Source organism: Clostridium sp. TJA038, from assembly GCF_058310255.1.
In genome coordinates, this window is the sequence record NZ_JBZEFA010000002.1 from 1 (window position 1) to 115343 (window position 115343).

100 protein-coding genes and 1 tRNA gene are annotated in these 115343 nt (G+C 25.6%); 13 read left to right on the forward strand and 88 right to left on the reverse strand.

Annotation, left to right across the window (positions count from 1 at the left end; genetic code table 11):
• Nucleotides 1-487 precede the first annotated feature (487 nt).
• From AC4FQV_RS05950 to AC4FQV_RS05960, 3 genes are all read right to left on the reverse strand, one after another.
• Nucleotides 488-934, reverse strand: coding sequence for an MgtC/SapB family protein (locus AC4FQV_RS05950; RefSeq protein WP_491139535.1), 447 nt, complete (start codon nt 932-934; stop codon nt 488-490).
• Nucleotides 935-1091: 157 nt separating this feature from the next.
• Nucleotides 1092-2015, reverse strand: a complete 924-nt coding sequence (gene glsA, locus AC4FQV_RS05955) for a glutaminase A (protein WP_491139536.1) — start codon at nt 2013-2015, stop codon at nt 1092-1094.
• A 208-nt stretch (nt 2016-2223) separates the two neighbouring features.
• Nucleotides 2224-2886 (reverse strand): cysteine hydrolase family protein, encoded by a 663-nt coding sequence (locus AC4FQV_RS05960; RefSeq protein ID WP_491165006.1) that lies wholly within the window; start codon nt 2884-2886, stop codon nt 2224-2226.
• Between the two features lie 256 nt (nt 2887-3142).
• Between AC4FQV_RS05960 and AC4FQV_RS05965 the strand changes: the two genes are divergently transcribed.
• From AC4FQV_RS05965 to AC4FQV_RS05980, 4 genes are all read left to right on the forward strand, one after another.
• Nucleotides 3143-4243 carry an AI-2E family transporter gene (locus tag AC4FQV_RS05965; protein WP_491165008.1) on the forward strand — a complete coding sequence of 367 codons (1101 nt, stop codon included), beginning with the start codon at nt 3143-3145 and terminating at the stop codon, nt 4241-4243.
• A gap of 264 nt (nt 4244-4507) precedes the next feature.
• On the forward strand, nt 4508-5254 hold the full coding sequence (locus AC4FQV_RS05970; RefSeq protein ID WP_491139539.1) for a DeoR/GlpR family DNA-binding transcription regulator: 747 nt from the start codon (nt 4508-4510) through the stop codon (nt 5252-5254).
• On the forward strand, nt 5254-6174 hold the full coding sequence (pfkB, locus tag AC4FQV_RS05975) for a 1-phosphofructokinase (RefSeq protein ID WP_491165011.1): 921 nt from the start codon (nt 5254-5256) through the stop codon (nt 6172-6174). The genes AC4FQV_RS05970 and pfkB overlap by 1 nt, the downstream gene beginning before the upstream one ends.
• A gap of 3 nt (nt 6175-6177) precedes the next feature.
• A complete protein-coding gene (locus tag AC4FQV_RS05980) occupies nt 6178-8073 on the forward strand; it encodes a PTS fructose transporter subunit IIABC (protein ID WP_491165013.1) in 1896 nt (631 codons plus the stop codon).
• Between the two features lie 65 nt (nt 8074-8138).
• Here AC4FQV_RS05980 and AC4FQV_RS05985 read toward each other — a convergent pair whose 3' ends face one another.
• The 12 genes from AC4FQV_RS05985 to AC4FQV_RS06040 all read right to left on the reverse strand — a co-directional run bounded on the left by AC4FQV_RS05985 (nt 8139) and on the right by AC4FQV_RS06040 (nt 22183).
• A complete protein-coding gene (locus tag AC4FQV_RS05985; protein ID WP_491139542.1) occupies nt 8139-9137 on the reverse strand; it encodes an inorganic phosphate transporter in 999 nt (332 codons plus the stop codon).
• A complete protein-coding gene (locus AC4FQV_RS05990; RefSeq protein WP_491139758.1) occupies nt 9130-9762 on the reverse strand; it encodes a DUF47 domain-containing protein in 633 nt (210 codons plus the stop codon). The genes AC4FQV_RS05985 and AC4FQV_RS05990 overlap by 8 nt, the downstream gene beginning before the upstream one ends.
• Nucleotides 9763-10026: 264 nt before the next feature.
• Nucleotides 10027-10617, reverse strand: coding sequence for a CDP-alcohol phosphatidyltransferase family protein (locus AC4FQV_RS05995; RefSeq protein WP_491139543.1), 591 nt, complete (start codon nt 10615-10617; stop codon nt 10027-10029).
• Nucleotides 10618-10699: 82 nt separating this feature from the next.
• Nucleotides 10700-11806 carry a (Fe-S)-binding protein gene (locus tag AC4FQV_RS06000; protein ID WP_491165015.1) on the reverse strand — a complete coding sequence of 369 codons (1107 nt, stop codon included), beginning with the start codon at nt 11804-11806 and terminating at the stop codon, nt 10700-10702.
• Complete coding sequence (locus AC4FQV_RS06005; RefSeq protein WP_491165017.1) at nt 11796-12491, reverse strand: TVP38/TMEM64 family protein; 696 nt, start codon at nt 12489-12491, stop codon at nt 11796-11798. Before AC4FQV_RS06005 ends, AC4FQV_RS06000 begins: the two co-directional genes overlap by 11 nt.
• 188 nt (nt 12492-12679) lie before the next feature.
• Complete coding sequence (locus tag AC4FQV_RS06010; RefSeq protein WP_491165019.1) at nt 12680-13561, reverse strand: carbohydrate ABC transporter permease; 882 nt, start codon at nt 13559-13561, stop codon at nt 12680-12682.
• Nucleotides 13555-14490: a carbohydrate ABC transporter permease gene (locus tag AC4FQV_RS06015; RefSeq protein WP_491165022.1), complete on the reverse strand. Its 936-nt coding sequence runs from the start codon at nt 14488-14490 to the stop codon at nt 13555-13557. Before AC4FQV_RS06015 ends, AC4FQV_RS06010 begins: the two co-directional genes overlap by 7 nt.
• A gap of 68 nt (nt 14491-14558) precedes the next feature.
• Entirely contained in the window at nt 14559-15944 is a 1386-nt protein-coding gene (locus AC4FQV_RS06020) for a carbohydrate ABC transporter substrate-binding protein (RefSeq protein WP_491139548.1), read from the reverse strand.
• A 132-nt stretch (nt 15945-16076) separates the two neighbouring features.
• A complete protein-coding gene (locus AC4FQV_RS06025; protein WP_491139549.1) occupies nt 16077-17657 on the reverse strand; it encodes a response regulator transcription factor in 1581 nt (526 codons plus the stop codon).
• A 13-nt stretch (nt 17658-17670) separates the two neighbouring features.
• A complete protein-coding gene (locus AC4FQV_RS06030) occupies nt 17671-19413 on the reverse strand; it encodes a sensor histidine kinase (RefSeq protein WP_491139550.1) in 1743 nt (580 codons plus the stop codon).
• Between the two features lie 153 nt (nt 19414-19566).
• Nucleotides 19567-21768: a 1,3-beta-galactosyl-N-acetylhexosamine phosphorylase gene (gene gnpA / locus AC4FQV_RS06035; protein WP_491165183.1), complete on the reverse strand. Its 2202-nt coding sequence runs from the start codon at nt 21766-21768 to the stop codon at nt 19567-19569.
• 166 nt (nt 21769-21934) lie between these two features.
• On the reverse strand, nt 21935-22183 hold the full coding sequence (locus AC4FQV_RS06040; RefSeq protein WP_491165024.1) for a CPF_0552 family protein: 249 nt from the start codon (nt 22181-22183) through the stop codon (nt 21935-21937).
• Nucleotides 22184-22372: 189 nt separating this feature from the next.
• Here AC4FQV_RS06040 and AC4FQV_RS06045 point away from each other — a divergent pair, with 189 nt between their 5' ends.
• Entirely contained in the window at nt 22373-22780 is a 408-nt protein-coding gene (locus tag AC4FQV_RS06045) for a secondary thiamine-phosphate synthase enzyme YjbQ (RefSeq protein WP_491139552.1), read from the forward strand.
• A gap of 75 nt (nt 22781-22855) precedes the next feature.
• Here the strand turns inward: AC4FQV_RS06045 and AC4FQV_RS06050 are convergent, their stop codons facing one another.
• Complete coding sequence (locus AC4FQV_RS06050; protein WP_491139553.1) at nt 22856-23521, reverse strand: peptidoglycan recognition protein family protein; 666 nt, start codon at nt 23519-23521, stop codon at nt 22856-22858.
• A 213-nt stretch (nt 23522-23734) separates the two neighbouring features.
• Between AC4FQV_RS06050 and AC4FQV_RS06055 the strand changes: the two genes are divergently transcribed.
• Nucleotides 23735-25921, forward strand: coding sequence for a stage V sporulation protein D (locus tag AC4FQV_RS06055; protein ID WP_491139554.1), 2187 nt, complete (start codon nt 23735-23737; stop codon nt 25919-25921).
• A gap of 305 nt (nt 25922-26226) precedes the next feature.
• Here the strand turns inward: AC4FQV_RS06055 and treR are convergent, their stop codons facing one another.
• The 3 genes from treR to treP form a co-directional block, all read right to left on the reverse strand.
• The gene (gene treR / locus AC4FQV_RS06060) at nt 26227-26934 is read right to left on the reverse strand and encodes a trehalose operon repressor (RefSeq protein ID WP_491165028.1); all 708 of its coding nucleotides are present in this window, start codon (nt 26932-26934) and stop codon (nt 26227-26229) included.
• Between the two features lie 205 nt (nt 26935-27139).
• Entirely contained in the window at nt 27140-28804 is a 1665-nt protein-coding gene (gene treC, locus AC4FQV_RS06065; protein WP_491165030.1) for an alpha,alpha-phosphotrehalase, read from the reverse strand.
• A gap of 137 nt (nt 28805-28941) precedes the next feature.
• The gene (gene treP / locus AC4FQV_RS06070; protein ID WP_491139557.1) at nt 28942-30363 is read right to left on the reverse strand and encodes a PTS system trehalose-specific EIIBC component; all 1422 of its coding nucleotides are present in this window, start codon (nt 30361-30363) and stop codon (nt 28942-28944) included.
• A gap of 887 nt (nt 30364-31250) precedes the next feature.
• Here treP and AC4FQV_RS06075 point away from each other — a divergent pair.
• Nucleotides 31251-33704 (forward strand): heavy metal translocating P-type ATPase, encoded by a 2454-nt coding sequence (locus AC4FQV_RS06075; RefSeq protein WP_491165032.1) that lies wholly within the window; start codon nt 31251-31253, stop codon nt 33702-33704.
• Between the two features lie 94 nt (nt 33705-33798).
• Here AC4FQV_RS06075 and speB read toward each other — a convergent pair whose 3' ends face one another.
• From speB to AC4FQV_RS06100, 5 genes are all read right to left on the reverse strand, one after another.
• A complete protein-coding gene (gene speB, locus AC4FQV_RS06080; protein WP_491165035.1) occupies nt 33799-34656 on the reverse strand; it encodes an agmatinase in 858 nt (285 codons plus the stop codon).
• Nucleotides 34643-35494, reverse strand: coding sequence for a polyamine aminopropyltransferase (speE, locus tag AC4FQV_RS06085; RefSeq protein WP_491139560.1), 852 nt, complete (start codon nt 35492-35494; stop codon nt 34643-34645). Before speE ends, speB begins: the two co-directional genes overlap by 14 nt.
• 13 nt (nt 35495-35507) lie before the next feature.
• Complete coding sequence (locus AC4FQV_RS06090) at nt 35508-36962, reverse strand: aminotransferase class I/II-fold pyridoxal phosphate-dependent enzyme (protein WP_491165037.1); 1455 nt, start codon at nt 36960-36962, stop codon at nt 35508-35510.
• A 16-nt stretch (nt 36963-36978) separates the two neighbouring features.
• On the reverse strand, nt 36979-37794 hold the full coding sequence (speD, locus tag AC4FQV_RS06095; protein WP_491139562.1) for an adenosylmethionine decarboxylase: 816 nt from the start codon (nt 37792-37794) through the stop codon (nt 36979-36981).
• A 310-nt stretch (nt 37795-38104) separates the two neighbouring features.
• A complete protein-coding gene (locus AC4FQV_RS06100; protein ID WP_491165039.1) occupies nt 38105-39655 on the reverse strand; it encodes a nitrite/sulfite reductase in 1551 nt (516 codons plus the stop codon).
• Between the two features lie 391 nt (nt 39656-40046).
• Between AC4FQV_RS06100 and AC4FQV_RS06105 the strand changes: the two genes are divergently transcribed.
• A complete protein-coding gene (locus tag AC4FQV_RS06105) occupies nt 40047-40262 on the forward strand; it encodes a hypothetical protein (protein ID WP_491165043.1) in 216 nt (71 codons plus the stop codon).
• A 90-nt stretch (nt 40263-40352) separates the two neighbouring features.
• Here AC4FQV_RS06105 and AC4FQV_RS06110 read toward each other — a convergent pair whose 3' ends face one another.
• On the reverse strand, nt 40353-41744 hold the full coding sequence (locus AC4FQV_RS06110; protein ID WP_491139566.1) for a peptide MFS transporter: 1392 nt from the start codon (nt 41742-41744) through the stop codon (nt 40353-40355).
• Between the two features lie 654 nt (nt 41745-42398).
• On the opposite strand from AC4FQV_RS06110, the gene AC4FQV_RS06115 reads away from it, so the two are divergent.
• Nucleotides 42399-42851: a MarR family winged helix-turn-helix transcriptional regulator gene (locus AC4FQV_RS06115; protein WP_491139567.1), complete on the forward strand. Its 453-nt coding sequence runs from the start codon at nt 42399-42401 to the stop codon at nt 42849-42851.
• Between the two features lie 87 nt (nt 42852-42938).
• Here the strand turns inward: AC4FQV_RS06115 and AC4FQV_RS06120 are convergent, their stop codons facing one another.
• The 9 genes from AC4FQV_RS06120 to AC4FQV_RS06160 all read right to left on the reverse strand — a co-directional run bounded on the left by AC4FQV_RS06120 (nt 42939) and on the right by AC4FQV_RS06160 (nt 52187).
• A complete protein-coding gene (locus AC4FQV_RS06120) occupies nt 42939-43622 on the reverse strand; it encodes a TrkA C-terminal domain-containing protein (protein ID WP_491139568.1) in 684 nt (227 codons plus the stop codon).
• A gap of 38 nt (nt 43623-43660) precedes the next feature.
• Complete coding sequence (locus AC4FQV_RS06125) at nt 43661-43855, reverse strand: hypothetical protein (protein ID WP_491139569.1); 195 nt, start codon at nt 43853-43855, stop codon at nt 43661-43663.
• Nucleotides 43856-43863: 8 nt separating this feature from the next.
• Entirely contained in the window at nt 43864-44979 is a 1116-nt protein-coding gene (locus tag AC4FQV_RS06130; protein ID WP_491165045.1) for a 4-hydroxybutyrate dehydrogenase, read from the reverse strand.
• 243 nt (nt 44980-45222) lie between these two features.
• The gene (locus AC4FQV_RS06135) at nt 45223-45636 is read right to left on the reverse strand and encodes a hypothetical protein (protein ID WP_491139571.1); all 414 of its coding nucleotides are present in this window, start codon (nt 45634-45636) and stop codon (nt 45223-45225) included.
• Between the two features lie 168 nt (nt 45637-45804).
• On the reverse strand, nt 45805-46446 hold the full coding sequence (locus tag AC4FQV_RS06140; RefSeq protein WP_491139572.1) for a manganese efflux pump MntP: 642 nt from the start codon (nt 46444-46446) through the stop codon (nt 45805-45807).
• A gap of 410 nt (nt 46447-46856) precedes the next feature.
• Complete coding sequence (locus AC4FQV_RS06145; protein WP_491139573.1) at nt 46857-46997, reverse strand: hypothetical protein; 141 nt, start codon at nt 46995-46997, stop codon at nt 46857-46859.
• A gap of 328 nt (nt 46998-47325) precedes the next feature.
• On the reverse strand, nt 47326-47856 hold the full coding sequence (locus tag AC4FQV_RS06150; RefSeq protein WP_491139574.1) for a hypothetical protein: 531 nt from the start codon (nt 47854-47856) through the stop codon (nt 47326-47328).
• 223 nt (nt 47857-48079) lie between these two features.
• Nucleotides 48080-49933 (reverse strand): ABC transporter ATP-binding protein, encoded by a 1854-nt coding sequence (locus AC4FQV_RS06155; RefSeq protein ID WP_491139575.1) that lies wholly within the window; start codon nt 49931-49933, stop codon nt 48080-48082.
• Nucleotides 49926-52187, reverse strand: coding sequence for an ABC transporter ATP-binding protein (locus AC4FQV_RS06160; RefSeq protein WP_491165047.1), 2262 nt, complete (start codon nt 52185-52187; stop codon nt 49926-49928). Before AC4FQV_RS06160 ends, AC4FQV_RS06155 begins: the two co-directional genes overlap by 8 nt.
• A gap of 259 nt (nt 52188-52446) precedes the next feature.
• Here AC4FQV_RS06160 and AC4FQV_RS06165 point away from each other — a divergent pair, with 259 nt between their 5' ends.
• Entirely contained in the window at nt 52447-52893 is a 447-nt protein-coding gene (locus AC4FQV_RS06165) for a MarR family winged helix-turn-helix transcriptional regulator (protein ID WP_491139577.1), read from the forward strand.
• Nucleotides 52894-53057: 164 nt separating this feature from the next.
• Here the strand turns inward: AC4FQV_RS06165 and AC4FQV_RS06170 are convergent, their stop codons facing one another.
• From AC4FQV_RS06170 to AC4FQV_RS06335, 34 genes are all read right to left on the reverse strand, one after another.
• Complete coding sequence (locus tag AC4FQV_RS06170) at nt 53058-53855, reverse strand: HAD family hydrolase (protein WP_491165049.1); 798 nt, start codon at nt 53853-53855, stop codon at nt 53058-53060.
• Between the two features lie 202 nt (nt 53856-54057).
• Nucleotides 54058-55329: a PTS ascorbate transporter subunit IIC gene (ulaA, locus tag AC4FQV_RS06175; RefSeq protein ID WP_491165051.1), complete on the reverse strand. Its 1272-nt coding sequence runs from the start codon at nt 55327-55329 to the stop codon at nt 54058-54060.
• Nucleotides 55330-55380: 51 nt separating this feature from the next.
• Nucleotides 55381-55656, reverse strand: coding sequence for a PTS sugar transporter subunit IIB (locus AC4FQV_RS06180; RefSeq protein WP_491139580.1), 276 nt, complete (start codon nt 55654-55656; stop codon nt 55381-55383).
• Between the two features lie 86 nt (nt 55657-55742).
• Nucleotides 55743-56189 (reverse strand): PTS sugar transporter subunit IIA, encoded by a 447-nt coding sequence (locus tag AC4FQV_RS06185; RefSeq protein WP_491139581.1) that lies wholly within the window; start codon nt 56187-56189, stop codon nt 55743-55745.
• Between the two features lie 241 nt (nt 56190-56430).
• On the reverse strand, nt 56431-58626 hold the full coding sequence (locus AC4FQV_RS06190; RefSeq protein ID WP_491165054.1) for an alpha-galactosidase: 2196 nt from the start codon (nt 58624-58626) through the stop codon (nt 56431-56433).
• A gap of 301 nt (nt 58627-58927) precedes the next feature.
• Nucleotides 58928-59003, reverse strand: a tRNA-Met gene (locus AC4FQV_RS06195).
• A 96-nt stretch (nt 59004-59099) separates the two neighbouring features.
• Nucleotides 59100-59789 carry a VanZ family protein gene (locus tag AC4FQV_RS06200; protein ID WP_491165056.1) on the reverse strand — a complete coding sequence of 230 codons (690 nt, stop codon included), beginning with the start codon at nt 59787-59789 and terminating at the stop codon, nt 59100-59102.
• A 229-nt stretch (nt 59790-60018) separates the two neighbouring features.
• Nucleotides 60019-60957, reverse strand: coding sequence for a UTP--glucose-1-phosphate uridylyltransferase GalU (gene galU / locus AC4FQV_RS06205; RefSeq protein ID WP_491139584.1), 939 nt, complete (start codon nt 60955-60957; stop codon nt 60019-60021).
• Between the two features lie 456 nt (nt 60958-61413).
• The gene (locus AC4FQV_RS06210; protein ID WP_491165059.1) at nt 61414-62859 is read right to left on the reverse strand and encodes an oligosaccharide flippase family protein; all 1446 of its coding nucleotides are present in this window, start codon (nt 62857-62859) and stop codon (nt 61414-61416) included.
• A 31-nt stretch (nt 62860-62890) separates the two neighbouring features.
• Nucleotides 62891-64120, reverse strand: coding sequence for a nucleotide sugar dehydrogenase (locus AC4FQV_RS06215; protein ID WP_491165061.1), 1230 nt, complete (start codon nt 64118-64120; stop codon nt 62891-62893).
• Between the two features lie 2 nt (nt 64121-64122).
• Nucleotides 64123-65454, reverse strand: coding sequence for an O-antigen polymerase (locus tag AC4FQV_RS06220; RefSeq protein WP_491165064.1), 1332 nt, complete (start codon nt 65452-65454; stop codon nt 64123-64125).
• Nucleotides 65455-65457: 3 nt separating this feature from the next.
• The gene (locus AC4FQV_RS06225) at nt 65458-66582 is read right to left on the reverse strand and encodes a glycosyltransferase (RefSeq protein WP_491165066.1); all 1125 of its coding nucleotides are present in this window, start codon (nt 66580-66582) and stop codon (nt 65458-65460) included.
• Nucleotides 66583-66592: 10 nt separating this feature from the next.
• Entirely contained in the window at nt 66593-67699 is a 1107-nt protein-coding gene (locus AC4FQV_RS06230) for a glycosyltransferase (RefSeq protein WP_491165068.1), read from the reverse strand.
• A 4-nt stretch (nt 67700-67703) separates the two neighbouring features.
• On the reverse strand, nt 67704-68696 hold the full coding sequence (locus tag AC4FQV_RS06235; protein WP_491165071.1) for a glycosyltransferase: 993 nt from the start codon (nt 68694-68696) through the stop codon (nt 67704-67706).
• 35 nt (nt 68697-68731) lie between these two features.
• Entirely contained in the window at nt 68732-69841 is a 1110-nt protein-coding gene (locus AC4FQV_RS06240) for a glycosyltransferase family 4 protein (RefSeq protein WP_491165073.1), read from the reverse strand.
• A complete protein-coding gene (locus AC4FQV_RS06245; RefSeq protein ID WP_491165076.1) occupies nt 69841-70806 on the reverse strand; it encodes an ATP-grasp domain-containing protein in 966 nt (321 codons plus the stop codon). The genes AC4FQV_RS06240 and AC4FQV_RS06245 overlap by 1 nt, the downstream gene beginning before the upstream one ends.
• Before the next feature lie 22 nt (nt 70807-70828).
• Nucleotides 70829-72007, reverse strand: a complete 1179-nt coding sequence (locus AC4FQV_RS06250) for a type III PLP-dependent enzyme domain-containing protein (RefSeq protein ID WP_491165078.1) — start codon at nt 72005-72007, stop codon at nt 70829-70831.
• A 58-nt stretch (nt 72008-72065) separates the two neighbouring features.
• On the reverse strand, nt 72066-72716 hold the full coding sequence (locus AC4FQV_RS06255; RefSeq protein ID WP_491165080.1) for an acetyltransferase: 651 nt from the start codon (nt 72714-72716) through the stop codon (nt 72066-72068).
• Between the two features lie 41 nt (nt 72717-72757).
• Nucleotides 72758-73372, reverse strand: a complete 615-nt coding sequence (locus AC4FQV_RS06260; RefSeq protein ID WP_491165083.1) for a sugar transferase — start codon at nt 73370-73372, stop codon at nt 72758-72760.
• Between the two features lie 13 nt (nt 73373-73385).
• Nucleotides 73386-74492, reverse strand: a complete 1107-nt coding sequence (locus AC4FQV_RS06265; protein WP_491165184.1) for a DegT/DnrJ/EryC1/StrS family aminotransferase — start codon at nt 74490-74492, stop codon at nt 73386-73388.
• Nucleotides 74493-74562: 70 nt separating this feature from the next.
• Entirely contained in the window at nt 74563-76470 is a 1908-nt protein-coding gene (locus AC4FQV_RS06270) for a polysaccharide biosynthesis protein (RefSeq protein ID WP_491165086.1), read from the reverse strand.
• Nucleotides 76471-76513: 43 nt separating this feature from the next.
• The gene (locus AC4FQV_RS06275) at nt 76514-77167 is read right to left on the reverse strand and encodes a CpsD/CapB family tyrosine-protein kinase (protein WP_491165090.1); all 654 of its coding nucleotides are present in this window, start codon (nt 77165-77167) and stop codon (nt 76514-76516) included.
• Between the two features lie 14 nt (nt 77168-77181).
• Nucleotides 77182-77877 (reverse strand): YveK family protein, encoded by a 696-nt coding sequence (locus AC4FQV_RS06280; RefSeq protein ID WP_491165093.1) that lies wholly within the window; start codon nt 77875-77877, stop codon nt 77182-77184.
• A 310-nt stretch (nt 77878-78187) separates the two neighbouring features.
• On the reverse strand, nt 78188-78604 hold the full coding sequence (locus AC4FQV_RS06285) for a hypothetical protein (RefSeq protein WP_491165096.1): 417 nt from the start codon (nt 78602-78604) through the stop codon (nt 78188-78190).
• A 364-nt stretch (nt 78605-78968) separates the two neighbouring features.
• Entirely contained in the window at nt 78969-79991 is a 1023-nt protein-coding gene (locus AC4FQV_RS06290) for an FUSC family protein (RefSeq protein WP_491139601.1), read from the reverse strand.
• 276 nt (nt 79992-80267) lie between these two features.
• Nucleotides 80268-82490, reverse strand: a complete 2223-nt coding sequence (locus tag AC4FQV_RS06295; protein WP_491165099.1) for a HAMP domain-containing sensor histidine kinase — start codon at nt 82488-82490, stop codon at nt 80268-80270.
• Entirely contained in the window at nt 82465-83169 is a 705-nt protein-coding gene (locus AC4FQV_RS06300) for a response regulator transcription factor (RefSeq protein WP_491139604.1), read from the reverse strand. The genes AC4FQV_RS06295 and AC4FQV_RS06300 overlap by 26 nt, the downstream gene beginning before the upstream one ends.
• Before the next feature lie 345 nt (nt 83170-83514).
• The gene (gloA, locus tag AC4FQV_RS06305; RefSeq protein ID WP_491165101.1) at nt 83515-83898 is read right to left on the reverse strand and encodes a lactoylglutathione lyase; all 384 of its coding nucleotides are present in this window, start codon (nt 83896-83898) and stop codon (nt 83515-83517) included.
• Between the two features lie 89 nt (nt 83899-83987).
• Nucleotides 83988-84161 carry a (2Fe-2S)-binding protein gene (locus AC4FQV_RS06310; RefSeq protein ID WP_491139606.1) on the reverse strand — a complete coding sequence of 58 codons (174 nt, stop codon included), beginning with the start codon at nt 84159-84161 and terminating at the stop codon, nt 83988-83990.
• A gap of 185 nt (nt 84162-84346) precedes the next feature.
• Nucleotides 84347-85006 (reverse strand): ferredoxin-like domain-containing protein, encoded by a 660-nt coding sequence (locus tag AC4FQV_RS06315; protein WP_491165185.1) that lies wholly within the window; start codon nt 85004-85006, stop codon nt 84347-84349.
• Nucleotides 85007-85176: 170 nt separating this feature from the next.
• Complete coding sequence (locus tag AC4FQV_RS06320; RefSeq protein WP_491139607.1) at nt 85177-85857, reverse strand: ABC transporter ATP-binding protein; 681 nt, start codon at nt 85855-85857, stop codon at nt 85177-85179.
• Nucleotides 85857-87452 (reverse strand): ABC transporter permease, encoded by a 1596-nt coding sequence (locus AC4FQV_RS06325; protein ID WP_491165103.1) that lies wholly within the window; start codon nt 87450-87452, stop codon nt 85857-85859. The genes AC4FQV_RS06320 and AC4FQV_RS06325 overlap by 1 nt, the downstream gene beginning before the upstream one ends.
• Nucleotides 87452-88489, reverse strand: coding sequence for a Fe(3+) ABC transporter substrate-binding protein (locus tag AC4FQV_RS06330; RefSeq protein WP_491165107.1), 1038 nt, complete (start codon nt 88487-88489; stop codon nt 87452-87454). The genes AC4FQV_RS06325 and AC4FQV_RS06330 overlap by 1 nt, the downstream gene beginning before the upstream one ends.
• A 227-nt stretch (nt 88490-88716) precedes the next feature.
• Nucleotides 88717-90054, reverse strand: a complete 1338-nt coding sequence (locus AC4FQV_RS06335; RefSeq protein WP_491139610.1) for a hemolysin family protein — start codon at nt 90052-90054, stop codon at nt 88717-88719.
• Between the two features lie 533 nt (nt 90055-90587).
• Here AC4FQV_RS06335 and AC4FQV_RS06340 point away from each other — a divergent pair.
• Both AC4FQV_RS06340 and AC4FQV_RS06345 read left to right on the forward strand, forming a co-directional pair.
• The gene (locus AC4FQV_RS06340) at nt 90588-91001 is read left to right on the forward strand and encodes a YtxH domain-containing protein (RefSeq protein WP_491139611.1); all 414 of its coding nucleotides are present in this window, start codon (nt 90588-90590) and stop codon (nt 90999-91001) included.
• A 71-nt stretch (nt 91002-91072) separates the two neighbouring features.
• A complete protein-coding gene (locus tag AC4FQV_RS06345; protein WP_491139612.1) occupies nt 91073-91342 on the forward strand; it encodes a hypothetical protein in 270 nt (89 codons plus the stop codon).
• A gap of 56 nt (nt 91343-91398) precedes the next feature.
• Here the strand turns inward: AC4FQV_RS06345 and AC4FQV_RS06350 are convergent, their stop codons facing one another.
• Both AC4FQV_RS06350 and AC4FQV_RS06355 read right to left on the reverse strand, forming a co-directional pair.
• The gene (locus tag AC4FQV_RS06350) at nt 91399-91869 is read right to left on the reverse strand and encodes a GNAT family N-acetyltransferase (RefSeq protein ID WP_491165109.1); all 471 of its coding nucleotides are present in this window, start codon (nt 91867-91869) and stop codon (nt 91399-91401) included.
• Between the two features lie 348 nt (nt 91870-92217).
• Complete coding sequence (locus tag AC4FQV_RS06355) at nt 92218-93054, reverse strand: metallophosphoesterase (protein ID WP_491165111.1); 837 nt, start codon at nt 93052-93054, stop codon at nt 92218-92220.
• A gap of 172 nt (nt 93055-93226) precedes the next feature.
• Between AC4FQV_RS06355 and lepB the strand changes: the two genes are divergently transcribed.
• Nucleotides 93227-93769 carry a signal peptidase I gene (lepB, locus tag AC4FQV_RS06360; RefSeq protein ID WP_491139615.1) on the forward strand — a complete coding sequence of 181 codons (543 nt, stop codon included), beginning with the start codon at nt 93227-93229 and terminating at the stop codon, nt 93767-93769.
• Nucleotides 93770-93832: 63 nt separating this feature from the next.
• Here lepB and AC4FQV_RS06365 read toward each other — a convergent pair whose 3' ends face one another.
• The 18 genes from AC4FQV_RS06365 to AC4FQV_RS06450 form a co-directional block, all read right to left on the reverse strand.
• Nucleotides 93833-94360, reverse strand: coding sequence for a hypothetical protein (locus AC4FQV_RS06365; RefSeq protein ID WP_491139616.1), 528 nt, complete (start codon nt 94358-94360; stop codon nt 93833-93835).
• Between the two features lie 248 nt (nt 94361-94608).
• Complete coding sequence (locus AC4FQV_RS06370; protein WP_491139617.1) at nt 94609-95181, reverse strand: hypothetical protein; 573 nt, start codon at nt 95179-95181, stop codon at nt 94609-94611.
• Between the two features lie 267 nt (nt 95182-95448).
• Nucleotides 95449-96732: a glycoside hydrolase family 125 protein gene (locus AC4FQV_RS06375; protein ID WP_491165114.1), complete on the reverse strand. Its 1284-nt coding sequence runs from the start codon at nt 96730-96732 to the stop codon at nt 95449-95451.
• Between the two features lie 360 nt (nt 96733-97092).
• Nucleotides 97093-97752, reverse strand: a complete 660-nt coding sequence (trmB, locus tag AC4FQV_RS06380; RefSeq protein WP_491165116.1) for a tRNA (guanosine(46)-N7)-methyltransferase TrmB — start codon at nt 97750-97752, stop codon at nt 97093-97095.
• Between the two features lie 124 nt (nt 97753-97876).
• The gene (locus AC4FQV_RS06385) at nt 97877-100489 is read right to left on the reverse strand and encodes a 3'-5' exonuclease (RefSeq protein WP_491165118.1); all 2613 of its coding nucleotides are present in this window, start codon (nt 100487-100489) and stop codon (nt 97877-97879) included.
• A gap of 519 nt (nt 100490-101008) precedes the next feature.
• Nucleotides 101009-101800, reverse strand: a complete 792-nt coding sequence (locus AC4FQV_RS06390) for an endonuclease/exonuclease/phosphatase family protein (RefSeq protein ID WP_491165121.1) — start codon at nt 101798-101800, stop codon at nt 101009-101011.
• Nucleotides 101801-101812: 12 nt separating this feature from the next.
• On the reverse strand, nt 101813-103483 hold the full coding sequence (locus tag AC4FQV_RS06395; RefSeq protein WP_491139621.1) for a PTS transporter subunit IIBC: 1671 nt from the start codon (nt 103481-103483) through the stop codon (nt 101813-101815).
• Nucleotides 103484-103570: 87 nt separating this feature from the next.
• On the reverse strand, nt 103571-105235 hold the full coding sequence (locus AC4FQV_RS06400) for a glycoside hydrolase family 13 protein (RefSeq protein WP_491165123.1): 1665 nt from the start codon (nt 105233-105235) through the stop codon (nt 103571-103573).
• A gap of 299 nt (nt 105236-105534) precedes the next feature.
• Entirely contained in the window at nt 105535-106527 is a 993-nt protein-coding gene (locus AC4FQV_RS06405) for a LacI family DNA-binding transcriptional regulator (protein WP_491139623.1), read from the reverse strand.
• Nucleotides 106528-106667: 140 nt separating this feature from the next.
• Nucleotides 106668-108539, reverse strand: a complete 1872-nt coding sequence (gene htpG, locus AC4FQV_RS06410) for a molecular chaperone HtpG (protein ID WP_491165126.1) — start codon at nt 108537-108539, stop codon at nt 106668-106670.
• A gap of 266 nt (nt 108540-108805) precedes the next feature.
• Nucleotides 108806-109195, reverse strand: a complete 390-nt coding sequence (locus tag AC4FQV_RS06415) for a zinc ribbon domain-containing protein (protein ID WP_491139625.1) — start codon at nt 109193-109195, stop codon at nt 108806-108808.
• Between the two features lie 16 nt (nt 109196-109211).
• The gene (locus AC4FQV_RS06420; protein WP_491139626.1) at nt 109212-109853 is read right to left on the reverse strand and encodes a putative ABC transporter permease; all 642 of its coding nucleotides are present in this window, start codon (nt 109851-109853) and stop codon (nt 109212-109214) included.
• A 126-nt stretch (nt 109854-109979) separates the two neighbouring features.
• Entirely contained in the window at nt 109980-110552 is a 573-nt protein-coding gene (locus AC4FQV_RS06425) for a beta-class carbonic anhydrase (RefSeq protein WP_491165129.1), read from the reverse strand.
• A gap of 140 nt (nt 110553-110692) precedes the next feature.
• Nucleotides 110693-111070, reverse strand: a complete 378-nt coding sequence (locus AC4FQV_RS06430; RefSeq protein WP_491139628.1) for a gamma-glutamylcyclotransferase family protein — start codon at nt 111068-111070, stop codon at nt 110693-110695.
• Nucleotides 111071-111281: 211 nt separating this feature from the next.
• Nucleotides 111282-112172, reverse strand: coding sequence for an NAD(P)/FAD-dependent oxidoreductase (locus tag AC4FQV_RS06435; protein WP_491165131.1), 891 nt, complete (start codon nt 112170-112172; stop codon nt 111282-111284).
• Between the two features lie 4 nt (nt 112173-112176).
• On the reverse strand, nt 112177-113598 hold the full coding sequence (locus AC4FQV_RS06440; protein WP_491165133.1) for an NAD(P)/FAD-dependent oxidoreductase: 1422 nt from the start codon (nt 113596-113598) through the stop codon (nt 112177-112179).
• Between the two features lie 81 nt (nt 113599-113679).
• Nucleotides 113680-114504 carry a Cof-type HAD-IIB family hydrolase gene (locus tag AC4FQV_RS06445; RefSeq protein ID WP_491139631.1) on the reverse strand — a complete coding sequence of 275 codons (825 nt, stop codon included), beginning with the start codon at nt 114502-114504 and terminating at the stop codon, nt 113680-113682.
• Nucleotides 114505-114610: 106 nt separating this feature from the next.
• Nucleotides 114611-115201 carry a YjgN family protein gene (locus AC4FQV_RS06450; RefSeq protein WP_491165134.1) on the reverse strand — a complete coding sequence of 197 codons (591 nt, stop codon included), beginning with the start codon at nt 115199-115201 and terminating at the stop codon, nt 114611-114613.
• Nucleotides 115202-115343 lie beyond the last annotated feature (142 nt).

Sequence of the window (115343 nt, forward strand, 5' to 3'; positions counted from 1 at the left end):
AAAGTTTAATCTATACTCATATTACTTATAAAAGAATTGCTGGTTTATGTTAATATCTTCTGTTTAATTTTCAAAGACCATTTCTTTGTCGCCCTCAAGCGACTTCTTTAGTTTATCATCACTTAGAAACTTTGTCAACATTTTTTTCAAATATTTTTTCAAACATTTTTAATGTGATTTAATATTCGATACAAATTTGTTGAAGTTATCTTAGCGACGTTCTTAATCTTATCACATAAGTATATATTATATATTATCAATATACCCATTTTACATAATTATATTATTTATTCTTTAAAAATCTTTAATTTTCTAAATCATATTCATGTAGATACACTAGGAAAAGTTTACTTTTTATTTATGTTAGCTTATTTAAAAATTATAGAACAGTTGCGCTTATCCTTAAGAATAAATTTAACTGTTCTAATAACATATACCTATTTTAAAACTCAATTTATCTTTAATTGCTAATTCAAGTTCCTTTATATTAATCATCATTATTTTCTAATTTTGTATTTTTATAATTCTTCTTTATAATAAAAGCTATTAATATATTTATTTGAACTAAAATTACAACTGTAAAAACTAATAAATATAACCCTATACCTATAGCTATACCTAAAGATGCAACACAAAATATTTCTGAACCTGTAGTTAGTCCATTTACTTCAATCTTATTTTTATCATTAACAGTAAAAATAACTCCTCCTGCTAAAAAACCTATGGCAGTAATTATATTTGCTATTAATCTAGATTTATCCGAATCACTTCCTAAGCCATAAATAGATATTAAAGTCAATAAACAAGAGGTAATACAAACTATTGAAAATGTACCTATACCTGCTGACTTTCTTCTCCTAGTTCTTTCAAAACCAATTATTAGTCCTATAATAGAAGATAACAATAATTTAAATAATTGAGAATAAACATCCATTTTAATAATCCTTAAATACTTCTTTAATAATAAAATATGATTATTACTTCTCTTTGTTATTTAATTAATTAAAAACTATTCTGCATCAAATAAAAATAGGTTTAATTATACTTAGATAATTATCTAAACATAATTAAACCTAATTTTTTCTATCTATTTATCTAAAAATATCTAGCTTTAACTTATCTACAATATCTTTTAAAAGTTTAATACTAGCAACGCTATTTCCTGCTTTATCTAAAGGTGGACTAAATAATCCTATTCCATATTTATTAGGAACTGTAGATAAAATTCCTCCTCCTACACCACTTTTAGATGGAAGTCCTATGTGAACTGAAAAATCACCTGATTCATCATATAATCCATAAGTAGTCATTAATGATTTTATTATAGTTGCGACTTCTACTTTAAATAATCTTTCACCATTCCATGGCATTACCCCTTCATTAGCTAAAACTGCTCCTAATTTGCCTAAATTTTTAGCATTAACTAATACTGAGCATTGCTTGAAATAGGAATCTAAAATATCATTGACATCCCCTTTCATTATTCCTTTTCCTTTCATATAATAAGCAAGGGATCTATTTATATCTCCTGTTTCCTTTTCAGATAAATAAATTTCCTCATCTAATACTATGTTTTCATCATCCATTATCTTTCTATAAAATTTTAATATTCTTTCAAAACGTTCCTTATCATCTTTTCCTTTTAATAAAGAAACAACTTTAATAGCTCCTGCATTTATAAAAGGATTAGAAGGCTTATTTTTTCTATTTATTTGCATATTCATAATAGAATTAAAGGCAAAACCAGAAGGTTCAACTCCAACCTCTGAAAAAACTTTTTCAATTCCATTATCTAATATTGCAAGAATTAATGTAGGAACCTTTGATATACTCTCTATAGCAAATCTAATATTACAATCTCCAGCAGAAAATTCTTTATTTTCTTTTATATCATACATATAAACTCCTAATTTATTAGGGTCAACCTCTGCTAAAGCAGGTATATATGTAGCTACATGACCTTTCTTTGTATATTTTTTATTTTTACTTACCAGTTCCTCTAAATCAATCTTCATAATAATCAATTCCCTTCATAGTAATTATATGAACATTATACTAACTTAAGAGAATTAAAATCAAAACTCACAAATTTTATATAATTTAAAATTTGTGAGTTTTATTTAGAATCCAATTTAATTTATTAATTTTTTTTAAAAATTATTAAATTTTATACACTTTTAAAAGTTAATAATATATTTTTATTACTAAAAACACTTTCTTTTTTTAAATAATATCCTTTACTACTTTAACCCCATTATCAATAAGAGAATTTAAAAATATATAATTCATAAAATTTGCCTTATGGGTTGGTGAATCAAAAGTATCTACAAGATTTTTAACTACATATATATCGCCCTCTTTATTTACTCTATTAAAATCAGTTTTAAGAGTAATGGCTAATTGATATACACAAATATCTGTACAATCTCCTACTATTATTATGTTTTTTATTTTTTCATAATCAAAATTAAACTTTTCTTCTAAAAATCCATTTGTAGAATTTTTTCTTATAACATCAATTCCTTCTAAATTTAATTCCTCTACAATTTCCCATTCATCACTTTCATCTATGCAATGAGTAGGATAACTTTTTAGTTCTAAAGAATCCTTAGTATGATAATCTGTAAAAGCTTTAACCTTAATTCCACTATCTAAAGCTTTCTTTGTTAAATTATATATAGGTTCTATTAAACGTTCAATTCTTTCACTATATAAATTTCCTTTTTTAGCAAATCCTTTATTGATATCAACTATTAAAAGCATTGTTTTATTTAAATCTAAATCCTTTAACTTTAAACAACTTAAGTTTTTCATTCTATCATGAATGAAATCAATCATTTCTATACTTTCTTCTAAAAAAACTTTCTTGCTACACATAAAAATCATTAAGTCCCCCCATACTTATATATATCTTATTATCTAGTTAATTAATTTCTTTATCAATAATTATAAATATTTTTAACATTTAGTTAAAAAATAATTCTTAAGATTTTTTTAAAGATTACATAAAATAAATTAATTTATTATATTTATATATTAAATAAATACTATTTGATAAATTTATTTTAAAACCATATAATCAAAGAGTATTTTTATAATATTTAAGATTTAATTTTTAATTTATGAAAAAGGAGGTTAACTATTGAGTAACTTTTTTAAAAATAATAAAGCTTATATAAAAATTTTCTTAGTAATTATAGTTTCTTATGTATCAATAAAACTAATCGATAACATGCATGGTGTAATGTCTTTTATAGATGCTATTTTAGCTGTAATTCTTCCATTTTTATTAGCTTTTATAATTGCCTATATTTTAAACCCAATAGTAAATTTATTTAGTAAAAAGTTTAAATTATCTAGAGGACTTAGTATAGTTATAACTTATTTGTTAGTCTTAACTTCAATATCCTTAGCAGCTACTTACTTGCTACCAAAGCTATACACAAGTTTAATAGAATTAATAGATAATATTCCTGAGTTTACTACTTATGTGCAAAATTTATTTACAAATATAATGGCAAACTTTAAGGTTCCTGAAGGTATAAATTCATATATTCCTCATAGTGATGCTAATAAAGTTATAAACTTTATAGGCTCTATGATTACCTTATTATCTAATTGGCTTTTAGATGCTGCCATAAGTTTAACAAGTTCAATAATAAATTGGGTATTTGGTTTCTTAATATCAATTTACGTTTTAATTGATAAGGATAAATTTTTATCTCATGGAAGTAAAATAACTAAAATTATTTTTGGTAAAAAACTAGGTAGTGAAATCCTATCCTTTATAAAAATACTTAATGAAAAAATCGGTACTTATGTAGGAATAAAAGCTTTAGATTCATTAATAATTGGTGTATTAGCCTTTGTAGGTTTAACCTTATTAAAATCTGAATATGCACTTCTACTTTCCTTTGTTGTTGGTATAACAAATATGATTCCATACTTTGGACCTTTCATAGGAATGATTGTAGGTTTCTTTATAAATGTATTTGTAAGCCCAGTAAAAGCAGTTATTGTGTTTATATATTTATTTATCCTTCAACAATTTGATGCTTGGTACTTAGACCCTAAACTTATAGGTAATAGAGTTGGTCTTAGTCCATTTTTAGTAATTCTTGGAGTAACAATTGGTGGAGCAATATATGGTCCTATTGGAATGATATTAGGAAGCCCTGTTATGTCCGTTATAAAAATATATGTAATAAAACTTATAAAAAAATTTGAATATAGAGCAGAATAAAAAGAAGTTGTCTAAAAGACAACTTCTTTTTATTTATTTTAATATATTATAATTAAAATAGAATATATTTTTATAAATTATTTATAATAAAATTTATTTCTTATTATAATATAGTTTATATAAAAATTATTTTAATAAATTAAAATTTATATTTCATATATTTAAATAAAAAAGACCTGTAACTTTAAATGTTTTTGAATGTTTTTTATTGATTTTGAATGTTTTTGAATGTATAATTTAGTTACAAGGTTTTAGGAGGTTATTATGTTAAGTGAAAAAAGACATGAAATAATACTGAATTTACTAAAATTAAAAGGCTTTGTTAGTTTAACAGAATTACTTGAAAGTACTGAAAGCTCTGAATCTACAATTAGAAGAGACTTAAGCTATTTAGAATCTATAAATCTCTTAAAAAGAGTGCATGGCGGTGCTAAATCTTTAGATAATGTTTCCAAAGAATTAAGCTATAATGAAAAATCATCCAAAAACACTCATGAAAAAAGAGCCATAGCAAAATATGCTGCTTCTCTTATTGAAGATGGTGATTGTATATTTATAGATGCTGGTACAACAACCTATGAATTAATAGATTACTTAGAAGATAAGGATATATTAGTTGTTAGTAATGGTTTATCTCATATAGATACCTTAATACAAAAAAATATTAAATGTTACATAATAGGTGGAACAATAAAAATATCTACTAAAGCCGTAACTGGTTGTGATGCTTTAATGTGTCTTTCAAAATTTAGATTTGATAAATGTTTTATTGGTACAAATGGTATTCATCATTCTTATGGACTTACTACTCCTGATACAGAAGAAGCTGTATTAAAAGAATGTGCAATTAAAAATTCTAAAAAGTCTTATGTTTTAGCTGACTATTCTAAATTTGGAGAAATTTCAACAATAAAATTTTCAGATATAAATAAATGCACAATAATAACAAATAAAAAACCTGAAGACAATACTTATGATAAAAAAACTAATATAAAGGTGGTCGATATTTAATGATTTATACTCTTACTCTTAATCCATCTATTGACTATGTCATAGATGTAGAAAACTTAGAGCTAGGAAAAGTAAATAGAACAAGTAAAGACTTTAAATTTCCTGGTGGAAAAGGAATTAATGTTTCAAGAATTCTAGGAAATCAAAAAGTAAATAATATAGCCCTTGGATTCCTTGGTGGATTTACTGGAAAATTTATTGAAGATAGCTTAATTTCATTAGGTGTAAAAACTGAATTTATAAAAGTAGATGGTGATTCAAGAATTAACGTAAAAATTAAATCTAATGAAGAAACAGAAATAAATGGTTTAGGTCCAGTAATAACAGAAGAAAATCTAAAAGCTTTGTTCAATAAACTAGATAAACTGGTAAATGAAGATATATTAGTTCTTGCTGGAAGTATTCCTTCTACATTACCTAGAGATTTATATCTTCAAATACAAGAAAAAGTTTCTAAGAATAATGTAAAGGTTATCGTTGATACCTCTGGAAAAGCTCTTTTAGAGGCTATAAAAAACAAACCTTTTTTAATTAAACCAAATAATCATGAAATTGAAGAAATATTCAATGTAAAAATAAATTCAGAAAAAGAACTTATTAAATACGGAAAAGAGTTAATTACTCTTGGTGCTGAGAACGTAATAATATCAATGGCTGGAGATGGTGCTTTATTAATAACTAAGGATAATGTATATAAAGGAAATGCACCAAAGGGAAAAGTTATAAACTCAGTAGGTGCTGGTGATTCTTTAGTAGGTGGATTTTTAGCAAAGTATGTAGAAACTAAGGATTTAATATCTTCTTTTAAAAACGGTATAGCCTCAGGAAGTGCTAGTGCTTTTTCCTTAGACCTTGCTACATATGAGGACGTTAATAAGCTATTAAAAACTATAGAAATTGAAAAGTATAAGGAGGTTTAAAATATGAAAATTTCTCAATTATTAAGTCTTGATACAATAAAACTTAATCTTTCAGCATGTAACAAAACTGAAGTTATAGACCAACTAGTTGATGTTTTATGGAATGCTGGAAAACTAAATGATAAAAATCTTTATAAAGAAGAAATTTTAAAAAGAGAAAATTCATCTTCTACTGGTATTGGAGAAGGAATAGCTATTCCCCATGCAAAAACAAAGGCAGTAAAAGTTCCTTCCTTAGCTCTTGGAATGTATAAAGATGGTGTTGATTACAACTCTATTGATGGCACTCCTGTTAATATAGTATTTATGATTGCAGCACCTGAAGGAGCAAATGAAGAACATTTAGAAACCTTATCTAGACTTTCAGTACTTTTAATGAACCCAGATTTTAAAAATGGTCTTTTAAATGCTAAAAGCCCTAAAGAAGTATTATCTCTTTTAGATAAGTTTGAAGAAGATAAAGATAATAATGAAAATGAACCTTCTAATAATGTAGAAAATGATTCAAATAAAAAATACATATTAGCTGTTACAGCATGTCCAACTGGTATTGCACACACCTATATGGCAGCTGATTCTCTTTCTAAAACAGCTAAAGATATGAATATAAATATAAAGGTAGAAACTAATGGTTCAACAGGAGTTAAAAATAAATTAACTCAAGAGGATATAGAAAAAGCTGATGGAATAATAGTTGCTGCTGATAAACAAGTAGAAATGGCTAGATTTAATGGTAAAAGGGTTGTAATAGTTCCTGTTGTACAAGCTATGAAAAGACCTGAAGAATTAATAAATGAAGCTTTAAGTGGCTCTGCTCCTATTTATTCAAATTCTAGTAGTTCTGTTTCTGAAAGTTCCTCTTCAAAAACTGAAAGAAGAGGATTTTATAAACACTTAATGAATGGTGTTTCAAATATGTTACCTTTCGTTGTTGGTGGTGGTATCTTAATCGCTATATCCTTTATGTTTGGTATAAATTCAGCAGATATAAATGACCCATCTTTTAGCCCAATAGCTAAATTACTAAAAGATATTGGTGGAGGAAACGCATTCTTCCTTATGATTCCTGTACTTGCTGGATTTATTGGTTCTAGTATAGCTGATAGACCTGGTTTTGCACCAGCTATGGTAGGTGGATTAATCGCTGCAAATAGTGGCTCTGGATTTTTAGGTGGATTAATTGCTGGTTTCCTTGGTGGATATGTAGTTGTATTCTTAAAGAAAATATTTAGTAAATTACCACAATCTTTAGAAGGTATTAAGCCTGTATTATTATATCCGCTATTCGGAATTTTAATAACAGGAGCTTTAATGTATTTAGTTATAGTTGGTCCTGTAACTGCTTTAAATAATACTATATCAATATGGCTACAAAATATGGGAACTGGAAACTTAGTTATTTTAGGAATTGTTTTAGGTGGAATGATGGCTATAGATATGGGTGGTCCTATAAATAAAGCTGCATTCACTTTTGGAATAGCTATGATAGCTTCTGGAAACTATTATCCTCATGCAGCTATAATGGCTGGTGGTATGGTTCCTCCTTTAGCTACAGCTCTAGCAACTACTTTCTTTAAAAATAAATTTACTAAAGATGAAAGAGATGCTGGTGCAACTAACTACATAATGGGATTAACCTTTATAACTGAAGGTGCTATTCCTTTTGCTGCTGCTGACCCCTTTAGAGTTATTCCAGCTTGTGTTATAGGCTCAGCTTTAGCAGGTGGATTATCTATGATTTTCAAAATAGGATTACCAGCTCCTCATGGTGGAATATTTGTAGTTCCTGTTGTTGAAGGAAATCCTCTTTTATATGTTTTATCAATTTTAATCGGCTCTGTTGTAGCTGCTCTAATAATAGGATTCTTAAAGAAACCTGTAAACAATAATAGTAAATAAATTTATAAAATTAAAAGGATTATATGAAATTAATAATTTCATATAATCCTTAATTTTATCCTTTTTTATAATATAAATTTAAGTATCTCAACCACTATAGCTGATATTACTGCACTTATAGGAATTGTTAAAATCCAAGCCCAAACTATATTTTTAGCAACTCCCCATTTAACTGCTTTAGGATTTTTAGATGCTCCAACTCCCATAATAGTTGTTGTTATTATGTGAGTTGTACTTACTGGCGCATGAAACATTGTAGCTATTCCAATAACTCCTGCTGCTCCAGTTTGAGCGGCAAATCCATTTACTGCATTTAATTTAGCAACTCCACTTCCCATAGTTTTTATTATTTTTTGTCCTCCAATTGAAGTTCCTGTTGCCATTGCAATTGCACATAATCCTATAACCCATATTGGTACTTCAAAAGCTGATAAAAATCCTCCACTTAAAAGTGCCATTGTGATTATACCCATTGATTTTTGCGCATCATTACCACCATGGTTTAAAGCCATTAATGCACCTGAAACAACTTGTAATTTAGAAAATATTCTATTTATTGGTCCTGGTTTACATTTTCTAAGTGCCCAATTTAATAAAACCATAAATATGTACCCTACTATTAATCCTATAATAGGTGATAAAATAAGCCAAAGTATTACCTCATCAAAAAGAGTTCCCCAACTTACTATGTTTATAGAATGAGAATACGCTATTCCTCCTCCAATTAAAGAGCCTATTAAAGCATGTGAAGAACTACTTGGAATACCAAAATACCAAGTAATAAGATTCCATATTATAGCACCTAATATAACTGCTGCAATTACCCATAAAGGCATTTTACTTTGGTCTACTATACCATCACCTACAGTTTTAGCAACTTCAGTTCCTAAAAATGCTCCAACAAAGTTAAATATAGCACATAAAGCTATAGCTGACTTAGGTGAAAGTGCTCTAGTAGAAATTGAAGTTGCAACAGCTGTTGCAGTATCATGAAATCCATTTATAAAGTCAAAAGCTAAAGTTAAGAGAATTATAACTACTGTTACAGCTAAAGTACTAGACATACTTCATCACTACTCCCTCAACTATATTAGCAACTGCTTCACAGCTATCTAAAGTTGCCTCTAAAAACTTATATATCTCTCTCCATTTTATTATATCTAAAACTGGAATTTTACCATCTTCAGCAAATAATTCTGATATCATCTGTCTATAGAAAATATCTCCTTTATTTTCTATTTTATTTATTGATATTACTCTATCTGTAATTTCTTTATTCTTCTTTTTCATATGTTTAAATTCTTCCATTAAAGCTACAAGTTCTCTTGAAGCATCAACAATTAAATTTCCTAAAACCTTAGCGCCTTCTCTAGATTCATTTATATTAAACATTGTAAATCTATGCATAGTACTTTCTATAGAATCTAAAATATCATCCATTCTTTTTGTTATAGAAAATATATCTTCTCTATCAATAGGAGTTATAAAAGAGTTATTTAATTCTTCTATAAGCTTATGAACTATTTCATCTCCCTTATGTTCTAATTCTTCTACCCTAGCTACATGGCTTGTTTTATTTTCAAGATCCCCTAAGGCTTCGCACAATATTTCTGCTGCCCTTTCTACGTTTTTTGCTTCATCGATAAACATATCATAAAATTTATCATCTTTAGGATTTAAATTAAACATTCGCATTTCATCTCCTGGTTCTTATTATGAATTTTTATTGAACAAATATAGTATATCATAATATTTTTTCATTTTTAACTTTCAGTTAATTAATTAACTTATAGTTAACACAGAATATATTTTTATCCATTTGTTTATTTTTTAAAAAACTTTTTTTAAATTTAATTAAATAAAATAATTTAATTAATCTATTTATTTACTTTAAATACATAATTTATTACTTTAATTTTTAATCCCCATTTCTATTATTAACATTTAATTAATCTATTTATTTAATATTTTCTTTGCCTCTAATGCTCTTTGAATTATTGTTATAAATATTATTATAGAAAATATATTAGTTAATAAATTTAAATTAATTGATGATAATAAAATCATAAAGGTAAAGAAAATAAAGCCTTCAGACCTCTCAGCTAGCCCTGCTTGATATTTAAAAGACTTAAACCCTTCATTTTTTGCAAGAGCTCCTACAGTTAAAAATATTGTCATAGATATTAAAATCATAATCATAAGTACTAAAAGCTGTAACCTACTATTTTCAAACTTTAAAGCTAATATGAATATTATACTAACTTCAACAATCCTATCAAAAGTTATATCTAATAAAGTTCCAAAAGAACTACTTATATTATTTTTCCTAGCCATAGCCCCATCAACAGAATCTAAATATCCAGATATCCATAGCAAAATTATAGAAAAAAATAATTTATCAAAGTAAAGAGCTATTGAACTTAAAATTCCTATAAATAAAGCTAATATACTAACTTTATTTGGAGTTAATCTTAACTTTAATAAAAGTTTTGCTCCAAAATCTATTAGTGGATTTACGTACTTCCTTCCATAAGTATCTAACATTAATTAACTTTCTCCTATCTTATATTAATTCTTTAGTATATTAAAAATAATAAATTTTATATTTTTAATATAAAATCTAATTTTATTTTTCTAATTTTTTAACTAACTTTATTCTATTTATCCATTGATTAAGACTATTTATAGATTTTTGACTTTTAATTTCTCCACTAATTACCTCGTCATTAAATATAAAGTCTAATAGATGTAGGGAATTTTTATTTGAATATTTAAAAGCACTAACACAAGATTCACAATAAGAAATTATATTCTTACAATTTGTAGAATTAGCTCTTTTATCCCTTTGCTTTTTAAATAATTTTTTATTTGTCACTCCTACCATTCCGCCACAACCACAACACTCAGTTTCATTTCTATTCTTCTCAAATTCTAATGTTTTAATTCCTAAGTCTTTAAGTATATTTCTGACAGAATCATGAATCTTTTCCTCATCTTTTATTGGACAAGGGTCATGCAAAGCAAACTCATCTTGTAAATTTAAATATTTACTCTTTAATTCCTTTGGAATTTTAAAATTATCTATAGTTTCCCAAAGAGTTATAACTTTAATTTCTTTTAATTCTTCTTTAAAGGTTTTATAACAATTTTCACAAGCTACTATTACTTCCTTAACTTCTTTTTCATGTAAAAATTGTTTTATTTTATTCATATTACTTTTAAATCCATCTAAATTTCCAATATCCTTTGAAGGTTTTCCACAACACTTTAAAATTACTTCAACCTCCTTTAAATTATCAACTAAATAATCTCTTATTTTTAAAATAATATTATTATCATATCCACTTAAGCTACAACCTGGAATAAAAATTCTATCTACTTTTCTATTATTATTTTTTGATGCTAAAAAATTAGAAAAACTAGCCCTTTGATGATTTCTAACAATTCTTAATTTAAAAGATTTATTAGCCTCTCTTAAATTTTCTTTATATAATTTTATTCTTAAATTTTGAAACATTCCTTTTAAATCTATATTTTTAGGACATTTTTCCACACAACTATTACAAAGCATGCAGGAATATGCAATATCATAAGAATTTATTTTATTTAAATACATATTATCTAATATATTTTTAGTCTTATCTCCAAAAGCACTTAGCATAGGACAAACATCATAACATAAAGCACAATCTATACAATTATCTAAATTTTTCTTTAGCTCACTAATTTTCATTTTTACCCCTCTTATTATTAAAAATTTTCTTCAAAAGATAAATTGCTACAGTAAGAGAAAATAATATTAAAATACCACTCATAAGTAATTGATTCCCTCTAGTTAACATTCCTCCAACATAGGAATAAATAATTGTAGCAGGTAACTGTCCGATACCAGTTCCAATAAAAAATTGCCAAAACCCAATAGATGTAAGCCCTGCACCATAACTTATCAAGTCAAAGGATATAAAGGGAAGTAATCTTGCTATAAGAATTGTATATTTTCCATACCTCTCAAAAAATTTATCAATATCCTTTAAGGCAAACTTACTAGTTAATTTTTCTGCTATATCTCTTCCTAAAAATTTTGATATATAAAAACATAATATGGCTCCACACATTGAACTACTCCAAGATAATATAGATCCTTTAATCCAACCAAATATAGCGGCATTACTTAATGTTATTAAAAAAGCTGGTATAGGAGCAATTATTGATTGAATTACCATAAGAAAAAATGATACTATAGGTGCTAAAGCTCCAAAAGATAAGATATATTCTTTTATCATTTTTAAATCCATACATCCTAAATAAAAAAACATTTGATTAACTTTATAATTAATACTTGGTATAAAAAAGTATATTAACAATATAATAATCAAAAAAATTAAAGTAAAAGTCCAAATTTTAATAGTTTTTTTCAAATTATCTCCTCCACTTAATATTAGTAATAATGAATTTTAAATAACTAATATTAATTTTTATCTTAAGTTACTAATTAATTATATAAAAAAATTCACAAATTTCTATATAAATTCATAAAAAATAATTTTATTATAAATAAAAAAAGGCAATTATAACTTTTAAAAGCTATAATTGCCTTAAATATATTCTATCCTTTTACTCCTCCTATGTTTACTCCTTCTGTTAATTTTTTATGGACTAAAGAATATATAATCATAGTTGGTAGCATAACTATAACAAGTCCTGCAAATAAAGCTCCCCAATCTGTAGCATATTTTTGAACTTCCATTAAATTTTGAAGTCCAACTGAAAGAGTTTTTTTATCTATATCTGTTATAAATGTCATTGACATTGCATACTCATTCCAAAAACTCATAAAATTAAAAATAGTCATTGTTATAATTCCAGGTTTCGCTAAAGGAACTATTATTCTTATTAAAACTTGAAAATCAGTACATCCATCTATTTTAGCTGCATCTTCATAATCCTTTGCAATTCCCTTCATAAATCCACTTATTATATAAGTAGAAAATGGAATGCTCAAAACCCCATATATAAAGGCTAAAACAAGCAAGTTATTTAACAAATTCATTTTATCTAGCATTGTAAATAAAGGAACTATAATATATGCTCCTTGTATAAACAATCCTCCCATAAATAAATTTCTTATTAAATTACATCCAAAAAACTTTTCTCTTGCTAAAACATATGAAGCTGGTATGCTTAAACATAATGAAATAATAATAGCTATAATGGTTACAAAAATTGAGTTAAAGAAATAACGCCCCATATTAGCTTCTTCAAAAGCTGTTATATAATTTTTAAAACTAAAGCTTTCAGGAAAAGTCCATGGGCTTGCATAAAATTCTCTAGAACTTTTAAAAGAAGACATTATTGTCCATAATATTGGTATCAATACCAATATTACTGATATTATTAAAATAAATCTTAATAAAGTATTAGACATTATATTTTTAAACTTATTTTCTCTATCTAAGCCTATACTTTTTCTTTTTTTAATTTCTAACATATAATGCCCTCCTTTTTAGACTGTAATTTTTTAATTCTCTTTTCCTCTCTTAAATCTGAATTACTTAATCTATTAACAAGAAGTGCAAGAGCCATAGCAAAAGTAAATACCGTAACACCAATAGCCATAGCATATCCATATTGAGAATTAGTAAAGGCTTGCTTATACATATAAGTTAATAAAACCTCAGACTTTCCATCAGGTCCTCCCTTTGTCATTACCGTTACAAAAATAAAGCTTAAGTTTAATGCTCCTGTAATAAAGAATGCAAAGGTTACCCTAACTACTTCCCATAAAAGAGGTAATGTTACATATCTAAATTTTTGCCAAACAGAAGCTCCTTCTAAATAGCAAACCTCATAAAGAGATGGTGATATTCCATCAAGTCCTGCTATATAAATTACCATATAATAACCAACAGCTTGCCAAACCATTGTCATAATTAAAGCTAAAATTACTAATTTTGAATCCCCAAGCCAGGATAAGCCTGCTAACTTATCTAAACCAATCATCTCAAAAAAAGCTTTAAAAAGTCCTATTGACGGGTCATAGACATATGTAAATAATACACCTATGACAACCATTGATAATATATTAGGAAAGAATAATATTATTCTATAAAAATTCTTTTCCCTTAATTTACTTTGAGTTATTACTACTGCTAAAAATAAAGATAATGTAATTGTTATTGTTGGAAATAAAACTATAATTGTAAATGTATTCCCAAACGCTTCCTTAAAATATCTATCATCTAAAAGTGATTTAAAATTTTCTAAGCCAACAAAAACTGGTTCTCCTGAAATCCCATTCCAATCATAAAGCGACATAATAAAACCTTTACATATTGGATATACCATAAATATAAGAAATAATGTAAGTGCAGGTAATATGCACATTGCTAAAAAAATTTTTCTTTTTTTACTTCTCATAAGCCTTAACCTCCTATAATTTTTAAAAAGGAGAAACAAATCTCTCCTTTTTAAATTTATTTCTTATATTATTCAATAATATCCTTAGCTAAAACTTGAGAATCCTTTTCTATATTGTTAACCCATTCATCTAAAGTTAATTCCTTATTCATTATGCTACCTATAGGTCCATATATACTATCACCAGTAAAATTTAGTTTTGAATTTGTAGGTTTAAAGGATAAAGTTATAGGCTTAGCTCCATCTTCAACTATCTTGTATGTTTCATATCCTGAAGCATTTAAATAATCCTTAGCCATTTCTAATGCACCCTTAACTGGAACAACAGCATTAGCTATTTCAGCATTTTTTTGCACCATCTTATCAGTATATTGGAATGCTAGAAAATCCTTAGCTAAATCTATTTGATCTGAATTTGAAGGTATATACATTTGCTCTAACATAGTAGTTACATATCTATCATCACCTTTTTCAAATGGTGGTGGTGCCATAAAACCAAATTCAAAGCCCTCTGGTATAGCATCTTTCATTTCTTCTTCTAACCAACTACCACAAGGTAAAAATACAGAATTTCCATTTAAAAACTCAACTTGCGCTTGAGTAAGCGTCATACCTACAGTACCATTTAAAAGCATATCTTCATCTGCAATTCTTTGGAATATATTTAATGCATTTTTGACTTTTGGATTAGTCCAAGCACCTTCTTTATAATTAAATATATCATTTAATGCTTCTTCTCCTGCAGAATTCACTAAAGCTGGAAATAATAATGCTTCATTATATCCAGGAACCTGTCCTTGATAAGTATAAAGAGCAATTCCTTCTTCCTTAGCTTTTTTACCAAGTTCAAAGAATTCATCCCAAGTTTCTGGAACTTCCCAACCCTTTTCTCTAAAAAGTGCTTTATTATACCACATACCTGTAACGTTATAGTAAAGAGGAGCTAAAAACACCTTTCCATCTCCATATGGTGCAGTTAGTGGAGTATCTAAAAATCCTGGTAATATTTTATCTTTTAACTTTTGTCCTGGATTATCTGGGTCTTCTCTCTCAAAAACATCAGTTAAATCAACTAAAGACTTACTTTTTATTAAAGCATTTCCAACACCTGAATTATCGTTAGTACTTAAATATATAAAATCAGGTGCATTATCTGATGATAATCTCGGTCTTATAATTTCACCTATTTTAGGATTTGCTTCCATTTTAATTTCCACATCTGGATTTTCAGCTTCAAAGGCTTCTATACAAGCTTCCCAATAATCTTTTCCAAATCCGCCCTCAAAAATAGCTATTTCTAAAACTCTCTTTTCTCCTGAACCTTCTGAACTTTCAGTTGATGGCTTGGCTTCCTCAACAGGCTTTTCTTCATTATTTCCACAGCCTATAAATGCAGAAGAAGCTATAATTGTAGCACATGCTAAGGTTAAAACTTTAACTAACTTTCTCTTCATAAATCTTTACCTCCATACCCCTAACTTGTAAACATTTTCCATATAGCTATATAATACTTCTTTATAAAGATTTTTAAAATACAACTTTTTTACCTAAACATGTACTTTTTTTACTTATATATTTTTTTAATACTATTTTTTTATACTTTCTTTTTTATATTTTGAAGGACTTACTCCATAAAACTTTTTAAATACCCTATTAAAATAAAACTGATCTGTCATTCCAACCCTAATTGCAACTTCTTTTACTAAAAGGTCTGAATTTTTTAAAAGTTCCTTAGCCTTTTTCATCTTAAGCTCATTTATAAAATACATTAAGTTTTTACCTGTTTCATTTTTAAAAACTCTACTTAAATAACTTTCATTTAGATTAACAGCCTTAGATACCATTACTAAGGTAATTCTTTTATGAATATTTTTCTCAACAAAATTTATAATTTCATTTACTTCCTTTTTATAAAGTATTTCCTTATTCTTTATATATCTATTATTAATATACTCTATTAAATTAGATGAATTTTTTATTAAATCCTCTAAAGAATTACTTTTTAAAAGTTTATATTTTAACTCTTTGCCCTCTTTATCTTCTTCATTTACATATTCATTATTTTCAATCAGTTCACACATAAAACTAACATCTTTTATTAAATTTTTTGGATTAACCTTTAAAATACCACATCTTCTTGAAAATTCTTCTATTAAAGCTTTATTTGCATCTATATATCCTAAATCTATATTTTCCAAAATAATATCATTTACCTCTTTTTTAAGCTTTATTGAATCTCCAAAACCTACAAAATCCTCTAAAGAACATATATAACTATTTTTTTCATAAAACTTTAAGCTTATTATTTCTTGAACCTTTTTATATTTATGCTTAAAATCTTGTAAGTTTTCTATAGAATTAATAATAATAAAACTACAATTAATATTTAAATAAAGAGCAATTAACCTTTTTATGTGAAAAATCTTTTCCTCTAAGTCTTTTAAATTCATTTTACATAAAAATATATATTTATGATTATTTATAGGAATAAAATACATATTTACTCTTACAAATTCCTCTTTAATTATGTTTTCTATAGTTGTTGTTAATTTATTTTTATCTTTTATTTTTTCTTCATATATATTCTTATAATTATCAATATATATACAAGCTCCAACAATAGAATCAAAGTTTTCATTTAAAATATGTTTTTTAGATAATTCATAATAAAAATCCTCATAGGATATTTCATCTCTTAAAAATTCTCTAACAATAGCCATCTCTGCTATTTTTTTAGTTTTATAATACTGTTTTCTAAGTTTTAAATTTTCTATTTTTTCTATATCTACTTTTTCTAAGTTTTCTTTAAACTTGTCAACAATTTCTTCTAACTCTCTAGGTTTTAAGGTTACTTTTATTAAGTAATCATCAGCGCCCTTTTTCATAGCTTCTCTAACTAATTCATACTCACCATGATTGCTAAGAACAAGTATTTTTCCTTTAAAATTATTTTCTTTTAACCTTTCTATTAATTCTATACCATTTAATCCCTTCATCTTTAAATCAGTTATAACAAGATCAGCTCCTAGATTTTCAATACTTTTAAGTGCTTCTAATCCATCTTTAGCTAAAGAAATAATTTTAAATCCATGGCTTTCCCAATCTATTATATTTTGCATAGCTATTCTCACTATTTTTTCATCATCAACAATAATAACCTTAAACATTAAATCCACCCCCTCATATTCTTTTAGGAATAACTATATAAACTATTGTTCCTTTATTAATTTCACTTTTAATATTAGCGCCATAATCTGCTCCAAAGGTTAATTTTATTCTTTCATCAACATTATTAAATCCTATTCCTGAAAGTTTATTACTTTTATTATCACTTTCATAATCAAAACCCTTTCCATTATCTATAACAGTAATTAAAATATTTTCTTCTAATGAAACTATTTTAATAATAATTTCTTGATTGTTTTTCTCATCATCAATACCATGAATTATAGAATTTTCTATTATAGGCTGTAAAAGAAATTTTATAATTTTATTTTCTAATAGATTATCTTCTATTTCATACTTAACATCAAAAGAATCCCCATATCTTATTTTTTGTATAATTATATAATTCTTTATATTTTCAATTTCTTTTCTAATACTTATAAGTTCATTTTTATCTATTATTGTATTTCTTAATAACTCAGCTAAAGAACTAAGCCCTTCACTTACTGTATAATCTTGATTCATAATAGCTGTCCACTTTAAAGAATTTAAAGTATTAAAAAGAAAATGAGGATTTATTTGTGCTTGTAACATTCTAATTTCTAAATCTCTTTTTTCTACTTCTTGAAGCTTTGATTTTTCTATCAAATCATTTATTTTAATTAACATAGAATCAAAATTATCTGATATAATTCCTATTTCATCATTGTAATTATCATTTACTAAAGCCTTTAAATCTCCATTACATACAATTTTCATCCTATCTAGTAACTTATATAAAGGAACCTTTATACTTGCATATAATAAATAAGAAAATATTAGTATTACTAAAAGAAAAATTAATCCTATTAAACTCATTTCTTTTCTCAAACTACTAATATCTGAATTTATAAAGTCATAAGGAATCATAGAAATTATAGTCCAATTAAACCCTTTAAGCTTTTTATATATAGCTATATATTCTTTATCACCTAAAATTACACTATTTATTATTCCTTCATTATTTTCTATTTCAAAATTAAGACTTTCCTTTATAAATTTTTCATCTATCAAAGTATTTTCTGAAATTATTAAATTATAATTATCATCTAAAATAAAGATTTCTTCTCCTTCATCTAAATTAAAAAGAGAAAAAGATGATGAAAAAACTTCATCTTTTAAAGCTATAAAAATGTATCCAACTAAAGAATCCTCATTTCGAATTGGAGTTACTGTGCATATATGCTTTTTATTATTTAAAAAAGTATAAAACCAACTTATTCCCTTCTTAGCATATTCTGAATATCTTTTAACATCATCAATTTTAAAATATTTAAATCCTTGCATATAAGCTATATCGAAATCCTTAGAAACTATTTCTATTTCTGCTATATCAGCTAAAAGAGATAAATTATTTAATAAATAATTTTCAATATAAATATAAAAATTTTCTTTTTCTTTTGAACCTAAAAACTTATAATTTATTAGAGTATTTATTATATTTTCTTCCATAGCCATTTCAATAGAAGCTTGTTCAATATTTTTTTTACTTTTGTAAATATCTTCAGTCATAATAGATAACATTGTCTTAGAATAATCAATAGCATTACTTTTTAAAGCCTTTGTTGACTTAGCATATAAAATTATTCCTAATATACTACTACATAGTATTATCCCTATTGAAATAGATGCTATAAGTCTATTTTTAATTGAAATATTTCTTAAGAAATTAGGGAATTTTTCTAAAAACCTATTTATAGATTTTTTTATTTTTCTCACCTCTTAAAAATTTCTTTAAGTCTTTTTAATATTTTATCATATTTGTAATTTATTGTAATTATTCGAAATTCCATATTTTTTTAAATTAAAAGACCCTTAGCAAAATATTTTGCTAAGAGTCCTATAAATAAGGGAATTAAAGAAAAAGCTTATTTATTTTATACTTATCCATCTTATTTCCATAGGAGCTAAAATCAAAGTTTCTTTTTTAACTCCATAAATATATAAATCTGTAGTTCTTTCCTCTTGAGTATTATTTATTATAGCAATTTTCCCTACCTCTAAAAAGGCTGCACATTCAGTATCAATATTACTTACATAAAAATCTTTCATTTTATTTTCCTTACTAGAAACCCAATAAAGTGCTCTTAGTAAAATTCTACAATTCTCTGGTGTATATGGAAATCCTGCAAAATAAACACTTCTACCTTTTCCATAAGTATTTATAGCACAAGTAACATCTCCTCTAAAATTATTTTTTCTACAATGATTATTACCAAAATCCATTCTTAGAACTTGATAATTCTTTCCTTTACCATATACTCCTTTCATTCCTTCTCCAAAATCAATATCTTTTTCTCCAATTTCTTCTGTTATAAAATGATATGGATTTAAAATATTATATTTCCTAGTACTTAAACTAAATCCAACCTCTTTATCCACTCCTAAAACATCAGCTAATTGGAAAAAATTATTTTCATAGTGTATTGCACTAGGTTCTCCAACCCCTATAAAACCGCCTCCATTATGAACCCACTTTCTAATAATAGAAAGTAACTTAGGATTTTTCCAATATTCTCCTCCACTCCAAGCCGTATATGCATCTCCAGCATTTATAATAACTCCAATATCCTCTGAAATTCCATTTTCTAATATATCATCAAAACTAATAAACTCAACATCTACAGGCATACCACTTAAACATTCAACTATTCCAGCATAAGAATATATCTCCTTATACCATAGTGCATGTGCTACTTGTTGAGTTTGCCAACTTCTCAATTTTCCCCAAGAATTTAAAACTGCTACTTTAAAAGGAGCAACATAAGCCTTTGTTCCCTTTATTATTTCATGGATTTCTCTAAATTCATTACATATTTTTTCAACCTGTGAAACAAACTCTGGAAACTTAGTAGCTAAACTTAAATAACCCCCATATCCAATTCTATCTAAGGGACTTCTTAAAATAGCTCTCCTTGCTTGTATCCAATTTTCTCTAGCCTCTAAAACTGGATTTCCCTTTTCATTAAATACATCTGGAAAAAAATAAGGTAAAAATCTACCTTCAGTATATTTTACTCCTTTAATATCAGATATCATCCTCATTGTTGTTCCATTTCCAACTGAACCAACTACTGCATCTAAACCTATACTTTCAAAATAATCTCCATAAGGTTCTGTTCCTATCCAATTATCCCCTAAAAACATCATGGCTTCTTTTCCATTTTCATGGCATAAATCAACTAATTCCTTAGCCATTTTTGAGACTTTCTTACATTGAAAATCTACAAAATCTTTATACTCCTTAGTAGGAACTCTAAAGGTTGAATTATAATATCCAGCATCAACTATATGTTCTGGTCTTAACTTATATCCTTTTTCCTCCTCAAATTCTTCTAATGCTAAAGGACTTACTGATGAACTATATCCAAACCAATCAACAAATTTTTCTTTAGCAACTTCATTAAAACATAAGGTGAAATGGTAAAAAAATGTAGTAAACCTAACAACATCAATATTAGGATTTTCATCAATCCATTTTTTCAATGCTTTTTTAACATGTTTTTTACTTTTTTCTTGTCTACAATCATAAGGCATTTCATGAGGTTTATCTCCCCACTTATTAGTTATATGATTATACATTTGAGTTGGGTCCCAAATCATATAAACTAAAAAATTTACTGTATATTGATGATAAGGTATAGCCTCTTCTATAGTTAATATTTCACTTTCCTTATTAAAGATCCATTTTGAATTTGCTAAAACCTTTCCATTAGTTCTATCTATAACTTCCCACCATTTTTTTTCATCATGAAGCTTATCTATTTCAAATTGTTCCTTATAATATCCACTTAAAATATCTATTTTAACTCTTTCAGATAAGGCAGTAACAGGTTCTGACATTAAATAAAGTTGTTGTAATTCATCTCTATTATCTTTAGCCCATTCTTGATCACTTCTAACAGTTAAGTATGTAGAATATAACTTAACTCCTAAATCGACAATATCTTTAGACAATTTAGTCCCATCACAATCTCTAATAGCATCTGCGCCCCACTTATCTATTATATTTTTTATTTCTTCTTTCATATTAGAATCTGTTGGTATTGTAACTCTACCCTTTAAAGTCATAATAAAATTTCCTCCATTAAAAATAAATATAATTACCCCTAATTTATAAAATAATATTATCACTTACTAATATTATATTAAATGTAATTTATTTACTTTATAATCGAAAATTTTGATATTTTTATAAAAAAACCATACTCCCTAAAAGAAGTATGGTTTTTAAAAATTTTTATAGATTTAATAACTTAGCTGTAACATCTTCTAAAGAATTAAGTTCTTCATCTAATTTTTTTATTTCATCTGTAGCACTTGGTGTAAGATTTAAAAGAATTAATCCTGAGGTTGAGCAGGTATTTTCAGTAGCTTCATGCAATCCTATTCTAGTATGTATTATACATCCATATTTAGTTAATATCTCTTGAACCTTAGGTGCTACTACTGTTCTAGGTGATATTTTAATAGCCATAATAGTATACATTGTAAATCCTCCCTAAAAATATAATATTATAAAATATATTTTAACATATATTAGCACTTTATTCTTAAACAATATATAGTTATTATTTACAAAAAATAATAACTATATTCATAATAATAAAAATAACCTTTAATATAAATTTATTATATAATTAATTATGTAAATAATAATTTTTAAAGAGGTGTCTTTATGAATAATTTTTTCGAACATAAAATAGAAACATTAAACTCTCAAAGTATGCTTAAAATAACATCTTATATAATAGATGATATAAAAAAAAGCAATATCCTAAATGGAATAGTATTAGTTTACTGTCCTCATACTACTGCTGGTATAACAATAAATGAAAATGCAGACCCTGATGTTGTCAAAGATTTAATTTATGGTTTTGAAAGAGTATATCCAACTAGAGACCATGAATATAGTCATTTTGAAGGAAACTCCCATGCCCATCTTAAAAGTTCCACAATAGGAGCTTCTAAAAGTTTAATAATTAACAAGGGAAGTTTAATATTAGGTAAATGGCAGGATATATATTTTTGTGATTTTGATGGTCCTAGAAATAGAACTTTTTATGTAAAAATTATAGAAGGCTAAAAGAAATAAAATTTTTAAAGTTAAGAAAGTAATGAAAATTTACTACTTTCTTAACTTTAAAAATAAAATAAATTTTTAAAAATTTTTTATTTTATTTATAATTCCTTGTTTAATTGTATCTATTGGAAACAAACTTCCTGGGCACAAAGTATCAACAACATCTCTATGCATAATCACATCTTTTATTGGATATTTTAAACTTAAATATGCTCCTAAATTTATTAAGGATTTTTTTTGTTTCTCCTTTAATCCGTCCTTTTCAAAATTTCCTTCTACACAAATTCCTAAGGTATTATAATTAGCTCCCTTTGCATGAGCCCCTATAACATTTTCTTCTCTTCCTTTATAAATTGTACCATCTTCTTTTATATAAAAATGATATCCTATGCCACTCCATCCTTTTTCTAGATGTATTTTATGAATTTCCTCTGGACTCTTTGATACTTCTGTTGCAGAATGATGAATTACTATCTTCTTAGGATTATTTCCCTTTTTAAGACCAATTCCCCAAGTATAATTTGCCTCTTTTATGTTTAAATTCTCTTTAATATTTTCTATTTGTCTACTTGAAATATTTTTATTATAAATTCCTCTATAGCTTTCTTCTTTTATAAAACTAGACATAATAAAGTAAATTATTAATAAAATAAAAATTAAAATTCCTAATAAACAAATTAATCTTCTTAAAAAAAATTTTTTTCTATTTCTAAAATTATTATTTTCTATTTTTTTTCTCTCCAAATACTCACCCCTCAGACAAACTTCATAAATAAACCTTATATGTAAATAATATACAATTATCTTCTTAATATCTATATAGTAATATATTTTTTTAATATAAATTTCTTAATTCCTTTAAAAAATTTTATAGAAAGCTTTTTTCAAAAATTTATAATTAAATTCTTAATATCCTAATATTATGTATAGATAAGTTTTTTAAAGGAGGTATATATATTGAAGAAATCCTATAGAGATATGGCAATAATAAGAAAAAGACTTTCTTTTGTCCTTGCTTTTATAATAATTCTATGTATTCTTTTAAGCATTAGACTATCTTATATAATGATAATAAAAGGTCCTGAATATTCTAATCTAGCTGTAGAACAATGGACAAATGAAGTTAAAATATCTGCAAGAAGAGGGAAAATATTAGATAGAGATTTAAAAGAACTTGCTATTAGTTCAAATCTTTATAGAATAGATTTAAACTTAAATGCAATTAGAGCTTATACAAAAAAAACTGGAAAAACTAATGAGGATTTATCCTTAGAAATATCTAAAATTCTTGATATAGAAAAAGAAAAAGTTTTAAAAAAACTAGAATTCAAACTTCCTTCTGGAGCCCCTGCTGGTAGTGCTATATTAGTTAGAAGAATTGAAAAAGAAAAAGCTGATAAAATTAAGGATTTGAATATTCCCGGAGTTATGGTCTCTCCAGATACTCAAAGATATTACCCTAAAAATAATTTTCTATCTCATGTTCTTGGTACTACTAATTCAGATGGTGTAGGCTTAAATGGTATTGAACTAAAATACGATAAAGTTTTATCAGGAACTCCAGGATTAAAGATAACTGAAATGGTTAAAGATGGTGCAGAATATCCTTACACAATATCTAAATTTACAACTCCTGTAGATGGTAAAGATGTAGTCTTAACAATTGATGAAAAACTTCAATATTTCGCAGAACAAATTGCTGATATAGGCTTAAAGAATCATAATGCTGATGCTTCCTCTGTAATAATAATGAATCCAAATAATGGCGAAATCTTAGCAATGGCAAATAAACCTGATTTTAATCCAAATAAACCTTATGATGGTGCAGAAAACTTTACTGGAAATACTTCCTCAGATAGAATACAAAAAATGTGGAGAAATAGGGCTGTATCAGACTCCTTTGAACCAGGTTCAATTTTTAAGATAATAACTGCTTCTGCTGCAGTTGAGGAGGGATTAGCTGGAAAAGATGAAACTTACACTTGTAATGGTGGACTTCAAAAGGGAGATAGATTTATTAAGTGTTGGAAAAGGGGAGGACATGGAACTCAAAATTTTGAAGAAATAATACAAAACTCTTGTAATGTTGGCTTTATGAATCTTGGAGAAAAGTTAGGTGCTGAAAAATTAAATGAATATATAAAAAAATTTGGTCTTGGCAAAAAATCTGGTGTTGATTTACCAGGAGAAGCTCCTGGAATAATCAAAAAAACTGAGAATATAACAGAAATGGATTTAGCAACTATATCATTTGGACAAACTAATACTGTTAACCCAATTCAATTTATGACTGCTGTAAATGCTGTTGCAAATGGCGGAACCTTAATTCAACCTCATCTAGTTAAAGAAATAAGTCATATAGATAAAAATAATAATAGAATTATAGATGAAAAATTTAATGCAAATAAAAAGGAAAATTTAATAAGTAAAGAAACTTCTAAATATATAAGGTCAGTTTTAGAAAATGCTGTTAAAAATGGCTCTGCTAAAGGTGCTTATAAAGAAGGCTTTGGTGTAGCTGGGAAAACTGGTACTGCCCAAAAGGTTAATCCAGAAACTGGTGGATATGGCGGTGGATATGTTGCCTCCTTTGTAGGTTTTGCTCCTTATGATAATCCACAAATCTCTGTTATGGTAGCTGTTGATAACCCTAAAAATGGTGAATACTATGGTGGAAGAGTTGCTGCTCCTTTAGCTGGAATGTTATTTGAAAATATATTTAATTATATAGACTTAAGTGAATTTAATTTAGAAGAAAATCTTAATAAAAAAGAGAATACTATAATACCAGAGATTAGAGGCTTACCCTTAGAAGACTCTGTAAATATGTTAAAAACACTAGGTATTGACTACGAAATTGAAGGAGATGGAAATTTTGTAGTCGAAAGTACACCAAGTCCTGGATATAAAATATCTAAAGATTCAAAAATAACTTTAATAACTGGAAATAGCTCAAACTTAAATACTGATGTTATTGTTCCTGATTTTAAAAATATTGATAAATCCTCTGCTGAAAAATTATTAAATCAAATAGGACTTTTAGGAGAATTTGTTGGAGAAGGTCCTAATGTAATTAATCAAAGTATTACTAAGGATGAAGTTGTTCCTGGTAATTCTAAAATCACTTTAACTTTAGGATATTAAAAATTTAACAATATAAAAGGTATACATTCCTTATTTAATTAAATAATAATAATATAAATATACTTAATTAAAAAAATTGCTTAATTTTATTAAAATTATTTAATTTCATTTATTTGACATTAATATAAAAAAGTTTTATAAATATTTTGTAAGAATTATTAATTTTTTAAAGTTGTTTAATACTAAAGTGGCTTTCCTAAATTAGCCTTTACTACATCAAAACTTTTTCCGTTGCTATTTTAGGTATTAAACATTAAGAGAAAGCATCTTTAAAAAAGATGCTTTCTCTCTTTTAATAAAACCTTTTATCTCCTTGCAAAATCTACAAATTTAAATTTATCTGGTCTATGTCTAGATTCTGTATATTGAAAAAGCTTTCTTCCTTCTAAATAAGTATAACTTTTTACAACAACAACCATATCATAACCTCTTAAATCTAAAAGGTCCTTATCCTCTTCTGTAGATTTTTGTACTGTTATTTCTTTTTCAGCATAAGCTATTTTAAGTCCTAACTCTCCTTCTATATAACTATATAAAGAATCTTCACAAATTTCTTCTGTAAGTCTTGGAACAAACTTTGAATTTATATAATCCTTATCTAAAATTATATTTTCTCCATCTATATTCCTAACTCTAACTATATTCCATATATATTTATTAGGAGAAATTTCTAACTTTTTCATAATACGGTCATTAGGACTTTTTAGGCTTAATTCTTTTAATATAGTTTTACATTCTTTCCCTAAACTATTTTCAATTTCTTTAAAACTTTTTATCCCAGAAACAGGGAAATTAAATTTATTAATATCAAGGACAAAGGAACCTTTTCCTTTAGATTTCTCTATATATCCATTTCTTTCTAATAAATTTAAAGATTTTCTTACAGTATCTCTCGAAACTTTATACTCCTCCATAAGTTGTGCTTCTGAAGGCAACTTCTTATTAGTTTCAAAAATTCCATTATCTATTTTTTCAACAATATTATTATATATTTTTAAATACTTACTAGACATTTATATAACTCTCCTAAACATAAATTCTTAAAATATTTCACTTTAAAGTTTTATAAAACAAAAATACTATTAATAAATATAGCTATTAATAGTCAAGTATATTTTAACATAATAATAAGTTTTAATGGTAATTGAAAAAATAAAGAAGTTACATTTAAAATATTTATGCAACTTCTTTAAAATATTAATAAAAAGCTATATTATTTTAATTTAATTTATAAACTATAGATTCATAAGGTCTTAAATTTAGATTAAATAAATCTAAACTACTATCATCATAATTAGATATTAAAATACTTTTATTATAATTTTCTAAGTTTTTAACCTCCCTTGATAAATCTACTAAATAATTTTCCCCATAAAAATTATTTATAATGATTAATTTCTCCCCCTTATAATTTCTCTCATATGCATATATTTTAGAATCATTTTTAAATAAAATATTGTAATCACCATAAGCTATTATATCTTCATTTTTTCTTAATTCTACAAGTTTTTTATAATGATAAAAGATAGAATTTTTATCTTCTAAAGCTTTTTTAACATTTATATCTTTATAATTTTTAGAAATACTTATCCAAGAAGTTCCTTTAGTAAATCCAGCATTTTCTTCATCATTCCATTGAATAGGAGTTCTTGAATTATCTCTTGATTTACTTTTTAAAATTTTCATTATCTCCTCTTCTTTAATTCCTTCTTCCTTTAAAATATTAAAATAATTTATAGATTCTACATCTTTGTAATCTTCTATATCCTCAAAGTTTGGATTTGTCATTCCAATTTCCTCACCTTGATATATATAAGGAGTTCCACACATCATATGTATTGATGTGCCTAACATCTTTGAAGACTCAGTAAAATATTTATCTACATCTCCAAATCTAGAATTAACTCTTGGTTGGTCATGATTACACCAAAAAAGTGCATTCCATCCTTCTCCCTCAATCATCCCTCTTTGCCATTTTTCAAATAAATCTTTTAATTTAATAAAATCAAAATCCATTAAAGACCATTTTTGACCATCCTTATAATCAACCTTTAAATGATGAAAATTAAATACCATGGAAAGTTCTTTTTCTTTAGGATTAGAATACTTTATACAATTTTCTATGCTTGTTGAGGACATTTCTCCAACAGTTACTATCTCTACATCCTTTCCAAAAGTTCTTTCATTAAGCTCCTTTAAATACTTATGTATTTTATGACCATCAGTATAAAATCTTCTTCCATCTCCTTCATAATCATCTTCAAAATTCTCAGGCTTAGAAATAAGATTTATAACATCTAACCTAAATCCCTTAACCCCCTTGTCAATCCAAAAATTCACCACTTTATATATTTCTTCTCTAAGCTCTTTATTTTCCCAATTTAAATCAGCTTGAGAAACATCAAATAAATGTAAATAATACTCACCTAATTCTTCAACATATTCCCAAGCACTACCTCCAAATTTTGAAATCCAATTTGTTGGTGCTTTTCCTTTTTTACCTTCTTTAAAAATATAATAATTTTTATATCTCTCATCACCCTCTAAAGCTTTCTTAAACCATTTATGCTCTGTTGAAGTATGATTAAATACCATATCAAGCATAATATCTATCCCTCTTTTTTTTGCTTCCTTAACAAGAGTTTCAAAATCTTCCATTGTTCCATAATTTGAATCAATTTTATAATAATCTTCTATATCATAACCATTATCCTTTTGAGGTGATACATAAAATGGTGTCATCCAAATATAATCAACTCCTAAGGTCTTAATATAGTCTAACTTTTCAATTATTCCTTTCAAATCTCCAATACCATCTCCATTTGAATCATTAAATGATTTTGGATATATCTGATAAACAACACTCTTTTTAAAATCTTTCATAATTAACACCTCGCGAAACTTATATAAATTTTTGAACTTTAATACTTCTTTATAAACCTTACAAAAATTCAAAAAATATAATAAAATGAAATTTACATATTATAAGTAAAAGGTGGAGTATTTCTCCACCTTACTATCTATTTTGATGCCATTTTAGCTAACTTTGTCTTTGAGAATACTATAGTTAATATAAATGGTACGATTATTGCAATTCCCATAGCAACTAAGTACATTAACATACTAGATGATTGCATTGATAAAATTGCTGGTAAGCCACCAACTCCTACTGAGTTTGCCATACATCCCATAGCCATTGAAAACATTCCTGCTACTCCTGAACCAATCATTGCAGCTATAAATGGATATAAATATTTTAAGTTAACTCCAAACATTGCAGGTTCAGTTACACCTAGATATCCTGAAATACATGCAGGTATTGATATTTGTTTTTCTTCTTCATTTTTTCTATTTACATATATCATAGCTAAAACAGCTGATGCTTGAGCTATATTAGATAATGCTATTATAGGCCATATAAATGTTCCACCAATATCACCTATAAGTTGTAAATCAACTGGTAATAAAGTATGATGTAATCCAGTTATAACTAAAGGTGCATAAATCATTCCAAAGATACCTGCAAATAACCATCCAAAAGATGAAGTTAATCCAGCTACTATTATTCCTGATACAATGCTACCTATTTTCCAACCTATTGGTCCTAAAACTGTATGAGCTAATAATACTGTTGGTATTACTGAGAAAAATGGTACTATTATCATTTGTATAGGGCCTGGTGTAATCTTCTTAAAGAATCTTTCTAAATATACAAAGGTAAATCCTACTAATATTGCAGGTAAAACTTGTGCTTGATATCCTATCATAGGAACTTGTGCAAATCCAAAGTCCCAAACTGGAGCTACAGCACCACTACCAGCATTATATGCATTTAATAATTGAGGAGATACTAGTGTTATACCAATTACTATACCTAACATTTGGTCGGCACCCATTTTCTTTGCTATTGACCAAACAACACCTACTGGTAAGAAGTGGAATATAGCTTCTCCTATTAACCATAAGAAACTATGAGTTCCAGCCCAAAATTGTGATATTTCAACTAAAGATTTAGTTCCATCTTCAAATAATTTCATATCACCTATTACATTACGGAAGCCTAATATAAGACCTCCAACTATAATAGCAGGTATTAAAGGAGCAAATATTTCAGCTAATCCAGCTACAGCCCTCTGAACTATATTCATATTTTTCTTAGCAGCCTTTTTAACCTCTTCTTTACTTTCTCCAGATACTCCTGTTTCTCCAATAAAATCTTTATAAAAAGTTGCAACTTCAGGTCCAATTATAACTTGAAACTGTCCAGCTTGAGTAAATGTTCCTTTTACACAAGGAATAGACTTTATTTTTTCAACATCAGCTTTACTTGTATCATTTAAAACAAATCTCATCCTTGTAGCACAGTGAGTAACTGCAGCTACATTTTCTTTTCCGCCTATGTACTTTGTTAGTAACTTTGCATCATTTTCAAACTTACTCATCTTCTTCCCTCCACAACTTGTACGTATATCTTATGGGTTTATACTAACATATACGTATATGTTGTGTCAACCTTTTCATTAATCCTTTTCAAAATTTTATTTTTATATGTAAAAAATAAAAAACACTATTTTAAAAATAGTGTTTAAATTTATTTCTCTTTTGCTCTATTTATTATTTTTCTTATGTCCTTACTACTTTTCTTCTTATTGCTTTTACTTTTACTAAATTCATTACATATATTGAATATTAACAAAGTATTCCCCCTTACTTTTAAAATATGACTTAATGTAAAACATTTAAATTATAGCCATATTTTCAAATTATATATCAAATATTATTTTCTTAATTATAAATTTTAATATTAATTTCTCTTTTTCTTAGAGTTAACAATTAAAGTAAAACATTATAAATTAAAAAACAAAAACTAAACATTTTTTAAAGCTTAAATATTTGATATATATTTTTATTTTTTTATTGGATTTATTAAGAATATTTAGATATATTTTTATACTATTTTTAGTTAAAAGATTTGATATTAATTGCCTATTGAAATGAAAAATTTTTAGAAGAAAATTTCTTAACTTATTTTATTGTTAGTTTTTTTATCTTCTATAGATTCTAAATTTAAAAATATTACCATACTTTATGAATACAAAAATTTATTCTTAGTTTATAAAATTCAATAACCTACTTTTATATATTGAATATTAAGTATAACATATAAAAAATATAAAAGCAAAATTCCTAACAATATTTAATCTTATATTATTGACAAAGTAAAAGTGAAAGAGTATATTTTAATAAAAATTCTCATTAGAGAATAAATTTTATAAGGAGGAAAACTGTAATTTCTTTATATTTAAAAGAAGTTCAGCCTGTTAATTTTATGATAAATAAAACTGTTAAAATAAATGGTATGAGTTGCGCCTCATGTGCCTCTAGAATTGAAAAAGTTTTAGGCAAATTACAAGGAGTATCTAAAGCTAATGTTAATTTAGCAACAGAAAAACTTAGCATAGAATTTGATGAAAATAAAATATCATTTAATGAAATAGAAGAAAAAATAAATAAACTAGGTTTCTCAGTAATTAGAGATTTAAAAGAAACCTCATTAAATATTTATGGAATGAGTTGTGCTTCCTGTGCTTCTAGAATTGAAAAAGTTTTAGGCAAATTACAAGGAGTATCTAAAGCTAATGTTAATTTAGCTAATGAAAGTCTTAAAATAGAATATGATAAAGACGAGATTTCATTAGAAGAAATTAAAGCAAAAATAAAAAAATTAGGTTTTGATGTAAAGGAAAATAGTAAATTAATATCCTCTATTGAAGAAAAAGATAATGACAAATTAAAAGAAAATAAAAAAATGAAAACTAGACTTATAGGTTCATTAATATTTGCTATTCCTTTACTTATAATATCTATGGGACATATGCTTGGCCTTCACTTACCATCTATAATAAACCCTACAGAAAACCCCTTAAATTTCGCACTTATACAGCTAATTCTTACAACACTTATAATTTTTATATGTAAAGACTTTTTCATACATGGCTTTAAAAACTTATTTATGAGAAGTCCTAATATGGATTCCTTAATAGCAATTGGCTCTAGTGCTGCATATATTTATAGTTTATTTGCTGTATATAAAATTTATTTAGGAAACTCTTCCTATGCTATGCAGTTATATTTTGAATCTGCTGGAACAATACTTACCTTAATAAGCTTAGGTAAATATTTAGAAACTCTAACTAAAGGAAAAACTTCTGAAGCAATAAAAAAACTTATGAATTTAGCACCTAAAACAGCTACAATAATTGTAAATGAAAAAGAATGTGTTATACCTATTGAAGATGTTAAAGTATCTGACTTAATACTTGTTAAACCTGGTGAAAAACTACCTGTTGATGGAAAAATTATAGAAGGCTATACCTCTATTGATGAAAGTATGCTAACTGGAGAAAGTATTCCTGTTGAAAAAAATATAGGAGATAATGTCTTTGGTGCTAGTATAAACAAAAATGGAAGAATAATTTATAAAGCCACAAAGGTAGGAAAAGATACTGTAATTTCACAAATAATAAAATTAGTTGAAGATGCTCAAAGCTCAAAAGCTCCAATTGCTAAATTAGCTGATACTATTTCTGGATATTTTGTTCCTATTGTAATAATTTTAGCAATACTATCAAGCTTAGCTTGGTATTTTTCTGGAGAAAGCAAGACATTTGCCCTTACAATATTTATTTCAGTTCTTGTAATAGCTTGTCCATGTGCTTTAGGCTTAGCAACCCCAACAGCTATTATGGTAGGCACAGGTAAAGGTGCTGAAAATGGAATACTTATCAAAAGTGGAGATGCTTTAGAAAGCACTCAAAATTTAAATACCATTGTATTTGATAAAACTGGTACAATAACTTCAGGAAAACCAAAAGTTACAGATATAATTTGTGAAAATATAGAAGAAAATAAATTTATATCCTTAGTAGCCTCTGCTGAAAAATCTTCAGAACATCCTCTTGGAGAAGCTATTGTTAAATATGCTGAAGAAAATAATATAGAATTAATGTCTGTTAAAAACTTTGAAGCAATTCCTGGCAAAGGCATAAAATGTAATATAGAAAATAATTCAATTTTATTAGGTAATCAAAAACTAATGGAAGATAAAAATATAAATTTAAAAACTTTATTAAAGAAAGCCAAATCTTTATCTTCAGAGGGAAAGACACCTATGTTTATAGCTATTAATAATGAACTATCTGGTATAATAGCCGTTGCAGATATAGTTAAGGACACAAGTAAAAAAGCTATAGAAACCTTAAAAAACATGGGACTTGAAGTAGTTATGCTAACTGGTGATAATAAAAATACTGCAAAAGCTATTGCAAAAGAGGTTGGCATAGATAGAGTTATTTCTGAAGTTCTTCCTCAAGAAAAGGCTGAAAAGATTAAACTTCTTCAAAAAGAAGGTAAAAAAGTTTGTATGGTTGGGGACGGAATAAATGATGCTCCCTCTTTAGCTACCTCTGATATTGGAATGGCTATAGGTTCTGGTACTGACATAGCTATTGAATCAGCTGATATAGTATTAATGAATGGAGATATACTAAATGTTGTCTGTGCTATTCAACTAAGCAAAGCTACAATGAAAAACATAAAAGAAAATCTATTTTGGGCCTTTGGATATAATACCTTAGGTATTCCAATTGCTATGGGTATTCTTCATATATTTGGTGGGCCACTTCTTAACCCAATGATAGGTGCTTTTGCCATGAGTCTTAGCTCTATTTCAGTATTATTAAATGCTTTAAGACTAAAAAATTTCAAAACAAAATATAGATAAAACTTAAATATATTTTAAAATAAAAAACTGTATCAAAATTAAAATTTGATACAGTTTTTTATTATATTTTTTAATATTTAAATATTAAATTAAATTATTTATTATTAACAATTAAAAGCATTTCTCTTAATATTTTACAAGCTACAGCAGTAGATGCTCCAGTTTGGTCATACTGTGGTGATAATTCATTAATATCAAATCCAACTATATTTAGCCCTCTAAGCTTTAAAATTGAATTTAAAAGTTCATTAAACTGAATTCCTCCTGGTTCTGGTGTCCCTGTTCCTGGGAAAACAGAAGGGTCTAAAACATCTAAATCAATTGTTACATAAAGAGGTTTGTCCTTAACTTTTTCAATTGCATAATCTAAATTACTACAATTGAATTTATTTGTATAAACATGTTCCTTTGCCCATAAAAATTCTTCTTTTTCTCCAGAACGTATTCCAAATTGAAATATCTTGTTATCTCCAACTAAATCCCAAACTCTGTGCATAACTGTAGCATGAGATAATACTTGTCCTAAGTAATCTTCTCTTAAATCTGCATGAGCATCAAAATGAATTACATGAACATCAGGATATTTTTTAAAAACTCCTCTAAAAGCACCTAAGGTTACTAAATGCTCTCCTCCAATCATAGCTGGTATTTTACCATCTTCAACAATTCTAGTTGAATAATCTTCTATTAAAGCTAATGCTCCTTCTGAATTTCCAAAGGGTAATTCTATTTCTCCTCCATCAAAAATATTAAAATCATAAAGATCTAAATCTTGATAAGGACTATAACTTTCTAGTCCCCAGGATTCCCCTCTCATCACTTGACTTGCAAACCTTGTTCCTGGTCTAAAAGAAGTTGTTGAATCAAAGGGTGCTCCAAAAACAACTATACTTGATTCATCATATTCAGATTCACAACCAATAAATGTGCTTATATTTCTATTCATCAACATTTTCTAACATCTCCTTAACATAGTTAGGTAATGCAAAACATCCTTTGTGTAATTCAGTATTATAATATTTAGTTTTCAAACCTAAATCATTCCATTTTTCTACATCAACTTTTAAAGGATCATATTTCTTTGATGCAAAACCAAATAGCCAATGCCCTGATGGATAAGTAGGAATATGTGCTTGGTAAACTCTGCAAACTTTAAAGCACTCTTTTATTCTTTTATGAGCCCTCTTCATTCCTCTTGCATAAGCTTCATAATATGGACTTTCATGTTGATTTACAAGTATTCCATCTTCTTTTAAGGCCTTAAAACAATTACCATAAAATTCTCTTGTAAATAAGCCTTCTCCTGGCCCAAAAGGATCTGTTGAGTCTACTATTATTAAATCATATTTATTTTCAACTGAACGTACAAATTTTAATCCATCTTCAAAAAATAAAGTTACTCTAGGATCATCAAGCTTACTAGCTGTTTGAGGTAAATATTTTCTGCAAACATCCACAACTAATTTATCAATTTCAACCATATCTATCTTTTCTATAGTTTCATATCTTGTAAGTTCCCTTACTGTTCCACCATCTCCAGCACCTATAACAAGCACATTTTTAATATTAGGATTTGTAGCCATTGGAATATGAACTATCATATCATGATAAATAAACTCATCCTTTTCTGTTACCATCATAAGTCCATCTAAAGTAAAGAATGTACCAAATTCTTCAGATTTAAAAACATCTATTCTTTGAAAATCACTTTTCCCACTATAAAGTTGTTCATCTACCTTTATTGAAAAACGAACCTTATCTGTATGCTCTTCTGTATACCATAATTCCATAATTAAAATCCTCCTAACACTCTAAAACATTTATATACTCAATCTCCATGTCCTCAGGACCTGTAACTAGACTTCCCTTTTTCTTAGAATATTCAATGTAATCTATAGTTTCTCTAGTTATAAGCTCTCCTGGTGCAAGTATTGGAATTCCTGGTGGATAGCACATTACAAATTCTCCAGAAATTAGCCCTTCACTTTCACTTAAAAGAACTCTTTTTTTACTAGCATAAAAGGCCTCTTTAGGCTTAACCTTAACTATAGGGTCTATATATTCATGGTCAAAAATATTCTTCTTATCCTTTTCATTTAACCTCTTAATCTCACTTAAAGAGGATACCAACCTTTCAATGTTATACCTAGTATCACCAACAGATATTATGGCAAGTATATTAGCAACATCTCCAAGTTCAATTTGAATTCCATAATCATCTCTTAATATGTCATAAACCTCTATACCTGCAAGTCCAGTTTCTAAGGTGTTAATTGTAAGTTTAGTTACATCAAAATCATAAATGTCATCACCATTATTTATCTCTTTTGAAAAAGCATAATATCCACCAATTTTATTAATTTCTTCTCTTGCATATTCTGCTATTGAAATAACTTCTTCAAAAATTTTTTCTCCATTTAAAGCTAAATTTCTTCTAGCAATGTCTAAAGAAGATAAAAGCAAATATGATGCACTAGTAGTTTGTGTTAAATTTATTATAGTTCTTACATAATCTGGTTTTATTCTATTACACTTCATAAGCAACATTGAACTTTGAGTTAATGAGCCACCTGTTTTATGAATACTGACAGCTGCCATATCTGCACCAGCTTCCATAGCTGATATAGGAAGCCTATCATCAAAATAAAAATGTGTTCCATGGGCTTCATCTACTAATACATACATATTATTTTCATGTGCTAACTTAACTATTTCTTTTAAATTAGAACATATACCATAATATGTTGGATTATTAACAAAAATAGCCTTAGCATCCTTATTTTCTTCTATAGCTTTTTTTATATCCTTTATTGACATTCCTAAAGAAATTCCTAATCTACTATGAATACCAGGATTTATATAAATAGGTGTTACCCCTGTTACTATTAAAGAATTTATAGCAGACCTATGAACGTTTCTAGGCATTATAATTTTATCCCCCTCTTTACATACACTCATTATCATAGCTTGTACTGCTGATGTTGTCCCATTTACCATAAAAAAGGCCTTATCAGCTCCAAAAGCTTCAGCTGCTAATTTCTCAGAATCTTTTATAACAGATGTAGGATGACAAAGATTATCTAAAGGCTTCATTGAGTTTACATCTACTGAAACACAATCTTCTCCTAAAAATTCCCTAAGCTCTTTATTTCCCCTTCCCTGTTTATGCCCTGGCACATCAAAAGGAACTATTCTTTGTTTTTTATACCACTTTAATGCTTCATAAATAGGAGCATCTTCTTGAGAAAGTTTTTTCATGAAATCCCCCCTTTACTTAATAAATATTTACACCACCATATATTTCAATCATTTCTTTAGATAATCTATCTCGTATTTCTCTTCTTTCATTTGGAGATAACTCATAAGGGTCAGAATTAAATAAATAATTATTTAAGACAATATCCTTAAGCATCATTTTTGTATGAAATATATTAGATTGATAAACATTTACATCCATAGCATCATATCTTTTTAATGTTTCTTCATCTATATAATCTTGAATAGACTTTATATCATGGTCTATGTAGCATTTTCTACCATCAACATCTCTAGTAAACCCTCTTACTCTATAATCAATAGTTATTACATCAGAATCAAAACTACCAATTAAATAATCTAGAGCATTTAATGGAGATATTTTTCCACAAGTAGATACATCTATATCGACTCTAAAAGAAATTATATCGTTGTTTGGATGAAACTCTGGATAAGTGTGTACAGTAAGATGACTCTTATCTAAATGCCCTACAACACTATCTCTAAGCTCTAAATATGAAATTTCTCCTTTATTACAAGATGGATCAATAAGTGCTACTGGTAAAGCTTCTTCTGTTATAAGTACATTTACACTTGCTCCCTGTGGTTCATAATCTTGTTTTGAAATGTTTAAAACATGAGCTCCTATCATTTCTGTAACATCACAAAGAATTTTTGTAAGACGCTCTGAATTATACTGCTCATCTATATACTTTATATAATCTTCTTTCTCTCTCTCTGTTTTAGCATAACAAATATCATATATATTAAAACTTAATGTTTTAGTAAGATTATTAAAACCATAAAGACATATCTTTTCTTTCAACCCTAACATCAATCCTTTCTTTTAAAACTTATTTTACTACTTTAATCTAATTTCGAATTCATTATATATCACTACTTTAATTTTTTCTATAGAAAATTCAATCAATCCCTTAATCTATGCTATATAGAGAATCTATCGTTAATATTTCGGTAACAAAAACTAAGAAAAATACTTAGTATTACTAAACAAAGTTATAAATAAAATAAACTTAAAAAGCTTTAAAATATGCCTATTTAAGTAAATTTTTATAAAAAACAAAAAAACCCAAAAAAATCAAATTTTAATTTTTTTGGGTCTTTGTAAATATTATATTAATAAACTATACATTATACTCTTCTACTATAGACTTAAATTCATCATGAAATTCTTCAATCCATTTTTCAAATGTTAAGCCTTTTGCTTCAACAGCCTTTGCAACTTTTAATAAGAATTCTGGAACTTTATCTTGAAGAATATCTCCATAACAATCTCCTAAACGAGTCTCATTAACTCCTAATTTTCCACCAAAATGTAGTTCAAAAACATTTGATACAGTTTCACCGATTCTCTTCTTCTTACCAGCAAAACCTATTTCTCCTATTTCATGCATACTACAAGAGTTTGGACAACCTGAAAAACGTATTCTTGGTAATAATCCTTCTTTAATTGAATTTTCTTTTAATAAAGAAACAAACTCTCTTAAAGTTTTTTGGCTCTCTAAAACTCCCATTTGACAAGTAGGCACACCAATACAGCATACACTTCTCTCTGCTAAAGTTTCTCCACCTTTATCTTGAGTAAACTCTAATATTTCTTTTGCTTCTTCTCCATTTAAGTTTCTTACGTATAAATTTTCATCCATACCTAATCTAACTTCTACTTCTTCCATATTTTCTATTCTGTCAATTAATCCTTTTAAAATATCAAGGTTTAATTGACCTCCTATAGGATGGAATAAAACTGTATATAAACCTTCTTGTTTTTGTGGAATTAATCTTTCGTGTTTTATATCTGTTGCTTGTCCTTTTTTAGTATATTTTATATCTTCAACTTTAAGGTCTAATCCACCTTTAGCTTTTGCTTCTTCTAAATGTTTTCTAAAACAATCTTTAAATCCTTCTTCGCCCATTCTTTCAACAATATATCTTATACGAGCTTTTCCATGATTATTATAATCTCCTTCAGCAACAAATAAATTTGTCATAGCTTCAAGACAATATAAAACATCTTTTTCATCTATTAATTCATCAAATTCAACAGATGTTCTTGGATTTCTTCCTAATCCACCGCCTATGTAAAGTTTAAATGCTCTCTTACCATCATTATCTACAGCTAAAAATCCTAAATCAGTAACTGTGCAATGTGCTGCATCTGCTTGTGAATTAGAAAAAGCTGTTTTTATTTTTCTTGGTAATTTATAAGTATAAATTTTACTCATATAATGATCATTAGCTGCTAAAGCATAAGGAGTTACATCAAAAGTCTCTCCTATTTCAACTCCTGATAAAGGATTTAAGGCTACGTTTCTTGGGAAGTTTCCACCGCCTCCTCTTGTGTATATACCTTTAGTTAATCCTTCTTGCATTATATCGCATACATTGTCTATAGTTATTCCATGTAATTGAATTGCTTCACGAGTTGTTAAGTGGACTTTATCTAAGTTGTATTGTTTAGCCCAATTATAAGCTTCTTTTAATAAATTCAAACCTGCAACACCCGATGGTACTCTTAGTCTAACCATAAATTCTTTTCCGCCACGATGTGCATAAGCTCCCATTCCCCCAGAAGCCCTCTTAAACTCAATAACGGTCATCTCTTTATTTAAAAACTTATGTCCTTTTTCTCTAAATTCTTCGATTTCCTTTGATAAAATCTCATTTAATTTATCCATTTCATATCACCTCATTAAAATTCTATGCCTTGAATTTACATTAGTAAACAATTAATTCTTTATATATCATATAATAAAATACCTATTTTAAATTTTATATATTTTTTTATATTTTTTTAAACAAATAGTTACATATACCCTAAAAAACTATTACATTTGTAAATAATATTTTTCTAATATTCATAATATTTTCATTATTTTCTTTTTATTATATAATATATTCATAGTTACTTTATAAGTGTCTTAATTCTAAATTTTTCCTATATATATTTAAAAAATTTTTAAAATGCTATTAAAAATTAAGTTATTTATAAAATTAAATAACTTAATTTTAAGATAATAAAAATAACTAATCAAAAATATATGCAATCTATTTTAAGGAGATGTTTTTATGAGTGATAATAAATTAAAAGAGGATTTAGTTAAGATTTATAAAGAGTGGAAAGATTTAGAGAAAAAAGCTGGAAAGAAATTAAAACACCATAGTGAAATGAAGAAAGAAGAACAAGAAGATGACATTGTTAGATTTTCAGATTATGCAGGTCTATCAGTTCCTGTAACTGAAGATATGTTACTTGCCTTAGATGAAGAATATTTTAGAGTTTAATATTAATTTTAAATAAAAAGACACATTACTAATTTGTAATGTGTCTTTTCTATCAATTTAATTTTAATTTATTCAAATTTTATATAAATACTATTCCATCATAGCTGTTATCTTTTTGCTTAGTAATAATAATATTAATCCTAAGAATATACTTACTCCAGCTATTGAACCGAATAATTCTAAAGCTCCTAATTTTTCAACAAAGGAAGCTATGAAACCTGATAAGTAGTTTGCAACTCCGTTACTAGCAAGCCAAACTCCCATTAATAATGAAGCATATTTAACCGGTGCTAATGAACTTACCATTGAAAGTCCTATTGGTGATAAACAAAGTTCTCCCATTGTATTAAATAAGTAAGTTCCTACTAACCAGAACATACTAGCTTTAACTGCTGGGTTTTCAACATTTCCTCCTAAAGACATAGTTGCAAAAACCATTAATAAAAATCCACATCCTAAAACTATCATACCCATAGCCATCTTAGTTGGAATTGATAAATCCCCTCTTTTACTATTAGCTAATGTAAACCATAGTTTTGAGAATATAGGTGCTAATATTAATATAAATAATGGGTTTATAGATTGGAAGAAGGCTACTGGTACTGTCCATCCAAATAAGTTTCTGTTAGTTGCATTTTCAGCAAATAAAGTTAAAGTAGTACCTGCTTGTTCAAATCCAGCCCAGAAGAATACAACAAATGATGCAAGTATTAATATAACTGCAACTCTTCTCTTCTCTTGCTTAGTTAAAGGTTTCTTTTCTTTTGCACTTTCTTTTTTACTATTTTGTTTTTTAATTTCACCAACATTTGCTAAATACTTTGGAGATAAAAGTATAAATATAATTTCTCCTAATATTATACCAATACCAGCTGCTAAGAATCCATATCTAAATCCATAGTGAAGTATCATGTCTCCAGACTTTGTAGCAAAAAAGTTTTCTGCTAATAATCCACATATTATTGGTGCTATTAAAGACCCTAAGTTTATTCCCATATAGAAAATTGTAAAAGCTGAATCTTTTCTTTTATCGCCATCTTCATATAATTGACCAACTATTGTTGATATATTAGGTTTGAAGAAAGCATTACCAACTATTATACATCCTAAACCTACATAAAGTGCAGTTCTAGTTTGCCATCCAAATAATGTTAGGTTTCCTAAAATCATTACTGCTGCCCCAAGCATAATTGATTTTTTCTGTCCTAAAAATTTATCTGCTATTTCTCCACCAATTATTGGTGTAAAGTAAACTAAGAATGTATAACCTCCATATATTCTAGCAGCACTAGATACATCATATCCTAAACCACCAGTTACAAAAGATGCTGTTAAGTAAAGCATTAATAAAGCTCTCATTCCATAGTAACTAAATCTTTCCCACATTTCTGTGAAAAATAAAAGATATAGTCCTGCTGGGTGTTTTAAACGTCCATTGCTTCTCTCTACTGCTAAATCAGTAGGTTTAATTACTTCTGCCATTTTTATATTAATCCCCCTTTTTTATTTATGACTTAATTCAAACTATTTTTACTGCGAATTTATCATTAAACTTATTATTCCGTTAACACATTTTTAATTATAAATACATTTTTACCCTTAATCAAACCTCCTCTTAACAAATTATTGCAAGTTTATTAATAATTTGATTACATTTGCTCTTGAATACTCTTTTTTTCTGTGTGTATCATAACAACACAATTGTTTACTATAGAAAAACATTCGAGAAAAACTTTTATAACATTTTAATAAAATTTATTAAAATGTTAATTTTTATTGTCTTTTTTTACTATTTAATTAAAATATTCTTGTTTTTTATGGTATAAAAAAGTAAAATGAAAAGCATATTAAAATTTGAGAGTATTTTTAGAAATGCATATTTTAGAATAAATTATTTCAATTTTTTATTTATTCCTTTAAAATATATAAATAATTTTAATTTACTTTTCTATAAAAACAATTCAAAAGCTTTTTAAAATTAAAGTTCAGCTTAAAAAGAAATAAATTAAATAAAAAGTAAATTAAATAATTAATTTATAGAATTCTTTAAAGTAATATTATATAGTTTACTTATAAACCAAATTAAGGTATAATTTAAATAAAGTTTACAATTGAACTATTCAAGGAGGAAGATTAATGGAATTAAAGGCCCTTAATCCTAATGGAAATGCTTTTTTAGTTTCTTTTACAAAAGCAAAAAAAACATATAAAAAGTTTATTTCACCAACGCTAAATGAATTAGGGTTAACGCATAATGAATTTGAAATATTAGTTTTTTTACAAGAAAACTTAGATTATAATACAGCAAAAGATATAGTTGAATTTTCTGGACTATCTAAGGGATTAATATCTAGGTCTATAGAAAGTTTATTAAAAAAAGGACTTATATCAATAAAAAAGGATGAAAATGATAAAAGAATCTTTAGATTATATATCTCTCCTTCAGCTAACGAAACTCTTAATGTCTTAAATAAAGTTAGCAACAAATTCTTTAAATTGCTTTTAGAAGACTTAACTGATGATGAACTTGCACTTTTTGATGTTGTCTTAAATAAAATGATTAAAAACTTAAATAATTTAAAAATATAAAACAAAAATGAGTTTATGTAAAAGAAAAACTTACAAACATTAAAAATGCTTGTAAGTTTTATAAAATTATTTGCATATTAACTCATTTTATTCTTTAATTTCATTTATATGATTAAACATAGATTTAATGTTTTTAACATTACCATATACTGTTATTTTATCACAAACCTCAAAAACATAATCAGGTGTTGGGAAGTTAACAAACTTGTCCCCTTTATCTATATTTAAAACCTCTATTTCATTTGCCTTAAGGTTACTATCTATTATACTTTTTCCAATAATAGTAGCTTTTTCAGAAAGATATATTTCATAAACTCCAAACCCCTTAGTATTAGTTATTAAAGTTAAGTGTTTTGAATTAATCTTATCCCATATTTTAGACTGAACAATAAATTTTTCAATTTTATTTTCAAGCTTTTCTAACAAGGAAGTTTTATGGAAAAATACAATAAATACAATAAATGCAATAATAATAGCTAAAGAACCAATATCTATTACGCTACTAGTTATTATATTTACTGCAAAGGATATAATAGTTGCAGTACTAGCATAGCTAAATCCCATAAGCCAAATAGCAAGTTTCCTTCTAGTTGGATGTTGAACTATTATTTCACTTTCTTTCGTTGTAAATCCAGTCCCTGTTAAAAGTGATGTAACCTGAAACCTAGCCTTTTCTATAGGCACTCCTGTAAGTCTAAATAAAATAGCGAAGAAATCTACTATTATTAGAAATAGCATTAAAAATAAAATAAATGTAAGTACTAAAACCATAAGTTCCCTCTCCTTTCCCCATTAGTTAATTTAAATTATTATAATAAAAATTCAATTTCACAATTTGTAAAATGCTCTTCTTGATTTTTATATGAATTAATATGTGTTTTCTCTTTATAACTTATTTCTTTTTTATTCTCTATATATCCAGATATCTTAAAAACAATCCCTAAAAGTAATAACCCTACAAGTAAAACTTCTCCTGAAATTATAATTATCCTTAAAAATTTCATAAGACCTCCTAATATAAAGACTCATAAATTTTTTCCATATCCTCTAAATTCATAGAAACGTAATTATTTTTTAGTAGTCTTTTTTGATTATTAATAACACTTTTTGAAAACTCTTTAATTTCTTCATATTTCATGCCATAATCTCTTAAATTATTTCTTTTAATCAATTTATTTAAAAGATTTTCTAAAGCTGAGTAACTCTTTTCTTCTTCTACATTTAATATATTTCCTATTAATTTTGACAGATTAAATATTTTACCTTTACTATTCTTTTCTTTATAAAAATTTAATACAGCCATTAAAAATTGATAATTTGCCTCTCCATGAGGAACATGATATTTCCCTCCTAAGGGATAAGATAATGCATGTACTGCTCCAACTCCAGCATTTCCAAAGGCAATTCCTGCATAATTACTTGCAATTAAAAATTTATCCATTATATCATTTCTATGTTCTTCTCCCTTTTCTATTATTTCCTTATATCCAACTAAAATCATTTCAATAGCCTTAAAGGCAAATAAATCTGTATAAGGAGTAGAATTTGGAGATAAAAATCCCTCTATACTATGTATTAATGCATCAATAGAACTATAAACAAAAGCTTTATAGGGCATAGTTTTACAAAGACTAGGTATTAAAATAGCTTTATCAGCATAAAGCTCATCTACAGCTAATCCAAGCTTTGTCTTCTCACTCTTTATTTCAGCAATAGATATATTAGTTACTTCACTTCCTGTTCCACAAGTTGTAGGAACTATTATAAGTTCTTTATCTCTTATAATATTAATCTCTCTTTTAAATAACTTAGCTGTACTTTCTACATCCTTTAAAGCTAATAACTTACCTACATCTAAAATTGACCCTCCACCAATAGCTATAACTCTATTAAAGTCTATTTTTTTTATATCTTTAAAAATTTCGTCTATTACTTCATCATTTGGTTCATTAAAGTTATACTTATCTTTAAAAATATAATTACATTTTAAGGATAAATCTTTAAAACTTCCTTCATAAATTCTTTTGTTTGTAAAAATTAAATCTTTACTATTTAAATTTAATTCCTTTGCAAATTCATAAGAATTTTCAAAACCTAATATTTCCGTATTTAAACTTAAAAGTTTCATAAAACCACCTACTAAATCTCTAATATATTTTAACTAATGATTTAAAGAAAAAATTAAATTAATTGAAATTTTCACTTAAATTTAATATTTGTTTACAATAAATCAATAATTTAATTATACTAAAATTTTATTTTTTTCTCCAAAGAAAATTAAAGGTAATAAAAAATAATCTATAAAGAGATAAAACACTCCTTATAGATTATTTTCCTTAAAAAATCAATAAAATACAAGTAAAAAAATAAATTAATCTACCTGTCTTAATAATCTTTTCATTACATCATTAACCTTAGCTATACCAAGACTTTCATTAGCCATTACCATTATTAATTTTACATCATCATAAGACATATCAAGCTTATATGACCTTATATCTAAAATAGCATCTTCTGGCATGTACTCAAAAATAAGACTTGCAACTTCTTCAGCTAAATCTAAGTAATCCTCAAATAACTCCTCATCATTTAAATCCTTAAGGTCAGAATTTTCTCTCATAAGACCTCTTAAAATCTCCATGTCTACACTTAACTTAAATGCAATTATATCCTCTCTTTTTGAGCTTTTGCATAAATCACTTACAACTTTAACCTCTGTGTTATTTTCTATTTCTCTTTTTATTTCTTCACTATCTAATACTCTATTTCCAAAAGCAACATACATGTAAAATACCTCCTTAGTATTATATTAAAATCTTGCTTTAAAACTACCTATATATTTATATCACTTGTATATACCTTATTACAAGTAATATTTTTAAGTTTTAAAACATTAAGCCTAAGACTATTCTAAAGGATAAAATTTATATGTATCCTTACCTTAATTATGTTACTAAGAGAATATTTTTTCAAGAATTCCTGTATGTTCTAACAATATATTTATACCTATTAATATAAGTACAACTCCACCTACTATTTCAGCATAATTTTTTAATATATCTCCTAATTTTTCACCTATTATAACTCCAAAGAAACATAAAACCAAAGTAATAAGCCCTATTATTATAACACTCTTAACTATTGGTATTCCTAAAAATGCAAAACTAACTCCAACTGCTAAGGCATCTATACTAGTTGCAATAGCAAGTACTGTAAGATTTTTAAAACTTAACTCTTCTTTTCTTCTATTATTTAATAACTCTTTTTCTTTCTCTTCACTTATTTCCATTGATACTGCAACTTCTCTTTTTTCTTCATTTCTTTCTTTTAAAGCCTCAAATATCATCTTGCCACCTATAAAACCTAATAGAATGAATGCTATCCAATGATCAAAGGCTTTTATATATTCTGAAAAATACCTTCCTGCTCCCCATCCTATTAAGGGCATTAAGCCTTGAAATATTCCAAAAAACAAAGCAACTCTTAAGGCATCTTTAACTCTAACCTTAGTAAGCGTTATTCCCTTAGCAATAGATACAGCAAAAGCATCCATAGCAAGACCAAAACCAGTTAATACAATTGATAAAATACTCATAAAAATCCTCCTATAATGAAAAGTTTATAAAAAAAGACTTATATGCAGCAAAAAACTGCATATAAGTCTCGCTATTTAAGATTAAGCCAGATTAAAAAATTCTTTTTAATCAATTTGTTGACTTAATCACTCATACTTTTTTTGAGCTAACTACTCCCTCATATGAAAACAAAGTTTATTAAATACTTTAAAACTTTATCATAAATACTTGCATAAATCAACCTTAATATATTTAAATTTATTTTATAAAAACTTTCCTTATAGTTTACTCTAATTTAATCAAATTTATTTCTCAAACTAATATATTTATTTTAAAAATAAGTAATTTAAATAAGTTCCCTTAATTAATAAAAAATAAAGATAGAGATAATTTCATCTAAATAAAATTATCTCTATCTCTACAGAATAATCTATTTACCACAATTTTTTTCATGGCTCTTTATATTTCTAGCCATTTTTTCTTCTTCTTTTCTCATTTCTTCAACTTTTTCTTTTTCATCCTTTATTGAATGTTCTGCATCACAATGACACATTTTATTATGTTTTGACATTTAAAAAACCTCCTTTAACTTAAAAAGTGCATAGATAAAATTTAATTTCAAAAGGCTAAGTTTATTTTTATTAGTATTTACTTTCATATTACTCTTATTAAAAATCTTTGTAAAAATTAATAAAGTTTCATTTTCATTGATTTAAAGTAAAAACATTTTATTTTCCCTAATACTACATATATTTCTATACATTACATTAGCTTTTCTCACATTATTAAAAACAATTGAAATTATAAATATTTGTATAAAATATATCTATTTTAATTATCTTATATTAAAGAAAAATATAAAAAAATTAAGGGATTTATTTTTATAAATCCCTTAATTTTTATATAGAGCTTTTATTAACAGTTATTATTATTTCTTCTCCAACTTGAGAAAGTTTATATTGAAAACCTTCCTTTTCCCAAGAATAATCCTTAGAATCTCCATTTTCTTTATCTTCTTTAATTTCTGGATTTCCTAATTCCTTTTTTAAATCTTCTAATATATTATCAATTGAAACACCCTTAAAATGTACACTTACAGCACTTATATTTTTTGAATCATCAAGGTCTAATATTAAATCTGCATTGTAATTAAACATTCTAGTAGGGTAACTTGAAGAAATTATGACCTTTTTCCCCTCAACTTTTTCTATATGTTCACTTCCATCTCCATTTTTCTTAGAAAAATCATTGTAATTATCTCCTACATAATCACTTAAATCCTTAAGGACTACTGACTCTCCTACACTATTTTCAACATTTGCTTTTTCATGACTTTTATCCTTAGAGTTTTCTTTAGATACACATCCAACTAAAGATGTTAATAACAAAGAAGTTGTTATTAAAATAGCAACAATCTTTTTCTTATTCATTTTATTTTCTCCCCCACCTATTTTTCATGTGTTTTATATGCAAATGTATATGATTTGCATCTTCATCTAATTATAGTACAAATTTCTTTAAAATAAATTACAAAACTTATTTTTTCAAAGCAAAATTGTAAATAAACTTTAAACAATAAAATTTTTATAAAAAAATTATAGCTAATAAAAGTAAATATACTTCTATTAGCTATAATATATTTAAAACTTCTTTCTAAGATACATTGCTCTTTTCAAATTGGCTATTATAAAGAGTTGCATAGAAACCACCTTTTGCTAATAATTCTTTATGATTTCCTTGTTCAACAATATCTCCATCCTTCATAACAAGAATTAAATCCGCATCACGAATAGTAGAAAGTCTATGAGCTATAATAAAACTTGTTCTTCCTTCCATAAGCTTTTCCATAGCCTTTTGAATTAAAAGTTCTGTACGTGTATCTACTGAACTTGTAGCTTCATCTAATATTAAAAGTTTAGGGTCTTTTAAGAAAGCTCTAGCAATTGTTAAAAGTTGCTTTTGTCCTTGTGATATATTACTTGCTTCCTCATTTAAAACCATATTATATCCATCTGGTAAAGTTTTTACAAAGTTATCAACATGAGCAGCCTTAGCAGCTTCTTTAACTTCTTTATCAGTTGCATCTAATCTTCCATAACGTAAGTTTTCCATTATAGTTCCATTAAATAGCCATGTATCTTGAAGAACCATACCAAATAGATTACGTAAGTCAGCACGCTTAAAGTCTCTTATATCATGTCCATCAATTTTAATGCTTCCACTATTTACATCATAAAATCTCATTAACAATTTAACTATTGTAGTCTTACCAGCTCCTGTTGGTCCAACAATAGCAACCTTTTGTCCTGGCTTAACATCTACTGAGAAATTATTTATTATTATTTTTTCTGGATTATATCCAAAATGAACATGGTCAAATTCAACTTCACCTTTAATATTTGAAGTGTCCACAGGATTTACTGGGTCCTTAGTTTCATCTTTTTCCTCTAAGAACTCAAATACTCTCTCAGCAGCAGCTGCTGTTGATTGCATTATATTTGCAACTTGAGCCATTTGTGCTATTGGTTGATTGAAAGAACGAACATATTGTATAAATGCTTGTATATCCCCAACAGTTATAACACTTTTAATAGTTAACCATCCTCCAAGAATTGAAACTAAAACATATCCTAAGTTTCCTACAAAGGACATAATAGGCATCATCATCCCTGATAAGAATTGAGATTTCCAAGCTGATTTATATAAAGTATTATTTAAGCTATCAAATTCTTTAGTAGAAGCTTCTTCTCTATTAAAGGCCTTCATTATATTATGACCTCCATAAACCTCTTCTACTTGACCATTTAAATGTCCTAAGTATTCTTGTTGAGATTTAAAGTATTTTTGAGACTTCTTAACAACTAAAGAAATAAGAAGCATTGATACTGGAAGTATAATAAAGGTTGCTAAAGTCATAATCCAACTTATGGATAACATCATTATTAAAACCCCAATTAAAGTAACTATTGAAGTTATTATTTGAGATAAACTTTGATTTAAAGTTTGGTTTACAGTATCAACATCATTTGTAATTCTTGATAAAACCTCTCCATTTGTTCTTGTATCAAAATAATTAAGTGGTAAAGTATCAATCTTTTCTGATATTTGTCTTCTTAAATTATAAGAAACCTTTTGGGCTACATTAGACATTATAAAAGATTGAATAATACCAAATAAAGTACTAACTAAATATAAAACTATTAAAACAGCTGCTATTTTTCCAATATAACTAAAATCTATAGAGGCATTAGGAACACCTGTTATTTTCTCTACTAATCCTTCAAAGATTTTTGTAGTAGCTTTACCTAAAATTTTAGGTCCTACAATTGAGAATGCAGCACTACCTATGGCAAACAAAAGCACGATTGCTATTGATAAGCTATAAGGTTTTAAATAGGTTAGAAGTTTTTTCATTGTTCCTTTAAAATCTTTTGCTTTTTCCACAGACCTTGGGCCACCCATTCTTCCCATTGGACCGCCCATTCCGCCTTTTCTTTCTCTATTCATTACTTAGCTCCTCCTTTGAAAGTTGAGATAAAGCTATTTGCTTATAAACCTCACAATTTTCTAGAAGTTCCTTATGGGTTCCCTTACCAACAATCTTACCTTGGTCTAATACGATTATTTGATTTGCTCCCATTATTGTGCTTATTCTTTGTGCAACTATAAGCATTGTACTATGTGATGTTTTCTCATTAAGTGCTTTTCTAACAGCTGCATCTGTTTTAAAGTCAAGGGCTGAGAAACTATCATCAAAAATATATATATCAGGATTTTTTACTAAAGCTCTAGCAATAGACAATCTTTGCTTTTGTCCACCAGATACATTAGTACCTCCTTGTGAAATTTCTTCATCATATTTTAATGCCTTAGTATTTATAAACTCTGAAGCTTGTGCAATATTTGCTGCCTCTTGAAGCTCCTCTAACATAGCATCTTCTTTACCATATTTTAAGTTACTTGCTATAGTTCCTGAGAATAAAACTCCTTTTTGAGGAACATATCCTATTTTTTCTCTTAAATCATGTTGTGAAACACTTCTTATATCAGTACCATCTACTAATATTTCTCCCTTAGTAACATCATAAAAACGAGGTATTAAATTAACTAAAGTAGACTTACCACTTCCAGTTCCACCAATGAAAGCAGTTGTTTCACCAGGTTTTGCTGTAAATGAAATATCCTTTAAAACATATTCCTCAGCACCAGGATATTTAAAAAATACATTTTTAAATTCAACATATCCTCTTTTAGCTTCATTAAATTCATCTTTCTTTTCTGGGTCTTTTATGCTTTCCTCAGTATCTAAAACTTCAGCTATACGTTGTCCTGAAACAGAAGCTCTAGGAAGCATTACTGATACCATAGATATCATTAAGAATGCCATTATAATTTGCATTGTATATTGAATAAAGGCCATCATGTCCCCAACTTGCATAATTCCATTGTTTACATTATGAGCCCCAACCCATACTATAAGTATAGTTATAAGGTTCATTATAAGCATCATAAGTGGCATCATTCCACCCATTATTCTACTTACAAATAAATTTATTCTAGTTACATCTCTATTTACATCATCAAATTTCTTTTCTTGATATTTTTCAGTATTAAAAGCACGGATTACTAACATACCTGTTAAAGATTCACGAGCTACTAAATTTAATTTATCTACAAGTTTTTGTATTAATTTAAATCTAGGAATAGCAAGTCCAAATAAAACTGCTACTAAAGCAAGTATAGCAGCTAAGGCTACAGCTATTATCCATGACATACCAGTATCAGTTTTTACAACTCTTAAAATACCTCCTAAACCTAAAATAGGAGCATAGAATACTATTCTAAGTAAAAGAACCATAAGAGTTTGTATTTGTTGAATATCATTTGTACTACGAGTTATAAGTGATGCTGTTGAGAATTTATCAAATTCAGCATTAGAAAACTTAACAACTTTTCCAAAAACTCTACTACGAAGATTTCTACCAAATCCTGCAGCAACTCTTGAAGCTATTAAAGTTACAGATACCGCAGCCACCATACTTCCTAAAGCTAAAAGAATCATTAATCCTCCAGTTTTAATTATGTACTGACTTTGTATCTTTTCTAAGTTCATGCCTAAATTTTTATATTCTGCTTTTATAAAAGTAGTTGCAGTTTGATTTACCATACTATCTGGCATAGTTTCAAACTTTTCATCTATTTTTTTAAGCATATCTTCTCTTTGATTCTCTGGCATCTTTTCAATTATAAAGAAAGGATCTTGTCCTTTAAGTGCCTCATTATTAGTTGAATTTCCTGATGTTCCTGTAAGAGATGAACCTTTCATAATTCCCTCTATACCCTTATCTTCAATTCCTCCAACAATAATAATAGCTTTTCCCATAATGGAATCTAATTCTTTAATGTCTTCTTTATTTTTTGTATTTAACTTATAAAGGTCTTCCTTTTCTAAAGCTGGATATTTTTTAACATCTTTTTCATATTCACTTTCAGATAAGGTGTCCTTATTAATTAAAGTGTAGCTGTCTTCTACCTTTTTAAATTCATCTTTGCTCATAAAAAGCTTTAGCCTATCAAATTCTGATTTGCTAATAACCTGAGGAACCGAATTTTCTATTCCTCCTTGTTGAATACCTACATTTACTATATTTGACATATAGTCTGGTAAGGATAAATCAAACATTGCTTGAGCAAAAAGAAGTACTATAACAGCTAAAATTGATACCGTAAATGGTTTTAAGTATTTAATTAGCTTTGACATTTATTTCCCTCTTTTCTTTTTGAAATTTTATTATTAAAAATTAAATTAATCCTAAAAATATTTTTCAAATTTATTTTCATGAATAGTTATATTTTAATATTAATTATATTTTTATAACTATTCTATGTCAATAACTATTTTTGGTGTATAATAATTATAAAAGTTATATAATATAATTGTTTTTTCCACCTTATTTACAAATTAAAAATTATTAATTTATAGATAATATAAATAAACTAAAAATTTATAGGAGGTAATAATGAGTAACTTAGAAAATTTAACAGATGCTACCGAGGAACTTTATACCCTATTATTGTGTTTAAATAGAAAGGTATTTAGTCATGATGATGTTGTTAAAAGATTGTCTATACCACCATCACATGCTAAGGTTGTCTTTTACTTACATTTAAGCGGAGAAGCTTCTGTTTCTGAAATAGCAAAAAATCTATCTATATCAAAATCAAATATGACTCCAATTATTGATAAACTTATACAAGAAAATTTAGTAGAAAGATTTACAGACCCTAATGATAGAAGAATAATTAGAGTAAAAATAACAGACAAAGGGCATGATTTTTGTCTAAAACAAAGAGAAAAAACTAAAAAGCATCTTGAAAAAAAAATATCATCTCTTTCTCCTGAAGAATTACAAAAAATTAAGTCTATAACTAAAGAACTAAATAATATTTTTTCTAAAATGGACTAAGGATTATTTTAAATTATAATTTTAAATAGAAGATATTAATTAGAACCTTAGAAAAGCCAAATTATTTATAGAAAACTTTAATTTTGAATTTTCTAAGTTCTAAAAATATCTTAAAAATAACTTTTATCAAATTAATATGTACTTATTATAAGGCTTTAGTATGTTTATTTTATTAAACCTAAGCTTACTAATCCATTATATATGCCCTCTTCTTTCACATTTCCAGTTTGTTTATATGCATAAGGAAGTAATGTTTTATGTGCATCTCCCATTGCTATGCCATACTTAACCTTTTGAAACATCTCTATGTCATTTTCTCCATCTCCAAAAGCATAGGTATCTTTATCATTTAAACCTAGCTTGTTTATTAAGTACTCTATACCATGAGCTTTTGTACATCCTTTTCTATACATATCATAAGAAGAATGTCCTGGATGTTGCATAAATACAAATTCATCACCAAACTTCTTAAATAACTCCTTAAAGCTTTCCTTATTATTATCAATAACTACAATTTTATTAGTTGAAACAGTATTAACATCCCACTTTGATGTAAAATTCTCTCTTGGAAGGGCAAAATTTTCAACCATTCTATTTATAACATCATCATTTAACACATAACTTTTCTCTTGCCCTTCTAAAATAAAATCAATATCATTTTTAATACAAAAATCAATTATCTCTCTTAACTTGTCTACTTTTATATCATCATTAAGAATTACTTTAGTATTTATCTCTATATAAGTTCCATTAGAAGCTATATATCCATCTAAATTTAAATCTCTTAAACCTTCATCAATAAAACTCATAGGTCTTCCTGTAGCTAGTATAGTTAAATATCCATTATTTTTTAATTCCTTAATAGCTTTCTTTGTTTTATCTGTAGGTTCATATATTCCTTTTACACAATCAATTAATGTACCATCTACATCAAAAAATACTATTCCTTTTAAATCTTTCATAAAAATTACCCTCCTCTTCATAATTATTATGATATCATAAGTTATTTTATCTTATTAAAAGCCTATATATTAAAAAGATAAAATTTAAATATATAAAAAGAAAACTTACAAATATTATAAAAAGAAAAATAACAAATCTTTAAATATACCTGTAAGTTTTTATATAATTTATTTATTAAAAATATTAAGTTAAAATTAAATTTTATATAGTAAAAATTTTACTAACTAAATCACTTACTATAACCCAAATAGAAAATTCATTTCCACCATAAGTTTGTATAAAATTTCCTACTGTTCCACTTACTAAGGTTATAGATAATGATGCTAAAAGCATTAATATTACTCCTCCTAAAGCACTTGTAATTATAGCTGCAATCCATCCTCCTCTAGCATTAGCAAATATAGCTCCTGGAGCAACATCAAAATAACATGCAACAACTAAAGGTATAAGTGCAAAGGTTAAAGTACCAGAGGCTCCTAATAAAAATAATGTCCCAATACTACTTAAAAGAGCAACTATAAATCCAATTAATAATGCATTTGGACCATATGGAAAAATCATTGGAATATCTAAAGCTGGAATTGACTCCTTAGCAAGTTTATCTGCAATTCCTTTAAAAGCAGGAATTATTTCTCCTAAAATCATTCTTACTCCAGTTAAAAGTATTATCATTCCCGCTGCAAATGTTACTCCTTGAATTAAAGAATATGTTAAAAGTGGCTCTAGACCATATACACTAACTCTTGCCTCTTTTCCTATCAATAATCCTACTAATACATAAACTATAAACATAACAATTGCTGCTGTTAGATTGTTATCTCTAAAAAAACTTAAACTCTTTGATAGCTTTAAATCTTCTATACTATTTTCTTTTTTTCCAATTAACTTTCCTATATAAGAACCTAATAAACAATATATTGATGCAGTATGACCAATTGTAAATTCATCACTTCCTGTTACATACTTTACATGTTTTCTAAGCAAATATGGAAATATTGTTATAACTAAAAGATACATAAATAATGTAAATATAAATAATTTAAAACCACTTATATTATTTTCAATACCAACAGCTAAAAAAAGCATTGGATACCAAAATAATATATTACCAGTTAAATATACTGTTTTAAACTTTGTATATCTTGCAATTAATATATTTAAAATAAATCCACAAAGAAGTATTAATCCTACATAACTTCCATACTGTCCTAAAAATATATTGAAATCTCCTAAAGTACTATTACTTTCCGTATTAAAAAGTCCTGAAAAAGCATTTGCTAAAGGAGTAATTGATGAAACAACAATCTCTACTCCCTTTAATAAAATTATCATTCCTATAATCCCTTTAAATATTCCCTTTAAAGTAATATCTAAGGGCTTTTTTTGTAGAATCAATCCAATTGCCACTACAAAACCTATAAATAACGCTGGAGTTCTAAAAAAACTCACAAAAAAATCTAAAACTTCTTTCATGTCTAATTATTCCTTTTATTTAATTTTTAAAATATAAAATTTCTAGTTATATTAAGCTTCTTTTAAAGCTTTTAAAAGTTTCTCTTTGACCTCCTTCTTATCCATAAAATTTGATATATATATAAGTTTTCCATTAATATTAGATTTTATTTCTTCTCCTATTTCCTTTGAAGTAAAAATCAAATCAAATTTCTCTCCACAAATTGAAGTCATATCTCTAGCTTCTACTTGAAAATTAATACCTTCCTCAGAAAGAATAGAATCTATAGTCATTTTTAAAAGCAAACTAGTCCCAACACCAAACCCACATACAGTAACTATTTTCATATACTCAACCCTCCTTTCTAAAAAATTAAATTTCATATAAAATCTTTTAATATTATAAAAGTTCTTTCTAAATAAGCTTTAATTTGCTAAAGAAAAAGTTTAAGAATTTCTTCTTTATTATTAGTACTTTTTATAATATTTAAATATTCTTCATTTATTAATACTCTTGCCAAATCTTCAAGAGCATCTAGATGAGAATTACTATCCTTAGCTCCAATAATAAAAATAATATATATAGGGTCATTTTCTTCATGATTAAAATTTATAGGACTTTCTAAGGTTAAAAGGCTCATACACTCTTTTAAAACATAATCCCCTGGTCTTGAATGAGCTATAATAACCCCAGGCATAATAGCCATATAAGGTCCAAGTTCCTTTACCTTATCTAAAATGTCAAAAACATACTCCTCTTTTATAAAACCTTCTTCTATAAGGGGTTTAGCTGCTAACTTAATAGCCTCATCTTTATCTAAAACTTTAGCTTGTAAAATTATATTATTATCTTTTAATAATTTTCTAATAATACCCACCATCTTTCTATAAATTATTAAAATAAATTATGTAATTTTTAATAATTATTAAAAACACTTTAGTATATTATCACTTCAATTGCTATAAAGTCAATTTAATATACTAATTAAGACAACTAAGTTTAATAAATCCATTTTTAATTTGACTAAAATAAAAATATCTCATATAAATTTTATTTTTAAATTTATATGAGATATTCCCTTATAAAAACTATTTATTTTTTTGATAATATTATTATAAAATTTATTTTTTCTTTAATCTCCAAAGTTTAGAAACATAATCACCATAAAGTTTTGGAATATTTAAACCTATATACATAAGTTCATCGCCTCTAAGAGTTACATCCTCTCCAATAACTTCATATTCTGAATCTTTATCTAAGTTTATAAGCTTTAAATTTCTAAAATCTTCATTCACTAAAGCATTTTTTCTAATATAACTTACAACAATATCCTTTCTATCCTTAGATATACTCATCCAAGATACATCATTGTTATTAAAAGGACTATTTAATCTATATAAAGTTCCAAATTGTACAGTTTCTCTAATTTCCTTGTAAAGCTCTATTTGCTTTTTAATTTCCTCTTTTTCTTCATTGCTTAATTTAGTTATATCAAGTTCATATCCAAAATTACCTGCCATTGCAGATACACCTCTAGTTTTAAGAGAGGTTATTCTATTTGATTGATGATTAGGAACTGCTGAAACATGACACCCCATTGAAATAGTAGGATACACCATAGATGTTCCAAACTGTATTTTAAGTCTTTCTATAGCATCAGTATCATCACTTGTCCAAGTTTGTGGCATATAATAAAGCATTCCAGGGTCAAATCTTCCCCCTCCTCCAGAACAACTTTCAAATAATATATTTGGAAATCTATTTGTTATTTCTTCCATCACCCTATATAAACCTAAAATATATCTGTGTGCTGTTTCTCTCTGTCTTTCTGAAGGTAAGCCTAAAGAACCAACCTCAGTCATATTTCTATTCATATCCCACTTAACATAAGATATATTAGCACTTTCAAGAACATTACTTATAGCTTCTATTATATAGTCGCAAACTTCTTTTCTTGATAAATCTAGTATTAATTGATTTCTAGCTTTAGACCTATCTCTTCCTTTAATGTGAATACACCAATTAGGATGTTCTTCATATAGTTTGCTTAATGGTGAAATCATTTCAGGCTCAACCCATAATCCAAAATCTAATCCCATTTTATTTATATCACTAGCTAAATTTTTAAGACCACCCTTTAGCTTATTCTCATTCACAAACCAATCTCCTAAAGAGCTTTTATCATCATTTCTATTTCCAAACCATCCATCATCTAAAACAAATAATTCTATTCCTAAAGTTGAAGCTTCCTTTGCTATTTCCTTTATTTTAATTTCATCAAAATCAAAATAAGTAGCTTCCCAATTATTTATAAGTATAGGTCTTAATTTATCTCTAAACTTACCTCTACATAGTCTATTTCTATAAAGATTATGGTAAATTTGAGACATTTTATTAAATCCTTCTGATGAATAAACTAAAACTACTTCAGGTGCTTGAAATTCTTCTCCATTTTCAAGTAACCACTTAAAATCAAAAGGATTTATTCCTATTTGAACCCTTGAATTTCTATACATATCAACTTCTACATTACCTAAAAAATTTCCACTATAAATTAAACTAAATCCATAAACTTCTCCATAATTTTCATTAGCCTCCTTAGTACATAAAGCTATAAAAGGATTTTGTCCATGGCTACTTGCTCCTCTTCTACTCTCAACAGATTGACTACCACTTCTTAAAGAACTTCTAATAATATGTCTCTCTCTTCCCCAGGCGCCAGAAAGTTGTATTAAATCAAAATCCTCAGATTTAAAATCTAAATTAACACTTAAAACCCTCTCAATATTTACATCATCATCACTATTATTTATAATTTTTAAACTTCTTGTAATAGCGTCAAATTCTTCAAAAACATTATAAGTTAAAATAACTTCTATTTTTTTTAAAGAATCTACTAAATTAACCTCTAAAGTAGTAGCTTCATTATCATTTTCAATATAAACATGAGGTAAGGAGTTAATTTTTTTCTTTCCTTTATATATTTTATGTGATTTATATCTTAAGTCTGTTGCTGAAGTTCCATCCTCATATTGAAATTCTAAGCTAGGACTTCTTAAATCTGTTGCACCAAAGGTTGCACATTCTTGAGAAGTTAACTCTAACTGAAATCCATTTCCTCCTTCTGTTTCAGCACAAAAGCTTCCAAAAGCTTTCCTTCTAAAAAAATACTCTAAATTATCACTTTTAATTTTTCTTCCCCAATAAAGATGACTTAAATGTCCTGTTTCCGTAATTTTAAATATATAACTTGTACTTTTTGTTTTTAAATGAAATGTTTTAAAATCATTATTATAATTTATTCCCATAGTTCTCATAAAGTTATTATTAACTCCTCCCCTTATATTCATATAATCACAATTTATATAAAACACTAAAAATAATAAAACTTTAATTAATAAAATAATTAATAATTAATATTCAATAATTATATACATTTAAATAATTCTATTTTTAGTATAATAATACAAATTTATCCTTTAACAAAATTATATTATTATTTTTCTATAAATTAAAGCTATTATCATATTTTCATATATTAATTTTTATATAAATATATTTTTTAATACCTTAAATTAAAAATAAAAAAAGTTCTACTTAAAAAGTAGAACTTTTCTATGGTTGCGGGAGCAGGACTTGAACCTACGACCTTCGGGTTATGAGCCCGACGAGCTACCAACTGCTCCATCCCGCGTCATTATTTTTTAATTTATTCTAAGTATATACCTATTTTTATGATAAGTCAAATATTATTAATGAATTTTAAAATTAAAATAATAAAAATCTCTTCTTATTTATTTAAAAGCTTATTTTTTATTAAATTACAAGTTAACATTTTTATGTAAACATAATATCCTATAGCTCCACTTAAAGTATTAAGTATAATATCATTAACCTCAAAAAATCTTTGTGTATTTGGAAAAATTAAAGATATTATAATTTGTGTACTTTCTATAAATAAAGAAGTAAAAAAACAAAATTTTAAAATTGATTTTAAAGAAGGAATTTTTTCTCCCTTTATTAAAATATATTTATTATTATCTAGCTTCTTTAAAAAATTCTTTACTTTTATTATTAATTTGCTTCCAAAAATCAAGTCATTCTCATTTTTATTATAAAAATAGCATAGAAAAAATGCTAAAGGACTTAACATAATTAAATTTCCTATTATTTGATATAAAAAACCATATAATCCATTAAAATAATAAATCTCTTTTAAACTTTTTAATGGATTTAACCACATTTGTGGAGGATTATAAACTAAATTTTTTCCCCAAGCTATAGTTAAAGGAAAATAAGCTTTAGATACTACTCCTATTAAATATATACAAAATAAGTAAAAAAATATTTCTTCCTTAGAAAAATATTTTTCTAAAATAATATTCTCATTACTCTCTTTACTTAATTTAAATATTATTAAATATAAAGAAAAGACTAAAACTCCTACTACAAAAAAAACATTTTGAGAAATAATTATCATAAAATTCTCCTATTATTACTTTTCATATTAAAATTTAATAATTATATTTTATAAAAATTTTTAACTAAAATTCTAAAATCTTTATTAATTATATCCAATTTTAATTTTTTAAATCAATTTCAATAATAAATAAGCCATATCAAATTTTTATTCTTAATATTATGACAATATTTAACTTAAATTAAATATTGTCATAATATTTTACAAAATAAATTGATATAGCTCTATACTAATCTTCTTTTTTATTTTCTAATTTTTCTTCGTTATTTTCTAAATCTTTAGTAAATATATGCTCTTTAACTACTACTTCTTTTAAATAATCAATAAATCCATCTCTAAGTTCAGGTCTTCTTAAAGCATATTCAACAGTAGCTTCTAAAAATCCTAACTTATCTCCAACATCATATCTTCTTCCTTCGAAATCATAAGCATACATAGCTTCTTCTCCCATAAGCTCTAAAAGGGCATCAGTTAATTGAATTTCTCCACCCTTTCCCGGCTCAGTTTTTTCTAATATTTCAAATATTCTTGGTGTTACTATGTATCTTCCTAATATTGCAACATTTGAAGGTGCTTCCTCTGGTGATGGTTTTTCAACTAGTCCTTTTACCTTATAAACTCTACCCTCTATATGTTTTCCATCTACTATTCCATACTTGGAAACCTTATCTTTTGGAACAGTTTGAACTCCTAGTACACTTGTTCTATACTCATTATAACAATCTATTAATTGCTTTAAGCAAGGTTTTCCTTCATTATAAACAACATCATCTCCAAGTAATATAGCAAAAGGTTCATCTCCTACAAAAGTCTTTGCGCAATGTATAGCATGTCCAAGTCCTTTAGGTTCTTTTTGTCTAATATAATGAATATCAACCATTTCAGATATATCTCTAACTAAATCTAAAAGTTCAGTTTTGCCAGACTTTTCAAGTTCTATTTCAAGTTCTATATTTCTATCAAAATGATCTTCTATTGATTTTTTACTTCTTCCTGTAATAACAAGAATCTCCTCTATGCCAGATGCTATAGCTTCTTCTATTATGTACTGAATAGTTGGCTTATCAACTATTGGAAGCATTTCCTTAGGTTGCGCCTTTGTTGCTGGTAAAAATCTAGTTCCAAGTCCTGCTGCTGGAATTATAGCTTTTCTTATTTTATTGTTCATCTCTTTATCCCCTTATAATTGTAATTTATATTTTTCATTTAACTAAAAAATATCAACTAAATTTATTACTTTATTTAACATTTCATAAAAATTATATCATAATTTATCTAATATTTTCAAATATTTAATTTAATTTGATTTAATATTATATTTAATATTTATAGATTTTTTAGTATATTATTATATTGTTTTCTATACCTATCATACCCTGCATAATTAACTTTCCCATAAATTTTATTTAGTTATTTTTTAATCTTTATAACATTCTTAAAAACATATTCAAATAGGAAAAATAAAACTAATATAACTTTTACTTTAATATAAATTATTAAAGTAAAAATCCAGTAGAATTTTAAACATATATCTAACTGGATTTTTTATAAACTTTTATTATTTTATAATATTTCTCTAATAGATTTATTTAAATATTATTAAACACAAAAAGTTGATTTTAATTTATTTATTTTTTAATTTTAATAAAATATTTTTAGTTAAATTTAAATAATCTCTTTTGATTAAAATTAATACTCCTAAATAAGTAAAGAATCCAATAAATACTTCTATTAAAGTTGACATTATATTAGGTTTTAAATTTAATACATTATCTAAAATTTTTATTGAAATGACCATTATTATTCCAGAAAATAAAAAATAAATAATATTTTCAAATAAATATTTATATTTAAAATCATTTCTTAAATATATCATTCTTAATATTAATGCAATTAATTCAGTTAAAATAACAGATATACAAGCACCTATCGCGCCATATCTATATCCTAGTATAAAATTTAAAAAAATACTTACTACTGCTCCTACAACTATAGGTATAATATATGCCTTTTTTTTACCATAAGGTATAGCATATTGATTGCTAAAAAAACTTCCTAAAGCTGTTAATAAGCATATAATTGAAGAAATTTTTAATAACATTGTAACCCCCAAATAACTTTCTCCATAAAACCAAGGAACAAGATTATCACTTATAGCAAAGATTCCAAAAGAACATCCTACAGAAATAAACAATATTAAATCAAAACTTTTTTTTAATAAAATATTAACTTCCTTTTTACAACTATTATTTATCATATTAGATATTCTAGGCAACATTACTATACTTAAAGAAGTTACTATACTTATAGTTATTCTTATTATCTTTTGACTTTGGTCAAAAAGACCAACATTATCAATAGTACTAACCCAAGCTAGTATACTTCTATCAAATGAAGTATATATTTCGTAACACAATTGCGGTATTAATAATGTAAAAGCAAAAAATATATTCTTTTTTATATTATACTTATTATTTTTTATTTTTTTTACAGTTTTATTTTTATAAGCCCACATAGATAAATTACCTAAAAAGTTAGAAATAGCAAGTATTAAAGTATATAAATACAAATCACTGTTGTTTTTAACCAAGATAAAAATAAATATTAATGATATTAATTTAACAAATATATTTCTAATAATTATTTTTTTAAAATCTTCAATCCCAATAAATAACCAAGATATATCAATTAATCCTGCAAATAAATTTATACTTTGTATAGTATACATAATTTTGTAATTATTATTAAAAATAACCAAAAATAAAATAATATATATCACTATTGCTAAACTCATAGTAATAACTTGCATCAGTCTTATTTCATTAAATTTATAGCTTATACTATTTAAATCACTGCGATTACTAGCTATTTCTTTAACACCATATGAACCTACAGCAAACATACCTATTATTAAAAAAATTTGAGTTATTGAAAAAGTATAACTATATATTCCTATAGAATCAGCATCTAAAACTCTTGAAACATATGGAACAGTAATTATAGGCAATAACATAGTTAAAATTTGGTATCCAGAATTATATATAAAATTTTTTATTATTTTTTTATCCATTTAAATTAATCTCCATATATAAAATATAAATTTATATTTTATATATTTTTTTACCATAATTTATAATATTTCTAGTATCATATATTATTTTATTTTTTAATAAATCTTGATTAATTTTTATCTCATCATGAGCAACTAAAATTACTATAAATTCAATTCCATCTAAAAATTCTTTTAAGTCTAGAGATTGTCCAACAAAAAGTTTATTTTTTATAAAAGGATCGTATACTTTTATATCAGTCATATTGTACTTATAAAATATATCTAATAATTGTAAAGTTGGACTTTCTCTCATATCATCTACATTTTCCTTATATGTTAATCCATATAAACCAACCTTAGAATAATCCTTTATATTATTTTCTTTCATTATTTTATGTAACTTATCAAATACATATTGTGGCATAGCATCATTAACTTGTCTGGCTCCTAAAACTACATTAACTATATCAGGATAATCTCCCACTAAAAACCAAGGATCTACAGATATACAATGTCCACCAACACCTGGACCTGGTTGTAGTATATTAACTCTTGGATGTTTATTAGCTATTTTTATAAGTTCATAAACATCCATTCCCTCCCTATTGCACATTTTAGTCAATTCATTTGCAAAAGCTATATTTATATCTCTAAATGTATTTTCAACAACTTTACTCATTTCAGCTATTTTTATATTGGTTACTACTATATCACCTTTGCAAAAAGACTTATACCACGACTTAACTTCTTGTCCAATTTCTTCCGAATCAGCTCCTATAGTTCTTGAATTATTTTCTAATTCATAAACCATATTTCCTGGTATTATTCTTTCGGGAGCATGTACTAAATGTATATCCTTCCCTATTATAAACCCTTTTTCTTCTATTATAGGCCTAACAAATTTATCTATAGTTCCTGGAGATACTGTCGATTCTATAACTAATATAGTATTAGATTCACAAACATCTAATACTCTTCTAGTAGCTTCTTTAACATAAGTAGCATCTATTTTTTTAGATTCTTTAATATATGGTGTAGGTACTGTAATTATATATTTATCTGTTCTTTCATAACTACACTTAAACTCTATTCCATTATCTAATGCTTTTTCAAATATATTTTGTAATCCTTCCTCCTTAAATGTCAATTTTTTTCTATTTAATGTGTCAACTAAATTTTTATTTATATCTGTACCAACTACTTCTATTCCATTTGCTGAAAACATTAAAGCTGTTGGTAATCCTATGTATCCTAATCCAATAATATTTAATTTACTCATTTTTAAACTCCTTTATTTTTTACTTTCATTTTATCTTTTATTTTATAAATTAAAAAAAGTATAAACCACATATAAAATTGAAATGGTGATATAATATTTCTAACTAATTGGGTAATTAAAAATATAGTTAATAATTTCATTATAATATTAGATTTATCAGCATATTTACATAATTTAGCTATTATAAATGGTCCAAGTATAAATCCTAACCATGAAAAATTAGAAATCATTTCATCGAAAAAACTAGTAGTCATCCCACTTAGTCCATAAGTTACCCAGTCAGAACTTATTTTATCATAAGGTATTAAATATGGACTTGGGAAAAATAATTTATAAGAAAAATAATTATAATATGGATATCCTTTCAAAGGCCATAAAAATCTAGGTATAAAAGCAAATAGTGTAAAGAAAAATGTTTGCCCAGTATAGTCTAAAATTTTAAGTTCTTTAGGATAAAGTAATGAATATATAGCCATTTTCAATCTATCAGTTCTTCCTATATCAATATATAAACTTTCAAAAATATTATTGCTTTCATTTCCTGTTTTTAAAATTTCAACGTAAACAAAAGAATATACAATAAAAATTGAAATAAATAATAAACCATAAATAAATAATAGTTTTTCTGAAATTTTTTGTTTTATATACAAACATATTAATATAATAGCTATTGCTATTATTACTATATTTCTTTTTCCATTCAGATAAATATTAGTAAAAGTTAAAATTGTTAATAAAATTTTATCTATTAAAGTTATTTTTCTACTGATTAATATATATATTCCAACACATATAATACTAAGAAAAGATTGTGTAAATATTTGATTATATAAATCAACTGTATTAATATTAAAAATATTTGGATTTAAAGCAATAGCTCCATATTTTAAAAAATCCATATAATTTCCTGACATAATTACCTTTATAATAGGCATAAACATAATAAATATTAAAATAATTCTAAATAAATTTTCTAAAAATTTATTTTTTATTATAATTTCATTTTTATCATAATTTAATATACAATTTTTATCATTTTTATCTTTTCCAAATACAAATAAAATTATTGTCATAATTATCAAAAATAAATCTGTTAATATACAAGTTTTTACATCATATCTTGATATAATAAATCCTCTAAACTTAGAATAATACTCATAATTAAAAAATAAATTATATATTATTTGATATGAATATATAAGGTAAATAATTATATAAATTATATGAACAGTTTTGCCTTTTTTTTTTAAAATATTATATATACTAATAAAGAAAAATATGCTCATTATTATTAATGTACAAAAATCAATTATAAATAATAAATCATTCTTCACATCTTACTCCAATCTCTCAAATATTCCTTCATATTGTTTTTTCCAAGTTAAATTTTTTTCAGCAAAAATTCTAATTTTATTTTTATCAATTGTCTTAGTTTTATAAAAAAAAGAAATTATATCATCTATATTTATATCACTATTATCATTAGGTAAAATTAAAACAAAATTTTCATTTTTAGATATTTTAGGTTCAATGTATGCATATACAAAAGGTATACCTCTTGCACAATATTCTTTAGTTTTTATAGTAGAAACTCTATTTAGACCTATTCTATATAAACCTAAAGACCCAATAGCAATATCACATTTATCAAATAAATCATCTAATTTTTCCCCTCCCAAATTCCCATAAAACATTACATTATTTTCAATTTTATAATAACTTACAATTTCCTTATACTTTTTAATTTCTGGACCTTCTCCAACAATATGAATTTTTACATTTGCTCTTACATCTATATTTTTATAATAATTTCCTAATCCCTTTAAAATTCTATCATACCCATGCCACTCTTTCATTGATGCTACTGCAATTAAATTTATGTCCAAATAATTTTTATTAATATGATTATGAATTCTATAGTCCTTTAATAATATTCCATTTTCTATAGCAATAGCCTTAACTCCAAAAATTTTATTATACTCATTAAAATTAATTATTAAATTTAAATATTTTTTAACTTGTTTTGAAAAAATATAATCTTGAAAATATAATAACTTTCCTTTTAATGAATTTATATACTCATTTTTATAAGGATAAGTTGGAATCTCTAAAATATTCTTAAACCCTTTTTTATTCAATTGACGAAACAATTTATTTGTATAAAAATTTAAACCATAATGCCTTGAATATATAATAGCATAATCTAAATTATTTAATATCCACTTTAAAATTTTATTATAAAAAATAAACATATCAGTAAAATATTTATTTTTAGAATCCATTAAATAAATTTTTTTATCTTTATTACAAACAAAAAATTTATTATCTATTTTAGTTGTATAAAAAACATTGTATCCTAAATCTTCAAAAGTTTTTATTTGTTGATAAATTTTTTTTGATACTCCATTAGTATTTATACTATTAAACTCAAAAGTACTTATGTAAACTAAGCTTTTATTCATATATCCCACCTTAATTAACTAATTCCTTAATAATTTTTTCTACTTTTTTTGCTGAATTTTTTATTTCAAATCCGTTTTTTATAACATTATCTGTTTGATCTGACCTTTTAAATGAATTATTAAATTTTATTATTTCTTTAACCCAAATATTTGTTCCCTGTGTTATAGATAAATATTTTATATTTGGTGTTATAGCAGCTTCTCTAGTAATATTATCTGATACAATACAAGGTAATCCTATAGCTTGAGCTTCTATTAAAACTACACTTAATCCTTCAAACCTAGATGGCATTAAAAATATATCTATTGCTTGTAACAATTCATTTACATCATTTCTATTTCCTAAAAGAATTACATCATTATTTAATCCTAATTTATTTATCTTTTCTATTATTTTTCCCTTTAATTCACCATCTCCTATTAAAATTAACTTACTATCTTTAATTTCTTTTTTTAAATTATAAAAAATATCTAATAAAAAATCATGATTTTTTTGATAACTAAATCTTCCTACATTTCCTATTACCAAACTATCTCTAAGATTTAACTTTTCTTTTATCTTAATTGATTTTTTATAATCATATCTAAATTTTTCAATATCTACAGCATTAGCTATCATTATAGCATCACTATGATTGTTTTTGCCAAAAATCCAATCTCCAGCTAAACTAGAGCACATTAACTTTTTATTACTAAATTTATTTATTAAAAATCTATTAAATACATGTAATACATAATATAAAAAATTCATATCATCACTTTTAGTATTATGAGCATGTACTATATTAAATTTAATTTTTTTTAATATTGAAATGATAAATGGTACATTATAATATAGTACACTAGAATTATGATAAAATATATCGTATTTTTTCCTATTAATTATTTTATAGTAACCTATTATATTTTTAAAAACATTTTTTTTCCTTTCTGTTATATAATGTACTTTACCTCCTAAATTAAGAATTTCTTCTTCATATTCACACTTCTCTCCACATACGATAAAATGAAATTTTATTGTATTATTATCTATATTTCTATATAAGTTCATTAAATACTCTTGAACTCCACCTTTTCCTGGACACATACCATCTACTAAAATATTAATTTCTTTCATAATTTCACCTATAAACTTTTTTAATAAAAAATTTTATGTTTTCTAACCAAAATCTACTTGAAAATTCAAAACCACTTCTTTTTTTCATATAAAAATTCAGTTTGAAAGTTTTTTCTTCTAAAACTTCTCTCATATAAACTTCATCTAAAACTTCAATACACTTAAAATATAAATTATTTAAATAATTAATCAATTCATCATAAGAATATTTACTTTCATTTAAATTTTGAATCATTGATATATCAAAATGCTTATCTAGTTCATCTTCAGAAAATTCTATTTTTAAATTTGTAAAATAATTTTTATATATCTTTTTAAATACATTTCTTCTAGAATTCATATCTCTATTAGATTTCCTGGTTATACTTGATCCTATAACCCTATATTTAAGTAAAACTTCTTTTAAGTTACTAACCTTTTCATAAGGTACTATATCTGTCCATAACCCATAATCTTCAGCATTTTTATATTCGTCTTTATAAAACAAATTATTATCTAATAAATATTTTTTTCTTATTATAACACTTGGATGAACAAAAGTAGATTCAAACATAGTCTTTATTTTTATTTTCTCATAGTTATTTTCACAAAATATTCTTTTTTTAACAAACGGAATTCCTTCAAATATAAATTCAACATTACAACCAGACATTACAATATCTTCATTTTTTTCCATATATTCAACTTGTTTTTCAATTCTATTTAAGTAAGATATATCATCGCAATCCATTCTTACTATATATTTACCATTAGAATTTTTTATTCCTTTATTTAGTGAATATATTAGTCCTTTATTTACTTTATTTTCAAAAAATTTTACTCTTTTATCATTTAAATAACTTTCTATTATTCTTTTACTATTATCTATAGATCCATCATCAATTATAATAAATTCTATCTCTTTATATGTTTGATTTAAAATACTTTCAATAGCCTCACTTAAGTATTTTTCTCCATTATAAACTGACATAATAACACTAACTAAAATATTTGACACTTAATACCTCCTTATTTATTTTAAATTAAAATAATTTAATAAAATCTTTCTATTTGATTTAATACATTATCTAAATAATATTTTTCAACTTTCAATTTTGAATATTCTCCAAACTTATTTAAATCTTTCCTATTTAAATATAATTTTTCTATTAAATTGGCAGTTACCTCATAATCTCCTATATTTACTAGATATCCATTTTTACCATTATCAATTAATTCCCTTGGTCCTCTAGTATTAGTTGCTATTAACGGCTTATTCATGACCATACCTTCTAATAAACACTTTCCTAATCCTTCTCTTTTAGAAAATAGACCAATACAATCACTACATTGAATTAATTCATAAACATCTTTACGATACCCAATAAATTTAACATTATTTTCAATATTATAATCTTTAACTAAGGTTATTAACTTATCTAGTAATTCTCCTTTACCAGCACATAGAATCTTTATATTAGGATATTTAGGGGCTAAAATTTTCATTGCTTCTATTACTTGAATATGATTTTTATTTTTATTTATATCAGCAAGGATTAAAATAACAAAATCATCTTTTGCTAATCCTAAACTCTCTCTATACTTAATAACTTCATCTTTATTTAAAGGAGCTAAATTTTTTCTCTCTATCCCTACTCCACTCATAAATTCAACTTTACCATTATCTTTTAATTTTAATTTTTTTGCTAAATTAAAATCTTCTTTGTTTATTGTCACTATAACATCTGTCCATTTAGCCGCTATTTTTTCTAAATTATAATATACAAGCCAATTAACTAATGGAGCACCTTCATAAAAATGAAAGCCATGTGCAGTATAAATAATTTTACATTTAGAATCTTTTAATGCAAATCTAGTTAAAAAAGCAGCTATAGGAGTATGCACATGAACAATATCATAACTATTTTTCTCTTGTAATAATCTTAATTCATTAATTATTCTTTTATAATTTATTTCTAGTGGATTTCTACTAAAATCAATATTATGTATTTTCACATTTTTATCTATTAATCTTTTATCAATATCTGTATTTATATTACAAGCACATTCTACAATATTACCTTTTTCTAATAACATTTCTATATGTGGAACTAAAAAGGCATTTATTGTTTCTATAAGTGCAGTTACATATAAAATTTTCATTATCTCACCTCATGTTCTATATAAACACAACTATCAAACCTTAAACCTATAAATCCATCCTTAATATCTTCACTATATTCTAAATTTTCGCCTCTAAGTAATTTATATAACTTCTTAGGAGAATTTGCACCAGCTTTAAAACTCATTGGAGAGCCCCCAGCAAATCTTCCATTAATTTCAATTATATTTATACCATCTTTTGCTTTTATACAATCAAAATTAATTTCTCCTGAAAATTTTAAAGTATTACATAACTCTTTTGCTAAATTTATTATATCTTTATCTATTACAATCTTCCCTTTAGTAATTTCTCCACCTCTATGTGCTAACCTTACTTTTGGAGATACACTTAAAACATTTCCATCAAAATCTGTAAAAACATCCACACAATACTCTTGTCCTTCTGAAAATTCTTGTATCATCGGATTAGGGACATAACTTGAAAAAAATTCCAATTCTTTCTCATTATCAATTTTAAAATTATTAATACTTGAGCTTCCATCTAAAGGTTTTATAAATAAAGGTAAATTATAATTATTTAAATTTATATCTTCATTTGTAACTAATTTAGGAACTTTAAACCCTTTATTTTTCAAAAATTCATAGGTTTTAATCTTATTTCTTATTATTTCTATAGTTTCTTCATTAGAAACCATAACTTTAGCACCTGCTTCTTTTTCTATACGTTCTTTATTTTTTGCATATACTAAAAGTTCAGTATCCAAAGTTGGAACTATTAAAGATATTTTCTCTTTTTTACATATATCTATTATGCTATCTATAAAATTGCTACTCTTTATTCTTGGGACTATATATGATTTATCAACAAACTTTAATGCTGGAGCTAGTTCATCCATATCAGCTCCAATTAAAGTTCCCTCTAAATTTAATTCTTCTTTTGCTTCTCTAAATGCTTCCACTAATTCAACCCGTCTTCCAACACTAGAAAATAATACATTTATCATGCTATCACCTCTTAATCATTTTCTAACATTTTGATTTTTGCATATATTCTTCTACATCCCATTCTTCTCTAACTAACTCATATTTATTATCTCCTAAATCAACATATACCCTTGAAAAAGGTTCTATAAACATAGGAGCTAGACACATAGAATAAGCACCTACCTTATCAAATATAATTTTATCTCCAACTTTAAATTCATTATAATTTTCTAATTTCATTAATCTATCATTATCTAAACATGTATATCCACAAATTATTTGTTCCTTAATTATATTATTACTTTTACAATTATCTCTAAAAAAATATCTGCTCTTAACAAAAAATGGATCAATAGTATTTCTACTTGTATTTACAGTTACTATTCTTTTAGCAAAGGTATCTTTTACATCTACAACTTCACTAACAAAACTTATAGGAGATGCTATTAATGCTGAACCTGGTTCAATTATTAGTTTAGTTTTTTTAGAATTATATGATGAACAAAGAACTTCTGATATTGATTTTATATATTCATCATAGGTAGGTTTTCCTGGAACTCCTCCAAAAAAACCACCTCCAATATCAACATAGTCTAAATCATAATCAAAATATTTTCTAATTTTACATGCCATATTAGAAATTTCCCTATAAATTTTCAGACTTCTAGTTTTAGCTGTATTATGTATATGTATTCCAACTACTTTTACATTTTTAATATTATTTAACTTCTCTATAGATTCTTTTAAATCTTTATTTTCATAACTAAATCCAAATCTACTTCCCTCTTTACCGAAAGAAGTTTCTCCTGGACATTTACTTTCTAAATCAAAATTAACTCTTATTCCAACTTTTACTTCATAATTAAATTTAGCTTTCTCTAACCATTCTATTTCTCTTTTTGAATCTATATTCACAATGGCTCCTCTTTCTAAAGCTCTAAAAAACATTTCTTTTCCTTTATTAGGACCATTAAAAATTATATTTTCATCTTTACAACCAACTTGTTTTGCCAATTTATATTCGTAACTTGATACAACTTCTAAATAACAGTTATTTTCCTTCATAAAATTTAATACCCAAGGAAGTGAATTAGTTTTACAAGAATATCCAATAATATAATTATCCCAATATTTTTTCAATGCATTATTCAATCCTTCAATATTAACCTTTAATTCTTTTTCGTTTATAATAAAACAAGGCATATTTAAACTATCATACATAAAACTTCTCCTTTTATTTAAATAATTACAATAAATTTATATTATTTTACTGAAACTATTAAATTAATTTTTTTATCTCATTAGCAGGAATACCTACATTAACTGTAAAATCTTTTATATCATTAATTACAACTGCACCTGCACCAATTATTGAATTTTCACCTAATACTTTCCCTTGTACTATAGTTGCTCCAGAACCAATTAAAACTTTGCTTTTAATAACATCATTTCCTGAAATATTAACATTCCAAAGAAGAGTTACATAATCTTCAATTACTGAATCATGTCCTATACCACATTTTGGACTTATAATAACATGATTTCCTATAGTAATATTAGTTGTCATAATAACCATCGGATATATAATACATCCTTCTCCTATTTTAACTGTATTATGCAAAGTTACACTAGGATGAATTATATTTGCAAATTTAAATTTATTGTTTATTTTTTCTAAAATATATTTTTTTATATTTGGATTAGCTACTGCTATTACAATATATGGTTTAGATTTTTTTCTTTTTAAAGTTTTTAAAAAATCTAAACCGCCTAAAATATCATAATTATTTATCTTTTTACCAAATAAATCTTTATTATCATCTATAAACCCAACAATATTCCATTTTTTTCTAACTTTATTAACTTCCTCTACTAAAAAAGAAACTTCTCTTCCAACTCCACCTGCACCTATAATTATTAAATCTTTCATAATATATACATCCTTTATAAATTTATGTAATATAAAAACAGCTAATTTTCCCCATTAAAATTTTCAGTAGTTACTTGTCCTTCTTTATTTATTCCATCTCTTTTAAATATCTTGTAAAAAGTTAAAAAGAATATTTTCGCATCTAATTTTAAGTTCCAATTTTCTACATAATAAACATCTAACTCAAATTTTTCTCCCCAACTTATTGAATTTCTACCATTGATTTGAGCCCATCCAGTAAGTCCTGGTAAAACATCATGTCTTTTTATTTGCCTTTTACTATATAAAGGAAGATATTCAACTAATAAAGGTCTTGGCCCAATTAGACTCATATCTCCTTTTAAAACATTTATAAGCTCTGGAAGTTCATCTAAGCTTGTACTTCTTAATATCCTACCAAATTTAGTTAATCTTTCGCTATCTGGAAGCAAATCACCATTTTTATCTGTAGCATCTTTCATAGTTCTAAATTTCATCATTTTAAATATCTTATTATTTTTTCCAACTCTATCTTGAGTAAACAAAATAGGAGAGCCTAAATTAATTCTTACTAATATTGCAACTACTAATATGACTGGTGAAAGTACAATTAATCCACCTAAAGATGCAATAATATCAAAAGCTCTTTTTATAAAATATTGAATGTGTTTATTCATTCAAAAGTCTCCTTTAAAACAACTCTTTTATTATTTTTATAACTCTATCTTGCTCTTCTTTAGTCATTTTAGTGTCAGAAGGTAAACATAACCCTCTATTAAATATATCTTCTGCTACGCTTATCTCACCATCATTGTTATGTGAATAAAATTTATATTCTTTATAATAAGGTTGCATATGCATTGGCTTCCATATTGGTCTTGATTCTATATTTTCTTTTTCTAAAGCTAAGATTATATCTAAAGGCTTAACTTTTGAATTTTCCTTTATTGTAATTGTTGTTAACCAGTAATTAGGCTCACCGTATTCACATATAGGCATCATTTCTATGTCTTCTATTTCTTTAAATGCCTCCTTATAAATTTCAAAAATCTCCTTTTTCTTAGCAATTCTTTCTTTTAAAACTCTAAGTTGTCCTCTTCCAATTCCAGCAACTATATTACTCATTCTATAATTGTAACCAAGCTCTGTATGCTCGTAATGTCTAGCATTATCTCTAGCTTGAGTACTCCAAAATCTTACCTTATTTATACCTTCTTCGTTATTAGATACTAACATTCCTCCACCTGATGTAGTAATTATCTTATTACCATTAAAGGAATAAATACCATATTCTCCAAAGGTTCCACTATGTTTCCCCTTATAAATTGCACCTAAAGATTCAGCAGCATCTTCTATTATTGGAACTTTATATTTATTACAAATTTCCATAATTTTATCCATATCTGCACTTTGTCCATAAAGATTTACAACAATAACAGCCTTAGGCATTTCTCCATTTTTTTCACAATCTTTAAATGCTTTTTCTAATGCAACGGGAGACATATTCCAACTCTCTGGCTCAGAATCTATAAATATAGGAACTCCACCTTCATAAATTATAGGATTACAACTTGCTGCAAAAGTTAAGCTTGAACAAAAAACTTTATCCCCTCTTTTAATTCCTAAAGCTTTCAAAGCCATATGTATAGCTGCTGTTCCAGAGGATAAAGCAGCTCCACTTTTAACTCCTACATATTCTGAAACTTCTTTTTCAAAACCATTAACATTTGCCCCTAAAGGTGCTATCCAATTTGTATCAAAAGCCTCTTTAACAAATACTTCTTCTAATCCTCCCATATGAGGAGATGCTAAATAAACTCTCTTATTCTCTTCTGACACATTTATCACTCCATATCTATATTATTATTTATAAAGTAGTAGTAGCAGCTTCTAATTTAGAAGAATCTACTTTTTCTTTTTTATCTAACCTATTATAAGTTGGAACAAATTCTTCTATTTTATCTCTTATTTCTTCAGGTGTTCCAAAAGAACTTACATATAAAAGTTCAGTTATTTCAGCTTTTATATGTTTAAAGTCAAAATCTCCTGGCTTGCCTATAAATATTTTTTCATGCTTAGTTTCAGTTAATCCTTCTTCATCCATAAGAAGTTCTTCATATAATTTTTCTCCTGGTCTTAAGCCAATTACCTTTATATCTATATCTTCAAAAGGTTCATATCCAGAAAGCTTTATTAAATTTTTTGCTAAATCATATATTTTAACTGGTTTACCCATATCTAAAACAAATATTTCTCCACCTTCGGCATAAGCACCAGCTTGAAGAACTAATTGAGTTGCTTCAGGAATAAGCATAAAATATCTTGTTATATATTTATTTGTTAAAGTAACTGGCCCACCTTCAGCTATTTGTTTTTTAAATAAAGGAATTACTGAACCATTACTTCCAAGAACATTTCCAAATCTAACGGCAACAAAGTCTGTTTTACTTTCTTTGTTTATAGCTTGTATTATCATTTCACACATTCTCTTAGTTGCTCCCATTACATTAGTTGGATTTACAGCTTTATCTGTTGAAATCAATACAAACTTCTCAACTCCATATTTATCTGCACACTCTACAGTATTTAATGTTCCACCAACATTATTTTTAATAGCTTCTCCAGGGCTTGTCTCCATTAAAGGAACATGCTTATGTGCTGCTGCATGGAAAACTACCTCAGGTCTGAAATCATTAAAAATAGAATCTAATTTTTGTTTATCTCTAACTGATGATATTATAACTTGTTTCTTAAGTTCTGGATGGGTTCTATTTAATTCCATCTCCAAATCATAAGCATTATTTTCATAAATATCTAGAATCATAAGCTCCTTTGGAGAAAATTTAGCTATTTGTCTACAAAGTTCTGAACCAATTGAACCACCTCCACCAGTTACTAAAACTCTTTTATTTCTTATATATTTAGCTATTTCATCTTTACTAAGATTAATTTCTTCTCTTCCTAAAAGATCCTTTAAATCAACATCTCTCATCTTAGTTAAATTAACTTTGCCACCTATCATTTCATAAACTCCAGGCATTATTTTAACCTTAACCTTTGTATCATGACATGCTTCTATAATTTTTTTCTTTTCTTCAGTAGTAATAGATGCTATAGCTATTAAAATCAAATCTACTTTTTGATTTTCAACAATATGTTTTATATCTTCTCTAGTACCTAAAACTTTAACGCCATTTATATATGTACCTAGCTTACTTATATCATCATCTATAACGCCTATAGGCTTAAATCCTGCTCCAGTTTCTCTTTTCATTTCATTTATAACTAATCTTCCACAGGAACCGGCACCTACAATTAAAACATTCTTTTGAACTTCTACGCCTCTTAAAGTACCATACATTACAACTCTTCTATACATTCTAAAAGAAAGTCTAAATCCTATAGTTAATACCATAGTTAATATACCAGCAGATATAGTTACCATCATAGGAATTCTAGGGTTTAAGAAAAACATAATAACAATGTTTATAAAACATCCTAAAACACAAGCAGCTACTCCTCTCATAACTTCATCTAAGCCAGCAACACTCCATAAGCTTTTATACATTCTAAAAAAGGCAAACAAGATAATATATATAGCTACTATAAGTGGCATCCATTTAAAATAAACTGCCCACTGTTCCTTAGGTATATCTCCTAGTACAGGTGCATTAAATGCAAATCTTACTAACATGCTAAAAATATAAGCAATATTAATAAAAATCACATCAAAAACAGCTAATAAAATCCCCTTTATTAAACTTGATTTTGACACTGTATTTACCTCCTAACTTAATAATTATAAAATAATAAATTTATTATTCTTTTTTATAATAATAATAATATTTTCCCCTTTGACTTTCTTCTCCATTAAATACTGTACCTATTATATTAGCATTAACTGCCTTTAATCCTTTTACTGCTTCTATTACAATGTCTTTTTTTGTATAACCATATTTAACAACAATAATTGTTCCATCAACTTTTGTTGAAAGTATTTTAGAATCAGCAACAGCATTAACTGGTGGAGTATCTAAAATTATGTAATCATATCTTTCCTCCAATTGACCTAATAAATGTTCCATAGCTCTTGAAGCTAACATTTCTGCAGGATTAGGTGGAATTAATCCTGAAGGTAATACATGCAATCCAGATTTATGTTTATAAACTACACTAGAGAAATCTTCTTTACCAAGCAAAAATTCTGTCAACCCTTTTGAATTGCTAATCCCAAATTCTTTATGTATAATTGGTTTTCTTAAATCACAATCAATAATAATAGTTTTTTTGTTATCTTGTGCAAAAGATAAAGCTAAATTTATACTAGTTGTAGATTTTCCTTCTCCTGGTTCTGAACTAGTTACCACAATAGATTTAACAGGATTATCAAAAGAAGAATACTGTATGTTTGTTCTTAAAGTTCTATAACTTTCTGCTGCTATAGATTTTGGATTATTTTCTAATAATATCATTTTTATCTCCTCCACTAGTTAAAACTATCATAATCTGGAATTGTACCTATAATAGGTAATCCTAAAGTTTTTTCTAAATCATCTCTTGATTTAAAAGTATTATCTAAATATTCTAATAAAATTGACAACGCTACACCTATCATTAATCCTAAAATGAATCCAATAATTATATTTAACTTTTTATTTGGACTAACAGGTTTCTCTGGTAATTGTGCTTTCTGTATAACTTGTACATTACCATTTGGAATAAGTTCTTTTGCTTCTGAAATAAATTCTTCTGTTATAGCATTGATAACTTTTAAAACTTTATCTGGATCTTCTCCTTTTAAGCTTAAAGCTAAAATTTGCGTGTCAATACCAGGATTAACTGTTATGTTTTTTAAAATAAATCTAATATAATTTTCATCATAGTTTATATGAGCATTATTAAGTGCGTTAGTTACTAAATCTGAAGTTTTAGCAATTTCTGCATAAGTTTTCATAAGTTGCTGATACATCATTACATCACTATTATTATAATTAGAATTATCTTTATCACTTTCTTGTTTTCCTATAAAAAGCTTTGTAGTGGCTTCATATTTTGGTTTTATCACAAAAAAACTTAATATTGTAGAAACTAATGTAACTCCTATAGTAATCAAAAGAATTAATTTCCACCTTTTTTTTAACGAATAAAAAATTTCTTGTAAGCTTATATTATTTTCTTCCATGAGTCCTCCCTTATATGTAATTATTTATTTTTATTATATTATTTACATTCTGTTACTTTTATTAACAAAACCCTCATTAAAATATAATAAACTATTTTAACCAATTTATAAAGACATAAATTTTATTTAAATAATACTATTTATTGAATTTTATTTTAAATTAATATAATTAAAAATCCCATCTAAATTATTTACTTTTTTTTCAATATATTTTATTTTTAATTGTATAATTTTATTAATTATTATCATTTAAAAAGTTAACAATGTAATATTCTACAAAACATTGCATTGTTAACTTTTTTGTTAACACTTACTTATAAATAATTTTTATGGTTAAAAATTTCAATAAATTTTCTTTATCTCTTAAAATTTTTATATTTAAACTTCCCCATTTAAAATCCCTTTTTAACCAATTATCACTAGAAATTTCTTCTTCAAAATTTTGTTTTATCCACTTATCATACAAAACTTCATCTTTTCTATTAAAGTCCTCTAAACTTCTAAGAGATACTTCTTTTATCTCATTACCTAAAAATTCTATATCTACATTAAAATTAACTAAATCATCAATTTTAACTGGATCTAAAATTTCAATTTTACTTTTATTATTAAAATCTAAAAAAGAAAAATTAAAATTTTTCTTTAAAAATCTTTTTAAAAGAAACTTATTACATTTCTTATCTATAACTTTGCTCCCAATCTTTATTTTACCTTTATTTAAATCCATGTAATCCCCTCCATAAACTATATAATAATATTTATTTTTGCATAATAAAATTTATCATATAATTTATGTTATCAAAAAAAATATATATAGGTAAATACAAACAATTTTACATATTTCAACAAATTATAATAATTATATTTATATTAAAACATTTTTTTAAATTTTATTTTTAATTTTATTAGATTTTTAACTCAAAATTTATTCATATATAATATTGTTAATAATTTATTTTATATTTCACAAATATTTTTACAAAAAAATATATTAAATTTAGCCACATTATATTTATATTTTCTTTACTAAAATAAAACCATCACTTAAAATCATAGAAATTAAGTAATGGTTTTTTATTCTAATATCTAATTTACTTTTTAACTTTGTCTATACTTCTATCCATATTAGTGTTTGTTGGCTCTAATTTAAGTCTTCCGTATATTACTTTATTTACTATTAGAGCTATTCCAATACCCATTACTATAAATGCTATTCTCATAGGAATTGAAACCCCAGGACTGAATAAAATCATAGCTGATCCTAAAGAGTTTAATGTTACAAAAATTATCTTTACTTTGTACTCTTTAACAAAAGTATAAATATAACTTAATACTAGTAAAATTACTGTACTAAATTGTTCTGGTACTATGTAAACAAATAATACTAAGAAAATGGCTGCTCCTATAATTGTACCAAAAAATCTTTCTTTAACTCTAACTTTTGTATCATCAAAGTATGGTTGAGTTATTGACATAGCTGTCATACTTATCCACATAGATTTTTCAAAATCTAATAAGCTACCAATAAACATAGCTAAAGAAACAGATAAAGCCATTCTCAAAGAGAAGTTAAACTGAAGAGAATTTGTTTTCATATTTTTTATCATTTCACTTATGCTAAGATGTTCTGAATCATCTTTCTTTCTATGTGTAAAATAATAAACAATTGAAATTAATACTCCTGCAGCTAATAAAGCTATTAATCTTTTTGGAAACAGACTCCAATTTACAGGAGTTCCTTCTATAAATATATAACATAAGATAAATGGCAAATAAACTTTTGTTTCCATACGATTAGTAACTAAATAAGCTATTACAAATAAACTTACGAAGTTTACAACTAGTCCTAAAAAAGGATTTATTGTAGACACTTGGCTTGTAACTCCCATAAGCACAAAAGCTAATATAGTTGTTATTATTGCCTCATGTAATTTTAAACACAAGTGAACACTAACAAACATAAGCATTGCTGTAATAGCACAAACTCCAATTAAAGTGTTTTCACTTCCAAAAACAGCTCCAAATAAAGATACAAATGCAATTATTACTATTATTAGTATCAAGTTACTTATAAGAACTTTGGGTGTTAAATTCTTTTTTATGCTTTCTTTCATCCTCATCCTCCTCTTTTCCCTGTAGTTATTTTCTTCTGACAAGCATTATATCATATTTACAAAGCTTAGTTAAATTATCTTTTTAAACAAAAAAGAAGAGTTCAAAGCCTTTAATTATTACTTTGAACTCTATTTCTTTAATTTATTAATATATTCTAGTTTTTTTACACATATTAATACTTTTTACTTATAATTTTAATAAGAAAATCCTATTTGTTTTTTACATTAAATTTAATAAATAAAAGAGTAAATTATAATAATCTGTTATTCTAAAAGCTAAAATTTTCTAAATATTATAATGGCCTTAAATAAATCACCATCTACAACAATATTAAATTTTCCTCCTTGAAGTTCAACAAAACTCTTAACTATAGCAAGACCTAACCCTGCTCCCTCTGTATTACGAGCCTTGTCTCCTCTTACAAAACGTTCTGAAATTTCATTAATATCAAAAGTTATTTCCTCTGCTGATATATTTTTTATCACTATAGAAACTTCTTCCTTTTCATCTTTAATATCTATATATACTCTTGAATTAGGAAGTGCATACTTAACTGCATTTATTATTAGATTTTCAAAAACTCTATAAGTTCTTTGTCCATCTAACTTTAATATAACCTTCTCTCTTGGAAGAGAAAGTCTAACATCTAAAGAGGCTTCTTTTATTTTATCTTCTAATTCTAAAATAACTTCTTTCATTAAATAAGCAACATCAACATCCATAATATTTAAGGTAACATTTCCTGTAGTAGCCTTAGTAACTTCAAATAAATCTTCTATTAACTCCTTTAATCTTAAGGATTTTCTTTCTAAAGTATCTAAATAAGCCTTTCTCTTCTCCTCATCAGTTTCTCCCTTTAACAAATCAACATAAGCGATTATAGAAGTTAATGGAGTTTTTAAATCATGAGAAACATTAGATATAAGCTCTGTCTTCATTCTTTGACTTTTAACTTCTTCCTCAACTGCCTTTTTAAATCCTGATTGTATATTGTTTAATTCATCTCTCATAGGATTAAAAAAGCCACAATCACAATTTTCCTTTTCATCTAAATTTCCTTTAGATATTTCCTTTGTTCTTTCTAAAACTTTATTATAATCTTTTTTTAACTTATCTATATACTTTTTGCCAAAGTAGAATAAAGCAATTGAGTATATAATAGCTAAGAATATTCCAAAGAACCATAATACACAAAATAGTGAAACAATAATAAAGTTTATTCCTATAAGAATCAAAATCATCTTATCACTATTTTTATTTAAATCTATTCCCTTTAGATAATTTGCAAATTTTCTAAATAAAGAAATAACAACATCTTTTAATCTATATATTAAGGATTGTTTTCTTATAAAACTTCTAAAGCCTATATTAAATATATTTTTTATATATAAAATTTCAAAGAATACAAATCCATAAACAAATACAAGGTAAATCCAACCTAAAACATTAGTAAAGGCATTAACATATGGGAATATATTCATCCTAATACCTTCTCCTATTCCATCTTTAAGCATAGCTCCAAGACCTAACCAATAGCCTACAAAACTTAAAAATGCAATAATTAAAATTAAAATTAAGTTAAGCTCTAAAGGCATTTTTGAGAAATTCTTAAAGCCTAAAATTTCTCTTGTATATCTAAACGGAATAAGTAAAGCTAAAAGAATTATAACCACTATACCTACTGTTATGAAAGGTATAGTAGCTAAAAATAAGGCTTTAATTCTACAATTTAAATCTTTATAATATAAACTATCTTTATATTGTAAATTCTTTGGCACAGCATAAACATAAGTCATATTTTCTATTGGCTTTGCTTCATATTTATCCTTATACAAATAATATGGTGAACTCATCTCATTTACTAATCTATTTATTTCCTTATTATTATCTCCATAAACCTCTTTTAATGAAACTTGCCCTTTACTATCATATTTTATAAGAATATAGAATCTAAAGTATTCTTCTAAATCACTTTTATTTACTTTTTTTCCTTTAGCTAAAGCTTCAAGTAACCAATCTTGTTCTCCTTTAGTCTTATAAACTGTATTACCTTCATTATCCATAGCATATACATTTAAATTTCCTAAAGAATTTAAGCTATTTAAAAGAGAATTAATTCTTGAATTTACTCTCCTATTTTCTTCAACTATTTTATTTTTAGAAATATCTCTGTCTTCATAGTCATTATTTCTATTTGTATCAACTAAGTCCTTTGAAGGATTTAAAGGCTTATTATTTTCTTTAGCTTTATTCTCTAAATAATCAAAGTATATTCCATAATTAGTTTCTACTATATCTTCTCTTAAATCATAATTATCTAACAAATCATAATTTTTAACATACTCTGAAGCATTTTTATCTATTATAGGATAAGCTAACAAAGAGGCTAAGGAAACAATTCCTATTAATACAAATATAAATATTGAAAAAATAATATTTTTCTTACTAGTTTTTTTAGAATTAACCTTTTCTTTATTGTTTGTCGATTTTATAGCCAACTCCCCACACCACCTTTAAATATTTTGGATTTTTTGGATCTATCTCTATTTTTTCTCTTATATTTCTTACATGAACCATTACAGTATCAGTATTTACTGCATTTTCATTCCATACTCTTTCATAGATTTCTTCTGCTGAAAAAACTCTTCCTGGATTTTTAATAAGTAATTCAAGTATTTTAAATTCAATAGGGGTTAATTTTACCTTTTCACCATCTACTAAAACCTCTTTACTATCAGTATTTACTTCTAATCCTCCAATTATATATGAGTTTTTTTCTTTTCCCTCTTTCTTTACCATACTTAAATATTTAGAATATCTTCTTAACTGAGAATTAACTCTTGCAAGAAGTTCTAAAGGATTAAAAGGTTTTGTTATGTAATCATCTGCTCCAATATTTAATCCTAAAATTTTATCCATATCTTCAGATTTTGCAGATAACATTATTATAGGAAAATCATAGTTTTCTCTAACTTTCATAACCATAGTAGCACCATCCATTTTAGGCATCATTATATCTACAATAGCTAAATGAATATCTTCCTTTTCTATTATTTCTAAACCTTCTATTCCATTGCTACCTTTAAAAACATTGTAACCTTGATTTTTTAAATATATTTCAATAGCCTCTCTTATTTCTTTTTCATCTTCAACAACTAAAATATTATACTTTTCCATTTTTCATTACTTCCTTTTCAATCACTATATTTTATTAGATTAAATAAAGTTTCTATATACCTAATAACTTAAATATATCACTATAAATCTTAACTTATTAAAATAATCTAATATTTTAATATAATGATAGCATATAAAATCTTTAACTTTTAAAAATACCTCTCTTACAAAAAGCTATTTTAAATATATTAAGATTACTAAACTTAATTTTAAAACACCTCCTAAACTTAATATTTTAAATATAACTTAGCCTTTACTATGTCTTTATATTAAAATAAAAAAATAAAGAAACCCTCTAGATAAATCTAAAGATTTTCTAAAGAGTTTCTTAATTATTACTTATTTTTATTTAATTTTAATTACTTCAACTTTATATCCATCTGGGTCTGTTAAGAAATAATAAGCTGATGAAGTTTTTGACAATGCTTTTAAAGGTGTAACTTCATATCCTAAAGAAATATGTCTATCTCTTTCTGCTTCTAAATCCTCTACTCCAACAGCTATATGACTAAATCCATTTCCTAAATCATAAGGTTTTTCTTGGTCATAATTATAAGTTAATTCAATCTCATAGCCCTCTTCCTTGTCAGAAAGATAAACTAAAGTAAAGCCCTTATCTTTAAAATCTTTTCTTCTTGTTTCAATAAGACCTAAAGCCTCTTTATAAAATTTTAAAGACTTTTCTAAATCCTTAACTCTTATACAAGTGTGTAACATTTTGCTTTTCATTAAATTTCCTCCTATAATAAATATAAAATTTTTATCTTAATATTTCTAAAAAAAGAGGTGCCTAAAGCAAGGCACCTACTTTCATTAAATTATTTATTCTCTTCTATTAGCTCCTCAATCTTACACTTACATCTAGCTCCACAACAAGCACCTGTTGTAGCTCCTGTTTTTTCTCCAACTTCTTCTACTGAAAGAGCTCCGTCCTTAATAACCTCAACTATCTTTTCTTCTGAAATTCCTTTACATAAACAAATGTTTGACATAATAAAAGTCTCCTCTCAAATCACTTTAATATTTTGCTCAGATTTCTAATTTATTATAATTATTAAATAATAATCTTTATCGTTTAATAAGATAATAACAGATAAAAAACTTTATTGCACACGCCAAATATAAGCATTTTAAGTCTTATTAAGTTTATATTTAAGTTTATTCTTAATTTTCTAAATTATGCTAATGTTTTCTTCCTAAAACTTTCAATTCCTATTCTTTCTATAAAGTTTCCTAACTTTTCTCCAGGCATAGCTTCTTCTTTATAAATAGCTAAAACCTTATCAACTATTTTTAAAGCTTCTTGTTCCTTAACATCTTTAATTAATATATTCGCCATCCTTTGATTATATCCTGCTGAACCTCCTACAGTTATTAAAAAACCTTCTTTATCTGCTATAACTCCAATATCTTTTGCATAGACACTTCCACAAGCGTTTCTACATCCAGATACTCCAATTTTAGTTCTACAGGGCATATCCATATGCTTATATTTATTTAAAATTTTCATACCAGTACCTATTGTGTTAAATTTTGACCTTTTACAAAATCCAGCTGGACACATCTCAACATTTTTTATTGAATTTTGTTTCTTAACAGCAGGTTCCATTCCTAATTCTCTCCATATACTAGGTAAGTCTTCCCCTTTTAAATTAGTTATTAAAATTCTTTGACCAGAAGTTATCTTTATAACTCCATTGTATTTCTTAGCTACCTTTGCAATGTTTTCTAGTTGTTCTGGTGTAATAAAGCCTCCTGGAATATGAGGAGTTATTCCAAAAGTTCTTTTTCCCTCTCTAATTTTTTGTAAGTTTCCATAGTTAGTACCACTAATCATTTTAGGTATATTATTTTTTAAATTATTCACTAAATGTCCTCCTCTAAACTTTAAATATAAATCATTATTAGTATACACTAAAGCTATAAAAAAATAGGTAACTTATGTTACACATAAAATAAAAGATGACATAAGAATTTATCCTTATCTTATGCCATCTTTTTTAATTTTTATACTAATAAACTTTCAATTAAATCTGATTTTACTATTTTCCCATCTTTTAATTCTATAAACTTATTTGCTAAAGCTTTTGCATCTTTCCTATCATGAGTTACAAAAATAGAAGTTATTTTTGATTTTTTAAGTATATCTCTTATTTCTTCTCTTATTTTTTCTTGAAGATTAGCATCTAAGTTAGAAAAAGGTTCATCTAGCAAAAGAACTGCTGGTTTAGGTGCTATAGCTCTAGCTATTGCAACTCTTTGTTGTTGTCCTCCACTTAATTCATAAGGATATTTATTTTCATGTTCTAAAAGATTAACAAGTTTAAGCATTTCCTTTGATATCTCTTCTTTTTCTTTTTTGCTCTTATTTTTAAGACCAAACTGAATATTTTTTTTAACAGTCATATGAGGAAATAATGCATAATCTTGAAAAACCATTCCAACACCTCTTTTTTCTGCCTCAATAAAAATGTCCTCTGAAAAAACTAACTTTTCTCCAATTTTAATTTTTCCCTTACTTGCCTCTTCTAAACCAGCTATTATTCTAAGTATTGTGCTTTTCCCACTTCCACTTTCTCCCAAAATAGCTAATATATCTCCTTTTTCTAAATTCATATTAAAATTATAAATAATATCTTTTTTAGAATTTGGATATTTAAAATTTAATCCCTCTGCCTTAATATACATTATTTTTCCTCCTTATCTGCAACTTTATATAAGAAATATATAGCTAAAAAGCTAATAAATACTATTATTAAAGATGGTATAGACGATTCTGGAATCATCTCATCATTAGCATATTCAAATACCTTTGTAGATAAGGTATAAAAATTAAATGGTCTTAAAGTTAAAACCAATGGAAGTTCTTTTATTATATCAACAAAAGTTAAAGCAAAAGCTCCTAAAATTGCAGGTTTTAATAAATGTATATCAACCTTAAAGAAAGTTTTAGTTCTACCATAACCTAAAGTTCTTGAAGCTTCAGTAAATTTATTTCCTATCTTTTCAAAGCCCCCTTCTATATTCTGATATCCTATTGCTAAAAACCTTATTATATAAGCAAATACAAGCACTAAAATACTTGTGCTTAAAGCTAAACCTTTAATTTTACTTTCTATATTAGAGAAAAATAAAATCATTGTTATAGCAACCACAGCCCCAGGAAGAGAGTATCCTATTAAAGTTACTTTACTATAAACTTTTCCTAAAATTCCCTCATTACTTCTTACATAGTTTGCAACTATTAAAGCCATAATTACAATAATTAAACTACATAAAGATGCAAGAAATACAGAATTAAATATCATGTTTAAGAATTGACTATAATATATATTTTTATAACTTTTAATAGACCAAAGAACCATTTGAACAACAGGTATTAAAAATCCTAAAGCAAAAATTATAAAACAATATAAAATAGCTATATATTTACTAAATCCTTCAAGCTTCTTTCTCTTTAAAGGTCTAATCTTTGTATTTGTAAAACTAAACTTTCTCCTTCCTCTTAAAAACTTTTCAAAAGCAAGTATAATAAAGACTGTAACCATAAGTATTGATGACAATCTTATAGCAGAATCTACATCACCTAAAGATATCCAACTTTTAAATATAGCAGTACTAAAACTTTGAACTCCTAAATATAAAACAACTCCATAATCACTTAAAACCTCTAAAGCAATTAAAGTTCCTCCTGCAACTATGGCCCCTCTACTTACAGGTATTATTACTTTAAAAAATATCGCTATAGGACCTCTTCCTAAAAGTCTAGCACTTTCTATTAAACCTGATGATTGTTTTTCTAAAAAACTTCTAGTTATCATATACACATAAGGAAATAAAAATAAGGTAAATATAAAGATTGCTCCCTTTATAGACATAATATCAAAATACTTTTGATTCACATCAAACCCTAAAAAATTTCTAAAAAATCTTTGTACAAAACCTGTATAGCTTAATATTCCAGAATATGTGTAAGCCCCAATATAAGGTGGTATGGCTAAAGGAAGTATTAAAGCTAGCTTAAAAAATTTTCTAAAAGGAAAATCATAAGATGCTACTAACCAAGCTAAAGTTACTCCTATTAAAATACTTAATAAAACAGTAAAGAAAACAACTATTATAGAAGTTACTACATAATCTTTCAATAAATATTCCTTTATATGATACCAAGTGCTATTAGGACTTTTAAATAAGTGAAGTATCACATCTAAATTAGGTATAATGATAAGCAAACTAATTATAGCACTTAAAATTGCCCAACCATTAAATCTAAATCTTTTCATTATTTCCATCCTACTTGATCAAATATTAATGTAGCTTTTTCTTTTTCCTCTCCTAATGTTTCATAATTTAAATCTTGAACTGTAAAATCTCCCCAAGATTTTTGAAGTTCACTTTTTCCAACTTTAGGATTCAATGAAAATTCTCCATTTTCATCAACATAAGCTTTTTGAGCTTTTTCATCTGTTAAATACTCTAAAAGTGCAATAGCATTATTCTCATTTTTGCTATTTTTCATAAGAGCTCCAAAACTTAAGTTTAAATGAGTATTTTCTGGGAATAAAACTCCTATTTCTTTTCCAACCTTAGCTTCTTCTTCATCAGAAGATGAAATCATTTTAGCTATGTAATAAGAATTCATTATTCCAACATCTCCAATACCAGCTATTATAGCTTTTGCTTGGTCTCTATCATTTCCCTCTGGAGTTCTAGCAAAATTATTTACCATTCCTTCAGCCCAGGATTTTGCATAATCCTCTCCTTTTAATTGTATAAATGATGCTAATAAAGCATTATTATATGATGAACTTGAACTTCTAGTTAAAACTTTCCCTTTAAATTCTTCCTTAATTAAGTCATCATATGTCTTTATTGAATCTTTATCTACTTTATCCTTATTATAAACAATGATTCTAGCTCTAGAAGTTAAGCCAACCCAATTCTCTCCTCTATATTCCTTAGGTATATTACTCTCTATTTTCTCTGAAGATACTTCTTTTAATAAATCTTTATTCTTTAAAGTAGCAATATTCTCTGCACCTACAGTTAAAAATAAATCTGCTGAACTTTTATCTCCTTCTCTTGAAATTCTCTCAATTAATTCATCACTTTTTCCCTCAACTAAGTTAACCTTTATTCCAGTTTCTTCTTCAAAATCTTTAAATAATTTTTTATCTACATCATAATGTCTTGAGGAATAAACGTTAACCTCTTTACTTTCTCCCTTAACTTCTTTTTCCTTATTACTACATCCAGTCAAAACTCCCATAGTCATAACTGTAGCTATTGCTAAAACTAATATTTTTTTTCTTTTTAACATTTATTTTCCCCCTTAAACTTTCAAATTTTTAATAAATATATTAAAAATACGACTTAATTTTGATAAATTAATAAAATTAGCACTCCCTGTTTAAATGATACTGATTATCATTTTTAATGTCAAGCTTTTAATTTTATATTTAAAATTTATTTTCAATTTATACATATTTGCTAAAATAAAAAAAGGTAGTAAATTCTTTAAATTTACTACCTTAATTATTTATAAACTTAACTATTTAATACAACTTCAGAATTAAATGAAGAAGTATTATTTAAATAAATTTTTAATTTTTCAATTCTCTTTTTATTAGTTTTACAAACTTGGAAAGAAAGATTGTTATATTCAATCATTTGATTTTCCTTTTGCGGAATATTTCCTATTAAGTTAACAACAAAACCACCTATAGTCTCTATATTCTGACTTTCAAGATTTAGGTTTAAAGAATCATTTAGCTTGTCTAATGTTAATAAACCGTCTACTACATAGGTATTATTATCTATCTTATCTATGTAGCTTTCTGAATCGTCATATTCATCTAATATATCACCCATAACTTCTTCAATTAAATCTTCTATAGTAACTATTCCAGAAAATCCACCGTACTCATCTATTATTACAGCCATATGTTGTTTGCTATCTTGTAATTCCTTAAATAAATCATCTATAGCTTTATTCTCAAGAACAAAATATGCTGGACGTATTAACTCATCTAGTTTAATATTATCCATACCAATTTTTACAACTGCCTCAAAGAAATCCTTTAAATAAAGAATTCCAACTATGTTGTCCTTACTTTCATTATAAACTGGAACCCTTGAAAATTGCTCGCTTATAAGTTTTTTAGCAATAACCTCATTTTGAGTATTTGATTTTATTGCAAAAACCTCTCCCCTAGGAGTCATAACTTCCTTAACTATTTTATGATCAAACTCAAAAATATTATCTAACATATCCTTTTCAGTTTTATCAATTACTCCATTTTCTTCTCCTATATTTATCATAGATTTTATCTCATCTTTAGATACTGTTTCTTTATTGGAAACCTTATTTAAGCCTAAAATCTTTATAAATAAATTCGTTGAAGATGAAAGTATTTTTACAAAAGGTTTTGATATTTTAGAAATAAAATTGATTGGTCTTATAGACATTAAAGCAATTTCCTCTGGTTTTTGTAAAGCTATTCTCTTTGGAAGTAATTCTCCAAATACTAATGTTACATAAGATAAAAGAACAGTTATAACTATAACTGAAATAATGTTGCTGTAAGGAATATTTAGCTTGTACATGAAATTAGCTAGAGTTTCTGAAATGCTAGTAGCTGCTGATGCACTGGCAAAAAAACCTGCAAAAGTTATTCCTATTTGAATAGTAGATAAAAAATTGCCTGGAGATTTTAAAACCTTTTTTAATAAAAGAGCTTTTTTATTTCCCTTTTCTGCAAGCATTTTTATCTTTGATTTATTTACAGATACCATTGCCATCTCTGCTGCTGCAAAGAATGCATTAATTAAGATAAGAATTAATATTAGAATAATTTTTGGTAAAATACTGGGACTCGGGTCCATTCTTTAACTCCTCCTCTAAAAAAATAATTTTTTATTTATCTTATAGTTAATTGAAATAAAATATACTTATAAGATAAGTAATTTTAAATCATAATACCATAACGGTGTTTTTTATTCAATTATATAATATGCACAATTTAGGCTAAATTATACTAAATAAATAATTTAAGTCACTTATTATATTTATTACATATATTTGAAAAACAATACTATAACTTTTTAATTTTAAGTTTTCTTTTAATGTAATAATTAATAATTATGCATTTATTTTTATTAAAGTGCTTTGTTTTTAATAAAAATATTATATTTTTTAAATTTATTATTTTTCCTGTAATTTATTTCACTTATCATAATATATATTTATTAAAGAAGGAAATCTATTATATAAAAAATATAATTAAATTTAAATATTATAAAAATAACAAAATAAATTTCTACGCTAATTGTATTAAGTAATAATTATTATTGATTTTTTTGTACTATATAGTATAATTTAATTAACGATATGTATAAATTATTGGGAGGTATGAATAATGAGTTTAGCAAAATTAATAGAAGAAAAAAGAAAAGCTAAGGCTAGAGCCGAAAGAAATAAAAAAGCTAAAGTTGCTGTAACTGGAGCTGCCGTTGGTACTTTAGCTGGAGTATTAGGTGGTTTACTATTTGCTCCTAGATCTGGAAAAGAAACAAGAGAAGAATTAAAAGAGAGTTCAAGAAAAGTAGCTCAAAAATTAAATGATAAAAATAATGAATTTAAAGAGAATTTAAATACACAAATTGAAAAAGGTAGAGAAAATATAACTGAAGCAAAATGCAAAATAAAAGAATATTTAAACAACAAAAAATGTAAACATCATGAAGAAGCTGTAGAAGAAAATAAACTTCCTGTTGAGGTTTTAGATGAATCTACTTCTTCTGAAAATGAAGAAGTTAATAAATCTAAATAATAAGTATGTATATAGATTTAAACTTTATTTACATTATACTAGCTTTACTAGGTTGTGTGGCTATTGTCTATTTGATACTAACATTAAACAAAGTTTTAAAGTTAGTGTCAAATATAAATAGTCTTATAGACCAAAATAAGGACAACCTTACTAAAACAATTAACGATTTACCTGAAATAGCTAATAATGTAAATGACACTTGTCAAAATATAAAAGACATATCTGATGTGGCAACAGAAACTACAGCTGAATTAATAGTTGCTAAAGAACATATAGAATCTAACGTTGAAATTGTAAAAGAAATCGTTAGAATAGTTAGTCAAGTTTTCTTTAAAAAATAACAAAACTCATTCCAAGGCAAATCTTTAAAGATTTTTTTGGAATGAGTTTTATTATTTTATCTTTCAAATCCTAATTTATCAAAATTAACTAAAGATTTTTCATTATATTCTCCTGTATTAATCTTAGTTGCACCTTTTATATCTTTTATCATTTTATTAGCTTTTGCAATAAGTATATTCTCTAATCCTTTTTCTTTATACTTAGGAATAATAGCTAGATACTTTATATCTTGAAGTCCTTCTTCTTTATTGCTAGGTATTAACATTAATGTCCCAACTCTAACCCCTTCTGCATCTTCAAGAAATATGCAACGATTTTTAAAATCTTTTTTTAATGCACCTTCTTCTTCAAAAATTTTTCTAATTGCTTTTTGATAATCCTTAAAAACCCCTGCTGAATACTGAATATAAGCCCAATTATTTTCATCTCCAAATCTAAAATTAGTAAACCTATATCCATCTGGTAAGGAAGTATTATAAATTTTTTCAAATTTATTTTCTTTTTCTGTTTTCTCGTTCTTTTCCATTTATAATCTCCTCCAATATAAATATTTATCTTAATGCTTTTCTACTATTTTTTTATTTCCTTATTCTATATATTATAATTTTACATTATAATTTGAATCTATTAATTACAGCAATATTATTTTATAACATTTATTCTTCTAATTATCTAATATATAATTAATATTTATATATACAAGTTAATAACTTAATAAAATAAATCATTATAAAATACAAAAAAGCTATTTTAACTTACTAAAAAGTACTTTAAAATAGCTATAAATTATTTAATATAATATCTTTCCTTCTGAATTCATATAATAATAACATTAATAATTATTTGCTAATTTATATATTATAGAACAATTTATTTATCTAAGAGTTATTAAACTTATTTCTGGTCTATTAATTACTCTTAGTTTTAATAAATCACATCCTAACCCTTTGCTTAGAATCATTGAGGAATCTTTCTTTATAAAAATATCTTTATTTCTTTCCACAAAATTATTAAATATATAATTATTTATTATTTTTGTATATCCTGCAAAAGTTATATCACTTCCCCATCTTACATAACTTTCAAAGTTAACAACATCATTTGTTAAAACAATATTAAATTCACTCTTATTAGCAGTTCCTATTTTGTTAAATATTTCATTCTTTAAAAAAGACTTATAGTTATTTTCTTTAATGTAATTTTTTATTTTTTCTTTCTCTATGTAAATTCCATAAATATTTAATTTATCTTCAGATTTTATAATTGATACCTTATTGTTATTTAATATAATTACCCCAATATCTTTTAAAGCTTTTAAATATTTTAAAAAAATTTCTTCCCCTTTCTTTAACAACACCTCTTTATCGCCTAAGGAATAATATATAGGATAAAAAGTTCTTAATTTTTTACATAAGTCAAAAAATATACAATCATTTTCTGAAAAACGTTTTAAACTTACACCAGTTACAAAAATAATATCTGGATTTAATTTATCAATTTTTTCTAATACTCTAATGCTTTCTTGACCAAATCTTTTACCATATAAATTGTTTAAATGCAATATTTTAAAGCCCTTAAAATTTTTTGGAGTTTTTTTTGAAAAAAGCTCATACTCTTTTATAAGAATACTGTTATTCTCATAAATTAAATAAGTTGTAGCCAAAATACCTAAAGCTGAAGAAACCTTTATAAAATTTGATAAATCTTTCATAAAAATAAAACATCCTTATAATCTCTTATATATTTATATATGAAAATGCTTATACAATTAAAACTTTACTTTATTTTCTTTTATTTCCATTTTATTCTATTTTATGATATTATTTACTTAAGATAGGAGGTGAGTATTGTTGTAATAAAGTTAAAATTACAACAAATTATATATGTATTTATTAAGAGAAAAAAAATCATCTACTTTAAGCAAAAAATCTAAATTTAAAATAAGCTTTTTAACTTTATTTTGTTTAATTTTTTTTCTATCTTCCTATCTACTAACAAATCACCTATTATATAAGGCCTATATCCCTACAGGTTCTATGAAACCTACAATAATGGAAGAGGACCAATTAATTGTTAGCAAAATTTATACAAAAATTAAAAGAGGTGATATTTTTGTTTTTAATCATGAATCCTCTAAAGAACTTCTTATAAAAAGAGTAATTGGACTTCCTGGTGAAAAGGTAGAATTAAAAGATGGACTTTTATATGTAAATGACAATTTAATAGAGGAGCCTTATGTAAAAAATAATGAATCAATAAATAAGACTTTTTATGTTCCTAAGGAAAATTATTTATTTTTTGGTGATAATAGAATAAGCTCCCAAGATGCAAGAAAGTGGGAAAATCCCTATGTTCCTAAGGAAAATTTAGATGGAAAAGCTTTATTTAGAGTTTTCCCTAAGGATAGAATTGGTTTTTTAAAATAAATAATTTAAGCTATTGTTAACTTTCAAAATTTTAAAAGTTAACAATAGCTTAAATTAAGAACTTTATTTTTCATTTATAAATATAACAATCATATAAATTGCATACATACTTAAAACCAACATTAAAGATGTAAAAACAGACATAATCATTTTCATAATATATATGTAAGAGGAGTTTTTTTCTAAAGTATTTTTAACATTTTCTTGTATATTAGAAAGATAATAATTAACTTCTCTTTTTTCCTTAGGAGATAAATTCTCTTCTAAACTCTTATTATCCTTTGATAAAACATAAAGTTCAACATCTCTTGAAACATCTTGAATATTGTATTCTTCAGTATTTGCTAATACATCTAAAGTCATCATTTCCTCTGGAGTTAAAAAAGAATATTTATAATAAACCTCTGGTATGCCTAATTTATTTTTTTCTCTAACATAATCTCTATAAACTCTTCCTCTCTTTATTACTTTAGAATTTATATCCCAATTGCAATTAATATAATATAGGTCATAAACTCTAAAAGTTATAGGTACTAATATTAAAATTAGCAAAATTACTCTCCATAAAAACCCTAATTTTTTTTTAACCATATAAATCCCCTCCAAAAGTTTTAAATATAACAAAAAGTCCTATAAGCTAAGGGATACTTATAGGACAAATGCATATATATATGAAATATAGGGAAATTAGGTTTATGCTTTAACCTGTTAATATTATATTAACATACTGTTACTTAATTTACAAGTATTTTTTCAAAAAATAAACATTTTTTGATTTGAATTCCCATGTATTATATTGTTAATCTATTTAAAGTACTTTTTTATAGTATATTTTTGTATTAATCACTATACTTATATTTATTTTTATAGAAAATATCTAAAGATTCTTTATAAATACCAATTACTAAAATTTCATTAAATCTTTTTAATTCTATAACCTCTTGAGCTTCCATATCTAAATTATTGCTATCTTCACACAAATAAACTATTAAATAAGATTCCTTATCATTAAATATAACCTTATCTATAATAACAGGAAATTTAATTATATCTTCACCGATTAAAATATCAACAGCTCTAAAAGCATCAGAAACAGACTTAGCACTCTCCCCTCTATCTCTAAGCATATTTATAAACCAATTTTCATATTCTTCTAGTGTTTTTTTAGGTATTTCAAAATTTACTAAGGTTTTATCATTTTTAAAATATGTTTTTAAAATTTCTTTTGTAACCTTTTTATTGCTATTTCTAAACTGATTAAATTTATCTTTAGATTCTATAGTTATATCTCTTTTTTCACTTTCTTCAACTTCAATTTCATTATCAATAAAATTTATAACAATCTCATTTTTATCACAACTTACTAGGTTTAAAGTAAATAATATAAGAATTATTAGGCTTAACTTTTTCATAATTTCACCTCAGTATATTTTTACCTTTTAACCCAAAACCTATTCAAAAAATTATACAAATTAAAGGCTATATAAAAACAATTAAATAAATAAATAAATAATAATTGTTTCTATATAGCCTTTTAAACTATAAAATATATATTTAACTTAATTAGAAGTCTTATTAAAGAGTATTAAAAATAAAATTTTAAACAACAATGGAGATAGTGTATAGAAGAGTTTGCCTCCTTAAATACTTCTTAATTAAGTTGAATAAGCAAAATTATTTTATTTTTTATTTATAACTTTCTCATATATAAAATGTGAGAATAATGAATTTGACCATGCAAACCATGCTCTTGTAAACTTAGTAGGGTCATCTACATCAAATCCTTCATGCATATATCCAGTTCCAGCATCAGTTTCTTTTAAAAGATTTACTAAATTATTTATTTCTTCTTGATTATTTGTAGTTAATCCTTGCATTGATAAAGCTATATGCCATATATATCTATCTGGTGTATGTGGACTACCTATTCCTTTAGCAACCTTTCCTTCAAAGAAAAATCTATTATTTTTACTTAGTATAAACTTTCTAGTATTTTGATAAACCTCATCATCTATATCTTTATACTCTAAATAAGGAATTGATAAAAGGCTTGGCACATTAGCATCATCCATAAAATTATAATTACCCATGCCGTCAGTTTCATATGCATAAACATATCCAAAACCTTCTTTATAGACTTTTCCATACTTCTCTATAGCCTTATCTATTTCTTCTCTTAATAAGTTAGCTTTTTCTTTAAGCTCATTATCTTTATAAACCTTCTCTGCAATTTCTGAAATATATCTTAAAATAACTACTGCAAACATGTTAGAAGGAATTAAATATCCATATTCACAAGCATCATCACTTGGTCTAAAGCCTGACCATGTCATTCCAGTATAAGTAACAGGAGTTCCTAATCCCTCATGGCTTAAAGTATCTGTTACTGAGCAATTTAACCTTTGGAAACTATAATCTGATTTTTCTCTATGATTTTGCTCTACTTTAAAAATGTCTATTATAATATTAAATGCCTTTTTAATATCCTCATTAAAGAATGTTTCATCTCCAGTTTCCTTCCAATATTTATATATTAATCTAACAGGATAGCATAAGGAATCTATTTCATACTTTCTCTCCCAAACCCATGGACTATCCTTAGTTATATCATTGTCCCATTTTTGACCATTAGGTTCCTTATTAAAAGCATTTGCATAAGGATCTATGAATATACATTTTATCTGTCTATTTATTAACCCAGTAAATATATCTTTTAACTCCTCATACTCTTTGACAAAAGGAAGATAATGTTCTACTTGTGAAGTTGAGTCTCTAAGCCACATAGCTGGAATATCTCCAGTTATTACAAAGGCATCTCCCTCTGAAACTTCCACAGTTGTATCCATTGTATTTATAAAACAGTTATAAAACAATTCTTTTAACTTATCATCCTCTATTTTATTTGATAAATCTCTACCAATTTTTTTTACAATATCTTTTAATTGATTAGTTGAAGCACTCATTTCCCTTTTCCCCCAAAATTCACCTATTTATTCTTTAGCTATATTTATAAAAACTAAATTAAAATCCACTTAAATTTTTCCAAAAATTTATTAATTCTTATCTAAAATAATTTTAATAATTAGTCAAAGTTCACCATAAAAATTTTTAAAAGATGAACTTTAGATTAATTGTATACCATTTCACCAAGGTAATAAATATACTTTTTTAAAGTTTTTTATCTTTCTGAAATTTATCACTTAAATCTAGAAACTAGACAAGTTTAATATAAATATATTCTTTATATAAAAATAAAGCTTATATATTAAAAAAAGCTAGAGGACTTTTATATCCTCTAGTTTTTTTAAAATTTAAAGTGAAAACTATAATTTTTTAGCTATTAAAAATTTTATTTTTATTCCTTCTTTTGAGAACATATCCTCATGTTCTGTTATTACATTATTTTCATATCCACTATTGTGTAGGTCATAAGTTATATAAGTTATATCAAAATTACATTCTTTAAAATACTCTAAAGACTCCTCAAAAAGATTATCGTCATCAGTTTTAAAATGTATTTCTCCACCATCAACTAAAAAATCTTTATACTTTGTTAACTGTCTAGTGTGAGTTAATCTTCTTTTTTTATGCCTATCTTTAGGCCATGGATTACAAAAGTTTATATAAATTCTCTCTATTTTATCATTGCTATCTAATATAGTATCTATTAAAGCAATTTCTTGAGGCATTAACTTAACATTATCTAAAGGTTGATTTTTTTCCTCATATGCTTTTTCTATATTTCTTTTAGCTAAAACAAGCACTTCATCTTTTATATCTATAGCTATATAATTTATATCTGGATGGTCAGAACCATGTACAGCCATAAATGTTCCTTTTCCACATCCTAATTCTAAATATATTGGGTTTTCTATATTTTTAAAAGTATTTTTCCAATTCCCTTTATTTTCTTTTGGATTAGCTACAAAAAAGTCGCATGCTTCTAATTCTGGTCTAGCCCAAGGCTTTCTTCTCATTCTCATTTTAAAATCCACTCCATCCTTTAGTTTCAGAATTATTATACAGATTTATATAAAGTATATCAACCTTAGGCTTTTTATAAATTTATTAAAATATACTTTATTACTAAATATAAATACTTTTTATTTATATTATTTTAAAATATTCTTTAGGTATATATCCTATAAAGGTACTTATTTCATTTCTACGACCAAATTTTCCTAAAGAATTATAACTTATTACTAATCTTTTTTTTGCACGGGTTATGGCAACATAAAAAACTCTCTTTTCTTCTTCTAAATTTCCTTCTTTAATTGAAAGGAAAGAAGGAAAATTATTATTCTGTATTCCCGCTAAAAAAACAGTATCAAATTCTAATCCCTTAGCTTGATGAACAGTTATTATTGGTATTCTAGGCTTTTTAGTTCTATTTATTATTAAAGATTCTAATTCTCCATTAGAAAGTCCTGTTAGTTTTATAATATCTAATAAAGAATCTCTATTACTCTTATTTTTATCATCTAAATCTTTAAATAATACATATAAATCCCTTAATCTATTTATTTTTTCTTTATTTTCTTCACCAGTATATATGCTCTTAATATTAAACTCATTAATTACATAAGAAACCAATTCATAAGGTCTTTTGCTTTCTGCTTCTTTAAAGAGCTTATTTAATTTATCTCCAATAAATTTAAATGATTTTAAATGTTTTGACATTAAAGCCATTCTATCCATAGAGGATTTTTTAATTTTCTCATTTATAGCTTTAACTAAAAGTTCTCCTGTTGCAATAATATCATCCATAGCATCATGACTTGGTTTGTGTTTAGTTTCGTAAACATTACTTAAATTTTCTAATTTATAATTTTTATTTCCAGGATAAAATCTTCTATATATATCTAAAGTATCATAAAAAGCTTTAAATCTTGGCTTACCTAAATTATTTCTTTCAAGTTCACTACTTAAAATATTTATATCATAAGTAACATTGTGTCCAACTATTATAGACTTATCTGAATAGTCTAAAAAATCCCTTAATACCTTTTCTTTTTCTTCCCCTTTTTCTTTAAGCATTTCATCTGAAAAACCATGAACATAATAAGAATCTCCAACTGGCTTTTTATTCTTTAAAAATCTTTCAAACTTATCTATTACTTCTCCTTCTTTATTTAACTTTATAGCTGCTATTTGTATTATTTCATCTTCTGTTACATCAACGCCTGTGCTTTCCACATCAAAGACTATTATATTCTCCTCTTCAAAGGCGTTTATAAGTAAAGAAAACTTCTCTCCATATTCTAAAACAATAGGGTCTATATAGTCAGATAACTTTATTCCAACCTCTTTATAAATAGTAGAATCTATAGTCTCTAAAGTTTTAATTCCAACACCCGTTGGAAGTCTATTAAGTATTCTTTTTAAACTTAAAGAATCATATCTATTAGCTATTAATTTTAAAAATGCTAAAATATCCTTAACTTCCTGTCTTCTAAAAAACTTAAATTGGTCAACAAGTATAAATTCAAAATTAGCTCCCTCATATTTCTCAATATCATATAACTGTTCACTAAGGTCAATATTGTAATTATTATTTCTTGTAAGAACACATATCTTTCTTAAATCCTCTCCATTTTTACAAAGCATATTTACATAATCAAATATAAACCTAGCCTCTTCTCTTATTCCTCTACTTTCCTTTAGTAATAACTTCTCACCAATTTCCTTTGATTCTGCTAATATTCCTTCTTTATAAATATTTGAAACCTTGTCTGAAAAAGAATTATTTAAAAATTCTAAAGAAGCCTTGTTTAAATTCTTAGTAGCTCTATAATTTTTAGAAAATACTATTTCTATAGGATTATATTTTTCCTTAAAAAGTTTAAAAATCTCCTCTGGCTTAGAACCACGCCAACTATAAATTGTTTGAAAAAAATCTCCACATATAAGAACATTATTTCCCCTAAACAATTTTTCAATTATTGAATATTCAACAAGACTTGTATCTTGAACTTCATCTATATTTATATATTTAAATCTAATATTAAGTGCTTTAACAATACTTTCATCCTTAAATAATTCCTTAGTTATTATTATTAAATCATTAAAATCTAGAGCATGGTCTTCCTTTAGCTTACCATCATATAAAGCTACTAATTCATGACCATGAAATTTAATATAGTTTTTAAGCTTTATATTTAAGTTTCCTTTATAAGTACAAACTTGATTTATCTTTTCCTCTCTAAATTTAAAAATATAATCAACTACAGTTTTATATTCATATAAAATTTTATCTTGTAAAGTTTCTATTCTAGCCTTTTCACTCTTTATAAAATCAATGACTTTCTGAATTTGCATAGCACTAGTATTTAAATCTTTCTTAGGATAATAATAATCTAATTTACTTATAACTTCTCTACAATCCTCTTCATCAAAAATTATAAAATCAGAAAAAATATCTGTATTCCTCTTTGCATATGACTTAACAATATCAAAGCAGAAACTATGAAAAGTTCTTATTGTAATATCCTTAGCTTCTCCCCCAACAATATTTAAAACTCTATCACTCATTTCTTTACAAGCCTTATTGGTAAAAGTTATACATAAAATTTCTGATGGCTTTGAATTTTTATTTTCTATTATAGAAGCTATTCTATAAGCTAATGTATTAGTTTTTCCTGTTCCAGCAGAAGCAAGTAAAATAATATTTTTTTTCTGTTCATCTATAACTCTTTTTTGTTCACTATTTAAATTAATCATATTCTTATTTCTCCAAAATTTTATTTCAAATTTCTTTTAATAAATATTACACTACTTATAAATTTAAAATAACCTAATTTTATTCTATATTAATTATTTTATAAAAATATAGAAGATAAAAAAATAAAAAGGTATTACACTTTTATATAAAATAAAAGCTTAATACCACTTTAAAATAATTTATAAATAAAAAAGTTCAACTTAATTTTAAGTTGAACTTTTTTAATCTCTCTTATTCTTTAGTTTAACTTAATTAAAAACACATCTTTTAGCTATAAATCTATTATATCATTTTTGTAAACATTTACTAAAGGTAATATTTAACTATTTATCAATAATATAACTAGATTAATTTAAAATTTATTTTTATTCTCCTTTTTAAATTACAAACAATAAAACATTTTTGGTTTTTTTATATAAATATGTATTTTTAATACATATTTAAAAAAATTCATCAAAAAAATTTTTTTAAGTATAAAGGAAAAAGCACAAATTAATTGTGCTTTTTCCTTTAAAATTTCATAAAAGTTCAACCTCTACTGCAAAATGGTCTGATATTATTTTTTTATTTACTCCATTAAACAATACTTTACTTCTATAAACTATTGTAGGCTTATTAGTAAATATTATATCTATTCTTAAAGAATTTTTATTTTCTTCCCATCCATCTATGCTTTTATTAACTGTTATACCAGAGTCCTTCTCTTTAGCCAAATCAAAAGTATCAATTAAAAAATTTTCTTTTAAAAAGTCATATCCTTCTCCTTTTAAAAAGGCATTATTATTAAAATCCCCCATTAAAAAAGCTCTATTTTTACTTTCTTTAAGTTTTGATGTTAAATTCTTTACCTGCATTTTAAAACTTTCTTCCTTATCATGCCACCAACCTAAATGACATGAATAAAAATCTATATATTCATTACTAATCTTTATAGTAGCCTTTACTATTTTTCTAGATTTCCAATTTTCCTTAGAATGACTTTTAGAAATATAAAAACTATCCTTTTCTATAATATTATATTTACTTAAAATACAAAGACCTTCTTCATATTTATCATATCCTATATGAGAATAATCCCAAAATAAATCATAAATTTCTCCACTTATTTTTTTTATTTCTTCTCTTAAGATTAAGGCATAATTATCCTCCTTTAAATTATTTTCCTTAAAAGGAGCTTTAATGCTTTGATTTACTTCTTGAAGAGCTATTACATCATATTTATTTTCAACTATTGTTTTGGCTAAATATTTCATTTTTAATAATTGATTATGCTCTAAATAAGAATGACAATTTAATGTAAGTAACTTCATTTTTATAATCTCCTAAACACCTAAAATATCCTGAATATCTGATTTTAAAACATCAGCTTTAGGTCCATATATAGCTTGAACTCCTTTATCCTTAACAATAAGTCCTAAAGCCTTATTGTCTTTCCAAGCTTTTTCATCTCCAACTTTTTCAATATCCTTAACTGTAACACGAAGTCTAGTCATACAAGCATCTACATCTACAATATTATCTTTTCCTCCTAAAAGTTCTATAGCTTTAATTGCTAAGCTATCTATATCCCCTTTATTACCTTTAGAACTTTTATTACTTGAAACCTCTGAATCCTTATCTTCCTCATTCTCTATATAATTTCCATTTCTACCTGGAGTAGCTATGTTAAATTTCTTTATTAAGAAATTAAAAACAAAGTAATTTATAAAGAAGAATACTATAGCAACAATTATAAAGTTTATTAAATCCTTGCTTAAACCAGCATTTATCATAAGAGGGGAACGAGTTATAAGTTCTATAATACCAAATGCATGTACTCTTAAATTTATAATATCTGCTATAGCAAATCCTAACCCTGCTATTACTGCATAAACTACATATAATATTGGTGAAATAAACATAAACATAAATTCAATAGGTTCTGTTACCCCTGTTAAAAATACTGCTATAGCTGCTGAAAAGAATACTGATTTATATTTTTTCTTTTTATCTTTATCAACATTTTTATACATAGCTAAAGCTATTCCAATTAATGAAGCACTAGATAATATTACTTGTCCTGCTTTAAATCTAGCTGGAACCACAGTACCTATAAGTTGATTATATGATGTTACATCTCCTGCTTGTCTAAAATTATTTAAGTCAGTTATCCATGCAAGCCATAAAGGATCTTGTCCTGCAACAACTTGTCCTGCTGTTGAACCTGTAAGAATTTGATAAACTCCTCCAAGCTCTGTATAGTTTACTGGAACTGTAAGCATATGATGTAATCCAAAAGGTAATAATAATCTTTCTAAGGTACCATATAAAAAAGGTGCTATAACTGGTGCTGTATCTTTAGATGTTGCTATCCATTGTCCAAAAGTATTTAATCCATATTGAACAAAAGGCCATACAAAAGAAAGAATTATTGCTGCTATTGTTGAACCTATTATAACTACAAAAGGTACAAAACGTTTACCGTTAAAAAACGCTAAAGCGTTAGGTAATTTATTATAGTTATAATATTTATTATATAAAGCCGCCCCTAAAAATCCTGATATAATTCCAACAAAAACTCCCATGTTAAGAGCTGGTGCACCTAAAACGGAAACAAAATAATCCTTTACCAATAAAGTTTGTCCTGTAAAAGATTGTACTGTAGCAGTAGAATCAGGAGCTAACATAGCATTACTAACACTAAAAATAACTCCTGTTATTCTATTTATAAGTACAAAAGCTATAGTTCCAGCAAAAGCTCCTCCTGCACGCTCTTTTGCCCAAGAACCTCCTATAGCTACAGCAAATAAAAGATTTAAATTCCCTATTATTGCCCAACCTATATCTTCCATAACTCTTGCTATAGTTCTTACAAAATCTACATCAATATAAATACCCATTACTTTTCCAATTGAAATCATAAGACCTGCTGCAGGCATTACAGCAACAACAACTAGCAATGCCTTTCCAAACTTTTGCCAGAAATCAAAAGAGCCTAATTTAAAATTCTTCATTCTCAAACCCCTCCATATATTATTTAGTCCCTATAAAATTTTATTTTTTAAAATTTCTAAAATACAAAAGAATTTATGTATTTTAAATTAAGATACCTTATAAACCCTACATTCATAAGGTCTTAATATAAATTCAGTTAAATTTTTATGCTTAGAAACTTCATAATTTTTAAGAATTAAGTCCTTAGAATTTAATTCTATTTTTTCGTAAGAATACTTAGCTTCTTCACTAGTTAAATTAGCTATTATTAAAAAAATTTCCTTATCTAAAGTTCTTGTATAAGCAAAAATACTCTCATCCTCTTTTAGAATTAAATCATATTTACCATATATTAAGGTCTTGCTTTCTTTTTTTAGTTTTATAAGTTTTTTATAAAAATTTAAAACTGAATTATTATCCTTCTCTTCCTCTTCAACATTAATCTTTTTATAATTTTCATTAACTCCAATCCAAGGTTTTCCCGTAGTAAATCCTGCATTTTTAGTAGAATTCCATTGCATAGGTGTTCTTGAATTATCTCTTGAAGTTATCCAAGCTTCCTTTAAAGCTGCCTCTTTTGAAACTCCATTTTCAATTCTTTCATTGTAAGTATTTATAGTTCTTACATCATCATATTCATAAATGCTATTATATTTAACATTGGTCATTCCAATTTCTTGCCCTTGATATATAAAAGGTGTACCTTTTTGAAGAAAATATATTGCTGCAAAAGCCTTTGCACATTGATTTAAATAGCAATTATCATTTCCCCATGTTGAAACAACTCTAGGTATATCATGATTTTCAATAAAGAGAGCATTCCATCCTTTATTTTCTAAAGAATTTTGCCAAAGAGTTAAAGTATCTTTATAGGCTTTAACATTAAATGTTTTTCCCTCTTCATAATTCCAAAGGTTAAGATGTTCAAATTGAAATATCATATTAAAAGTTCCTACTTCCTCATCTACCCAAGTATCAGCTTCACAAGCCTTAACTCCATTAGCCTCACCTACTGTAACTATGTCATAATTTGAAAATGTTTTTTCTTTTAATTCTTTAAGATAAGAATCTATGCCTTTTACATTCATATGCTTTTCAAAAGATGGAACATATTTAAGCCCCTTAGGATTATCAATATCTTTAAGTCCTACTTCTTTCTTTATATGACTTATAGCATCAACTCTAAATCCATCTATTCCTTTATTAAGCCACCAATTAATCATTTTATAAATTTCATTTCTTACCTCTTCATTTTCCCAATTTAAATCTGGTTGTTCTTTTGCAAATAAATGAAGATAATATTCCTTACTTTCTTCACAATATTCCCAAGCTGAACCTTTAAATATACTTTCCCAATTGTTAGGCTCCTTATTGTTTTTTCCTTCTCTCCAAATGTACCAATCTCTCTTAGGATTATTTTTAGAAGATTTTGATTCTATAAACCAAGGATGTAGAGAACTTGTATGATTTATTACTAAATCTATAATAAGTTTCATCCCTCTATTATGAACCTCACTAAGTAAATTATTAAAATCATCCATAGTTCCAAATTCATCTAAAATATCTTTATAATCACTAATATCATACCCATTATCATAATTAGGTGATTTATACATTGGACACAGCCATATTAAATCAATTCCTAAATCTTTTAAATAATCTAATTTTGATATTATTCCATTAATATCTCCTATTCCATCTCCATTAGAATCCATAAAACTCTTAGGATAAATTTCATATGCCACTAATTCTTTCCACCATTTTCTACTCATGTTTTCTCCTTATGTTTACGTATTATTTCTTTTATTTTAACTAATTTAGGCAAACGTTTGCACAAATCTTAAAAAAATTTGTTTTTTAGAATAACCTAAAAAACAGTTTTAAAATAAAAATTAAATATAATGCTTATCTTTAATAAAATATGATTTTATAGTCTTATAATATCAGATATATAAAACCTTTACAAAATTGATTTCATTTAAATTTTATTTAATTCTCTTTAAATTTCTTTATTTTTCTTTAATATACTTAATATTTTATGCAAACGTTTGCCCATCTTTCATGAGGAAATTTATCCCCTATCTATTAACTCCGTATCTACAATACAATATTTTTTTCTATTATCTAAACCTCCATTTAAATAATCTATAAGTAGCTTTGTAGCTTCATATCCTAATTCTCTTGCATTTATATCTATAGATGAAATAGGTGGATTTTGATATTTAGTCATGGGAGTATTGTTAAATCCAACTATTTTAACTCCTAAGATATTTTTTTCATTTAAATATTTATTTACACCTAAAGCAAGTAAATCATCTGTTGTAACAACAACCTTAGGAATTTTTTTTGATATTATATTTTTTATAGCTAAATAGCCACATTCCTCCGAAAAATCTTTTCCCTCAACAACCATATCTTTATCATAACTTAAATTATTAACCTTAAAAGCCTCTTTAAATCCTCTCAATCTATCCTTTGAAACATTCCAACTTTTTTTACCTCCAATAAAAGCTATGTCAGTTTTTTTATTTTTTATAAAACTATCAACTAAGCTAAACATTGCTTTAAAATTATCATTATCAACCCATAAAACATCTTCTTCATCTGGTCTTCCTATAACTACAAAGGGGAAATTTATATCCTTTAAATATTTTATAGTAGTGTCTTCTTCCTTAACAGACAATAAGCAAAGTCCTTCTAGTAAATTATTTCCTGAAAACTCTTTTATTGTTCTTAATTCATCCTCATCATTTTTGCTAAAAGCATACATTATATAATAACCATTTTCCTCTGCAGACATGCTCATTCCTCTCATAGCTTCTACAAAAAAAGGATTTTTAAATGAATCATCAGCCTCATTTGGTAAAACAACTCCTAATATTTTTGTTTTATTACTAACAAGACTTCTGGCTATGGCATTTGGTTTATAATTTAATTTTTTTATAGCCTCATTTACCTTTCTTTTAGTTTCTTCACTAATTTTAGGGCTATTAGATAAAACTCTTGAAACAGTTGAAGGGGCTACATTAGCTTCTTTAGCCACATCTTTAATTGTAACCTTCACAAAATCACTCCTTCGTACTTTAAAATATACCATAAAATTCTTTTATAATCTACAAAAGCACCTTTAGGTTTAATTTATAAAAGTAAAAAAGGCATAATAAGCAATATTTAAATTCCTTATTACACCTTTTGAGTTTAATTCTATTTCATTAATTTACAAATATCATTTGTAAAATCTACAGGATCTTCAACGCTTAAACCTTCAACAAGTAAAGCTTGATTATAAAGTAATTTTGTATATAAATTAAATTTATCTTTATCATTTTCAAGGGAATCTTTTAATGAATTAAATACTTCATGATTTGTATTAACTTCTAGTACCTTTTGTGCCTTAACCCCTTGATTATTAGGCATAGCACTTAATATTTTTTCCATCTCTATTGAAAGTTCACCCTCTGAAGATAAACATACTGGATAATTTTTTAGTCTACTTGAAGCTTTTACTGCAACTATTTTATCACCTAAAGCTTCCTTCATAGCTTCAAATATACCTTTATTTTCTTCATTTTCTTTCTTATTTTCCTCTTCTGATTCTATTCCTAAATCACCACTAGATACTGATTTAAATTCTTTATCCTTATAGCTCATAAGCATTTTAATTGCAAATTCATCTACATCCTCTGTAAAATAAAGAATTTCATAACCTTTATCTAATACCATTTCAGTTTGTGGCATTTTTTCTATTCTTTCATTTGTTTCTCCAACAGCATAATAAATATACTTTTGTTCCTTATCCATTCTTTCAACATATTCAGCTAAGCTTACCATTTTCTTTTCTTTAGATGAATAAAACATTAATAAATCTTTTAATTCATCTTTATTCATACCAAAGTCATCATAAACTCCGTATTTTATTTGTCTGCCAAAAGTTTTATAGAATTTTTCATAACTTTCTCTATCATTTTTCATCATAGATTCTAGTTCATTCTTTATCTTATTTTTTATATTTTTAGCAATACGGCTTAATTGTCTGTCATGTTGAAGCATTTCTCTTGAAATGTTAAGTGATAAATCTTGAGAATCTACTATTCCTTTTACAAATCCAAAATAATCTGGTAAAAGTGATGAACATTTTTCCATTATTAAAACACCATTTGAATATAGCTCTAAGCCTTTTTCATATTCTTTAGTGTAGTAATCATATGGTATGTTTTCAGGAATATAAAGAATTGAATTATAACTTATCATCCCGTCAACACTTATATGCATATGTCTTAAAGGCTTGTCAAATCCAAATCTTTTTTCCATATAAAAATTATTGTAATCTTCATCAGTAAGTTCATTTTTATTTCTTCTCCATAAAGGAACCATACTGTTTACTGTTTCTTCTTCAACATACTCTTCATGTTCATTTTCTGTTCCTTCTTTAATCTTAGATTTTGTAATATCAAGCTTAATAGGATATCTTATAAAATCTGAATACTTTTTAATTAATGATTTTAATTTATATTCTTCTAAAAATTCATCATAATTTTCATCCTCATCATTTTCTTTTAGATGTAAAATTATATCAGTTCCAAAAGAATCTTTTTTAGCTTCTGAAATTGTATATCCATCAACTCCATCAGATTCCCATTTATATGCTTTATCTTCTCCAAAAGCTTTTGTTATTACTGTTATTTTATCTGCAACTAAAAATCCTGAATAGAATCCAACTCCAAATTGTCCTATAATATCAAATCCATCTTTGATTTCATTTTCTTTTTTAAATTGTAAAGAACCACTCTTAGCTATAACCCCTAAGTTTTCATCTAGCTCTTTCTCTGTCATACCAATACCTTTATCTGATATTGTAAGAGTTCTTGCCTCTTTATTTGGCACTATCTTTATATAATAATCATCTTTATTAAAAGTTAAGGAGCTATCTCCTAAAGTTTTATAATAAACTTTATCTATAGCATCACTAGCATTTGAAATTAACTCTCTTAAAAATATTTCTCTATTTGTGTAAATTGAATTTATAACTATGTCTAACAATCTTTTTGATTCTGCTTTAAACTCTCTTTTTTCCATTTTGAAATTTCCCTCCAAAAATAAAAAACTCTAATTGTTAGCACTCTATATCATTGAGTGCTAATCTATAATTCTATATATAACACTTTTTTCAATTAATGTCAATATATAAAGAAAATATTTTTACAAAAAAATGTATTAAATTAATTTTAATTTAATACTCTATTAAAGTATAAAATTAGCTATAAATTAATCTAATACATTTTATAAATTTATATGTTATTTTCTGTTTTGATAATTACTAAACTTAGTATGTAAAATATTATCTAAAGTTTACTTCCACAATAAGGACAATATTTATAATCTCCTTCTATTTCTCTTCCACAATTTGGACATGTTCTTTTTAGAGCTTTTTTCCCATAAACTTGTCCTTCTTTTATAAGAGTCATATCATTTTCAGAAATATCCTTAATAATTCCTTTTTCTATATCTTTTCCTTTTTCTTTTGAAATTTCATAAATTGAATTACATCTTTTGCAAATAACATAAAACCTCTCATTCCATCTAAAGATAGGAATAAAGAAAAAATGAAAATATTCATAAGTTTTTATCAAAACACCTTTTGTTTTATTATCACAAGTTCTGCAATATATATTGTCTATGTCCTTAACCTGTTTTTCTTTAGTGTCAATTCCAAATATACCAACAAAAAACATAAAATTCTCCTATAAATTAATTTTTAAATATCATATTAGGATATATCTTCTTTAAAAATTCATCTGTATATTTTTTATCAAGAAATCTTTCTAAAGCATTTCTCGCTTTTTTTCCTTTTCTTCTTTCTACTTCTCTTCTAACAGCTAAAGAAGATATTATAATATCTGGCACTAAAAATATTACAAATATTAAAGTTATAACCTTTATACTCTGTGTAGAAAATAACCCCATAAAATCATCAAATAAAGGGTAAATATCCTTTAAAAAGAACACCCCAAGTATTCCCCAAAAAATAGAATATTCAACACTAGTTCTTCCGTTAATACTTAAAGACTTGCTATTATATTCCCAAGATACGCTTCCAAAAAGTTTTTCTTGAAAAAAAGAACATAAATATTCAAATACGCCTCCTACAACTGCGCTTATAAAAAATATTATTATTCCATTATAGTGGATAAATCTATATAGCAATAAAGTAAGTACTACTCCACCTATTCCATATACTGGACTAATTGGACCATAGATTAATCCTTTTCTACTTTCAAAATGACCATTTCTTACATAGCACCAAATCATTTCTACGCAGTATCCTAATACAGAACCAATTGTGAATATCCAAATTATTTTATAAATATTCATGGTATTGCTTATATACATCTTTTATCCCTCCTTTTTAAATTAGTAATATATCTAATTATATCACTTATAAAAAGTTTTACCTATAATACTTATAAGACTTATTTTATAAATAAAAAAGATACTTACTTAAAAGTAAGTATCTTTTTATTCGTATCCATTTACAATAACTTTAAGTTCTCCTGTATGAGGGTCTATAACTAACCCATGAATACTTACATCCTTTGGAATTAAAGGATGTTTTCTTAAAGAATCTACACTCTTTTTAATTGATTCTTCTACACATCCAAATCCGTGAAGCCATTTTTCAACTTCTATTCCACATTCTTTTATTGTAGATATAGTTTCTTCTTTTATCCCTCTATCTTCCATTTTCTTTATCATATCTCTAGAGTTTAAATTACTCATACCACATCCACTATGTCCTACAATAAAAACATCTTCTGCATTAAATTCATAAATTGCAACTAATATACTTCTTACTACACTTCCAAAAGGATGCATTATTGTAGCTCCAGCATCCTTTATAATTTTTGCATCACCATTTTTTATGTTCATAGACTTTGGTAATAACTCTGTAAGTCTAGTATCCATACAAGATAAAATAACCATTTTCTTTTCTGGTTTTTTACTTGCTTTGTATTTTTCATACTCCTTATTTTCTACAAAGTCTTTATTAAATTCTAATATTTCATCTAATCTTCTTATATTGCTTTTCATATGTACTACCTCATAAATAATATTTATTATTCTTTCAAACTAATTATTTATACTACTATAACATAAATACTTAAAACCTATAGCAAATTAATCTAAAATTATTTTAAAAAGAATTAAGACTTTTATATTTATTAATTATTTTAATAAATAATTCCCCAATCTTTGTATCCTTTACTAATAACCTCTAAATACCTTTTTTCAGGCTTATTTTCACCTTTTTCTTTCATAATATATGCAAAGGCTTCATAGGAAACTCCCTTTGAATCTTGCACAATAACATATTTTTTTTCGTATAAATCTGAATACTCTACATACTTTTCTAAAATCTTTAAATCATTTATAGAGATTTCATAAATAGCACCATAAACCTTTTCACCATTACAAGGTACTATATCTGCATACTTATTGTAAGTTAATTTATAATTATTAAGATGTACACCAACCATAGGAATAGCTTCTGGACATCTTTTTTTCATCTGCTCTAAACATAAATTACTACCATAAGCAAAATAGACCATATACTATACACCCTCTTTTCAATACTGCTAAATATTATGTAATAAAATAATACATTACTTAATTTTAACATAATATAGCAAATTAACTCTACCAAAATCGAAATTTCGGTAAAGTTAATTATTAATATTGAAAATCTATATAATATTGCCAAATATTACTTCATAGATTTAATATATAATCTATATTGCTATTTTTATAGTAATATAGTTTTTAACTTAATTTTTCAATTAATTTTTTACATTCTTTTTCAACATCTTCTATATTTTTATGAATATATATTGCATTTCCACAAGCATATATTCCCTCTTTTGATGTTTCAAAATTTTCATCTACAAGAGCTCCTGTTGTATTTTGGTTTAATTTAAGACCACTTCTTAAAGCAACTAAACCATCTGAAACCATTGGATAAGAAAAAATTACTGTATCACATTTTATATTTTTAGTGTTTTCTTCATTTTTTATGGTTACAGAATCTACTCTTCCTTCTCCATGTATAGAAGTAATTTCATATCCTTTATATAAATTATTGCTTAAATCAAAAATTTCATCTTTATTTTTATCTGTTATGATTCCTGCAATTTTTATATTATGTTTCTTTAAATCTTCTTGAATCATGTAAAGAGTACTATCCCCTACTATAAATATATTTTTACCAGGAATCATATTTTTCATTCCAAATATTTTTTTAGCCATTCCAACTGTTAAAATTCCAGATACACGTCCTCCTGGAATAGAAACTGCATTTCTTCCTTTTTCTTTTCCACCATTAGCTATTATAATATTTTTTCCTTTTATCTTTTGAACGCCCTCTTCACTACTTGTACAAATAATTTCCTTTGATTCTTCTATTTTTAAAACCATTGTATTTAATTTAACATCTATATTTAGCTTGTTAAATTCCTTTAAAAGTTCATCTTTATACTCTAATCCAGTTATATTTCCTTTTTCACTTATATTATAATTAGCTGAATTTAAAGCTCCTCCTAAAACTGAATCCTTCTCTATTAAAAGAATATTTTCTATTCCAGCCTCTTTGCCATAAATAGCTGAAAGAAGACCTGATGCTCCTCCTCCAATTATAATTAAATCATATTCTCTCATAGACTTAATCCTCCTTAAACCCAATAACTGGTGAACATTCACTATTTTTATTTATTTCACTTATATCTATTCCTAATTCTCTGCTTAATATCTTACTTATAGGAATTGTACATCCAACCCCTTGGCATCCTCCCATAGAAGCTCTAGTTCTTCTTTTAACTGCATCTATAGTTGTAGCCTTTATAGGTCTATTAATAGCCTCTATTATTTCACCTTCTGTTACAAATTCACATTTACAAATCATATGTCCATAAGCTGGTTTTTCTTTTATTAATTTATTTTTTTCTTCTAAAGAAAGTTCTGAAAATCTAACTATTTTTTCTCTAGTACCTTTAAAGTTTTTATTTTCTTCTAAAGAAAGTTTTTCTTTAATCATATTAACAACATATATTCCTATAGCTGGTGCTGCTGTTAATCCTGGTGAATCTATACCTATAACATTTATAAAATTTTTAGCATCTTCAACTTCTTCTATTATAAAATCACCTTCAAAAGTTTTTGGTCTTATACCTGAGAATGTATTTAATATTCTTGCAATTGGCATATTATCAACAGATTTTTTACTCTTATCTAAAATTTCATCTATTCCTTCTCTAGAAGTTTCTAAACTTTCTCCACTTAAAGCATTAGGTCCAACTAAAAGATTTCCTTCAACTGTTGGAGTTACTAAAACTCCCTTACTTAACTTGTTAGGAACTTGGAATAAAGTCTTATTTATCATAGCACCAGCTACTTTATCAAATAAACAATATTCTCCCTTTACTGGATTTAGTTCTCTTTTGTTCATGCTTATAATATTATTTAAAAAAGCACCTTCTAGTCCTGAAGCATTTATTATAATTTTACCTTTCACAAAGCTATCTTTGTTTAATGTTATCTTATATCCCTCTTCTATTTTTTCTATGTTAGTTACCTTTGAATTAAATTTAAACTCAACACCATTTTCTACTGCATTTTCCGCTAAAGCAATAGTCATTTCATAAGGACTAACTATCCCTGAAGTTTTAACACTTAAAACTTTGAAAACTTCTTTATTTAAATTAGGTTCAATATTTAAAGCTTCTTCTTTACTTAAAATTTCAAGTCCAGAAATCCCAAGCTTTTCTCCATTTTCTTTTAAACTTTCTAAAGTCTTAGCTTCTTCCTCATTAAAAGCTAAAATAAAAGCACCATTTCTCTTAAAAGGAAATTGTAAATCTCTTGATAAGTCATCAAAAAGCTTATTTCCTTCTAAATTTAACTTAGCTTTTAATGTTCCTAATTTTTCATTATATCCGCCATGAACTATACCGCTATTACCTTTTGATATTCCTTCAGACACATCACTATTTTTTTCAATAACTAAGGTTTTTAAATTATATTTTGATAATTCTCTAGCTATAGAGCATCCAATTACTCCAGCACCTATTACTATAATATCTTTCATATGGCATCTCCTTTTAAAATAAATTTTGCACAAATAAAATTTTATTTTTAAATAAAAAGCAAGAACCTATTTCCCTTAAATTTAAAGAACAAATTTCTTTATAGCTTTACTAACTCCACCATGTTTATTATCATCAGTTACATAATCTGCAACTTCCTTAACTTGCTCTATTGCATTTCCCATAGCTACACCAATTCCAGCCCAACTTATCATAGATAAGTCATTTTCACTATCTCCTATACACATTACTTCTTCTCTAGATATACCAAGATATTTTGCAAGTTTTTTAACAGCTTCTCCCTTTGAACTACCTTTTTTCATTATTTCAAAGTTATCATCCCAAGAAGAAACTACTTCTAAGTCTTTTGAACATTCAATTAGTTCTTCCTTAGCTTCTTTTAATTTATCTTTAAATTCTTTTTCAACACAAACGCCTTTTAATATTTCTCCATCATATTTTCTAAAAGCTTCTCCTAAATCTTCAACAACTTCTAATCTTACTTGTTTATCCTTAGGTAAACTTCTATTTAAAACCTTATAAACATGATTTTCTGGCAATTCTTTTGTTGAAACAATTCCCCAATTTGTAGTTACATATGTAAATAGGTTATCTTTTTTTGTTATTATATTAAAATCTTCTAAATCACTTAATTTAAGTGGATTATTATATATTTCCTCATCATTAACTCCACCAATGTAAGCTCCATTACTAGCTATAATAGGAGTTTTTAATCCTATTGTGTCTGAGTACATTCTTGCACAATCATAAATTCTTCCTGTAGTTATTGCAACTACTACACCTTTTTTTACCGCTTCTCTTATTGCATTTTTATCTTCTTCAGAAACTCTTTGTTGATCCATAAGCAAAGTTCCATCCATATCTATGCATATTAATTTTATACTCATACTAAACACTTCTTTCTTTTGTTTATTCTTATCTTACACTGTCATTTTAAGACTAGGGCACTAATAAGTAAACTACATGTTTTTTATATTTTTAATAATTTTTTACTTATATATTTTTATTATTTAATTCCTTTACATTTTGTGAGTTTTCACTTTCTTTTAATTGTTTTACATTTTGTGAATTTTCATTGCCTGTTAATTGTTTTACCTTAGTTGATTCTTTATTTTCTGATATTTCTTTTGCACTCTCTACTTTTTTCTTTTCATGTAAATGCTTTTTATGATGTGTATTATTTTCATGTGTATGTTTTTTATGATGCAAGTGTTTCTTGTGATGTGAATGCTCACCTTCATCAGCTTCTTCAAAAATTGTATTAGCACTTGTCCATTGTTGAAATCTTATTTTTACTACAAGTCCATATAATCCAAAGGTAATTACAATAAGAAACCACCAAAGTATCCAATGACCTATTAACTCCTTTGGACTTCCTATAAATTTTAATCTTTTCCCACAAACAACTGTATGTTTGCAAGTAGAATCATATTTCATACATATTATCCAAGGATATGCTAAACCTAAAGTTAAAACTCCTAAAGCTATCCATTTTATATGATTTAAAATTGTATTTTTAAAAGTATTGTCAAAATATGAGTCATATTTTTTCTTATTTAATATAATAGATGATTCAAAATTCATATTTCTTCCTCCTTTCTACATTAATTTTAAAAATTTCCTTCATATAATTACAATTTTTATAAATATATTATAATTTATTTATGAAACTTATCAATGAAACAATATTATTAATTTTTTTAAAATATATTTAAATTTAATAGAT

Excerpts from the sequence above, each read along its gene's own strand:
- AC4FQV_RS05950 (WP_491139535.1), bottom strand. The coding sequence starts at position 934 with ATGGATGTTTATTCTCAATTATTTAAATTATTGTTATCTTCTATTATA.
- glsA (WP_491139536.1), bottom strand. The coding sequence starts at position 2,015 with ATGAAGATTGATTTAGAGGAACTGGTAAGTAAAAATAAAAAATATACA.
- AC4FQV_RS05960 (WP_491165006.1), bottom strand. The coding sequence starts at position 2,886 with ATGATTTTTATGTGTAGCAAGAAAGTTTTTTTAGAAGAAAGTATAGAA.
- AC4FQV_RS05970 (WP_491139539.1), top strand. The coding sequence starts at position 4,508 with ATGTTAAGTGAAAAAAGACATGAAATAATACTGAATTTACTAAAATTA.
- pfkB (WP_491165011.1), top strand. The coding sequence starts at position 5,254 with ATGATTTATACTCTTACTCTTAATCCATCTATTGACTATGTCATAGAT.
- AC4FQV_RS05980 (WP_491165013.1), top strand. The coding sequence starts at position 6,178 with ATGAAAATTTCTCAATTATTAAGTCTTGATACAATAAAACTTAATCTT.
- AC4FQV_RS05985 (WP_491139542.1), bottom strand. The coding sequence starts at position 9,137 with ATGTCTAGTACTTTAGCTGTAACAGTAGTTATAATTCTCTTAACTTTA.
- AC4FQV_RS05990 (WP_491139758.1), bottom strand. The coding sequence starts at position 9,762 with ATGTTTAATTTAAATCCTAAAGATGATAAATTTTATGATATGTTTATC.
- AC4FQV_RS05995 (WP_491139543.1), bottom strand. The coding sequence starts at position 10,617 with ATGTTAGATACTTATGGAAGGAAGTACGTAAATCCACTAATAGATTTT.
- AC4FQV_RS06000 (WP_491165015.1), bottom strand. The coding sequence starts at position 11,806 with ATGAAAATTAGTGAGCTAAAGAAAAATTTAGATAATTGTATAGATTGT.
- AC4FQV_RS06010 (WP_491165019.1), bottom strand. The coding sequence starts at position 13,561 with ATGTTAGAAATTAAAAAAAGAAAAAGTATAGGCTTAGATAGAGAAAAT.
- AC4FQV_RS06015 (WP_491165022.1), bottom strand. The coding sequence starts at position 14,490 with ATGAGAAGTAAAAAAAGAAAAATTTTTTTAGCAATGTGCATATTACCT.
- AC4FQV_RS06020 (WP_491139548.1), bottom strand. The coding sequence starts at position 15,944 with ATGAAGAGAAAGTTAGTTAAAGTTTTAACCTTAGCATGTGCTACAATT.
- AC4FQV_RS06025 (WP_491139549.1), bottom strand. The coding sequence starts at position 17,657 with ATGTTTAAGGTTATTATTGTTGATGATGAAAAAATAGTGAGAATAGCT.
- AC4FQV_RS06040 (WP_491165024.1), bottom strand. The coding sequence starts at position 22,183 with ATGTATACTATTATGGCTATTAAAATATCACCTAGAACAGTAGTAGCA.
- AC4FQV_RS06045 (WP_491139552.1), top strand. The coding sequence starts at position 22,373 with ATGAATAATTTTTTCGAACATAAAATAGAAACATTAAACTCTCAAAGT.
- treR (WP_491165028.1), bottom strand. The coding sequence starts at position 26,934 with ATGTCTAGTAAGTATTTAAAAATATATAATAATATTGTTGAAAAAATA.
- treC (WP_491165030.1), bottom strand. The coding sequence starts at position 28,804 with ATGAAAGATTTTAAAAAGAGTGTTGTTTATCAGATATATCCAAAATCA.
- treP (WP_491139557.1), bottom strand. The coding sequence starts at position 30,363 with ATGAGTAAGTTTGAAAATGATGCAAAGTTACTAACAAAGTACATAGGC.
- AC4FQV_RS06075 (WP_491165032.1), top strand. The coding sequence starts at position 31,251 with ATGATAAATAAAACTGTTAAAATAAATGGTATGAGTTGCGCCTCATGT.
- speB (WP_491165035.1), bottom strand. The coding sequence starts at position 34,656 with ATGTTGATGAATAGAAATATAAGCACATTTATTGGTTGTGAATCTGAA.
- speE (WP_491139560.1), bottom strand. The coding sequence starts at position 35,494 with ATGGAATTATGGTATACAGAAGAGCATACAGATAAGGTTCGTTTTTCA.
- AC4FQV_RS06090 (WP_491165037.1), bottom strand. The coding sequence starts at position 36,962 with ATGAAAAAACTTTCTCAAGAAGATGCTCCTATTTATGAAGCATTAAAG.
- speD (WP_491139562.1), bottom strand. The coding sequence starts at position 37,794 with ATGTTAGGGTTGAAAGAAAAGATATGTCTTTATGGTTTTAATAATCTT.
- AC4FQV_RS06100 (WP_491165039.1), bottom strand. The coding sequence starts at position 39,655 with ATGGATAAATTAAATGAGATTTTATCAAAGGAAATCGAAGAATTTAGA.
- AC4FQV_RS06105 (WP_491165043.1), top strand. The coding sequence starts at position 40,047 with ATGAGTGATAATAAATTAAAAGAGGATTTAGTTAAGATTTATAAAGAG.
- AC4FQV_RS06110 (WP_491139566.1), bottom strand. The coding sequence starts at position 41,744 with ATGGCAGAAGTAATTAAACCTACTGATTTAGCAGTAGAGAGAAGCAAT.
- AC4FQV_RS06115 (WP_491139567.1), top strand. The coding sequence starts at position 42,399 with ATGGAATTAAAGGCCCTTAATCCTAATGGAAATGCTTTTTTAGTTTCT.
- AC4FQV_RS06120 (WP_491139568.1), bottom strand. The coding sequence starts at position 43,622 with ATGGTTTTAGTACTTACATTTATTTTATTTTTAATGCTATTTCTAATA.
- AC4FQV_RS06125 (WP_491139569.1), bottom strand. The coding sequence starts at position 43,855 with ATGAAATTTTTAAGGATAATTATAATTTCAGGAGAAGTTTTACTTGTA.
- AC4FQV_RS06130 (WP_491165045.1), bottom strand. The coding sequence starts at position 44,979 with ATGAAACTTTTAAGTTTAAATACGGAAATATTAGGTTTTGAAAATTCT.
- AC4FQV_RS06135 (WP_491139571.1), bottom strand. The coding sequence starts at position 45,636 with ATGTATGTTGCTTTTGGAAATAGAGTATTAGATAGTGAAGAAATAAAA.
- AC4FQV_RS06140 (WP_491139572.1), bottom strand. The coding sequence starts at position 46,446 with ATGAGTATTTTATCAATTGTATTAACTGGTTTTGGTCTTGCTATGGAT.
- AC4FQV_RS06145 (WP_491139573.1), bottom strand. The coding sequence starts at position 46,997 with ATGTCAAAACATAATAAAATGTGTCATTGTGATGCAGAACATTCAATA.
- AC4FQV_RS06150 (WP_491139574.1), bottom strand. The coding sequence starts at position 47,856 with ATGAATAAGAAAAAGATTGTTGCTATTTTAATAACAACTTCTTTGTTA.
- AC4FQV_RS06155 (WP_491139575.1), bottom strand. The coding sequence starts at position 49,933 with ATGAATAGAGAAAGAAAAGGCGGAATGGGCGGTCCAATGGGAAGAATG.
- AC4FQV_RS06160 (WP_491165047.1), bottom strand. The coding sequence starts at position 52,187 with ATGTCAAAGCTAATTAAATACTTAAAACCATTTACGGTATCAATTTTA.
- AC4FQV_RS06165 (WP_491139577.1), top strand. The coding sequence starts at position 52,447 with ATGAGTAACTTAGAAAATTTAACAGATGCTACCGAGGAACTTTATACC.
- AC4FQV_RS06170 (WP_491165049.1), bottom strand. The coding sequence starts at position 53,855 with ATGAAAGATTTAAAAGGAATAGTATTTTTTGATGTAGATGGTACATTA.
- ulaA (WP_491165051.1), bottom strand. The coding sequence starts at position 55,329 with ATGAAAGAAGTTTTAGATTTTTTTGTGAGTTTTTTTAGAACTCCAGCG.
- AC4FQV_RS06180 (WP_491139580.1), bottom strand. The coding sequence starts at position 55,656 with ATGAAAATAGTTACTGTATGTGGGTTTGGTGTTGGGACTAGTTTGCTT.
- AC4FQV_RS06185 (WP_491139581.1), bottom strand. The coding sequence starts at position 56,189 with ATGGTGGGTATTATTAGAAAATTATTAAAAGATAATAATATAATTTTA.
- AC4FQV_RS06190 (WP_491165054.1), bottom strand. The coding sequence starts at position 58,626 with ATGAGAACTATGGGAATAAATTATAATAATGATTTTAAAACATTTCAT.
- AC4FQV_RS06200 (WP_491165056.1), bottom strand. The coding sequence starts at position 59,789 with ATGATAATTATTTCTCAAAATGTTTTTTTTGTAGTAGGAGTTTTAGTC.
- galU (WP_491139584.1), bottom strand. The coding sequence starts at position 60,957 with ATGAACAATAAAATAAGAAAAGCTATAATTCCAGCAGCAGGACTTGGA.
- AC4FQV_RS06210 (WP_491165059.1), bottom strand. The coding sequence starts at position 62,859 with ATGGATAAAAAAATAATAAAAAATTTTATATATAATTCTGGATACCAA.
- AC4FQV_RS06215 (WP_491165061.1), bottom strand. The coding sequence starts at position 64,120 with ATGAGTAAATTAAATATTATTGGATTAGGATACATAGGATTACCAACA.
- AC4FQV_RS06225 (WP_491165066.1), bottom strand. The coding sequence starts at position 66,582 with ATGAATAAAAGCTTAGTTTACATAAGTACTTTTGAGTTTAATAGTATA.
- AC4FQV_RS06230 (WP_491165068.1), bottom strand. The coding sequence starts at position 67,699 with ATGAAAGAAATTAATATTTTAGTAGATGGTATGTGTCCAGGAAAAGGT.
- AC4FQV_RS06240 (WP_491165073.1), bottom strand. The coding sequence starts at position 69,841 with ATGAAAATTTTATATGTAACTGCACTTATAGAAACAATAAATGCCTTT.
- AC4FQV_RS06245 (WP_491165076.1), bottom strand. The coding sequence starts at position 70,806 with ATGATAAATGTATTATTTTCTAGTGTTGGAAGACGGGTTGAATTAGTG.
- AC4FQV_RS06250 (WP_491165078.1), bottom strand. The coding sequence starts at position 72,007 with ATGTATGATAGTTTAAATATGCCTTGTTTTATTATAAACGAAAAAGAA.
- AC4FQV_RS06255 (WP_491165080.1), bottom strand. The coding sequence starts at position 72,716 with ATGAAAGATTTAATAATTATAGGTGCAGGTGGAGTTGGAAGAGAAGTT.
- AC4FQV_RS06260 (WP_491165083.1), bottom strand. The coding sequence starts at position 73,372 with ATGAATAAACACATTCAATATTTTATAAAAAGAGCTTTTGATATTATT.
- AC4FQV_RS06265 (WP_491165184.1), bottom strand. The coding sequence starts at position 74,492 with ATGGGAGGATTAGAAGAAGTATTTGTTAAAGAGGCTTTTGATACAAAT.
- AC4FQV_RS06275 (WP_491165090.1), bottom strand. The coding sequence starts at position 77,167 with ATGATATTATTAGAAAATAATCCAAAATCTATAGCAGCAGAAAGTTAT.
- AC4FQV_RS06280 (WP_491165093.1), bottom strand. The coding sequence starts at position 77,877 with ATGGAAGAAAATAATATAAGCTTACAAGAAATTTTTTATTCGTTAAAA.
- AC4FQV_RS06285 (WP_491165096.1), bottom strand. The coding sequence starts at position 78,604 with ATGGATTTAAATAAAGGTAAAATAAAGATTGGGAGCAAAGTTATAGAT.
- AC4FQV_RS06290 (WP_491139601.1), bottom strand. The coding sequence starts at position 79,991 with ATGAAAGAAAGCATAAAAAAGAATTTAACACCCAAAGTTCTTATAAGT.
- AC4FQV_RS06300 (WP_491139604.1), bottom strand. The coding sequence starts at position 83,169 with ATGGAAAAGTATAATATTTTAGTTGTTGAAGATGAAAAAGAAATAAGA.
- gloA (WP_491165101.1), bottom strand. The coding sequence starts at position 83,898 with ATGAAAAGCAAAATGTTACACACTTGTATAAGAGTTAAGGATTTAGAA.
- AC4FQV_RS06310 (WP_491139606.1), bottom strand. The coding sequence starts at position 84,161 with ATGTCAAACATTTGTTTATGTAAAGGAATTTCAGAAGAAAAGATAGTT.
- AC4FQV_RS06315 (WP_491165185.1), bottom strand. The coding sequence starts at position 85,006 with ATGATTAGTGGTACTAACTATGGAAACTTACAAAAAATTAGAGAGGGA.
- AC4FQV_RS06320 (WP_491139607.1), bottom strand. The coding sequence starts at position 85,857 with ATGTATATTAAGGCAGAGGGATTAAATTTTAAATATCCAAATTCTAAA.
- AC4FQV_RS06325 (WP_491165103.1), bottom strand. The coding sequence starts at position 87,452 with ATGAAAAGATTTAGATTTAATGGTTGGGCAATTTTAAGTGCTATAATT.
- AC4FQV_RS06330 (WP_491165107.1), bottom strand. The coding sequence starts at position 88,489 with ATGTTAAAAAGAAAAAAAATATTAGTTTTAGCAATAGCTACAGTTATG.
- AC4FQV_RS06335 (WP_491139610.1), bottom strand. The coding sequence starts at position 90,054 with ATGGACCCGAGTCCCAGTATTTTACCAAAAATTATTCTAATATTAATT.
- AC4FQV_RS06340 (WP_491139611.1), top strand. The coding sequence starts at position 90,588 with ATGAGTTTAGCAAAATTAATAGAAGAAAAAAGAAAAGCTAAGGCTAGA.
- AC4FQV_RS06350 (WP_491165109.1), bottom strand. The coding sequence starts at position 91,869 with ATGGAAAAGAACGAGAAAACAGAAAAAGAAAATAAATTTGAAAAAATT.
- AC4FQV_RS06355 (WP_491165111.1), bottom strand. The coding sequence starts at position 93,054 with ATGAAAGATTTATCAAATTTTATAAAGGTTTCTTCAGCTTTAGGTATT.
- lepB (WP_491139615.1), top strand. The coding sequence starts at position 93,227 with ATGTATTTATTAAGAGAAAAAAAATCATCTACTTTAAGCAAAAAATCT.
- AC4FQV_RS06365 (WP_491139616.1), bottom strand. The coding sequence starts at position 94,360 with ATGGTTAAAAAAAAATTAGGGTTTTTATGGAGAGTAATTTTGCTAATT.
- AC4FQV_RS06370 (WP_491139617.1), bottom strand. The coding sequence starts at position 95,181 with ATGAAAAAGTTAAGCCTAATAATTCTTATATTATTTACTTTAAACCTA.
- AC4FQV_RS06375 (WP_491165114.1), bottom strand. The coding sequence starts at position 96,732 with ATGAGTGCTTCAACTAATCAATTAAAAGATATTGTAAAAAAAATTGGT.
- trmB (WP_491165116.1), bottom strand. The coding sequence starts at position 97,752 with ATGAGAATGAGAAGAAAGCCTTGGGCTAGACCAGAATTAGAAGCATGC.
- AC4FQV_RS06385 (WP_491165118.1), bottom strand. The coding sequence starts at position 100,489 with ATGATTAATTTAAATAGTGAACAAAAAAGAGTTATAGATGAACAGAAA.
- AC4FQV_RS06390 (WP_491165121.1), bottom strand. The coding sequence starts at position 101,800 with ATGAAGTTACTTACATTAAATTGTCATTCTTATTTAGAGCATAATCAA.
- AC4FQV_RS06395 (WP_491139621.1), bottom strand. The coding sequence starts at position 103,483 with ATGAAGAATTTTAAATTAGGCTCTTTTGATTTCTGGCAAAAGTTTGGA.
- AC4FQV_RS06400 (WP_491165123.1), bottom strand. The coding sequence starts at position 105,235 with ATGAGTAGAAAATGGTGGAAAGAATTAGTGGCATATGAAATTTATCCT.
- htpG (WP_491165126.1), bottom strand. The coding sequence starts at position 108,539 with ATGGAAAAAAGAGAGTTTAAAGCAGAATCAAAAAGATTGTTAGACATA.
- AC4FQV_RS06415 (WP_491139625.1), bottom strand. The coding sequence starts at position 109,195 with ATGTTTTTTGTTGGTATATTTGGAATTGACACTAAAGAAAAACAGGTT.
- AC4FQV_RS06420 (WP_491139626.1), bottom strand. The coding sequence starts at position 109,853 with ATGTATATAAGCAATACCATGAATATTTATAAAATAATTTGGATATTC.
- AC4FQV_RS06425 (WP_491165129.1), bottom strand. The coding sequence starts at position 110,552 with ATGAAAAGCAATATAAGAAGATTAGATGAAATATTAGAATTTAATAAA.
- AC4FQV_RS06430 (WP_491139628.1), bottom strand. The coding sequence starts at position 111,070 with ATGGTCTATTTTGCTTATGGTAGTAATTTATGTTTAGAGCAGATGAAA.
- AC4FQV_RS06435 (WP_491165131.1), bottom strand. The coding sequence starts at position 112,172 with ATGAGAGAATATGATTTAATTATAATTGGAGGAGGAGCATCAGGTCTT.
- AC4FQV_RS06440 (WP_491165133.1), bottom strand. The coding sequence starts at position 113,598 with ATGAAAGATATTATAGTAATAGGTGCTGGAGTAATTGGATGCTCTATA.
- AC4FQV_RS06445 (WP_491139631.1), bottom strand. The coding sequence starts at position 114,504 with ATGAGTATAAAATTAATATGCATAGATATGGATGGAACTTTGCTTATG.
- AC4FQV_RS06450 (WP_491165134.1), bottom strand. The coding sequence starts at position 115,201 with ATGAATTTTGAATCATCTATTATATTAAATAAGAAAAAATATGACTCA.